The 113,129-nt window shown below is 68.6% G+C and carries 102 protein-coding genes and 1 riboswitch (1 of these 103 only partly in view); of the genes, 38 read left to right on the forward strand and 64 right to left on the reverse strand.

The genetic code is table 11. From position 1 onward, the window contains the following. The 29 genes from VDQ83_RS02405 to VDQ83_RS02545 all read right to left on the reverse strand — a co-directional run. Positions 1-2,519 carry the 5' portion of a glycosyltransferase gene (locus VDQ83_RS02405; RefSeq protein ID WP_455433724.1) on the reverse strand. The gene continues 1,030 nt to the left of window position 1, outside the view, so only the first 2,519 of its 3,549 coding nucleotides appear in the window; the start codon lies at positions 2,517-2,519; its stop codon lies off the left edge, out of view. Continuing rightward, the gene (locus VDQ83_RS02410; RefSeq protein ID WP_455433725.1) at positions 2,516-3,667 is read right to left on the reverse strand and encodes a CDP-glycerol glycerophosphotransferase family protein; all 1,152 of its coding nucleotides are present in this window, start codon (positions 3,665-3,667) and stop codon (positions 2,516-2,518) included. The genes VDQ83_RS02405 and VDQ83_RS02410 overlap by 4 nt, the downstream gene beginning before the upstream one ends. Before the next feature lie 173 nt (positions 3,668-3,840). Further along, positions 3,841-4,959 carry a DegT/DnrJ/EryC1/StrS family aminotransferase gene (locus tag VDQ83_RS02415; protein ID WP_286038038.1) on the reverse strand — a complete coding sequence of 373 codons (1,119 nt, stop codon included), beginning with the start codon at positions 4,957-4,959 and terminating at the stop codon, positions 3,841-3,843. A 65-nt stretch (positions 4,960-5,024) separates the two neighbouring features. Next, the gene (locus VDQ83_RS02420; RefSeq protein ID WP_455433726.1) at positions 5,025-6,542 is read right to left on the reverse strand and encodes a glycosyltransferase; all 1,518 of its coding nucleotides are present in this window, start codon (positions 6,540-6,542) and stop codon (positions 5,025-5,027) included. Next, complete coding sequence (locus tag VDQ83_RS02425; RefSeq protein ID WP_455433727.1) at positions 6,539-7,756, reverse strand: ATP-grasp domain-containing protein; 1,218 nt, start codon at positions 7,754-7,756, stop codon at positions 6,539-6,541. Before VDQ83_RS02425 ends, VDQ83_RS02420 begins: the two co-directional genes overlap by 4 nt. A 59-nt stretch (positions 7,757-7,815) precedes the next feature. Further along, positions 7,816-9,363 carry a CDP-glycerol glycerophosphotransferase family protein gene (locus tag VDQ83_RS02430; RefSeq protein WP_455433728.1) on the reverse strand — a complete coding sequence of 516 codons (1,548 nt, stop codon included), beginning with the start codon at positions 9,361-9,363 and terminating at the stop codon, positions 7,816-7,818. 20 nt (positions 9,364-9,383) lie between these two features. Then, positions 9,384-9,830, reverse strand: coding sequence for an adenylyltransferase/cytidyltransferase family protein (locus VDQ83_RS02435; protein ID WP_455433729.1), 447 nt, complete (start codon positions 9,828-9,830; stop codon positions 9,384-9,386). Positions 9,831-9,889: 59 nt separating this feature from the next. Then, positions 9,890-11,380, reverse strand: a complete 1,491-nt coding sequence (locus tag VDQ83_RS02440; RefSeq protein WP_263398262.1) for a sigma-54 dependent transcriptional regulator — start codon at positions 11,378-11,380, stop codon at positions 9,890-9,892. Beyond that, positions 11,377-11,760 (reverse strand): response regulator, encoded by a 384-nt coding sequence (locus tag VDQ83_RS02445; RefSeq protein ID WP_010341669.1) that lies wholly within the window; start codon positions 11,758-11,760, stop codon positions 11,377-11,379. The genes VDQ83_RS02440 and VDQ83_RS02445 overlap by 4 nt, the downstream gene beginning before the upstream one ends. A 13-nt stretch (positions 11,761-11,773) precedes the next feature. Continuing rightward, a complete protein-coding gene (gene rpoN / locus VDQ83_RS02450; RefSeq protein ID WP_309915781.1) occupies positions 11,774-13,171 on the reverse strand; it encodes an RNA polymerase factor sigma-54 in 1,398 nt (465 codons plus the stop codon). Positions 13,172-13,457: 286 nt separating this feature from the next. Beyond that, entirely contained in the window at positions 13,458-14,090 is a 633-nt protein-coding gene (locus VDQ83_RS02455) for a response regulator (RefSeq protein ID WP_263109368.1), read from the reverse strand. Between the two features lie 69 nt (positions 14,091-14,159). Continuing rightward, a complete protein-coding gene (locus VDQ83_RS02460; protein WP_263398264.1) occupies positions 14,160-14,759 on the reverse strand; it encodes a PilZ domain-containing protein in 600 nt (199 codons plus the stop codon). After that, entirely contained in the window at positions 14,756-15,055 is a 300-nt protein-coding gene (locus VDQ83_RS02465) for a hypothetical protein (protein WP_455433730.1), read from the reverse strand. Before VDQ83_RS02465 ends, VDQ83_RS02460 begins: the two co-directional genes overlap by 4 nt. Next, complete coding sequence (gene fliS, locus VDQ83_RS02470; RefSeq protein ID WP_263109365.1) at positions 15,052-15,471, reverse strand: flagellar export chaperone FliS; 420 nt, start codon at positions 15,469-15,471, stop codon at positions 15,052-15,054. The genes VDQ83_RS02465 and fliS overlap by 4 nt, the downstream gene beginning before the upstream one ends. Before the next feature lie 163 nt (positions 15,472-15,634). Then, positions 15,635-16,975 carry a flagellar filament capping protein FliD gene (gene fliD / locus VDQ83_RS02475; protein ID WP_309915791.1) on the reverse strand — a complete coding sequence of 447 codons (1,341 nt, stop codon included), beginning with the start codon at positions 16,973-16,975 and terminating at the stop codon, positions 15,635-15,637. 197 nt (positions 16,976-17,172) lie between these two features. Further along, a complete protein-coding gene (locus VDQ83_RS02480) occupies positions 17,173-18,351 on the reverse strand; it encodes a flagellin (RefSeq protein WP_263398267.1) in 1,179 nt (392 codons plus the stop codon). A 534-nt stretch (positions 18,352-18,885) separates the two neighbouring features. Continuing rightward, a complete protein-coding gene (locus VDQ83_RS02485) occupies positions 18,886-19,716 on the reverse strand; it encodes a hypothetical protein (RefSeq protein WP_455433731.1) in 831 nt (276 codons plus the stop codon). 166 nt (positions 19,717-19,882) lie between these two features. Next, positions 19,883-21,088, reverse strand: a complete 1,206-nt coding sequence (gene flgL, locus VDQ83_RS02490; RefSeq protein ID WP_263398269.1) for a flagellar hook-associated protein FlgL — start codon at positions 21,086-21,088, stop codon at positions 19,883-19,885. Continuing rightward, a complete protein-coding gene (flgK, locus tag VDQ83_RS02495) occupies positions 21,085-22,959 on the reverse strand; it encodes a flagellar hook-associated protein FlgK (RefSeq protein ID WP_455433732.1) in 1,875 nt (624 codons plus the stop codon). The genes flgL and flgK overlap by 4 nt, the downstream gene beginning before the upstream one ends. 11 nt (positions 22,960-22,970) lie before the next feature. Next, positions 22,971-24,200: a flagellar assembly peptidoglycan hydrolase FlgJ gene (gene flgJ / locus VDQ83_RS02500; RefSeq protein WP_455433733.1), complete on the reverse strand. Its 1,230-nt coding sequence runs from the start codon at positions 24,198-24,200 to the stop codon at positions 22,971-22,973. Between the two features lies 1 nt (position 24,201). Further along, a complete protein-coding gene (locus tag VDQ83_RS02505; protein ID WP_309915807.1) occupies positions 24,202-25,320 on the reverse strand; it encodes a flagellar basal body P-ring protein FlgI in 1,119 nt (372 codons plus the stop codon). Between the two features lie 8 nt (positions 25,321-25,328). Beyond that, complete coding sequence (flgH, locus tag VDQ83_RS02510; protein ID WP_263398273.1) at positions 25,329-26,033, reverse strand: flagellar basal body L-ring protein FlgH; 705 nt, start codon at positions 26,031-26,033, stop codon at positions 25,329-25,331. A 23-nt stretch (positions 26,034-26,056) separates the two neighbouring features. Then, positions 26,057-26,842 (reverse strand): flagellar basal-body rod protein FlgG, encoded by a 786-nt coding sequence (gene flgG, locus VDQ83_RS02515; RefSeq protein WP_263398274.1) that lies wholly within the window; start codon positions 26,840-26,842, stop codon positions 26,057-26,059. A gap of 107 nt (positions 26,843-26,949) precedes the next feature. Next, positions 26,950-27,705, reverse strand: a complete 756-nt coding sequence (locus VDQ83_RS02520) for a flagellar basal body rod protein FlgF (RefSeq protein ID WP_263398275.1) — start codon at positions 27,703-27,705, stop codon at positions 26,950-26,952. Positions 27,706-27,811: 106 nt separating this feature from the next. After that, on the reverse strand, positions 27,812-29,035 hold the full coding sequence (gene flgE, locus VDQ83_RS02525) for a flagellar hook protein FlgE (protein WP_263398276.1): 1,224 nt from the start codon (positions 29,033-29,035) through the stop codon (positions 27,812-27,814). A gap of 25 nt (positions 29,036-29,060) precedes the next feature. Beyond that, entirely contained in the window at positions 29,061-29,732 is a 672-nt protein-coding gene (locus VDQ83_RS02530; protein ID WP_455433734.1) for a flagellar hook capping FlgD N-terminal domain-containing protein, read from the reverse strand. A 41-nt stretch (positions 29,733-29,773) separates the two neighbouring features. Next, positions 29,774-30,181, reverse strand: a complete 408-nt coding sequence (flgC, locus tag VDQ83_RS02535; protein WP_263398278.1) for a flagellar basal body rod protein FlgC — start codon at positions 30,179-30,181, stop codon at positions 29,774-29,776. A gap of 2 nt (positions 30,182-30,183) precedes the next feature. Further along, positions 30,184-30,585: a flagellar basal body rod protein FlgB gene (gene flgB / locus VDQ83_RS02540; protein WP_263398279.1), complete on the reverse strand. Its 402-nt coding sequence runs from the start codon at positions 30,583-30,585 to the stop codon at positions 30,184-30,186. 172 nt (positions 30,586-30,757) lie between these two features. Then, positions 30,758-31,702: a chemotaxis protein gene (locus tag VDQ83_RS02545; protein ID WP_263398280.1), complete on the reverse strand. Its 945-nt coding sequence runs from the start codon at positions 31,700-31,702 to the stop codon at positions 30,758-30,760. Between the two features lie 358 nt (positions 31,703-32,060). On the opposite strand from VDQ83_RS02545, the gene flgA reads away from it, so the two are divergent. From flgA to VDQ83_RS02565, 4 genes are all read left to right on the forward strand, one after another. Continuing rightward, entirely contained in the window at positions 32,061-32,705 is a 645-nt protein-coding gene (flgA, locus tag VDQ83_RS02550) for a flagellar basal body P-ring formation chaperone FlgA (protein ID WP_309915818.1), read from the forward strand. Positions 32,706-32,771: 66 nt separating this feature from the next. Continuing rightward, a complete protein-coding gene (flgM, locus tag VDQ83_RS02555; protein ID WP_309915821.1) occupies positions 32,772-33,089 on the forward strand; it encodes a flagellar biosynthesis anti-sigma factor FlgM in 318 nt (105 codons plus the stop codon). Continuing rightward, positions 33,086-33,430, forward strand: coding sequence for a flagellar protein FlgN (locus VDQ83_RS02560; protein ID WP_263398283.1), 345 nt, complete (start codon positions 33,086-33,088; stop codon positions 33,428-33,430). The genes flgM and VDQ83_RS02560 overlap by 4 nt, the downstream gene beginning before the upstream one ends. 85 nt (positions 33,431-33,515) lie before the next feature. After that, positions 33,516-34,745 (forward strand): ATP-binding protein, encoded by a 1,230-nt coding sequence (locus VDQ83_RS02565; RefSeq protein ID WP_455433735.1) that lies wholly within the window; start codon positions 33,516-33,518, stop codon positions 34,743-34,745. A gap of 137 nt (positions 34,746-34,882) precedes the next feature. Here the strand turns inward: VDQ83_RS02565 and VDQ83_RS02570 are convergent, their stop codons facing one another. Both VDQ83_RS02570 and VDQ83_RS02575 read right to left on the reverse strand, forming a co-directional pair. Then, the gene (locus VDQ83_RS02570; RefSeq protein ID WP_309915825.1) at positions 34,883-36,607 is read right to left on the reverse strand and encodes an EAL domain-containing protein; all 1,725 of its coding nucleotides are present in this window, start codon (positions 36,605-36,607) and stop codon (positions 34,883-34,885) included. A gap of 5 nt (positions 36,608-36,612) precedes the next feature. Beyond that, positions 36,613-38,712 (reverse strand): PAS domain S-box protein, encoded by a 2,100-nt coding sequence (locus tag VDQ83_RS02575; protein ID WP_455433736.1) that lies wholly within the window; start codon positions 38,710-38,712, stop codon positions 36,613-36,615. 196 nt (positions 38,713-38,908) lie between these two features. Between VDQ83_RS02575 and VDQ83_RS02580 the strand changes: the two genes are divergently transcribed. From VDQ83_RS02580 to VDQ83_RS02595, 4 genes are all read left to right on the forward strand, one after another. Beyond that, a complete protein-coding gene (locus VDQ83_RS02580; RefSeq protein WP_263398286.1) occupies positions 38,909-41,698 on the forward strand; it encodes a sensor domain-containing protein in 2,790 nt (929 codons plus the stop codon). A 300-nt stretch (positions 41,699-41,998) separates the two neighbouring features. Beyond that, positions 41,999-42,661, forward strand: coding sequence for a hypothetical protein (locus tag VDQ83_RS02585; RefSeq protein WP_263398287.1), 663 nt, complete (start codon positions 41,999-42,001; stop codon positions 42,659-42,661). A 77-nt stretch (positions 42,662-42,738) separates the two neighbouring features. Continuing rightward, complete coding sequence (locus tag VDQ83_RS02590; RefSeq protein WP_455433737.1) at positions 42,739-44,493, forward strand: ABC transporter permease; 1,755 nt, start codon at positions 42,739-42,741, stop codon at positions 44,491-44,493. Positions 44,494-44,513: 20 nt separating this feature from the next. Further along, positions 44,514-45,833, forward strand: coding sequence for an ABC transporter ATP-binding protein (locus VDQ83_RS02595; RefSeq protein ID WP_455433738.1), 1,320 nt, complete (start codon positions 44,514-44,516; stop codon positions 45,831-45,833). A gap of 200 nt (positions 45,834-46,033) precedes the next feature. Here the strand turns inward: VDQ83_RS02595 and VDQ83_RS02600 are convergent, their stop codons facing one another. From VDQ83_RS02600 to VDQ83_RS02625, 6 genes are all read right to left on the reverse strand, one after another. Continuing rightward, complete coding sequence (locus VDQ83_RS02600; RefSeq protein WP_455433739.1) at positions 46,034-46,345, reverse strand: hypothetical protein; 312 nt, start codon at positions 46,343-46,345, stop codon at positions 46,034-46,036. Between the two features lie 126 nt (positions 46,346-46,471). Then, complete coding sequence (locus VDQ83_RS02605; RefSeq protein ID WP_263398291.1) at positions 46,472-47,662, reverse strand: methyl-accepting chemotaxis protein; 1,191 nt, start codon at positions 47,660-47,662, stop codon at positions 46,472-46,474. Between the two features lie 135 nt (positions 47,663-47,797). Then, positions 47,798-48,412 (reverse strand): high frequency lysogenization protein HflD, encoded by a 615-nt coding sequence (gene hflD, locus VDQ83_RS02610; protein ID WP_263398292.1) that lies wholly within the window; start codon positions 48,410-48,412, stop codon positions 47,798-47,800. Further along, a complete protein-coding gene (gene mnmA, locus VDQ83_RS02615; RefSeq protein ID WP_455433740.1) occupies positions 48,409-49,551 on the reverse strand; it encodes a tRNA 2-thiouridine(34) synthase MnmA in 1,143 nt (380 codons plus the stop codon). Before mnmA ends, hflD begins: the two co-directional genes overlap by 4 nt. Beyond that, positions 49,548-50,006, reverse strand: coding sequence for an NUDIX hydrolase (locus VDQ83_RS02620; RefSeq protein WP_455433741.1), 459 nt, complete (start codon positions 50,004-50,006; stop codon positions 49,548-49,550). Before VDQ83_RS02620 ends, mnmA begins: the two co-directional genes overlap by 4 nt. Beyond that, positions 50,006-50,509 carry a hypothetical protein gene (locus tag VDQ83_RS02625; RefSeq protein WP_309915852.1) on the reverse strand — a complete coding sequence of 168 codons (504 nt, stop codon included), beginning with the start codon at positions 50,507-50,509 and terminating at the stop codon, positions 50,006-50,008. The genes VDQ83_RS02620 and VDQ83_RS02625 overlap by 1 nt, the downstream gene beginning before the upstream one ends. Before the next feature lie 75 nt (positions 50,510-50,584). Here VDQ83_RS02625 and clpS point away from each other — a divergent pair, with 75 nt between their 5' ends. Beyond that, positions 50,585-50,905 (forward strand): ATP-dependent Clp protease adapter ClpS, encoded by a 321-nt coding sequence (gene clpS, locus VDQ83_RS02630; protein ID WP_263109329.1) that lies wholly within the window; start codon positions 50,585-50,587, stop codon positions 50,903-50,905. 123 nt (positions 50,906-51,028) lie between these two features. Then, complete coding sequence (gene clpA, locus VDQ83_RS02635) at positions 51,029-53,311, forward strand: ATP-dependent Clp protease ATP-binding subunit ClpA (RefSeq protein ID WP_263398296.1); 2,283 nt, start codon at positions 51,029-51,031, stop codon at positions 53,309-53,311. Between the two features lie 134 nt (positions 53,312-53,445). Here clpA and infA read toward each other — a convergent pair whose 3' ends face one another. From infA to trxB, 5 genes are all read right to left on the reverse strand, one after another. Continuing rightward, positions 53,446-53,664, reverse strand: coding sequence for a translation initiation factor IF-1 (gene infA, locus VDQ83_RS02640; protein ID WP_004425677.1), 219 nt, complete (start codon positions 53,662-53,664; stop codon positions 53,446-53,448). 94 nt (positions 53,665-53,758) lie between these two features. After that, a complete protein-coding gene (gene aat, locus VDQ83_RS02645) occupies positions 53,759-54,496 on the reverse strand; it encodes a leucyl/phenylalanyl-tRNA--protein transferase (RefSeq protein ID WP_455433742.1) in 738 nt (245 codons plus the stop codon). A 30-nt stretch (positions 54,497-54,526) separates the two neighbouring features. Further along, positions 54,527-55,648, reverse strand: a complete 1,122-nt coding sequence (locus VDQ83_RS02650) for a GNAT family N-acetyltransferase (protein WP_455433743.1) — start codon at positions 55,646-55,648, stop codon at positions 54,527-54,529. After that, complete coding sequence (locus tag VDQ83_RS02655) at positions 55,645-56,529, reverse strand: hypothetical protein (protein WP_309915862.1); 885 nt, start codon at positions 56,527-56,529, stop codon at positions 55,645-55,647. The genes VDQ83_RS02650 and VDQ83_RS02655 overlap by 4 nt, the downstream gene beginning before the upstream one ends. After that, the gene (trxB, locus tag VDQ83_RS02660; RefSeq protein ID WP_263398300.1) at positions 56,526-57,494 is read right to left on the reverse strand and encodes a thioredoxin-disulfide reductase; all 969 of its coding nucleotides are present in this window, start codon (positions 57,492-57,494) and stop codon (positions 56,526-56,528) included. Before trxB ends, VDQ83_RS02655 begins: the two co-directional genes overlap by 4 nt. Before the next feature lie 288 nt (positions 57,495-57,782). Between trxB and VDQ83_RS02665 the strand changes: the two genes are divergently transcribed. The 3 genes from VDQ83_RS02665 to lolA all read left to right on the forward strand — a co-directional run bounded on the left by VDQ83_RS02665 (position 57,783) and on the right by lolA (position 62,892). Beyond that, positions 57,783-60,140 (forward strand): DNA translocase FtsK, encoded by a 2,358-nt coding sequence (locus VDQ83_RS02665; protein WP_455433744.1) that lies wholly within the window; start codon positions 57,783-57,785, stop codon positions 60,138-60,140. A gap of 101 nt (positions 60,141-60,241) precedes the next feature. Then, entirely contained in the window at positions 60,242-62,191 is a 1,950-nt protein-coding gene (locus VDQ83_RS02670) for a DUF3857 domain-containing transglutaminase family protein (RefSeq protein ID WP_455433745.1), read from the forward strand. Between the two features lie 74 nt (positions 62,192-62,265). Further along, positions 62,266-62,892 (forward strand): outer membrane lipoprotein chaperone LolA, encoded by a 627-nt coding sequence (gene lolA / locus VDQ83_RS02675; RefSeq protein WP_455433746.1) that lies wholly within the window; start codon positions 62,266-62,268, stop codon positions 62,890-62,892. A 34-nt stretch (positions 62,893-62,926) separates the two neighbouring features. Here the strand turns inward: lolA and dmeF are convergent, their stop codons facing one another. Then, positions 62,927-64,036 carry a CDF family Co(II)/Ni(II) efflux transporter DmeF gene (dmeF, locus tag VDQ83_RS02680; protein WP_455433747.1) on the reverse strand — a complete coding sequence of 370 codons (1,110 nt, stop codon included), beginning with the start codon at positions 64,034-64,036 and terminating at the stop codon, positions 62,927-62,929. A gap of 180 nt (positions 64,037-64,216) precedes the next feature. Here dmeF and VDQ83_RS02685 point away from each other — a divergent pair, with 180 nt between their 5' ends. After that, positions 64,217-65,527 (forward strand): replication-associated recombination protein A, encoded by a 1,311-nt coding sequence (locus tag VDQ83_RS02685; protein WP_455433831.1) that lies wholly within the window; start codon positions 64,217-64,219, stop codon positions 65,525-65,527. Then, positions 65,528-65,598, forward strand: a riboswitch (Fluoride riboswitch). 108 nt (positions 65,599-65,706) lie between these two features. After that, positions 65,707-66,126 carry a fluoride efflux transporter CrcB gene (gene crcB, locus VDQ83_RS02690; RefSeq protein WP_455433748.1) on the forward strand — a complete coding sequence of 140 codons (420 nt, stop codon included), beginning with the start codon at positions 65,707-65,709 and terminating at the stop codon, positions 66,124-66,126. 19 nt (positions 66,127-66,145) lie between these two features. On the opposite strand, the gene VDQ83_RS02695 is transcribed toward crcB, so the two are convergent. The 17 genes from VDQ83_RS02695 to VDQ83_RS02775 all read right to left on the reverse strand — a co-directional run bounded on the left by VDQ83_RS02695 (position 66,146) and on the right by VDQ83_RS02775 (position 80,123). After that, the gene (locus VDQ83_RS02695; protein ID WP_455433749.1) at positions 66,146-66,478 is read right to left on the reverse strand and encodes a DUF3325 domain-containing protein; all 333 of its coding nucleotides are present in this window, start codon (positions 66,476-66,478) and stop codon (positions 66,146-66,148) included. Next, positions 66,475-68,097 (reverse strand): PepSY-associated TM helix domain-containing protein, encoded by a 1,623-nt coding sequence (locus VDQ83_RS02700; protein ID WP_455433750.1) that lies wholly within the window; start codon positions 68,095-68,097, stop codon positions 66,475-66,477. Before VDQ83_RS02700 ends, VDQ83_RS02695 begins: the two co-directional genes overlap by 4 nt. Next, positions 68,094-68,441 carry a DUF3649 domain-containing protein gene (locus tag VDQ83_RS02705; RefSeq protein WP_455433751.1) on the reverse strand — a complete coding sequence of 116 codons (348 nt, stop codon included), beginning with the start codon at positions 68,439-68,441 and terminating at the stop codon, positions 68,094-68,096. The genes VDQ83_RS02700 and VDQ83_RS02705 overlap by 4 nt, the downstream gene beginning before the upstream one ends. Before the next feature lie 493 nt (positions 68,442-68,934). Next, positions 68,935-69,591, reverse strand: a complete 657-nt coding sequence (locus VDQ83_RS02710; protein ID WP_455433752.1) for a tetratricopeptide repeat protein — start codon at positions 69,589-69,591, stop codon at positions 68,935-68,937. After that, positions 69,585-70,070: a cytochrome c-type biogenesis protein gene (locus VDQ83_RS02715; protein ID WP_455433753.1), complete on the reverse strand. Its 486-nt coding sequence runs from the start codon at positions 70,068-70,070 to the stop codon at positions 69,585-69,587. The genes VDQ83_RS02710 and VDQ83_RS02715 overlap by 7 nt, the downstream gene beginning before the upstream one ends. Further along, the gene (locus VDQ83_RS02720) at positions 70,067-70,609 is read right to left on the reverse strand and encodes a DsbE family thiol:disulfide interchange protein (protein ID WP_455433754.1); all 543 of its coding nucleotides are present in this window, start codon (positions 70,607-70,609) and stop codon (positions 70,067-70,069) included. Before VDQ83_RS02720 ends, VDQ83_RS02715 begins: the two co-directional genes overlap by 4 nt. Continuing rightward, positions 70,606-72,591, reverse strand: a complete 1,986-nt coding sequence (locus VDQ83_RS02725; RefSeq protein WP_455433755.1) for a heme lyase CcmF/NrfE family subunit — start codon at positions 72,589-72,591, stop codon at positions 70,606-70,608. The genes VDQ83_RS02720 and VDQ83_RS02725 overlap by 4 nt, the downstream gene beginning before the upstream one ends. A 58-nt stretch (positions 72,592-72,649) precedes the next feature. Next, on the reverse strand, positions 72,650-73,126 hold the full coding sequence (gene ccmE, locus VDQ83_RS02730) for a cytochrome c maturation protein CcmE (protein ID WP_455433756.1): 477 nt from the start codon (positions 73,124-73,126) through the stop codon (positions 72,650-72,652). Beyond that, positions 73,110-73,325, reverse strand: coding sequence for a heme exporter protein CcmD (ccmD, locus tag VDQ83_RS02735; RefSeq protein WP_455433757.1), 216 nt, complete (start codon positions 73,323-73,325; stop codon positions 73,110-73,112). The genes ccmE and ccmD overlap by 17 nt, the downstream gene beginning before the upstream one ends. Further along, positions 73,322-74,125, reverse strand: coding sequence for a heme ABC transporter permease (locus tag VDQ83_RS02740; RefSeq protein WP_455433758.1), 804 nt, complete (start codon positions 74,123-74,125; stop codon positions 73,322-73,324). Before VDQ83_RS02740 ends, ccmD begins: the two co-directional genes overlap by 4 nt. A gap of 11 nt (positions 74,126-74,136) precedes the next feature. After that, complete coding sequence (locus VDQ83_RS02745; RefSeq protein WP_455433759.1) at positions 74,137-75,465, reverse strand: S8 family serine peptidase; 1,329 nt, start codon at positions 75,463-75,465, stop codon at positions 74,137-74,139. Further along, positions 75,462-76,106, reverse strand: a complete 645-nt coding sequence (locus tag VDQ83_RS02750; protein ID WP_263398317.1) for a zf-HC2 domain-containing protein — start codon at positions 76,104-76,106, stop codon at positions 75,462-75,464. The genes VDQ83_RS02745 and VDQ83_RS02750 overlap by 4 nt, the downstream gene beginning before the upstream one ends. Continuing rightward, positions 76,103-76,690 (reverse strand): RNA polymerase sigma factor, encoded by a 588-nt coding sequence (locus tag VDQ83_RS02755; RefSeq protein ID WP_263398318.1) that lies wholly within the window; start codon positions 76,688-76,690, stop codon positions 76,103-76,105. The genes VDQ83_RS02750 and VDQ83_RS02755 overlap by 4 nt, the downstream gene beginning before the upstream one ends. Positions 76,691-76,756: 66 nt before the next feature. After that, complete coding sequence (locus VDQ83_RS02760; protein WP_455433760.1) at positions 76,757-77,518, reverse strand: hypothetical protein; 762 nt, start codon at positions 77,516-77,518, stop codon at positions 76,757-76,759. 246 nt (positions 77,519-77,764) lie between these two features. Then, positions 77,765-78,163, reverse strand: coding sequence for a c-type cytochrome (locus VDQ83_RS02765; RefSeq protein ID WP_263398320.1), 399 nt, complete (start codon positions 78,161-78,163; stop codon positions 77,765-77,767). A 28-nt stretch (positions 78,164-78,191) separates the two neighbouring features. Next, positions 78,192-79,553 carry a cytochrome C gene (locus VDQ83_RS02770; RefSeq protein ID WP_455433761.1) on the reverse strand — a complete coding sequence of 454 codons (1,362 nt, stop codon included), beginning with the start codon at positions 79,551-79,553 and terminating at the stop codon, positions 78,192-78,194. A 60-nt stretch (positions 79,554-79,613) separates the two neighbouring features. Continuing rightward, complete coding sequence (locus VDQ83_RS02775) at positions 79,614-80,123, reverse strand: cytochrome b (protein WP_455433832.1); 510 nt, start codon at positions 80,121-80,123, stop codon at positions 79,614-79,616. A gap of 347 nt (positions 80,124-80,470) precedes the next feature. Here VDQ83_RS02775 and VDQ83_RS02780 point away from each other — a divergent pair, with 347 nt between their 5' ends. The 15 genes from VDQ83_RS02780 to VDQ83_RS02850 all read left to right on the forward strand — a co-directional run bounded on the left by VDQ83_RS02780 (position 80,471) and on the right by VDQ83_RS02850 (position 95,488). After that, positions 80,471-80,887 carry a sugar 3,4-ketoisomerase gene (locus VDQ83_RS02780; protein WP_455433762.1) on the forward strand — a complete coding sequence of 139 codons (417 nt, stop codon included), beginning with the start codon at positions 80,471-80,473 and terminating at the stop codon, positions 80,885-80,887. A gap of 4 nt (positions 80,888-80,891) precedes the next feature. Next, positions 80,892-81,557, forward strand: a complete 666-nt coding sequence (locus VDQ83_RS02785; RefSeq protein WP_455433763.1) for an acetyltransferase — start codon at positions 80,892-80,894, stop codon at positions 81,555-81,557. A 4-nt stretch (positions 81,558-81,561) separates the two neighbouring features. Then, positions 81,562-82,521, forward strand: a complete 960-nt coding sequence (locus VDQ83_RS02790) for a hypothetical protein (RefSeq protein ID WP_455433764.1) — start codon at positions 81,562-81,564, stop codon at positions 82,519-82,521. After that, positions 82,508-83,443 (forward strand): GNAT family N-acetyltransferase, encoded by a 936-nt coding sequence (locus VDQ83_RS02795; RefSeq protein ID WP_455433765.1) that lies wholly within the window; start codon positions 82,508-82,510, stop codon positions 83,441-83,443. Before VDQ83_RS02790 ends, VDQ83_RS02795 begins: the two co-directional genes overlap by 14 nt. Next, positions 83,440-84,555 carry a DegT/DnrJ/EryC1/StrS family aminotransferase gene (locus tag VDQ83_RS02800; protein WP_309915934.1) on the forward strand — a complete coding sequence of 372 codons (1,116 nt, stop codon included), beginning with the start codon at positions 83,440-83,442 and terminating at the stop codon, positions 84,553-84,555. Before VDQ83_RS02795 ends, VDQ83_RS02800 begins: the two co-directional genes overlap by 4 nt. Next, positions 84,552-85,805 (forward strand): O-antigen translocase, encoded by a 1,254-nt coding sequence (locus tag VDQ83_RS02805; RefSeq protein WP_309915937.1) that lies wholly within the window; start codon positions 84,552-84,554, stop codon positions 85,803-85,805. The genes VDQ83_RS02800 and VDQ83_RS02805 overlap by 4 nt, the downstream gene beginning before the upstream one ends. Continuing rightward, entirely contained in the window at positions 85,805-86,746 is a 942-nt protein-coding gene (locus VDQ83_RS02810) for a glycosyltransferase (protein WP_455433766.1), read from the forward strand. The genes VDQ83_RS02805 and VDQ83_RS02810 overlap by 1 nt, the downstream gene beginning before the upstream one ends. Further along, on the forward strand, positions 86,743-87,930 hold the full coding sequence (locus tag VDQ83_RS02815) for a hypothetical protein (protein ID WP_455433767.1): 1,188 nt from the start codon (positions 86,743-86,745) through the stop codon (positions 87,928-87,930). The genes VDQ83_RS02810 and VDQ83_RS02815 overlap by 4 nt, the downstream gene beginning before the upstream one ends. After that, entirely contained in the window at positions 87,927-88,784 is an 858-nt protein-coding gene (locus VDQ83_RS02820; protein WP_455433768.1) for a Wzz/FepE/Etk N-terminal domain-containing protein, read from the forward strand. Before VDQ83_RS02815 ends, VDQ83_RS02820 begins: the two co-directional genes overlap by 4 nt. Before the next feature lie 138 nt (positions 88,785-88,922). Then, positions 88,923-89,771, forward strand: coding sequence for a class I SAM-dependent methyltransferase (locus tag VDQ83_RS02825; protein ID WP_455433769.1), 849 nt, complete (start codon positions 88,923-88,925; stop codon positions 89,769-89,771). A 3-nt stretch (positions 89,772-89,774) separates the two neighbouring features. Continuing rightward, positions 89,775-91,004, forward strand: a complete 1,230-nt coding sequence (locus VDQ83_RS02830; protein WP_455433770.1) for an amidohydrolase family protein — start codon at positions 89,775-89,777, stop codon at positions 91,002-91,004. Further along, the gene (locus tag VDQ83_RS02835) at positions 91,001-91,699 is read left to right on the forward strand and encodes a class I SAM-dependent methyltransferase (RefSeq protein ID WP_455433771.1); all 699 of its coding nucleotides are present in this window, start codon (positions 91,001-91,003) and stop codon (positions 91,697-91,699) included. The genes VDQ83_RS02830 and VDQ83_RS02835 overlap by 4 nt, the downstream gene beginning before the upstream one ends. Positions 91,700-91,722: 23 nt before the next feature. Next, positions 91,723-93,234, forward strand: a complete 1,512-nt coding sequence (locus VDQ83_RS02840; RefSeq protein ID WP_455433772.1) for a B12-binding domain-containing radical SAM protein — start codon at positions 91,723-91,725, stop codon at positions 93,232-93,234. A 26-nt stretch (positions 93,235-93,260) separates the two neighbouring features. Beyond that, positions 93,261-94,385: a glycosyltransferase family 4 protein gene (locus VDQ83_RS02845; protein ID WP_455433773.1), complete on the forward strand. Its 1,125-nt coding sequence runs from the start codon at positions 93,261-93,263 to the stop codon at positions 94,383-94,385. Continuing rightward, positions 94,382-95,488, forward strand: a complete 1,107-nt coding sequence (locus tag VDQ83_RS02850; RefSeq protein WP_455433774.1) for a glycosyltransferase family 4 protein — start codon at positions 94,382-94,384, stop codon at positions 95,486-95,488. Before VDQ83_RS02845 ends, VDQ83_RS02850 begins: the two co-directional genes overlap by 4 nt. An 80-nt stretch (positions 95,489-95,568) precedes the next feature. Here VDQ83_RS02850 and VDQ83_RS02855 read toward each other — a convergent pair whose 3' ends face one another. Both VDQ83_RS02855 and VDQ83_RS02860 read right to left on the reverse strand, forming a co-directional pair. Beyond that, a complete protein-coding gene (locus VDQ83_RS02855) occupies positions 95,569-96,858 on the reverse strand; it encodes a nucleotidyltransferase family protein (RefSeq protein ID WP_455433775.1) in 1,290 nt (429 codons plus the stop codon). Beyond that, on the reverse strand, positions 96,855-98,351 hold the full coding sequence (locus VDQ83_RS02860; RefSeq protein WP_455433776.1) for a B12-binding domain-containing radical SAM protein: 1,497 nt from the start codon (positions 98,349-98,351) through the stop codon (positions 96,855-96,857). Before VDQ83_RS02860 ends, VDQ83_RS02855 begins: the two co-directional genes overlap by 4 nt. 202 nt (positions 98,352-98,553) lie before the next feature. On the opposite strand from VDQ83_RS02860, the gene VDQ83_RS02865 reads away from it, so the two are divergent. From VDQ83_RS02865 to VDQ83_RS02895, 7 genes are all read left to right on the forward strand, one after another. Further along, positions 98,554-99,612: a serine kinase gene (locus tag VDQ83_RS02865; RefSeq protein WP_455433777.1), complete on the forward strand. Its 1,059-nt coding sequence runs from the start codon at positions 98,554-98,556 to the stop codon at positions 99,610-99,612. Between the two features lie 156 nt (positions 99,613-99,768). Continuing rightward, positions 99,769-101,484, forward strand: a complete 1,716-nt coding sequence (locus tag VDQ83_RS02870; protein WP_455433778.1) for an ATP-binding cassette domain-containing protein — start codon at positions 99,769-99,771, stop codon at positions 101,482-101,484. A gap of 232 nt (positions 101,485-101,716) precedes the next feature. Further along, positions 101,717-102,424 carry a TraX family protein gene (locus VDQ83_RS02875; RefSeq protein ID WP_455433833.1) on the forward strand — a complete coding sequence of 236 codons (708 nt, stop codon included), beginning with the start codon at positions 101,717-101,719 and terminating at the stop codon, positions 102,422-102,424. After that, the gene (locus VDQ83_RS02880; protein ID WP_455433779.1) at positions 102,414-102,926 is read left to right on the forward strand and encodes a hypothetical protein; all 513 of its coding nucleotides are present in this window, start codon (positions 102,414-102,416) and stop codon (positions 102,924-102,926) included. The genes VDQ83_RS02875 and VDQ83_RS02880 overlap by 11 nt, the downstream gene beginning before the upstream one ends. A gap of 223 nt (positions 102,927-103,149) precedes the next feature. Next, positions 103,150-104,160 (forward strand): site-specific integrase, encoded by a 1,011-nt coding sequence (locus VDQ83_RS02885; RefSeq protein ID WP_455433780.1) that lies wholly within the window; start codon positions 103,150-103,152, stop codon positions 104,158-104,160. 558 nt (positions 104,161-104,718) lie between these two features. Continuing rightward, a complete protein-coding gene (locus VDQ83_RS02890) occupies positions 104,719-105,825 on the forward strand; it encodes a restriction endonuclease (RefSeq protein ID WP_455433781.1) in 1,107 nt (368 codons plus the stop codon). An 85-nt stretch (positions 105,826-105,910) separates the two neighbouring features. Next, complete coding sequence (locus tag VDQ83_RS02895) at positions 105,911-108,955, forward strand: TrlF family AAA-like ATPase (RefSeq protein WP_455433782.1); 3,045 nt, start codon at positions 105,911-105,913, stop codon at positions 108,953-108,955. Between the two features lie 118 nt (positions 108,956-109,073). On the opposite strand, the gene VDQ83_RS02900 is transcribed toward VDQ83_RS02895, so the two are convergent. Continuing rightward, on the reverse strand, positions 109,074-110,228 hold the full coding sequence (locus tag VDQ83_RS02900; RefSeq protein ID WP_455433783.1) for an AlbA family DNA-binding domain-containing protein: 1,155 nt from the start codon (positions 110,226-110,228) through the stop codon (positions 109,074-109,076). A 542-nt stretch (positions 110,229-110,770) separates the two neighbouring features. Here VDQ83_RS02900 and VDQ83_RS02905 point away from each other — a divergent pair. Further along, positions 110,771-111,301, forward strand: coding sequence for a hypothetical protein (locus VDQ83_RS02905; RefSeq protein ID WP_455433784.1), 531 nt, complete (start codon positions 110,771-110,773; stop codon positions 111,299-111,301). 629 nt (positions 111,302-111,930) lie between these two features. On the opposite strand, the gene VDQ83_RS02910 is transcribed toward VDQ83_RS02905, so the two are convergent. Then, complete coding sequence (locus tag VDQ83_RS02910; protein ID WP_455433785.1) at positions 111,931-112,992, reverse strand: helix-turn-helix domain-containing protein; 1,062 nt, start codon at positions 112,990-112,992, stop codon at positions 111,931-111,933. Between the last annotated feature and the right edge of the window lie 137 nt (positions 112,993-113,129).

Genomic DNA, 113,129 nt, shown 5'->3' on the forward strand with positions numbered 1-113,129 from the left:
CTGAAGCCGCCGGCACGGTCCAGGCGCAGGTTCGGGTTGTAGGCCGGATCGTGCGCCAGCTGCGGCAGCCAGCGCTCGAACAGGCGTTCGTGCACCGCGTCGGGCGCGCGCTCGGCGGCTTCGCCGCGCAGCAGCAGCGCGTGCGGGGTCCACACGGTCAGGTAGCCGAGGGCGCCCGCGCGCAGGCACAGGTCGATGTCCGCGCCCTGCTGTGGGAAGGTCTCGGCGTCGAAGCCGCCCAGTTCGGCGAACAAGGCGCGGCGCAGCAACAGGCAGGCGTCGGACACCGCGCTGTAGTTCTGGTCCACCTGCAGCCGGCCCATGTAGCCCGGCGCGGTCATCGCCTCGCCGACGAACGCGTGGCCGCCGCCTTCGAGCAGGCCCGGCAGCAGCCCGGCATGGGTGATGGCGCCGTCGCCGGACACGGTGCGCGCGCCGACCACGCCCACTTCCGGGCGCTGGCCGTGGTTGAGCAGCGCATCCAGCCACTGCGCCTGCACGACCGCGGTGTCGGCGCGCAGGAACAGCAGGTAGTCGCCTTCGGCCTGCGCGGCACCGAGATTGCAGGCCTGGGCATGGCCCAGCGGCTGCTCGGCGCGGATCACCCGGATCCGCCCGCCGGCGAGCCTGGCGACCGCGTGCAGCCACTGCCGGGTATCGGCGCCGGCGCTGGCGTTGTCGACCAGCAGCACCTCGTAGTGGGGGTGGGCGGTCTTTTCCAGCAGGCCGACCACGCAGCGCTGCAACCGCGCCAGGTCGTCGTGCACCACCAGCACGATCGACACGCTGGGGCGCCGCCCGTGCGCATAGTCGATGCGGTACAGGCCGGGTTGGATCGCCGCCACCAGCGCGTCGTGGTAGCCGCGCTGCTGCAGGTGCTGCTGGATCGCGCGCATCTGCGCCTGCGGGTCGTCGCGCAGCGTGGCATCGCAGGTCAGCAGCGGCTCGGGCAGGTGGCCGAGGCCAGCGAGGCCGCCGTGCTGGATCAGCTGCAGGATCAGGGCCAGTTCCAGCGCGCCGGGATGGTCGGTGGAAAAGCCGCCGGCCGCGAGCACCGCCTCGCGGCGGAACACCCAGTGCCGGGCCATCGCCGCCGGGTTGCTCAGCAGCAGGTCCAGGTTGACGTCCGGGCGGAACACCGCGCCCAGGCCGCCGTCGCCGCCGCGCTGCCACTCGTCGGCGTAGAGCGCGCGCAGCGGCGGCTGCGCCTGCTGCAGTTCCAGCAGCAGCCGCAGCAGGCCGCTGGCGGCGAATTCGGTGCCGGCGTCGACGCGCACCAGCCAGTCCACGTCCCACGCGCCGATCGCCGCGTTCAGCGCGTCGGCCGGATAGGCCGGGTCGAACGCGACGCTGCCCAGCTCGCCGCTGCCGATCGCCGCGCCCGGCGGCACCGCCGCGCCGAGCAGCCAGACCGACAGGTTGGCGTACAGTGTGCCGGGCAGCGCCAGGCTGGCCAGCGTACGCTGCAGCGCGGCGGCGTCGCCGTCGCGCGGCGCCGACACCAGCACGCCCAGGCGCGGGCCGGGGCCGGCCTGGCGCAGGTGCGCGTCGAGCAGGGCCTGCTGCGCCGGCAGCAGCGTGCGCCGCGCCTGCCAGTCGCGCAGCTGGCGCTGCGCCAGGTCGCGCGCCAGCGCGGCGCGCAGCGCCTGCAGCAGGTCGACCCGGGCGAAGCCGGCGCTGCCGTCCAGCGGCGCCACCGCCACCTCGCCGGCAGTGCCGTCGTCGCGGCTCCAGCCCAGGTCGCGGATCGCGCCGCGCAGCGCTTCGTGCCCGGGCGTGCCGATGCCGGGCCGGTCGCGGCCGAGCTGGCTGAACTGCTCGCGCGAGATGCGGAAATCCAGCAGCGGCCGCGCCAGCATCGCCAGCGGCCCGTCGCGCAGCAGCTTCACGTACAGCGCCAGGTCGGCGACCCAGGTGATGCGCACGCCGTTGAGCGTGGCCAGCCCGTCGCCGAGCGCCAGCAGCGGCGCGCGCCGGCACAGCACTGCGCTGGGTTCGCCGATGAAGTTGACCGTGTGCTCGGCGAGGAACGCGGTCAGCTCGCGGCCGTCGATCAGCACGTCGTGCGCGAACGGGAAGCTGGTGCTCAGTTCGTCCGGCAACGGCGCGCCGTCCGCATCGACCAGGCGCCGCCGTGCCGCCGCCAGCGCGGCGCTGGGCGCCGCGCGCAGCGCCGCCAGCAGCGCGGCGATGCAGTCCGGATGCAGCACGTCGTCGTCGTGCAGGAACTTGACGTAGTCGCCCGAGGCCAGCGCCACGCCGCGGGCGGTGCTGCGCACCTCCCACAGCCGGGTCGGGTTGCGCCGGTACAGCACCGGGAAGTCGACCTCGGCGGCGAAGGCCTCGACCATCGCCTGGATCTGGCTGTCGCGCGAATCGTCGCAGACCACCAGCTCCAGCGGGCGGTGGGTCTGCGCGCGCACGCTGTGCAGCGCCTGCGGCAGGAAGCGCGCCTTGTAGGCCGGCATCACCACGCTGACCAGCGGCGCTTCGGTGGAGGAGGAGGGGGCGTGGCTCATCGTTGGGCTCGTTGCGCGATCGCCGCGCGCAGCCGCTGTACCAGCCGCTGCGAGTTGTGCGCGTCGCGATGGTTGAAGAACATCCGCTGCGCGGCGCGGTAGCGCGCGTCCGGCGCCTGTCCGCGCTGCTTCAGCGTCGCGTCCAGCGCCTCCAGCAGCGCGTCGAAATCGGTCGCCACCGGCCCGGGGAAGGCCAGCGCCATGTCGTACAGCAGGCCGTTCTGGCGCGTGCGGTAATGCTCCAGGTCCCAGGCGAAGCTCAGCACCGGCAGGTCCAGGTACATCGCGTCGATGTATACCGACGAGTAGTCGGTCAGCACCACCGCCGCTTCGCGCAGCAGCGGCGCGATCTCCGGGAAACGCTCGTGTTCCAGGTCCAGCAGCACGTCGTCGTCCAGATGGCGCTGCGGGTCGAACGGCGGCGCGGCATTGCGCAGATAGTGCCCGCGCACACCGAGCACCGCGCCGGCGCGCTGCAGCAGTTCGCGCAGTCGCGCCACTTCGCCGTCGCTGAAGACATGGCCTGGCGTGGCGGCCACGCGGGTGTCGCGGTAGGTCGGCGCGTACAACACCAGCGGCCGCCCGCGCCGCAGCTGCCGCAGCCGCTCGGTCTGCTCGCGCAGCGCCGCCGGCAGCGCGTCCTCGGGCATGCGCAGGAAGTCGTTGCGCGGCAGGCCGGTCACCCACACCCGGTCGGGCGGCAGCGGATGGAAGATCGCCGCCATCGCGTAGCTGTCCACGTCCGACGAGGCCACCAGCCCGGCGTAGTGGCGGCGTTCGCGACGCCGCGCCGCGTTGCGGTCGCCGTGCCGGCGCTGCTCGGGGTTGGCCAGCGCGAACAGCCGCTTGAGCGGGATGCCGTGCCACAGGTTGACCACCACGCGGCGGCGCAGGCTCGCGCGTGGCGCGTCGTAGCTGCCGTCGCGCCACATCAGCGACAAGTCCAAGGCCACCGAGTTGGTCAGCAACAAAACACCGCAGCGCGCCAGGGCAAGCAGCCCGGCGATGCTGCCCAGTTCGAGCACGCGCGTGTTGCAGGCCGCGTCCAGGGGGAACTGCGCGGCGCTACGCACGAATACGATCTTATGGACACCCGGATCGGCGCCGACCTGCTCGAACACGGCGCGCGCGTTCTCGACGAACTGCATCGGCTTTAGCGGATGGGTAAAGAAAGCCCAATGGTCATCGCGCTTGGGCAGCAGTCTGTCCAAGCACCACCACAGTGCCAACACTGCGCGTCCCAGCCAGGCGCTGGCGATCTCGCGCCGCCACCATGGCACATCGGGCTGCGCCGCCAGCGTCGTGAGCGGATGCCGTTGGGTCACGCCGCGCGGCGCCGGACCGGGGCCAGCAGCAAGTCGCAGATCCGCTCCACGTCGCTTTCGCTCAGGTCCGGGTAGATCGGCAGGCACAGCACCCGGCGCGCGGCGGCATGCGCGACCGGCAGATTGGACGGCAGCGCCGACGACAGCCCACGGTACATCGGAAACTCGCTGATCAGCGGGAAGAAGTAGCGCCGCACCAGAATGTCGTGGTCGCGCATGCGCTGGAACAGCTCGTCGCGCGACAGCGGGTACTCGTCCTGGACCATGATCGGGAAGTAAGCGTTGTTCGGACTGACGTGGTCGCTGGCGCGCAGGCAGTGCAGCCCCGGCACGCCCGCCAGCCGCTGCCGGTACAGCGCGTCGATCTGCGCGCGGCGCGCCAGCGCCTGGTCGATGTGCTGGAGCTGGAGCAGGCCGAACGCGGCGCAGACTTCGTTCATCTTGCCGTTGATGCCGGGGGCGACCACGGTGACCTCGTCGACGAAGCCGAAGTTCTTCAGGTGGTTGATGCGCTGGCGGGTCCGCGCGTCCGGACAGATGATCGCGCCGCCTTCGAAGGTGTTGAAGACCTTGGTGGCGTGGAAGCTGAGCACCGACAGGTCGCCGTGGCGCAGCACACTGCCGCCGGCGTCGCGCACCGAGAACGCGTGCGCCGCGTCGTAGATCACCCGCAGGTTGTAGGTGTCGGCGATGCGCTGGATCTCGGCCACGTCGCACGGGGTGCCGTAGCAGTGCACCGGCATGATCGCGGTGGTCTTGGGGGTGATCGCCGCCTCGATCCGGGCCGGGTCCAGGTTGAGGGTGACCGGGTCGATGTCGACGAACACCGGCTTGATCCCGTTCCACAGCAGCGAATGCGCGGTGGCCACGAACGAATACGGCGTGGTGATGACCTCGCCGGTGACGCGCAGCGCCTGCAGCGAGGTCACCAGCGCCAGCGTGCCGTTGGCGAACAGGGCGATGTGCTCCACGCCCAGGTAGTCGCACAGCGCCTTCTCCAGCGCCTGGTGCATGCTGCCGCCGTTGGTCAGGATGCGGCTGTCCCAGATCCGCTGCAGGTACGGGATGAACTCCTCCAGCGGAGGCAGCAACGGGCTGGTGACGGGAATGGGCAGCTGGGTCATGGATTTCTGCTCGTGGCAATGACAAGGCATGCAAGTGGCGTGCCTGACGCCAGCGCTCAGTCCACCGCAAAACCTACACCGCCGGCCTCCGGCGAATGCAGCAGGCGGCCGCGACTGTTGAGCAGCGGCAACTGTAGCAGCACCTCGGGCAGCATCATCTTAAGCCCGATGCGATAGCGCCCTTGAATGCCGCCGCTGCGGAACTGCAGGATCAGTCCGTACAGTCCGCCCGGTTCCCAGGCCTGGTCCAGCGGCAGCTCAAACCCGTAGACATGGGCGCGCAACCGCCCCATCGGTCGCAGGGTGATACCTCCTTCGCCGTACAGCGAATGCAGTTCCAGCTCCAGGTCATCGCAGCGAGTCGTGATCCAATCGTGCATCTCAAGCTCGATAAGCAGCCGTTGCTCGGTTAACTGCACGCCGCACAGACGGAAAAATCCGATGGTGGGAAAGTCGATCCGCATCACCTCGCGCGCAATCGGCACCTCAGGATTGTCCAGGAATGGCTGCCGCCAATAGCAGGCACCGTCGATCTCGGCAATCCAGCAGTTCTCCATGGTCACACCGAGCAGAAAGCACAAGCCTTCGATTTGACCGGTCTTGATCAGCTCAAGGTAAAGCGAACGGCGCGCCCCCAGTGAGCGATAGTCCAAGTCCCCATACAGTGCCAGCAGCTGCTGCATCGCCGGCACGAACACTTTCCGGAATGATGGCGAGGACACCACGCCGATTGCCGTGTATAGCGCACGTTGCAGGTTGGTAACCGCGATCGCGCGGCGATACGTCTCGCCGACGGGAACGTGGGCAAAATCGTCCCATTCTATCGCCACCGAACGCATCCGGTCGCTGAAATTAGCCGCCGTACTGATTGACTGCGTGATCGATGCCTGGCCGCCGGCCGCGCGAACGCGCCATAGATATACCAGTTCGGGGATGATCGCGGTGCGTCGGCTTAGGAAGTAGGCTTTATGCACGAACGGGCGATCCGCATAGAGCAGGCCGGGAACCATGCCCAGCTGGTGTTCACGCAAGAACGTGGTGCGGAACACCTTGTTCCAATAAAAGCCGTCGTGAATGATGTCGGGGAACTCTGTCACCGAATCGATCACCCTGCGCCGGCTCCACACGAACGGCTCGTATAAGAATGCGACAGAAGAGTGAGCGCCATCATCGGTGAGTCGCGCGGCGCGTCCGATGACGATGTCGGCGTCACAGCGCAGCGCCTCGGCGATCAGCAGTGCATAGCCATCGGACGTCACCACATCGTCCGAATCGACCAGCGCCACGTACTCACCGCGCGCCATCGCGATGCCTAGGTTGCCCGACACTGCGCCGCCTTCGTTGTCTTTGGTCAGGCAGCGGAAGTTTGGATGGCGTGCCTCGTAGTCGCGGCAGATCGCCAGGCTGTCGTCGCTGCTGGAGTCGTCGATTGCCAGGATCTCGATGTTGGTGTAGCGCTGCGTCAGTAGCGAGTCGAAACATGCCGGAAGGTAGGGGGCCGTGTTGTAGACCAGCACCACAAGCGAAAGCAGCGGCATAGCATCGGGTTCAGATGCCGCTTGGATCGGGTTCATGCGCGCCACTCCAGCAGTTGTTCTATGGCGTCCACGTCGAAAACCGGGATGCCATGGGTATCGAGTACGTCGCATCGCTCGCGGTAGGAGTCGTCGATGAACAAGGCTCCTTTGGTGTGCGTGACGTACCGGCTCTTTGGCGCGCCATCCTCGATATGCAGTATTTCGTCGAACAGTTCGGCGCTGATGCGGTAGTGCGCCAGCGTCTGTCGCGGACAGTGCGCATGGCGGGTGATCAGGCTGACCCTGACGCCGCGGTTGGACCACTGGTAAAGCAGCGCCATCAGCAGCGGGTTGACCCGGTCATCGATTATCAAAGTATCATCCAGATCCAGGTATACCCGCTCGTAGCGTAGCCCGGTACGGAACCGGCTGTGCAGGGCGCGGTCCATTTGGATTGGGTAGTTTTGCGCGCAGACACTGAAAGGCATGCTCAAGTGCGCATAGATGCTCAGTAGCGGGTAGTTGACGCCGAGGTTGCGTGACAGTCCCATCGAGCCGGCTATGCGCGGCGCCACTTCGAGCAGCTTGGGCACGCCTTGCGCATCTCGGCGCGCTTGGAAGAACCATGCGCCGCGCAGCCTCAGTTCTGCAGCGATCGAAGCGGCCATCGCGTCGATCGACGGATCGGTAGCGACCGGCTCGGTGCGCACGCTGATGCCACCCTTGATCCGGCTACGCGCGCGCGGGGCGGCATGCAGCAGAGCGCCGGCGTGGTCGGAGATGCAGTCCACTGTATATTCTGCGCCAGGAAGATATTCGCTGAAAACGTACTCGATGGGGCTGTCGCGCAGTTGGCGATGGCGGGCCGCGTTGTCTACGCGTTCCGCGCCCTGGCTGCCTTGGCCGACCGCTGGCTTGGCGAAGATCGGATAACCCGGCGTTGCACTATCGATATCGGCAGGCACTATGCCCAGCGGACGTAGCCGTGCGTAGGTGAGGTTCTTGTTGCGGCATAGTGCTGCGGTTTCGGCGTCTGGGACCATCGCCGCGGCCCGCAATTTCGAATGATGCTGGGCCAGCACTGGAATCACGCTGTCATGTGCAGGAAGCACGATGTCGATTTTCCATTCATCGATCAGCTGATTGAGCTGCTCGATGAAGTCGGTCGATGCGACATGTGCGTCTATCTGCCGATAGCGCGCGTAGACGAACTCCCCGTGATCGGATACCGACGAAGCGCCGTGAACGCGCACAACCTTGCTGTACTTCAACGCTGCGTGGATCTCCAGACCTATTTCCGAACCACAGGGGAAGACGAGCGCATTTAGGATCAAGGAGCGCCTCCAAATACGGCTTCAATCACGCGCCGTGCCACGTTTCCGTCGTTCAATGCGCAGTAGCGACGACGAAAGGCGGCGTAGCGCCCTGCATATGCCGCAGTGACCGTCGGCAGATCGCCGAATAGCGCTACCAACTCCGCGGTGGTGCGCGCCAGCGGGCCGGGCAGGTCGCGCTCCACGTCTAGGTAGAAACCACGAATCTCCGACGCGTACAGCTCCAAGTCGTAGCAGTAGAACAGGATCGGTTTCCCAGTGACGGCATAGTCGAAGAGTACCGAAGAATAGTCGGTGATGAGCACGTCGGCGAGCAGGCACAGCTCGTTAATGTCGTCCAAGTGCGAAAGGTCTACCACGTTGGCCGGTAGAGCGTCAGGATCCAGGCGCGCGGCGACCAAATGGTGAGCTTTGACCAGCAACGTCTGCTTCGGCGCCAGCGCCGAAGACAACGCCTGCAGGTCCAACTGTAGGTCAAAATCGAAACGCCATGCCCCGATTGGCTTGTGGTCGCGCCACGTTGGCGCATACAGCACGAAGCTGTGATCCGAAGACAGGCCCAGGCGCGCTGCCAACGCGGCTCGGTCTAGGACGGGATTGAACAATGGATCGGTCAACGGATAGCCGGTCTCCAGGATTGGCCCGCAGTAGCGGAAGGCGCGGCGGAAGATTTCGGTGGAGTAAGAGTTCTCGCTGAGCAGTACGCTCCAGCCGCGCGATTCGCGGTAGAAATTCTCGCGCGCGTCGGCTTCCGGCCCGGCGACCTCGATGTCGTAGGAAAGTCGCTTTAACGGCGTGCCATGCCAAGTCTGTAAGTACACTGTCTCCGGCTTGCGCCCAGGCGCGGCGAAGAGCACGTTGTTGACCCGGTACTTGGCCTGTGCCAGCAGCCGGTAGTAGTCGGGCGAGCCACGCACCACCCGCGGTGGATCGCCTGGAATCGGCTGATTGCCGCTGTAGGCCCAGGCGCAGCGCAGGTCCGGGCGAAGCTCACGCAAGGCTTCGTAGACATAGCGCGGATTGCCGGCGTAGCTCTTGCCGAGGAAGCTCTCGAACAGGACCAGATCTTCCTGCAGTGGCAGCTCCCGCAGCCAGTCCCCGAAACGGGCCTTGGCGTTCTCTGCGGCCACCATGCGCTGGTGCTGTGCGTGCGGAGCAACGTACAACACCAGCGAGCCCACGCTATCACTCAGATAGGCCGACAAACCGTGCGCGCCAACGCGCTGCTCAAGGAAATGCCGCGGGTGACCGGGACTCGGCGACGAGATCAGTGGCAGCACCGTTTCGCCGTTGGACTGTCTGCGGCACAACTGCACATCCCAGCGGCCGGCCGGCGCGTCGAGCAGCGGATGAATCGGAACTGCAGCACGCAGCTCGCCGGCTACGGCCTCACACGCGGCAACGAGCGTATCGCCGCCATCGCGCCTGACCAGGCGCAGTTCCCATGCCTCGGCACGCCGCGACGGCACCCACTGAAGCGCTACGCGCAACACATTGTCATGCAGCGACAACCCACTCGGCACATCGAAAGCGAGTTCCCGCACACTCGGCTCCATGGCGCGCGTCAGCGCGAGGAACGCAGCGGTAGCACGGCGACATCGGCGGCAGCTTGCGACGCTGGCGCATTCTCGCGCGCAAGCGCTTTCAGTGAAGAGCTGGAGATGTTCTCGGTGCGCGGCAGATAGCGCACCTGACAATAGCGGGAGAGGAAATCAAACTCACCTTGCCAGTCCGATCCCATCACCAGCAGGTCGCCGTGGTACTTGCGGATGTCGTTGGCCTTTTGCTCCCAACTATCTTCGACAAAAACGTCGTCAACGTAGCGGATCGCGCGCAATACTGCTTCGCGGCTGGCATAGTCCTGCAGAGCGCTCTTGTGCTTGAGCGCGTTGAACGTATCGCTGGAAAGTCCGACCAACAGCCTGTCGCCTAGCTCGCGCGCGCCGCGCAGCAGATTTATGTGGCCCACATGCAGGAGATCGAAGGTGCCGTAGGTCAGAACGACGGTCATGCGAGAAGCTCCTGGGTCACAGTTGCGGTGGCCGCTGGGGTGAATGTCGACGTGCCGGCTCAGCTGGCCAGTTCGGTCTGGTCGCGGTCGATGCCGTACTTGCGCAGTTTCTCCACCAGCGTGGTGCGGCGCAGGCCCAGCAGTTGCGCCGCATGCGCGACCACGCCCTGGGTACGCTCCAGCGCTTCGTTGATCAGCGCCAGCTCGATGTTGGCCATGTGCCCGCGCAGGTCCAGTCCGCTTTCCGGCAGCGTCGCCGCGGCCTGCGCGGCCGACTCGGCCGGATCGGCAAAGGCCTTGGGGCCGACGTGCAGATCGACCACGTTGGGCACGCGGCGCGGATCCGGCGCCGCGATCGGGGCCGGCGGCGCCGACACGTCGATCGAAGAGGCGAAGTCGCCGCGGTAGCGCGCCGGCAGGTCCTGCACCCGCACCAGGCCGCTGGGGTGCAGCACCGCCAGGCGCTCGACCAGGTTGGTCAGCTCGCGCACGTTGCCCGGCCACTCGTAGCCGCGCAGCGCCTGCAGCGCCTCCTCGGAAAAGCGCACTTCGCCGCGGCCGGTGCGCGCCAGCTGCGCGGCGATGGTGTTGACCAGCGCCGGCAGGTCGTCGCTGCGCTCGCGCAGCGCCGGCATCTCGATCGGGAACACGTTGAGCCGGTAGAACAGGTCCTCGCGGAACTGGTTGCCGGCGATGCGCTCCTCCAGGTTGCGGTGGGTGGCGGCGATCACGCGCACGTTGCAGCGGATGGTGACGTTGCCGCCGACGCGCTCGAAGCTGCGCTCCTGCAGCACGCGCAGCAGCTTGACCTGCATCGGCAGGCTCATGTCGCCGATCTCGTCCAGCAGCAGGGTGCCGCCCTCGGCCATTTCGAAACGGCCCTTGCGCGCGGACAGCGCGCCGGTGAAGGAACCTTTCTCGTGGCCGAACAGTTCGCTTTCCAGCAGGTCCGGCGGGATCGCGCCGCAGTTGATCGCCACGAACGGGCCGTCGCGGCGCGGCGATTGCTGGTGGATCGCGCGCGCCACCACTTCCTTGCCGGTGCCGGACTCGCCCAGCACCAGCACGGTAGTGTCGAACGCGGCGACCTGGTCGATCAGCCGCCGCAGCCGCACGACCGCTTCGCTGTTGCCGGTCGGGCCGCTGTCCTGCACCGCGCCGGCCTGGTGCTCGGCGTCCAGGCGCTTGAGGCTGGCGCGGCGCAGCAGGGTCTCCAGTTGCGCGTGGCGCAGCGGCGCCTCCAGTTGCCACACGTTGGCTTCGTGCAGGCCGTGGCGCTGCGCGAACGCCTGCGCTTCGCCGTTGAGCAGCAGCACCGGCGGCGGCAGCGGACTGCGCGCGACCCAGCCGAAGAACGCGTCGGCCTGGGCCTGGTCGTCGAGTCCGCCGACCAGGATCGCCATCCACTCGCTCTGCCGGTGGCGCCCCGGGTTGACGTCGGCCACGTCGGTCACCCAACGTGGGTTGAGGTCCATGAACTCGAGCAGGCTGACCGTGCGTTCGGCGCGTACCGCGTCGTCGTCGATCACCAGGATGCGCGATTCGCTCATGCCGGTACTCCCTCTGTGCGTAAGCCCTCCAGGATCGGCATCACTTCCTGGATGTAGGACAGCTTGCTGACGAAGTTGTCGGCACCGGCGCGCATGGCGTGCTCGCGGTGTTCGGCATCGTCGAAATGGCTGGCGATCACGATGTACGGGGCCTGGTCCTGGGTCTTGATCAGGCGCGTGGCCTGCAGCCCACCCATCTCGGGCATGGCCAGGTCCATCAGCACCACCTGCGGGCGCAGCGACTCGGAGCGTTCGATCGCCTCCAGGCCGTTGGCGGCGCTGCCGATCACCTCCATCCAGTCGAGCTTGCGGAAGTGGCGCATCGCGGCATTGATGAAGCCTTCGTGGTCGTCGACCAGAAGCACGGACAATTTGTTCATATGCATTGTTTCCTTAGCTCGCGCGGGCCAGCAGCGGTTTGGCGCGACGGCGTTCGCGGGCGGGGGCGATATCCAGTTGTTCACGGTACTTGGCCACGGTGCGCCGGGCCACGTTCACGCCCTGGCGCGCCAGCAAGCCGGCGATCGCCTCGTCGGCCAGCGGTCGCCCCGACGGCTCGGATTCGATCAGGCGCCGCACCATCGCGCGCACCGCCTGTCCCGAGACCGCGGCGCCTTCCAGGCGCACGGCGAAGAAATGCTTCAGTTCGAAGGTACCACGCGGCGTCTGCAGGTATTTGCCGGTGGTGATGCGCGACACGGTGGATTCGTGCATGCCGATCGCGTCGGCCACTTCCTTCAGGGTCAGCGGCGCCATCGCTTCCTCGCCCTTGACCAGGAACGCGGCCTGGCGTTCGACGATGGCGCGGGTGGTGCGCAGCAGGGTCTCGTAGCGCATCGACAGCCCGCGGGTCAGCCAGCGCGCTTCCTGCAGCATCTCGCGCAGCGGCGCCGCCGCCTCGCCGGCCTCGGCCAGGGCGCGCTCGTGCATCGGGTTGACGGTGACGCGGTGGGTGGTGGCCGGGTTCAGCGCGACCCGCCAGGTGCCGTCGCTGTGCCAGGCGACCACGTCCGGGATCACGTGGCCCAGGTTTTCCGGCAGCAGGCTGTCGCCGGGACGCGGCTGCAGCGACAGGATCAGCCGCACCGCCTCGCGCACGTCGTCGGCCTCGGCGTCGAGCTGGCGCGCGAGCAGCGGGTAGTCGTGGCTGGCGAGCAGGTTCAGGTCGCCGGCCAGGATGCGCGCGGCCAGGTGGCGGCCGGCGACGCGGCCGGGCAGGGCGGCCAGCTGCACGCTCAGGCATTCGCGCAGGTCGCAGGCGGCCAGGCCGGCGGGGTCGCCGTGCAGCAGCCGCTGGCGGACCGCCTCCACCTGCGCGGCGGGCTGGTCGAAGCGCGCGCAGGCGAGCAGGGTCAGCGTGTCCAGCGCGCCGTCGAGGTAGCCGGCATCGTCGCTGTGTTCCAGCCAGAACGCGGCCACTTCCAGCTGGCGCTCGTCCAGTTCCAGCGCCAGGCGCTGCAACACCCGCACCTGCGGGTCGGTGGATTCGCCGGCAGCGATGCGCTGCATGCGGTCGTCCTCGCCTTCGCTCCAGCCGGCGGCGGGGATGTCCCACATCGAGGATTCGGGCAGCTCGTCGAACGCGGCGGTTTCCAGCGCGTTGTCGTGATCGACGACCGGCTCGAGCACGCCTTCCGGCTCTTCCAGTTCCAGCAGCGGGTTGTTCTCCAGCGCGCGCCGGACTTCCATTTCCAGTTGCATCCCGTCCAGCTGCAGCAATCGGATCGACTGCAGCAACTGCGGCGTCAGGTGGAGGTGCTGGCCTAGCTGGGCGGAGACGGTCGGCTTCATGCGAACTTCCTCGGTTTGGCGCCAAGCCTCTGGCGCCCGTGGAATGCATAGTGCTTGCCATCCGACGGTAACAGAATCGGGAGGTTCCTGAGCGAGGTAGTCAAATTCCCGACAGTCCGTAGGGAAAATCCCTACATGCGCGTAGGGGGTGCCGGTCGACCGGCGCTGCAGAGCCAGTGCTGGCGGGCTTCGCCAGGTTCACGGCGGCAGCTGACCGGTTAAGGCAAGCGCCATGCCAGTGCGGCGTGTCGGGAATCCGTTGCGCGCTGCTTCGGTTGCCCGCGACTCAGGTCAGTTCGTTCTGATGACGCGCGGCCAGCAGCACCAGGTCGTTGGCGCGCCGGCAGCCCAGCGATTCCATCATCCGCGCGCGGTGGGTCTCGACCGTCTTGACGCTGATGCCCAGGTCCGAGGCGATTTCCTTGTTGCTCTGGCCGCGGCCGATCTGGCGCAGGATCTCGCGCTGCCGCGGCGACAGTGCGGCGATGCCGACCGGGCGTTCGCGGCCGAGCATCGGCGCGATCATCTTCGAGGAGATCTGCGGGCTCAGGAAGACCTGGTTGGCGCTGGCCGCACGCAGCGCCAGTTCCAGTTCCAGCGGCGCCGCATCCTTGACCACGAAGCCGGTGGCGCCACGGTCCAGCGCGTCGCGCACGTGCACCGGGTCGTCGTGCATCGACATCATCACCACGCGGGTCTTGGGCGAGGTCTGCAGCACGTCGCTCAGCGCGTCCAGGCCGCTGCGCCCGGGCAGCGACAGGTCCATCAGCACCAGGTCGGGGCGGTGCAGGGTGGTCAGGTCCACCGCCTGCTGCGCGTTGCTGGCCTCGGCGACCACGTCGACGTCGGCGAACGCCTGCAACAGCCGGCTCAGGCCGGCGCGAACCAGGGTGTGATCGTCGACGATGATGACTCGCACGGTGGAAGTCCCTCTCTACTAGTACCGCACCTTAGCCGAGCGCGCCGCTGCCGCCAACCTCGCCGCCGCTCACGGCGCGGGCGGCGCCCGCTCGGCCGCACGCCGGTTGTCGGCGATCTGGCGCCGGTGCAGGCGGAACAGGTGGCGCTCCAGGGCTTCTTCCATGCCCGCCGGTTGGGTTTCGAAGCGCAGCCACAGGTAGAAACCGCTGCCGGCGACGGCTTCGGCCAGGACCTGCACGGGCAGTTCCAGGTAGTCGGGCAGCCAGTCGGAGGGCTGCAGGCGCAGCAGGCCGGCGGCGCCGGGGGCGGCACCGGAGCGCGAACCCAGCTCCAGTCTCAGTCCGCGGCGCGACCAGCGCAATGGACGCAGCGGCAAGGTGTCTTCGTGTTGCCGCGCCAGGCGGCCGAGCAGCACCAGCATCAGGTCGAGCTTGGCGTCCATGCGTTGCAGTTGCAGCGGCTGGTCGCCGCGTTCCTCGCTGCCGTCGTCGCTGCGCAGGTCCTCGATCTGGGCCAGGCCGCGCAGCAGCGCTTCGCCGGCGCCGAAGCGGCCGATGCCGTTGCCGAGCTTGAAATCGGCCGGCAGCGCCAGTTCGCAGCTGAGCGTGTCGTGGAACAGCTCGGTCTCGGCGGGATGGTGCGCGGTACCGTCGGACACGCTGTTCATCTCAGCGATCCGGCCTGCGAATAGGCGCGTGCGGCATTGTTGGATTGGCGGTTGGCGCGCAGCCAGTCGCCGGCTTCGTCGCGCGCCTGGCACATCTGCGCGATCATCGCCTGTTGCAGCGTCAGCAGCGAGGCCAGGCCATCGCGTGCGACGTCGGCGCCGGTCTGTTGCAGGTAGTGGCGCAGATGCTGGTCGTGCTCGGCGACCAGGCGCTCGGCCAGCGCGTGCTCGTCGCTATCGAGCGCCTGCTGCAGCTGCTGCAGTTCGGCGTGCAGCGCGTCGAGGCTGACGGTCATAGCGCGGCGACCGGCGCCAGTTCGCGCTGCTGCAGCGGAATGGCATTCCAGGCCGCGTCGATCTCGCTGAGCAATTCCAGCGATTCGACCAGCGCGCTTTCGTCGTTGTGCAGGTTGGCTTCGGTGAGCCGGTGCATCACGTAGTCGTACAGCGCCGAGAGGTTGTTGGCGATCTCGCCGCCGGCCTCGTGGTCCAGCGAGCCGTTGAGGTGGCCGACGATGGCGCAGGCTTCGCCGATCGCCTTGCCCTTGCGCGCCTGATCGCCCTGCGCCAGGCAGGCCTGGGCCTGACGGATGCGCTGGCAGGCGCCGGCGAACAGCAGCGCGACCAGCTTGTGCGGGTCGGCATCGGTGATGCTGGTGGACACGCTCATCTTGCGGTATTGCTCGGCGTATTGGCGACTGGAACCGTGCATGGAAAACTCCCTCGGGTGGCGTAGCGGCCGCTTGCCGCCGTACGTGGCGATGGCGCCACGGCGGCGGTATTCGGAGCTGGGCCGGAATGACTGTCGATACACACGTTATCGGCCACTGGGCGGTCCGACTTGAGTCCCGTGAAGAGCATCTCGATAACGATTATCAGTTGTTGGAAGAGAACTGCTTGGCCAGGTAGTCGCTGGTGGTCTGCATCTTCGCGACGATGGTGTCCATCGCGGTGAACCTGTCGGTGTACTGCTTGGTCAGCGTTTCCATCCGCTTGTCCAGGTTGCTGAGCTGGTTGGTCAGGTCGGTGATGTGCTTGTTGAGCGAGGCGGTGCGCTGGGTGATGGTGCCGCTGGTGGTATCCAGGTTGCTGTTCAACAGCGTGGTCATGCCCGCGGTGAAGCCGCCGTCGGTGCCGAACATGGCCTTGGCCGACGTCGGGTCGCTGGCGACGGCGCTGTCGAACTTGGCGCTGTCGAAGCTCATCGCCCCGTTCTTGTCGATGGTCACGCCCAGCGCCTTGAGATCGACCACGTTTTCGCTGACCTGCTTGCGCAGCGACTGCTGCAGCCCGCGCACCATCGAGTCGCCGGTCAGTGCCGAGGACTTGTCGTTGGTGGCGTCGTAGGCGCTGGAAGATTTCAGTAGGGTGTTGGCGGTGTTGTAGGCGGTGACGAACGCGGTGATGTTCGCCTTCAGGCTGGTGCTGTCGTTGGCGATGGTCAGGCTGTACTTGGTGCCTTCCGCGGCCTTTGTCAGATTCAAGGTGATGCCAGGGACGAGGTCGGCCACCGCATTGCTGCTGGAGGTGCGCTCGAAACCGTCCACGCGCACGATCGCGTCGGCCGCGGCCACGGTCTGGGTCAGGCCGCCGCCGTTGCCGCTGCCGTAGGTCAGCGCGCTGAGTCCGCCGTTGCCGCCGGCGCTGCTGATGGTCAGCGCGCCCTTGGTCCCGGAATCGACCGCGTTGAGCACCAGGTGGTCGCCGTCGTCGGCGCTCACCACGCTGGCGGTCACGCCGTTGCCGCCGGCGGCCTTGTTGATCGCCGCGGCGACATCGCTGAGCTTGCTGCCTTCGGCCACGGTAACGTTCAGCGACTTGTCGCCGTACCCGATCGTCAACGTGCCGTCGCCGACCACGGCCTTGTCGGCATAGGCGGCCGAGGTCAGCTTCTGCCGTTCGGCCAGCTTCACCACCTCGATGCTGTAGTTGCCGGCGGTGGCGCTGTCGGTGACGCTGGCGGTATAGCCGGCGCCGTCGGCGACGGTGGCCTTGACCGCGCTCTTGTCGGCGCTCTTGGCGATCGCGTTCATCGCCGTCTGCAGGTTGGACAGCGCGCCCTTGATCGTGCTCAGCGCCGAAAGCTTGGCGCTGGACGCGGTGCCGTCCGCGTTGATCCGGTTTTCCTGCGGCGCGCGCTGCGCGGCGACCAAGGTTTTGACCACGGCGGCGACGTCCATACCGGAGCCGACGGCAAAAAGCGATGAAGTAGCCATGGGTGGGCGTCCTTACGATAGCGGGCACGGAGGCCAGCGGTAGATAGGGGTATCGGCGGCGGACGGCGGTTCTTGAGCCGTCCGCGCATGTCGGGAATGCCCCGAACCCAATGCAAGTCCTGTGCCGGCCGGGCGGCGGAAAACGAAAAGGCCCCTCCTTGCGGAGGGGCCTTCGATCGTTGCGTGTGCGCTTGCTGTTACTGCAGCAGGCTCAGCACGTTCTGCGGGACCGACTTGGCCTGCGCCAGCATCGCGGTACCGGCCTGCTGCAGGATCTGCGTGCGGGTCAGCTCGGCGGTTTCCTTGGCGTAGTCGGTGTCGCGGATGCGGCTGCGCGAGGCCGACAGGTTCTCCGAGGTGGAGCTCAGGTTGGCGATGGTCGAGGTGAAGCGGTTCTGCACCGCACCCATGTCGGCGCGCGAGGAGTTGACCGAGGTCAGCGCCTTGTCGACGATTTCCAGGGCACGCTGGGCGCCGGAGAAGCTGGAGATGTCCAGGTCTTCCAGGGTGCTGGTGCTGCCGGCCACCGCGGTGGCGGTGGCAGCAACGCCACCGAAAGCCACGGTCACGCCAGTGGCGCTGCTGGTGCCGGCGGTGAACGAGAAGTCCGTGCCAGCCTTCAGCGATTCCAGCTTCAGCTTGCCTGCGTTGTCGACCGAGGCGTACACGCCGGTCTGGTCCAGCTTGTCGTTGATCGACGCGGCGACCTTCTTCTGGATGTCGGCGGCGGTGTCGCCGACGGCGACGCTGACGCTGGCGATCGACTTGCCGTTAACCGAGATGCCCGAGATGCTGCCCGAAGCGGTCGCGGTGCCGGCGACGAAGGCGGCGGTGCTGGTCTGGTCGGCGGCGAAGCCGGCCTTGCCCAGCGAATCGACATTGGCGTCGACGATGCTGTTGATGCCGATGGTCTGGCCGGCATCCGCGCCGACCTGGAACAGCGCGCCAGAGAAATCGCCGTTCAGCAGCTTGGTGCCGTTGAAGCTGGTCTGGTTGGCAACACGATCGATTTCCGAGGTGAGCTGCTTGACTTCCGAGTTCAGCGCCTCGCGGTCGGTGTCGGAGTTGGTGGCGTTGGCCGACTGCACCGACAGCTCGCGGATACGCTGCAGGTTGTTGCCGATTTCGACCATCGCGCCTTCAGCGGTCTGGGCCAGCGAGATGCCGTCGTTGGCGTTGCGCGAGGCGACGTCCAGGCCACGGATCTGGGTGGTGAAGCGCTCGGAGATCGCCAGACCGGCGGCGTCGTCCTTCGCACTGTTGATGCGCAGGCCCGAGGACAGACGCTGGATCGACGTCGCCATGCTCGAGCTGGTGCTGTTGAGGTTACGCTGAGCGTTCAGCGACATTACGTTGGTGTTGATTACCTGTGCCATTTTGATATCTCCTCTAAGCGATTTATCCGGCAACCTGTCGGTGCCTGGAGCCTCCGCAGGGGGGCCATCAATTGGCCGTTGCCGCTGCTGAGATAAATAACGGCGGGAGGGTCACAACCTTTAGCGATTCGCTGCGGAAAATATCGCGATGCGGCGAACCGGGAGCCTGTGGCACTCGCGGCGAAGAGCTTGTTTCGGCCGCGGTTTGCCAAACTTTAGGGTTCCGGCGCAGGTGCCGTGCGCAGCCGATGGCAATGACGAACTCTGTATAAAAGAAGCGTCGCGGCGGTCCGGACGAAGGAGGACTTCACCGGATTGCGGATAAGCGGCAAGAAAGCCGCCCGGAGATCGGCGCAAAGAGACAATGCTTAAAAGGCGGGCAAAGATCATCAAGGCCGCGTCGAGGCAGGATCCGGCCCAGGCGCGGATAAAGAAGGCGCTACGCCAGGAAGGGCGCCGAGAGCCTACGGCGTAACGCCGGTGGCATCGGTGTATCCGCGGCCCTGCGGCCCAGTGGCAGTGAAGTCCAGGCGATCAGCGCGCCGCGGCAGGCACCGGCGCCGGTTTCGCCGCCGTTGCCGGAGCCGGGCGTTTGGCCGGCACCACGCCCGACTGCAGTCGGCGGATCGAGGCGATCGGCACCGCTTCGGCGCGACGCTGCTCGGGCCACCACAGGAAGACGAACGCGCTGCTGGACCCCAGCAATTTCGCGTTGCCCGGCAGCGCCGCACTGTCGCCGCTGAGCACCACCTGCACCGGCGTGCCCGCGCGGCCATCGCGGATCTTCTCGGCCGTGTTCATGGCATACAGTGCCGCACCGAAGGCCATGAAGCAGACCACCGCCATGCACATGCCGGTCAACGGCCGCAGTCCCAACAGTTCCCAGTTCATCCACGGCGAATGCGAGAACAGCAACCGCCAGCCCCAATGCCGCGCGCGCAGGCGTTCCACCTTGGCCGGGTTGCGGCGGCGCAGCGTCTCCGGCCAGCCGAGCACGACCGCCATCAGGATGCCCAGCAGCAGGATCAGGATGTAGGCCGGATCGCGCAGGCCGGCGACCAGGAAGTCGCTCACCTGCAGGTAGTCCAGGATCGACAACTGGAAACGCAGGTAGAAGAAGTAGCTCGACCACAGCCCCAGCGCGGACAGGAACACGTAGCCGGCACTGACCATCAGCGCCGGCTCCTGCCGCAGCAGGCGCCAGATCTCCGCGACCATCGAGTCCTGGTTGACGTGCTTGACCGGCAGCAGCGACCAATCGGTCGGCGCCTGCTCGATCGCATCGGCCTGCGGCCCGCCGCCAGAAGCGGCAGCGGCGCCCGCCGGCACATCGGCGTGGGCGCCGTCCTGTTCCCTGATTGTCATGCATTCTCCCCGTTCGGCAGAGCATCGCGCAATTTCGTGGCCGATGAAAGCCATCCCGGGGCTGGAGCGGCGGCGCTGCAGTTGCGCCCGGATTGCGTCGAGGTCCGTCCGAACCGCAGCGCCGTCGGCGCGGGCCGGCATGCGCGCAACAAGAGAATGCGGGGATTCAGCGGATCATGTTGAACAGCGACATCGACTGCATCTGGGTGAAGATGGTCTGCGCCGCCTTGAGCGCGGACTGCTCCAGCTGGTACTGGCCGATCGCATCGGCGTAGTCCAGATCGCGCAGCGAGGACAGCGTGGTCTTCAGCGTCACTTCGTTGGAGGCGCGCAACTCGGCGGCGTTGTCGATCGCCGACAGTTGCGCGCCGCCGGAGGCGCGCGCGTCGATCATCTTCGCCGAGGCCTGGCTGATGTCGCGCATCGACGACTGCAGGGTGTTCTGCAGCGCGGCCTTGTCGGTGGCGGTGATCGGGTCCGTGTTCAGCGCGGCGGCCAGGGTGCTGATGGTGGAGAACACGTCCTTGTTGGTGGCGGCGCCGATCTGGAAGCTGTCGCCGACCGCCGGCGCGCCGTCCAGGCGCATCTTCAGGCCGTCGAAGCTGATGGTCTCGCCGGCGGCATAAGTGCCGGTCTTGACCACGGTGCCGGCGCCGTCGCGCACTTCATAGGTGTCGGTGGCGGTAAAGGCGACGCTGTAGCTGCCGCCGTTCCAGGTTCCGGAGGTCGCGTCGCGGCTGAAGTCCAGCAACAGCCCGGTGCCGGTGTTGGCGCCGGCCGCGTGCGCGTCGACGGTGCCGTCGCCGGTGCGGATGCGCATGAAGATCTCGCTGCCGGGCAGGGCGTCGGCGACCAGGGTGTCGGCCGCCACCTCCACGCTGCGCTGGGTCTGGTCGCCGTTGTAGACCACCTGGCCGCCGACCACCGCGAACGGTGCGTTGGCGTCGGCGGCGCCGGCGAACAGGTAGCGGCCGCTGCCGTCGGTGCTGTTGGACAGGCTCAGCAGGCTGTCGTGCAGCGAGGTGAGTTCGGAGGCGATCGCCTTGCGGTTGTCGGTGGTCAGCGCCGAACTGTTCGCCTGCACGGTCAGATCGCTGACCCGCGCCATCAGCTCGCCGGCCTGCGCCAGCGCGTTCTCCTGCAGGCCCAGGCGGTTCTGCACGTTGTTGGCGTTCTCGCCGAAACGCGCCAGCTCGGCCACCGCGCGGTCCAGGTTGACCGCGGTGCCGGAGGCGACCGGATCGTCGGCCGCGGTGACCAGGCGCTTGCCGGTGGCCAGCTGCTGTTCCAGGTGCGAGATCTTGGCCTGCTTGCCCAGCATGTTGTTGACCGACTGGCTGAACATCATGCCGGTGGAAATGCGGTTGCTCATCGGATCGCACCCAGGATGGACTGGAACATCGTATCGGCGGTGGAAATCAGTTGCGATGCGGCCTGGTAGGCCTGCTGCAGGCGCAACATGTTCGAGGCTTCCTCGTCCAGGTTGACGCCGGACACCGAGTCGCGCGCGTCTTGCGCATTGGTGTGGATCACATCCTGGGCGTCGGCCGCGTACTTGGCCTGCCGCGCCGCCGAGCCGATCGTGGTGGTCAGGCCTGACACCGCGCCGTTGAGGGTGATGGTGCCGCCATTGAACGCCTTGGCATCGTCCAGGTTGGACAGGGTCAGCGCGTTGCCGTTGTTGCTGGAGCCGGCGCCGGTGGGGCCGACCGCGAAGGTGTCGCCGGCCACCGGCGCGCCGTCCAGGGTCAGGCTCCAGCCGTTGGCGCTGATGGTCTGCCCGGCGGTGTAGGCGAACGGGCCGGCGCCGTCGATGGTGTACTGGTTGGCGTCGATGAAGGCGATGCTGGACGGGTTCAGCAGGTTGGGATTGGCGGCGTTGCTGGCGCGCACGTTGCTCACCTTGCCGGTGCCCAGGTTGTCCAGGTCGGTCTTGGCGGTGATCGGCGTGGCCGCGGCGATGCGCGACGGATCGGTGATCGCCACGCCCAGGTGGGTGACCGCGTCGGCGGTGGGCTGCAGCAGGAACTTGTCGCCGGCGGCGGCGGTGCCCGACAGCTGCAGCGTCACCCCGTTGACCACGAACGGGTCGGCACTGCTGCCGGTGCCGGTCATGGCCACACTGGCGCCGGTGTCGGCGCGGGCGGCGGTCCAGGTGCTGCCGTCGAACTTCAGCAGCAGGTTCTTGCCGTCGAGCTTGCTCAGGTCGCTGACTGCGGCGCTGAAGCTGGCGCTGCCGGTATTGGCGGCGTTGGAGTTCACGCTGGGGGCGGACAGCGAGAAGAAGTCGCCGCCCAGGTTGCCGTACAGGTCGACGCCGGCCTTGTGCTGCTGGTTGTAGGTGACCGCCAGGCCGGTGGCCAGGCGCCCCAGTTCGGCCTTGGTCGGATCCAGCACGTCGCTGCGGAATTCGAGCAGGCCGCCGATCTGGCCGCCCATCGCGCTGTCGCCCAGGGTGATGGTGGCGCCTTGCGCCTGCAGCGCGATCTGCAGGCGTCCGGGCTGGTAGGGGTCGGTGACGGTGGTCAGTGTCGAGGCGGTGGTGCCGACCACCAGCGCCTGGCCGCCGGCGGTGTAGACGTTGATCGCGCCGCCGTCCTGCTGCACCGCGCTGCCGCCGGTGTAGCCCACCAGTTGGGTGATCAGCTGGTCGCGGCGGTCGAGCAGGTCCGGCGCGGCCGCGGCGGCGTTGCTGCCGATCTGGCCGTTGATCTTGGCCACTTCGGCGGCCACGCGGTTGGCTTCCGTGGTCGCGGACAGCAGGCCGTTGTTGACCTCGTTGCCGAGCGCGTCCATCTGCCCGTTGAGCTGCTTGAAGCGGGTCACCAGCGAGCCGGCGTTGTCCAGCAGGTTCTGCCGGCTGGCGGTGGCCGAGGCGTTGGCGGACAGGCCGGTGCTGGCGTCGAAGAACTTCGACCATTGGCCGGAGATATTGGTGGCGGTGTCGGAGAACAGCCCGTCGACGCGATCAGACAAGGCCGACAGCTGCTTCAGCCGCGTCAGTTCGCCGCCGCTGTCCAGCAGCCGCGAGGTCGCCAGCTGGTCGGCGACGCGCGAGATGTCGGTGATCTTGGTGCCGTTGCCGATGTAGTCCGAGCCGTACCGGGTCGGCGTGGTGGTCGCGAACGCGACCCGCTGCCGGCTGTAGCCATCGGTGTTGATGTTGGCGACGTTGTGGCTCACGGTCGCCAGCGCCCGCTGGAAGGCGATGAGGGCGCTGGTGCCGGTGGAGAGGACGGACATGGACGGCTACCTCAGCGCAGGGCGCTGTTGGACGGATCGGAGGTGCTGGCGAACGCGCGGCCGATGCCGCTGGCGGCGGCATTGCCGATCGCGGCGACGGCGCGGCCGATGGTCGGGCCGCCGGCGATCGCGGCGATCTTGGCCGCATAGGACGGATCGGTGGCATAGCCGGCGCGCTGCAGGCCCTGCGCGAAGCCGCGGATGTCGGTGCCGGCGTTCAGCGCCTGCTGGTAACGCGGATTGGTCTTCAGCAGGCGCACGTAGTCGGCGAAGCTCTCCGCCGGCGAGGCGTAGGCGCGGAAGTCCGCACTCTGCGACTGCTTGACCCCATTGACGTATTCGTGGGTGCCGGTGGTGACGCGCTCGCCGCTCCAGCCGGTGGCCTTGATCCCGAACAGGTTGTTGGAACTGGCGCCGTCGCCGCGGGAAATGCCGCGGCGTCCCCAGCCGGTTTCCAGCGCGGCCTGCGCGACCAGCGCCCGCGCGTCCACGCCCAGTTCCTTGGCTGCCTTCTGCGCGTGCGTCCAGATCTGCGCGACGAAGCCTTCCGGGGTGCGCGCGCCGAGGCTGGCCGCGGCCGCGTTGGCCGCCGCGGCGGCGCCGGCATCGATGCTCTTGTCGTCGTCGGCCGCGGTGGCGGCCAGGTTCGGCCAGCGGTCGTCGGTGCCGGTCCACGGCAGCGTGGCGCTGCCGTCGGCAGGGTTGCTGCCCAGCGCTTCGTGCATCGCGCTGGTCTCGCGGCCGGCGATCAGGTCGAGCACGCGCGCGACCTGCTGCTGCGACGCATCCGCCGCCTCCATGCCGCTCCAGGCGCCGGCGCCGGCGATCGCCGCAGCGTCGGGATCGGCCGGCGCGGATGCGCCGGCGATCGCGCCGTTGCCGCCGCTGCCGCCGCCCTGGCCGGACACCAGCGAATACGCCTTGGCCGCCTGCGCGGCGCCGATCGAGGTAGTGGTCGGCGGGGCGTCGGCGCTCTTGCCGCCGCCCAGCTGCTTGGCGATCATCGCCGCCAGGCCCAGCCCCTTGCCCTCGGTCAGCGCCTTGGCCATCTGCTGGTCGTACATGTCGCGGAAAGTCTGGTTCTCGCCCGGGAACAGGGAATCGCCGAAGCTGGCGTCGCGCATGCTCTTGACGAGCAGGTTGGCGAACTGTCCTTCCAACTGGCGCGACACCTTGTCGATCCGGGCCGGATCGTTCGGGGTGGTCGCGTTCAGTTCGATCGGGGAGGCCGAGATGCGCATGTCAGATGACCTCTAGCTCCGCGCTCAGCGCGCCGGCCTGCTTGAGTGCTTCCAGGATCGCGATCAGGTCGCCCGGCGCGGCGCCGACTTCGTTGACCGCGCGCACGATCTGGTCCAGCGAGGTGCCGCCCTCGAACTTGAACATGCGGCTGCCTTCGTTGGTGGCGGTGATGGTCGATTTCGGCGCGACCACGGTCTGGCCGTTGCTCAGCGCGTTGGGCTGGCTGACCTGGCTGCCTTCGCTGATGGTGACGGTCAGCGAGCCGTGCGAGATCGCCGCCGGGCTGACCCGCACCTGCGCGCCGATCACCACGGTGCCGGTGCGGGCGTTGACCACCACCTTGGCCGCCGCCGCGCCCGGCGACAGCTCGATGTTCTCGATCCGCGCCAGCAGGCCGACGCGCGCGCCGGGGTCGGTCGGCGAGCGCACCGCGACGGTGGCGCCGTCGACCGCATGCGCGCTGCCCGGGCCGAACGCGTTCTCCAGCGCCGCGACCATCCGCGACACCGTGGTGAAATCGTTCTGGTGCAGGTTCAGGGTGATCTCGTTGCTGCCGCCGAACACGTCCGGCAGTGCGCGCTCCACCGTGGCGCCGTTGGGAATGCGGCCGACGCTGGGCACGTTCACCGAAATCCGCGAGCCGTCCTTGCCCTGCGCGCCGAAGCCGCCAACGATCAGGCTGCCCTGGGCGATCGCGTAGACCTGGCCGTCGGCGCCCTTCAGCGGCGCCATCAGCAGCGAGCCGCCGCGCAGCGAGACCGCGTTGCCGATCGAGGAGACGGTGATGTCGATCGGCTGGCCGGGCTTGGCGAACGGCGGCAGTTCGGCGTGGATCGCCACCGCGGCCACGTTCTTCAGCTGCGGATTGACGTTCGACGGAACATTGACGCCCAGCTCGCCGAGCATGTTCTTCAGGCTCTGCACGGTGAAGGGCGCCTGGCTGGTGCGGTCGCCGCTGCCGTCCAGACCCACCACCAGGCCGTAGCCGACCAGCGCGTTGCCGCGCACGCCGCCGACCTGGGCCAGGTCCTTGATGCGTTCGGCGGCGGCCGGGGTGGCCAGGCCGACACACAGCGCGAACGCGGCGAGCAGGCGGCAGGGCAGGGACGAAAGATTCATGGCAGGCCTCAGTACGGCGAGATGCGCGAGTTGAAGAAGCGGCTCAGCCAGCCCATCGCGTTGGATTGGGCGACGGCGCCGCGGCCGCCGTAGGCGATGCGCGCGTCGGCGACCTTGCTGGAAGGAATGGTGTTGTCCGGGGCGATGTCGGCGGCGCGGACGATGCCTTGCACCTGCACCAGTTCGTCGCCCTGGTTCAGACGCAGGTTCTTCTGCCCCTGGATCACCAGGTTGCCGTTGGGCAGGCGCTGCATCACGGTCACGGTGATGCTGCCCTGCATGGTGTTGCTCTGCGCGGTGTTGCCCTTGCCGGCGAAGCTGCGGTCGCCGCTGGTGGAGTTGTTGAGCACGTTGATGCCGTTGACCGTCAGCGGCGCGCCGAGCAGGGTCGGCGTGGCCATCGTCACCGCGTCCTTCTTGGTGATGCTGGTGTTGGCGGTGGTGCTGGCGTTGGTGCTTTCGACCAGGGTGATGGTCAGCAGGTCGCCGACGTCGCGGGCGCGCCGGTCCGAATACAGCGACAGGCTCGGGCCGGCGGCATAGATCGCGCCGGCGCTGGGCTGTGCGGCCTGCGCCACCACCGGCACGATCGGCGCCATCGGCGCATACGGGCGCACATCGCCGGCGGCGATGCCCAGGCTGGTGCAGCCGCCGAGCAGCGCCGGCAGGAGCAGCGCGGCGGTGACGAGAGAGAGAGAGGACAGACGCGACATGGCGGTTTCCAGGAAAGTCGGGATCAGACGTTGTTGTTCAGATAGCCGAGCATCGAATCGGTGGTGGAGATCGCCTTGGCGTTCATCTCGTAGGCGCGCTGGGTCTCGATCATGCTGACCAGCTCCTCGACCACGTTGACGTTGCTGCCTTCCAGCGAGGCCTGCACGGTGGTGCCCAGGCCGTTGAGGCCAGGGGTGCCGTTCTGCGCCGGGCCGGAGGCGGCCGTTTCCGCGTACAGGTTCTCGCCCTTGGCCTGCAGGCCCGAGGGGTTGATGAAATCGCTCAGCGTCAACGAACCGATCTCCAGCGCCGCGGCGGTGCCGGCGACCTGCACGCTGACCGTGCCATCGGTGCCGATGGTCAGCGACTGCGCGCCTTCCGGGACCTGGATGCCGGGCTGGATCGCATAGCCGCTATTGGTGACCAGTTCGCCCTGCGCATTGATCTGGAAGCTGCCGTCGCGGGTATAGGCCGAGGTGCCGTCGGGCATCTGCACTTCGAAGAAGCCGCGGCCGTTGACCATCACGTCCAGCGCGCGCCCGGTCTGCTGCGGGTTGCCCTGCTCGAAATCCTTGGAGGTGGAGACCACGCGCACGCCGGTGCCCAGCTGCAGGCCGGACGGCAGTTGGGTCTGCGCCGAAGTCGCGCCGCCGGGCTGACGCACCTGTTGGTACAGCAGGTCCTCGAAGCTGGCGCGGTCGCGCTTGAAGCCGGTGGTGTTGGTGTTGGCCAGGTTGTTGGAGACGACGGACATGCGCGTCTGCTGCGCATCCAGTCCGGTCTTGGCGACCCACAAAGCCTGATTCATGACCCGATTCCTCTAGATGGTGGCCCCGTGATCCGCGAGGGGCAGGGAGACTGATGCATGTGCCGTGCCACAAATGCGCCGGCTTTCCGTCTGCGCCGGCTGCGGGCTTAGCCGTTCAGGCGCAGCATGGTGTTGGCCGACTGCGCGTTCTCGTCGCCGTGCTTGATCACCTTCACCTGCATCTCGAACTGGCGCTGCAGCTGGATCATCTGCACCAGCGCGCCGGCGGCGTCGACATTGCTGCCTTCCAGCGCGCCGGTGTGGACCGGGCTGCCGGCGGACAGGGCGAACGCCTGGGTCGGATCGTCGCTGATGTTGCGCATCAGCCCGTCGGGGCGGCGTTCCAGGCGTTCGGCCGGCGCCTGCACCACCTTCATCTTGCCGACCACGGTCATCGCCTGCGGACCTTCGCCCAGCGGCACGATCGACACGGTGCCGTCGCCGCCGATCTCCAGCGCCTGGTGCGGCGGGATCGCCATCGGATTGCCCTGGTCGTCCAGCACCGCGCGGCCGCTGGAGGTGACCAGCTGGCCGTTCGCGGTCAACGCCAGTTCGCCGCCGCGCGTATACGCCTCCTTGCCATCGCTGGCCTGCACGGCCAGCCAGTTGTCGGCGCTGAGCGAGACGTCCAGCGCATTGCCGGTCACCTGCTGCGCGCCGACGTCGCGGTTGAAGCCCTGGTCGACGTGCAGCGCATCGATCCGCGACGGATAGCCGGCGCCCTGGATGCGGAACGCCTCGGTATTGGCCAGCGCGGCCTTGAAACCGGCGGTGTCGACATTGGCCAGATTGTGCGAGACCGTGCCCTGCGCCTGCAGCGAAGCGCGGGCGCCGGTCATGGCGACGTAGAGTGCTTTGTCCATGGACGGGAACCGGGAATGGAGAATCGGGAATGGAGGAAAGCGGAAATTCGGCGCCGGGAACCGCGTTTACGATTCCCGATTCCCTGTTCCCGATTCCCGGCGGTCATCAGCGGATATTGATGATGGTCTGCGTGACCTGATCCTGGGTGGAGATCATCTGCGAGTTGGCCTGGAAGTTGCGCTGCGCGACGATCATGTTGACCAGCTGTTCGGTGAGGTCCACGGTCGAGGCTTCGAGCGCGCCGGACTGGATGTCGCCGAAGTCCGAGGTCGACGGCGCGCCGGTGCGCGCATTGCCCGAGGCCGAGCTTTCCGCCCACACGTTGTCGCCGAGGGAGCTCAGCCCCTGCGGGTTGACGAAGTTGGTCATCGCGACCTGGCCCAGCGCCTTGTCGGCGTTGTTGGAGTAGCGCGCGTAGACCACGCCGGTGGCGTCGATGCTGATCGAGTTGAGCTTGCCGCTGGCGTAGCCGTCCTGGCGCGCGTCGCGCAGGGCGAAGGCTTCGCCGTACTGGGTCGAGCCGCTCACGTCCAGGGTCAGGTTGAGGGTGCCGGCGCCGGTGCTCGGGGTGAACGTGCTCAGCGCGATGCGGCCGTCGGCGGGCGTGGTGAGCTTGCCGTTGCCGTCGAACTGCAGCGTGCTCGGCGTGCCGACCGCGACGCCGTCGACGTAGTTGTGCACCTGCCACTGGTTGGCGGTGGCGGTCTTGACGAAATACGAGGTCTGGGTGTGGCTGACGCCCAGCGAATCGTAGACGGTGATGCCGCCGGTGGAGTGGTTGTAGCTGTTGGCGTCGGTCGGGGCGAAGGTGGCCACGGTCGGCACGTTGGCGTTGCCGGGCAGGGTGAACATCAGGTTCACCATTTCGCTCTGCTTGGGCGAGCTGTCGGTGGTCAGCAGCTGCAGGTCGGTCAGCGTGCCGACCGCGAAGCCGTTGCCGTTGGCCGCCGGCGGGAACACCTGCAGCTTGGCGCCCTGCGGGTTGACCACGTAGCCGTCGGCGTCGGTCTGGAAGTTGCCGGCGCGCGAATAGACCTTGGCGCCGTTGCTGGTCATGGTGAAGAAGCCGTCGCCGGAGATCGCCAGGTCCAGGTTGCGCCCGGTCGGGTCGACGTTGCCCTGCGAGAACTGCTGGGCGACGTTGCTGACCCGCACGCCGGCGCCGATCGCGTTGCGCGCGATGCCGTAGCCGGTGGCGGAGAACAGGTCGGCGAACTCGGCGCGCGATTCCTTGAAGCCGGTGGTGTTGACGTTGGCGATGTTGTTGGCGGTGACGTTGAGGTCGGAATTGGCCGCTTTGATGCCGGACAGCGAAGTGTTGAAACCCATGATGGACTCCTGTGGATTGGCCGGCTCAGCTGACGCGGAGCACGTTGGCGAGCGGGGCGGTGCCCAGCCCGGTCAGGTCGAGGTAGATGCCGTCGGAGCCGATGGTGGCGCTCTCGACCGGGGCCTGGATGTAGGTCGACAGCGTGCTGTTGGTGCCGCTGCTGTCGGTATGCGTGGCGGTGACGCTGTACTTGCCGGCGACCTGGCGGATGCCGTTGGTATCGGTGCCGTCCCAGCTGAAATTGACCTCGCCGGCCTTGCTGGCGTTGACGCTGATCTGCTTGATCGCGTTGCCGTTGGCGTCGCTGACGGTGAGGTTGACGATGCCCGCGCCGGGCGCGGCGATCACGCCGTTGACGCCGCCCTCGGCGCCCAGCGGCATCGTCGCCGACGGCACCAGCACCTTGTGCCCGACCAGCTGGGCGCCGCGCAGGATCTGGTCGGTGCTCATCGAATCGGACAGCGCGGTCACGGTCTTGTTGAGGTCGCCGATGCCCTGCACGGTGGACAGCTGCGCCATCTGCGAGACCATCTGGCTGTTGTCCATCGGCTTGAGCGGGTCCTGGTGCTGCAACTGCTCGGTCATCAGCTTCAGGAAGTCGGCCTGGTTCAGCGACGCCGACTTGGAGGCGGTGTTGCTGGTGCTGGAGCCGGTCAGCCCGAGGCTGGAATAGATGTCGCTGGAAACGGTGCTCATCAGTACGTCCTAGGCCGGGAAGCGGCGGGAGGGAGGGGCGCTTAGCGGCCCATGGTCAAGGTGGACAGCGCCAGTTCCTTGGCGGTGTTGAGGATTTCCACGCCTGCCTGGTAATTGCGCGAGGCGGAGATCAGGTTGACCATCTGCGCCACCGGATCCACGTCCGGCGAGTAGATGTAGCCGTCGGCATCGGCGAGCGGGTGGCCGGGCTCGTAGCGCTTGAGCGGCGGGTCCTTGCTCTGGGCGATTTCCTTAACGTTGACCGAGGTCAGGCTGCTGTCGTGCGGGTTGCGCACCGCCTGGAAGATCGGTTCGATCGGCTTGTAGGCGGCCTCGGCCGAGCCGGCCACCGAGTCGGCGTTGGCCAGGTTGCTGGCGATGGTGCTCAGTCGCACCGACTGCGCCTGCAGCGCGGAGCCGGCGACATCGAAGATCGGCAGATTGCTCATGCTTATTGGCCTGTGATCGCGGTGAGCATGCTGCGCACCTTGGATTCGACGAAGCTCAGCGAGGCGCGGTATTCCAGCGCGGCGCGGCCGTAGGCGGCGCGCTCGGCGTCCGCATCGACGGTGTTGCCGTCGAGGCTGGGCTGGCTGGCCTGGCGGGTGAGCTGGAACGGATTGAGGCCGGTGGCGCCGCCGACGGCGAGGTGGCGGCTGTCGGTGACCGCCATCTGGCTGCCGTCGCGCTGGCCCTGCGCGGCGCGCATGGCCGCGTCGAAGTCCAGGTCCTGGGCCTTGTAGCCAGGGGTGTCGACGTTGCTGAGGTTGCTGGCGATCAGCTTCATCCGTTGCTCGCGCAGCGGCAGAGCGTCGCCGTGGACACCCAGGTAGGATGAAATCAGATTGGACATGGCGCGCTCCCGCGGTTCGTTGCAGGAGAACAGGCAAGGCCTGTGCCAAAACCGGGGACCAACGCGCCGGGCGGGGTGGGATCACCCGCTTTCCGGCATGCCACAGGGGCCGGGGCGGCGCTGCTGCGGCGCCCCAGGCAGGCTCCCGGCGTCGCGCCGGGGCCGCGGAGAACTAGGCGGCCTGGGCCGCGGCGACCACCCGCAACCGCGCCAGCACGTAGTCGGCCAGCTCGTGCGGGCTGTACTTGGCGACGAAGGCGTTGGCGCCGACGCGCTCGACCATGGCGTTGTTGAACACGCCCGACAGCGAGGTGTGCAGCAGCACGTACAGGCCGGCCAGGCCGGGGTGGCGCCGGATTTCCGTCGTCAGCGTGTAGCCGTCCATCGCCGGCATCTCGATGTCGGAGATCACCATGGCGTAGCGGTCGGCCGGATTCTCGCCGCCGGCGTGGATCTGCAAGAGATGGTCCAGGGCCTGGCGGCCGTCGGACAGCAGGGTCGCGCCGACCCCGAGCTGGTCGAGCACGCTGCGGATCTGCTGCCGGGCCACGCGCGAGTCGTCCACCACCAGCACCTGCAGCTGCGAGCCGGTGAGCGCCAGCGACGGGTCGATCTGCGCCTCGACCCGGGTCTGGGCGATGTCGGCGAGCACGCTTTCCACGTCGATGACCTGGATCAGCTCGCCCTGGAAGCGGGTCACCGCGGTCAGGTAGCTGGATTCGGCGCCCAGTTCCGGCGGCGGATGGATGTCCTCCACCGCGATGTTGACGATGCGCTCCACGCCGCTGACCAGGAAGCCCTGGACCGAGCGATTGAACTCGGTGACCACCAGGTAGCCGGGCGCCTTGTCGGCCTGCGTCTCGCGCTCCGGGTGGCCGATCGCCAGGCCCAGGTCGAGCACCGGCACCGAACGGCCGCGGACGTCGGCGACGCCGGAGAATTGCAGTGGCAGCCCTGGCACCTGGAACAGATCCGGACGGCGCAGCACTTCCTGCACCTTGAAGACGTTCACGCCAAAAAGCTGACGACCGCCCAGCCGGAACAGCAGCAGGGCAAGCCGGTTGTGGCCCGCCAAGCGGGTGCGCTGGTCGATTCGGTTGAGCAGGTCATGAGACATGGCGTTCATATCGGCGCATTCGCGGCGGAACTTGAGGCCTAACTCCTCAGGAGCTGTCGACGCGATGGCGATGGCCCCGCTGTGCCTGGGCGCGTGCCGGGGGCGGGATCGTATAGGGAAGGTGTGTTCGAAGCAGTCGGTGACGATGCTGCCGTGCCTGCCCAAGCGCAGTGCTCGGGGCGCCGCTCCGCCGCGCAGGCGTCTGCGGGCCAGGCAGCTAGCCCGCGCCACGGCGCTCGGCCCGGCTGCCGGCAGCGTGTCAAGTTCATCGCATCGACAGCCGCCGGAGCGCCGATACGTCTATCGCGGCACGGGCTTTGCATGAGGTTTGGCGAATCATCCATTTTGAGAGATGGCCATGCGCCTGATCCTGTTAGTGGTCCTGCTGGCGGCGCTGCCGGCCTGGGCCGCGGAATTCCAACCGGTCGACTCGATCCGCGCCGCGGCGCTGTCCACGCTCGGGCCCGACGCCACGGCCGAGGCGACGCTGGATCCGTCGGTGCGGGTGCCGCTGTGCCCGGTGCCGTTGCAGGCGCAGCCCACCGGCACCACCACGGTGGAGGTGAGCTGCCCGCGCGAGGCCGGCTGGCGCCTGTTCGTGCCGGTCAAGGTGCGGCGCCTGCAGGACGTGCTGGTCCTGAGCCGCGGCCTGGCCGCTGGAGAGACCGTCGGGGCCGCCGATATGGTGTCGGAGAAGCGCGACGTGGCGCGGATCGTCGGTGCGGCCATGACCGATCCGGCGGTGGCGATCGGCCGGGTGGTGCGGCGCACGCTGCCGGCCGGTACGCTGCTGTCGGCCAGCGATCTGGTCGCGCAGCGGCTGGTGCGGCGCGGCGACAATGTGGCGCTGGTGGCGCGCAGCGGGGCGCTGGAAGTGCGGATGGCGGGCCGCGCGCTCAGCGACGGTGGCGAAAACGAGCGGGTGACCGTCGAGAACCTGTCGTCACGCCGCGTCGTTCAGGGAACTGTGTCACAAAATGGCGACGTTTTAGTGACGCGCTGAGATCCGGCCTAAAGTTCCGTGGGGTAACGCCGTTACCTACACCGAACCCGTAACAGGATTTCCGCCATGAGCCAGAAAATCGAGGGGAGCCTGCCCAGCCAGGCGGCGCTCCGCACCACCTCCGTCAACACCAAGGCCGCCTCCGGCGCGTCCGAGGACGGACAGGCACGCCCGGTGGATGCCACGGCCGCTGCCGACAGCCTGCGCCTGACCGGCGAGGCGTCCGGCCTGCAGACCTTGCAGCGCGAGCTGTCGACCGCGCCGGCGGTGGACAACAGCCGCGTCGAGTCGGTGCGCGCCGCGTTGCAGAACGGCAGCTACAAGATCAATCCCGACGCCATCGCCAGCCGTATGCTCGACCTGGACCAGCAGCTCAGCGCATGAACACCTCCGTGACCAACCCCTTGCAACAGCTCAGCGACGCGCTCGCCGGCGAACGGCAGGCCTTGTTGGATCACAACGTGGAGGAACTGATGCGGGCGACCAGCGACAAGCTGGCCGCGCTGCGCGCACTGGAGGCCGACGTGCCGGCCGGTGCCGAGGCCGAGTCGCGGCTGCGCGAACTGGCCGACGCCAACCGCGCCAACGGCGCGCTGCTGTCGCGGCGGCGGCGCGAAGTGAACTGGGCGCTGCGTCACCTGGGCCGCAGCGAGAGCGCCTCGTCCTACGATGCCAACGGCCAGTCCAGCAGCCTGCGGACCAGCCGGCACCTGGCGATCGCCTGAGCATCGCGTGCCGGCTTTGGCCGGCGTCGCACCTGACCAGGGCATCGGCGTATATTGAGCGTCCGCTCGTTACCCGTTGCCTGTCGTGAATCTCGCCGATCCCGATTACACCGCTGCGGTGCCATTGCCTTCGCGCACAAGCCTGCTCGCGCTCAGCGAGCTGATCGACGAAGGACTGGTGCTGTTCCGCGCCGATGGCCGCCTGCTGCTGGCCAACCGCGCCGCGCGCGGCCACCTGTGCAATGCCGACACCGTCGACGACCGTGCGCTGGGCGAACGCTTGGCGCAGTGGCTGCCCGACGACGCGCGCTCGCAGGCGCGCAGCAGCGGCCGCTGGAGCGGCAGCCTGCCGACCGAGGAGCACGTGGTGCTGGCGCACCTGTATTTCCATGGCGATGGCGACGACGGCCATTACCTGGCGCTGATCCAGGGCATCGAAGGCCAGCAGGACTACGAACAGGAATTGCAGCAGCGCCACGCCGAACTGCGCCAGGCTTATCTTCGCCTCAACGGCGCGCAGGAAAAGCTGCTGCAGTCGGAGAAGATGGCCTCCATCGGTCAGCTCGCCGCCGGCGTCGCGCACGAGATCAACAACCCGATCGGCTACGTGCACTCCAACCTGGGCAGCCTGCAGGAATACCTGCGCAGCCTGTTCACCCTGATCGAGGCCTACGAACGCGCCCTGCGCGCGCCGGACCCGAAGGCGCTGATCCCGGAGATCGACGACATCCGCAACCGCTTCGACATCGACTTCATCAGCCGCGACCTGCCGCAGCTGATGGCCGAGTCGCGCGAGGGCATCGAGCGGGTGACGCGCATCGTGCGCGACCTCAAGGATTTCTCGTACTCCGGCCGCGAGGAATCGTGGAAGCTGGTGGACCTGCATTCCGGACTCGAATCCACGATCAACATCATCTGGAACGAGCTCAAGTACAAGGTCACGCTGGACCGCCACTACGGCAACCTGCCGCTGGTCGAGTGCCTGCCGTCCGAGCTCAACCAGGTGTACATGAACCTGCTGCTCAACGCCGGCCAGGCGATCGGCGAGCGCGGCACCATCGTGGTCAGCACCGGCCAGGACGGCGAGGACGTGTGGATCGAGTTCAAGGACTCCGGTGCCGGGATCCCGGCGGACCTGCTGCAGCGCATCTTCGACCCGTTCTTCACCACCAAGCCGGTCGGCAGCGGCACCGGCCTGGGCCTGTCGATCTCCTACGGCATCATCAACAAGCACCACGGCCGCATCGACGTGACCAGCACCGTCGGCGAAGGCTCAAGCTTCAGGATCGTGATTCCGGTACGGCAGCCGAAGTAGTTGCCGGGATTTGGGATTCGGGATTGGGGATTCGCAAGAGCGGTTTTGCGCTTGCTGTTCCAGTCCGTGCGTGTCGAGGAAAAGCCGGAATCACTGCTTTTGCCAATACCTAATCCCGAATCCCCAATCCCGGCCCGTCAGGGCCCAGCATCCCGCCGCTGCTCGTCATGCGTGCGGAACGCCTGGCGGATGTGTTCGCGTAGTTCGTCGTCGTTCCAGGGCTTGGTCAGGAAGCGGTAGATCGCGCCGCGGTTGATCGCGTCGGTGACGGTGGCCAGGTCGGTGTAGCCGGACAGCACCAGGCGGATGGTGTCCGGGTAGAGCATCTTGACCCGGCCCAGGAACTCGGTGCCGCTCATGTCGGACATGCGCTGGTCGGACAGGATCACCTGCACGTCGTTGGTGGCCAGCAGGTCGAAGGCGTCGCGCACGTTGCCGGCGGCCAGGATCCGGTAGCCGTCGCGGCGGAACAGGCGCACCAGCGAGCGCAGCACGTTCTCCTCGTCGTCGAGCAGCAGCAGGGTGCGGTCCGGGCGGGTCTCGGTGAACGATTCCGGGCGCAGGTAGCGGCGCCGCAACGCCATGCCCGCGGCCTCGGCCGACATCGGCTCGCCGAACAGGTAGCCCTGGAAGATGTCGCAGTCGTTGCGGCGCAGGAAGCCCAGCTGCGCCTGCGACTCCACGCCGTTGGCGATCACCACCATGCCCAACTGGTGGCCCATGGCGATGATGGCGCGGGCGATCGCCGCCTCGCGGTTGCCGGCCGGCGCGCTCTTGATGAAGCTGCGGTCGATCTTCAGCTTGTCCACCGGATAGCGCACCAGCGCGCTGAGGCTGGAGTCGCCGGTGCCGAAGTTGTCCAGGCTCAGGCTGATGCCTTCGCGGCACAGGTTGGCCAGGGTCTCGTGGACGAAGTTGACGTTGTTAGTCAGCGCGCTCTCGTTGATCTCCAGCACCATCATCTGCGGCGGCACCCCGGCCGCCTGCAGCGCCGACATCACTTCGTTGAAGAAGGTCGGGCGCAGCAGCTGCAGGGTGGAGACGTTGACCGCGATGGTGAAGTCGTCGAAGCCCTGATCGCGCCACAGCCGCGCCTGGCGCAGCGCGCCTTCCATCACCCAGGTGCCGATCTGCACGATCACGCCCAGCCGCTCGGCGGTGCGCATGAAGCGCTCCGGCACCAGGATGCCCAGCGTCGGCGACTGCCAGCGCAGCAGCGATTCCATGCCGACTACGCGGCCGTCGCGGGCGCTGACCATCGGCTGGTAGCGCAGGCGCAGCTCGCCGTTGGGGATCGCATCGACGATCTGCCGCGAGATGATGCTCTCGCTGTGCGCGCTGGGCGGGCCGTCGGCCGCGTACAGGCGCACCATGTTGCCGCCTTCGCGCGCGGCCTGGTAGACCGCGTCCTCGGCATAGTCGAGCAGCGTGGACAGCCGCGTGGAGTGTTCCGGGCACAGGCTCACGCCGATCTTGCCGGTCATGAACAAGGTGTACGGCAGCACCGACAGCGGCAGTTCGATCTGCTGCCGGATCTCCTCGGCGAAGGCCTCCGGCGGCGGCACGTCGGCGGTGCGCGGCACCGCCATGACCAGCTCGTCGCTGCCGTGGCGCCACAGCAGCCCGCGCCCGCGCAGGTGCGCCTGCAGCCGGTGCGCCAGCAGCGCCAGCGCGTGGTCGCCCACTTCCGCGCTCATGTTCTCGTTGATCGAGGCAAAGTGGTCGATATCGATGTGCAGCAGCATCACGCCCGGGCCGCCGGCCAGCGCCTCGGCGATCATGCCGGTCAGCGCCGGATGGCCGGCGCCCAGGCGCGACGGCAGTTCGTCGTCAGGCGGCACGGGGACAGCGGGATTCCACATTCGTGTCAGGGTCCAGGTGGGTGCGTCGGCGTCGCCGCCGTGGTGTAGGGCAGGCACAGCGTCACCCGCGTGCCGGCGCCGGGCGCGGTATCGATCTGCAGGGTACCGCCTGCGCTCTGCGCGCGCTCGCGCATCACGATCAGGCCCAGCCCGCGTGGCCCGGCCGGATCGAAGCCGTCGCCGTCGTCGACCACCTCCAGGCGCAGCTGCCGGTGCTGCTCGTCGCTCAGCGCCATGCGCACTTCGCCGGCGCAGGCATGCCGCAGCACGTTGGTCAGGCTTTCCTGGGCGATGCGGAAGCAGGCCTGCTCGACCTCGCCGCTGGGCCGCGCGGGCAGGGTGGCGATGTCCAGCTGCAGGCGTACCGGCGAGGCGCGGAACAGCATTCCGGCCTGCCAGCGCAACGCCGCTTCCAGGCCGAGCGCGTCCAGCTGCGGCGGGCGCAGCAGGGTGGACAGGTTGCGCAGCTTGGTGATGCTGCTGTCGGCCAACTGCACGATCTCGTTGAGGTCCTCGCGGCGGCGCTCGGCGTCGGCCTCGTCCAGCGCCGCGTGCGCGGACAGCTTCATCGCGGTGATCGCCTGGCCGATGTCGTCGTGCAGGTCGCGCGAGATCGCGCGGCGTTCGTCCTCCTGCAGCGAGAACAGCCGCCGCGCCATCGCCTGCAGCTCGCGGTTGCTCAGCGCCAGCGCGTCGCGCATGCGCTCGGGCTCGCTCAGGTCGCGCACGATCAGCAGCTTGCAGTCGCGGCCGCTGTAGCGCACGTTGCCGAACGACAGCCCTGCGTGGAACAGCGAGCCGTCGCGGCGGCGCATGCGCGCCGCGGCGCCGCGCTCGCCCCTGTCGCCGGCATCGCGCATCTGCTCGCGCACCTGTTGCAGGTCGCTGGCGTGGACCAGCCCCTGCAACGGTTCGCCGAGCAGGTTCTCGCCCTCGTGGCCGAACTGCCCGGCGCAGGCCGCGTTGGCGTACAGCACGTGTTCCTGGTGCAGGATCGCCACCCCGTCGGGCAGCACCCGCACCAGTTCGCGGAACTGTTCCTCGCGTTCGTGCAGCAGGCGCCGCGAACGCTCGTGCTCGGTCACGTCCTGCAGGGTGCCGCGCACACAGGCCGTGCCGGCGTCGTCGCAGGCGGTTTCGGCGCGCAGGTGCAGCATCCGCGCCTGGCCGTCGGCAGCCAGCACCGGCAGCAGCATGTCCAGTTGCACCGGCGCGGGACCGCACAGGTCCTCGAGCATGCGCTGGATGCGCGCCTGCGAGGCCAGGTCGGCCGGGACCAGCAGTTCTTCCAGGCGATGCTCGCGCGCCTGCTCCGGCACGCGCCGGCCGAGCATCCTGTAGACCTGGTCCGAATAGCGGCCCAGGCCGCTGCCCGGATCCAGCTCCCAGGAGCCGAGGCGGGCGATCGCCTGCGCCTCTTCCAGCCGCTGCAGGGCCTGGTCGCGGCGCTGCTGCGCCTGGTGCTCGGCGCTGCGGTCGCTGATCACCACCAGCCGCGCGTCGCGGCCGCGGTAGTCCAGGCCGGTGCTGCGCGACTCGACCATGCGCTGGCTGCCATCGCGCAGGCGCAGCGGCTCGGCCACCACGCAGACCTTGGATGGCGTGTCGCGGATGGCCTGGATCACCTCGCGCATGCGCGCGGCCGCGTCCGCCGGCCACAGCCGCTCCAGTTCCATGCCGATGAATTGGTCGTGCGCCCAGCCGAAGAAGGCGACTGCCGCCGGATTGACGTCGGCGATCCGCAGGGTTTCCAGGTCGTAGACCAGCATCGGGCTGGGATTGGCCTGGAACATTTGCCGGTAGCCGGCCTCGGACAGCGCCAGCCGCGCGTGCACCTGCAACGCCCCGCGCACCAGCGGGCGCAGCAGCAAGTACAGGGCGATTGCGGTCAGCAACAGGAACACCGCATCGTTGAGCAGGTTCAGCAGGGCCAGGGTCCGCGGGTCGTTCACGAATCGGGCCAGCAGCAGGTCGCTGCCCAGCGACCAGGCCAGGCCCAGCAGCAGGTACAGCAGCGCGGTCCGCCAGATGCCGCGGTCCAGCCGTTGCGCCAGGCGCATGTCCGAGGACGGGTGGGGCGGGGGGAGATCGAGTTGTGGTTGCATGCCCCGACAGCCTGGTGCGGCGGTATTCGTCCACTGCCATCTTAGCGGCAAGCGCTCGCCGCGGCCCACCGGCGGGCCGGCCCGTCAGGCCGGCGCAGCGGCATCCGGCCCCCCTCGCGCTCAACTAATGGCGCCAGGTGCCGTTATCTCCTTCGTCCGCCGGCCTCAGCGCGGTAGAAAAACGGAGCACTTCGGCGTGGATCAAGGCGTCATCGCAAGCTTGCTGCAGCATCCGCTCACCTCGGCTGTGGTCCTGTTGGACGCCGAAGGGCGGCCGCTGGCCGCGAACCGGGCCGCGCAGGCGCTGGAGCTGCCGCGCACCGTGGAGGCGTATGCCGAGCTGATGCGCGACGTGCGCGAGCGCCTGCTCGATGGCGAGGGCATGCTCGCCTGTGCCTTGCCCGGCACCGCCGGGCGGCGCCTGGACGGCTGGCTGCGCGCGGTCCGCGACGATGCTGGCGCGTTGCTGGCCTACACCCTGAGCGTGCCCGAGCCGGTCGACGGCAACGGCGCCACGCGCTGGGAAATCGCCCTGGACAGCGCCGAACACGGCCTGTGGGACTGGGACATCCCCAGCGACACGATCTTCCGTTCCGAGCGCTGGAAGCAGATGCTCGGCTATACCGGCGACGCGCCGGACTATGGGCTCAACACGCTGCTGCCGCTGGTCCACAGCGAGGACCAGACGCGCCTGCGCGAGGCGATCCGCGCCCATTTCGAAGGCCGCACGGCGACCTACGTCTGCGAATTCAGGCTGCGCCAGCAGGACGGTCAGTGGCGCTGGATCCTCGACCGCGGCCGCATCGTCGCGCGCACCGCCGACGGCAGCCCGCTGCGCATGGTCGGCACGCATACCGACATCCACGAGCAGAAGCTGCTCGAACAGCGCCTGCGCGACCAGCAGACCCTGCTGCGCGAGGCGCAGCGCATGACCCGCATGGGCAGCTGGTCGTGGGACCCGCTGCAGAACCGGATCTGGTGGTCGCGCGAGTTCCTGAGCGTGACCGGGCTGGCCGAGGATCAGGTGCCGAGCGGCCGCGGCTGGCTGCGCCTGCTCAGCCGCGAGTCGGCCGCGCAGGTGATCGCCATCTGGCGGCGCATGCAGCGCGACGGCAAGCAGGCCAACTTCGAGGTCGAACTGATACGCGGCAGCGAAGCGCCGCTGCACCTGCGGGTCTGGGCGCAGCCGCAGCCGGAAGCCGACGGCCGCATCCAGCGCGTGCTCGGCCAGGTGCAGAACATCACCGAACAGCGCCAGACCGATGCGCTGATCCGCTGGCGCACCGAACTGCTCAATCGCGTCTCGGCGCTGGGCAAGATCGGCGGCTGCGAGATCGAGGTCGGCACCCGGCGCATGCAGTGGACCGAGGAGTGCTACCGCATCCACGGCCTGCGCAAGGAAAACATCGACCTGGACCATGCGCTGGCGCTGTACACCCAGGACTCGCGCGACGCGTTCGAAGCGGCGCTGGTGCGCATCGCCCACGGCGGGCTGCCGGAGCAGCTGGACCTGTGCTTCCACCGCCCGTCCGGGCACCGGGTGTGGGTGCAGGTGCTGATCGAGCTGGACGACCGCGACGGCCTGCCGCCGCGCTTCGTGGTGCTGTTCCGCGACATCACCCGCGAACGCGAGGCCAGCGAGCGCATCGAACTGCTGGCCCACTACGACCTGCTGACCGGGCTGCCGAACCGGCAGCTGCTGCGCGAGCAGGCCGAGAAGGCGATGCATGACGCGGTGGAGCGCGGCAGCACGCTGGCGATGCTGTTCGTGGACCTGGACGGCTTCAAGAGCATCAACGATTCCTTCGGTCACGCCACCGGCGATGCGCTGCTGAAGCTGGCCGCCACGCGCATGCACCAGCAGTTGCGCACCAGCGACCTGTTCGGGCGCTTCAGCGGCGACGAGTTCGTGGTGGTGCTGCGCGATCTGGCCGAACCGGGCGATGCCGGCCATGTGGCGCGCAAGCTGATCGCGGCGCTGGCCGAGCCGCTGCACAACGGCGAGAACGTGATCAAGATCGGCGCCAGCATCGGCATCGCCTTGATGGAGGAGGGGCGCCAGGACTTCGACAGCCTGCTGCGCGCCGCCGATGCGGCGATGTACGCGGCCAAGGAATCCGGCCGCAACACCTGCCACTACTACAGCCAGGACGTGCTGCTGCGCGCGCAGCGGCGCCTGGAGATCGAGCATGCGCTGCACGGCGCGCTGGACCGCGAGGAGTTCTCGCTGGTGTACCAGCCGCTGGTGCACGCGGCCGGGGAGCGCGCGCCGGCGGTCGAGGCGCTGCTGCGCTGGCACCGTCCCGGCCATGGCCACTGCAATCCGGCCGAGTTCATTCCCATCGCCGAGGAATGCGGCGAGATCGTGCGCCTGGGCGACTGGGTGATCAACGAGGCCTGCCGCCAGGCCGCGGCCTGGGACGCGGCGGGGCTGAGCTTCGACCGCATCTCGGTGAACGTCTCGGCGATGCAGCTGCGCGACCGCGGCTTCGCCGAACGGGTGATCGAACTGTGCCTGCGCAACGGCTGGTCGCCGAAGCGGCTGGAACTGGAACTGACCGAGTCGGCGCTGATCCGCGACACCGAATCGCTGCGTCGCTGCTTCGAACTATTCGAGCAGGAAGGCGTACTGCTGGCGGTGGACGATTTCGGTACCGGCTTCTCCAATCTGCACTATCTCAACCGCTTCCCGGTGCAGCGGCTGAAGATCGACCGCAGCTTCGTGCAGGACATGCTGCACGACAGCGGCACCGCCAAGGTCACCCAGGCGATCGTGCAGCTTGGCCACGCGCTGGGCATGCAGGTGGTGGCCGAGGGCGTGGAAACGGCGCAGGAAGAAACCCTGCTGCGCGAGCAGGGCTGCGACGAGATCCAGGGCTATCTGCACTCGCGGCCGCTGCCGCCGCGCGAACTGGCGGCGTGGTTGCGCGCCCGCCACAGCACGCTGCCGGCGACGCAGCCGCGGCTGGTGCTTGCTGGCCAGTGAACGCCCGTTGCGCGGGCGCACGCCGCGGTGTTGCGGTGCCGCATTTGCTGGCTATACTGCGCGCCGATCGCACCCGGCCAGAGGCCACTTCCTTGGACAGTCACCCTAGACCGACACTGCAGCTGTTGAGCTGACAGGACCGCCAAGGTCTGGGTTCGTCCCAGATGGGTCCCGTCCGCTCAGGACGGGATCGTTCGCCACCGCCGCACCGGCGCTGGCGGCATTTCCGCAGTATGCATGCCCGATCCGCGAGGACATCCGAGCGTCGCCCCTGGCGTTTTCCGCATTCCGGAGCCGCCCATGCATCTGTCGTCGTTGTTGTTGCTGTGCGCCCTGTGCGCGTTGCCGGTCGCGCGCGCGCATGCCGGGGCCAGTCTGTGGGTGGACGACGCCTCGATCACTGCCGCCGGCCACTGCCAAGTGGAATCGTGGTGGCGCGCCGCCGGTGCCGGCGAACTCACCGCCGCCCCCGCCTGCGCCTGGGCGTCGACCGAAGTCGGGCTCACCTTGAGCCATGGCCTGGGCGCTGCCGCCTCCGCGTTCGCGATCGGCGTCAAGCAGTCGCTGCGCGATCCGGAGCAGGGCAGGTGGGGCGCGGCGCTGTCGCTGGAATCGAGCTGGCAGGCGCGTTCGCCGCGCTATGCCGAGAGCACGCTCAACCTGCCGCTGAGCTTCGCCCTGGACCCGCGGCGGCGCACGCTGCTGCACGTCAACCTGGGCTGGTCGCAGCCGCGCGGCGGCGTCGGCAGCGCGCATGCCGGGCTGGGCCTGGAGCGCGCCGCCGGCGGCAACTGGACCTGGCTTGGCGAGTGCTACCGCGAACGCGCCGCAACCTTGACCGAAGCCGGCGCACGCTACGCGTTCAACGGCGCGGCGAGCGTCGACCTGCTGGCCGGGCGCCGCAGCGCCGATCCGGCGCAGAACTGGCTGACGCTCGGCTTGAATGTCGCCTTGCCGGACTGAGTCGCCGTCCCACGCTGGTTCCACCATCTCCCCCCACCCGCGGCGCATCCGCTGCGCCGTCCTGCCGGAAACGTCCCATGGTGCTATTTCCCCGCGATCGCAATGCGCCCGGCGCCGTCGCCGCACGTCCCGGCGTGCTGCCCAATTTCCACGACCTGGCGGTGTTCGCGCTGCTGCTGGCGCTGGGCGTGCTGCTGCTGCACGGCGCCGCCGACATGCGCGCGCCGCTGCCGCCGCCCGGCACCGCGGCGGTCTCGCTGGACCTGCGGCAGCTGCCCGAATACGGCCTGCGCACCACCTTGCGCATGTTCGCGGCGATGGCCGCCTCGCTGCTGTTCACCTTCGTGGTGGCGACGCTGGCGGCCAAGAGCCGCCGCGCCGAGCGGCTGATCGTGCCGGCGCTGGACATCCTGCAGTCGGTGCCGGTGCTGGGCTTTCTGACCTTCACCGTGACCTTCTTCCTCGGCCTGTTTCCTGGCCGCCAGGTCGGCGCCGAGCTGGCCTCGATCTTCGCCATCTTCACCAGCCAGGCCTGGAACATGGCGTACTCGTTCTACCAGTCGCTGCGCAGCGTGCCGCGCGATCTGGACGAGGTCGCGCGCGGTTTCGGCCTGTCGTCGTGGCAGCGCTTCTGGCGGCTGGAAGCGCCGTACGCGACGCCCGCGCTGATCTGGAACATGATGATGTCGATGTCCGGCGGCTGGTTCTTCGTGGTCGCCTCCGAGGCGATCACGGTCGGCGACCACACCCTGGAACTGCCCGGCATCGGCTCCTACCTGGCGCTGGCGATCGCGCAGCGCGACTTCGCCGCGGTCGGCTGGGCGGTGCTGGCGATGGGCGTGCTGATCGTGCTGTACGACCAGTTGCTGTTCCGTCCCATCGTCGCCTGGTCGGACAAGTTCCGCGCCGAACTCACCGCCTCGCAGGACAAGCCGCAGTCGTGGCTGTACGACCTGTTGCGGCGCACGCGGCTGGCCAAGCGTGCGGTCGCGCCGCTGGTCTGGGTCTGGCAGCGCGCATTGCTGCTGCGTTGGACGCTGCGGCAGGCGCGTCCGCCGGCAGCGGCGGTGCAGGGCGACCGCGGCAACGTCTGGGGCGACCGGCTGTGGAGCGCGGCGCTGGCGATCGCGGCCGCGGCCGCGGCCTGGTTCGCGTTCGACTACGGCCGCCGCCACCTCGGCCTGCACGACCTGGCCGACGCGTTCGGCGGCGGCCTGGCCACGCTGGCGCGGGTGGTGGTGCTGATCGCGCTGGCCAGCGTGGTGTGGGTGCCGATCGGCGTGTGGATCGGACTGCGCCCGAAGGTCGCGCAGCGGGTGCAGCCGCTGGCGCAGTTCCTGGCCGCGTTCCCGGCCAACGTGCTGTTCCCGTTCGCGGTGCTGGCGATCGTCGCCACCGGCGCCAACCCGAACATCTGGCTGTCGCCGCTGATGGTGCTGGGCACGCAGTGGTACATCCTGTTCAACGTGATCGCCGGCGCGAGCGCGTTCCCCACCGACCTGCGCGAGGCGGCCACGGTGTACCAGCTGCGCTCGTGGACCTGGTGGCGGCGGGTGATCCTGCCGGGCATCTTCCCGTACTACATCACCGGCGCGTTGACCGCCTCCGGCGGTTCGTGGAACGCCAGCATCGTCGCCGAACTCGCCAACTGGGGCGACACCCAGGTGCAGGCCTACGGGCTCGGCTCCTACATCGCCCGCGCCACCGCCGCCGGCGACGGCGCGCGGGTGCTGCTCGGGGTGGCGGTGATGTCGCTGTTCGTGACCTTCTTCAATCGTGCGGTGTGGCGGCGCCTGTACGCCTTCGCCGAACGCCGCCTGCGCTTCGACTGACGACCACTGGAGAGACGACCATGACCTTTTCCGCAACCGCGCCCGAGCGCGCGCCGCTGGTCCGCGTGCAGGGCGTGCGCAAGAGCTACGACAAGGGCGGGGCGACGCCGCTGGTGGTGCTGGACGACGTGGACCTGACCCTGCATTCGGGCCAGATCGTCGGCCTGCTCGGGCGCTCCGGCTCGGGCAAGTCCACCTTGCTGCGCGCCATCGCCGGGCTGCTGCAGCCCAGCGCCGGCAGCATCGTGTTCCGCGACGCCACGCCGACCCAGGCGATCGACGACATCGCGATGGTGTTCCAGAGCTTCGCGCTGTTCCCGTGGCTGACCGTGCTGCAGAACGTGGAAGTCGGCCTGGAGGCGCGCGGCGTGCCTTCCGACGAACGCCGCCGGCGCGCGCTGGCGGCGATCGACCTGATCGGCCTGGACGGCTACGAGGGCGCCTATCCGAAGGAGCTGTCCGGCGGCATGCGCCAGCGCGTGGGCCTGGCGCGTGCGCTGGTGGTGCGGCCGAAACTGCTGCTGATGGACGAGCCGTTCTCGGCGCTGGACGTGCTGACCGCCGAGACCCTGCGCACCGACCTGCTCGACCTGTGGTCGGAAGGGCGCATGCCGATCGAATCGATCCTGATGGTCACCCACAACATCGAGGAAGCGGTGCTGATGTGCGACCGCATCGTGATCTTCGGCGCCAATCCGGGCCGGGTGATCGGCGAGATCCAGGTGACCCTGCCGCAGCCGCGCAACCGACTGGCGCCGGCGTTCCGCGCCCTGGTCGACGACATCTACGCGCGCATGACCGCCAGCCCGCAGCGGCCGCAGATACGCGAGGGCGTGTTCCCCGGCAGCGGCATCGCCATGGTGCTGCCGCGGGTGTCGAGCAACCTGCTGGCCGGCCTGGTCGAGGCGGTGGCGGCCGAGCCCTACCACGGCCGCGCCGACCTGCCGCCGCTGGCCGCCGGCCTGCAGTTGGAAGTGGACGAGCTGTTCCCGATCGCCGAGACCCTGCAGTTGCTGCGTTTGGCAGTGTTCGAGCAGGGCGACCTGCAGCTGACCCCGGCCGGGCAGCGCTTCGCCGAACTCGGTACCGACGCGCGCAAGCAACTGTTCGCCCAGCACCTGGCGACCTACGTGCCGCTGGCCGCGCACATCCGCCGCGTGCTCGACGAACGCCCGACCCACCACGCCCCCGCGCGGCGCTTCCGCGACGAACTGGAAGACCACATGTCCGAGGACTACGCGGCGGAAACCGTGCAGGCGGTGACCAGCTGGGCGCGCTACGCCGAATACTTCGCCTACGACAAGCAGGCGGACCTGTTCTCGCTGGAGAACCCCAGCTAGCGCGTCGCGTCGATTGGCAAACGACGACGGCACCTTGTAGGAGCGGCTTCAGCCGCGACCGGGGCGTTCCTGGTAAGGCCCGGTCGCGGCTGAAGCCGCTCCTACAAATTGGCGCGCTTAGTGATATATCGAGAAGCCATCAGCTCGGCGGCTGTGACGATGTCGCAATGCGCCAGAGTGCGGCGAACGCGCAGCCGGTTTCAGTCGTTCTCGCAAAGCCCCGCGTAGCCCGGCAGCGGCGCCGCCGTGCCGGCCGCGGCGATGCCGCTCCCGCTCAGGCCCATGTCCCAGGCCAGCCCGGCCCAGACCGGATCGGCGATGCCGCCGTGCAGCGGCGCACGCTCGCCGAGCATGCGCCGCAGCTCGCCCTGCGCCCCCGTCTCCAGCTGCCGCAGTGCGCTGCCCGGCCGACGCCGCGTCACGCCGGACGTGGCGCCGCTGTCCGCGACCGCGGCCGAATGCGGCTGGGCGGGCACGGTCTCGTGCGTGGCGTTCGGGTCGTCGCAGGGCATGGCCTCGACTCGGGGCTGGGACTGGAAAGGCATCGACTCGGCCGGGCGGGGAAGGGCGGATACGACAAGCCCCGGCCGGGGCCGGGGACTGGTCGCTTCATGATGCGGCGGGGAACACGGCCTCGGTCAGAACAACTCGACCGTGCCGGCGCCCATGCCCTGCTGCGCCACCGGCTTGTGCGGCGGACGCTCCCACTCCACGCGCATCTCGCGCAGGCGGCTGCCGACGCGCTGCAGGGCCTCGACCAGCTCGCTGTCGAACACGCCGCCGTTGCGATGCAGCAGTTCCTGCAGGGCCACGGCCTCGCGGTTGATCGCGGTCAGGCGGTCCAGGTGGGTATGCACGCCGCCCAAGGCCTGGGTCGCGATGTCCTCGAACTGCAGGGCGCGCACCGCTTCGGCGACGCTGCTGTCGATGGCGCGGCCGCACTCGGAGATCTCGCGCATGCCTTCGCCCAGCGAGTTGTTGATCGCCGCCACGTTGTCCAGCATCGACGCGGCCTCGGCACGCGCCTCGCGGGAGCGGTCCATGTCGCGCGAGGCCATGTGCGAGACCGTCTCGCGGACCTTGGCGATGGCGTCCTTGGAGCTGTGCGCCAGCTTGCGGATCTGCTCGTTGAAGGTGGTCGAGCGTTCGGACAGGTTGCGCACCTCGTCGGCCACCACCGCGAAGCCGCGGCCCGCCTCGCCGGCACGCGCCGCTTCGATCGCCGCGTTCAACGCCAGCAGATTGGTCTGGTCGGCGATCGACTTGACGTCCTCCAGCAGCGCGAAGATGCCATCCAGGTGCTGCGACATGTCGTCGATGTAGTGCACCGTGGCGCTGCTCTGGCCGCTGACCTGTTCCAGCGCCTCGACCAGTTGCTCCATGCGCTGGCTGGCGTGCTGGGCGAAGCGCGCCACGTCGACTCCGGCACCGCCGTCGTCGCCGGCGCGGTCCACGATTCGGGCCAGCGCCACGCTCTGCTGCCGCGACTTGCGGTTCATCGCCTCGAAGCTGCCGCCCAGGCCGCTGACCGCCTGGCGGATCAGTTCGCGGGCCCGTTCGATCTCGCTGCGCGAGCCGTCGATCTCGTTGCCGACGAAGTTGCGCAGTTCCGACAGCAGCTGATCCTGCTCGCGCATGATCTTGGACTGCTCCGGCGATCGCCGGCTCTGGCTGTAGGCTGTCCAGGCGGCGAAGCCCAGCCAGCTCAACGTCATCGTGGTGAGGATGGCCCAACGGACCGGGGCCGGCCAATCGAAACCGGCGGCGATGGGGAACAGCAGCGTCAGGGCGAGCGGGGCGGCCAGACGGATTAGGAGGCGTGAGTACATGGACGTTCTCGGCAGATTCACGATTGCTGTATCGGCCGTACCCCCTCGGTCTTTAGCCGCGGTGTGGCGTCGATCGTGTCCGCATCGCGAAACGTGCCCTGCGTCGAGAAGCGCAAGGCCCGGCGGCGCCGGCGCTCAGCGCAACGCCCGGTCCACCGCCTCGAGCATACGCCGCTTGGCCAGCAGGAAGTCCCACAGGCTGCCGCCCATCTGTCGCCACAGCACCGCCGAGCGCATCGCCGCCAGCAGCAGCGCGCGGATCTCCGCGACCACCCCGGCCTGGCCCAGGTAGTGCGGGTTGCCCTGCACCATCACCCGCGGGCGCAGGTGGCTGATGGTGTCGGCGTACAGCTGGCCCAGCGCGCCGATCACCTCCGGGTGCGCGCTGTCGGCGTGTTCGTCCAGCATCGGCGCGATCCGGGCGATGCCGTCGGTGACCTTGGCGCTGGTCTCGGTGTCGCGCACGAAGCGCCGCTCCAGTTGCAGCACCGCCAGCGCCAGCCGCGGCAGCGCCTCGTCCTGGCCCTGGTTGCGGAAATAGTTGTGCAGCAGCCGCAGCCCCGGCGCCACGTCGCCGGCGCGGCCGTAGACCGCCTCCGGAGTGGCGGCGTCGGTGCGGAACACGCTGTCGAGCAGGGTCCGCACCAGCGACGCCTCCGACTGCCCGGTCTCGGCGATGCGGCGGACCTGCTGCAGGGCCTGGGCAACGCCGGCCAGCGCCAGCACGCGCGCGTCCATGGAATCGGTCATCGGATGGTTTCCTCGTGTAGTGCGGGTTGCTGCTGCGCCAGGCGGCGTTCCAGCGGGGCATCGGTGGTGGCGATCACGGCGCCGCCCAGGCAGTCGTCGCCCTGATACAGCACCAGCGACTGACCGGGGGTGACGGCACGCTGCGGCCGCGCGAAACGCACCGCCAGGGTGCCGTCGTCGCCGACCTCGACCGTGCACGGCTCGTCGGCCTGGCGGTAGCGGGTCTGCGCGGTGCACTCGAAGCGCCGCGCCGGCGGCGACCCGGCGATCCAGTGGGCGGTCTCCGAGTGCAGCTGCGTGGACATCAAATGCGGGCTGTCGCGATCCTGGTCCACGTACAGCACGTTGCGCGCCACGTCCTTGCCGACCACGTACCACGGCGCCGCCGCGCGCCCGCGCACGCCGCCGATGTTCAGACCCTCGCGCTGGCCCAGGGTGAAATAGAACACGCCGGGATGCTCGGCCACGACCTGCTCGTGCGGGTCGCGGATCTCGCCGCGCCGGGCCGGCAGGTAGCGGCCGAGGAACTCGCGGAAGTCGCGCTCGCCGATGAAGCAGATGCCGGTGGAATCCTTCTTCGCGTGGGTCGGCAGGCCGGCCTCGCGGGCGATGCGCCGCACCTGCTCCTTGGGCAGCTCGCCGACCGGGAACAGGGTCGCGGCCAGCTGCGCCTGGCCGAGCTGGTGCAGGAAATAGCTCTGGTCCTTGTTGCGGTCCACGCCGCGCAGCAGCCGCCAGCGGCCGTCGGCGAAGGCGACTCGCGCGTAGTGGCCGGTGGCGATGCGCTCGGCGCCCAGCGCGCGCGCCGCATCCAGGAAATGCTTGAACTTGACCTCGCGATTGCACAGCACGTCCGGGTTGGGCGTGCGCCCGGCGGCGTATTCGGCCAGGAAATGCGCGAACACGCCCTGCCAGTATTCCTGCGAGAAGTCGCGGAAGTGGAACGGCATGCCGAGCAGGCCGCACACCGCCACCGCGTCGCGGCGGTCGTCCTCGGCGCGGCAGTCGCCGCTGCCGTCGTCGGCCCAGTTCTGCATGAACAGGCCGGCCACGTCGGCGCCTTGTTGCACCAGCTGCCAGGCCGCCACCGACGAATCCACGCCGCCGGAGACGCCGACCATGATCCGCGCGCCGTTCATGCCAATTGCCGCACCAGGTCCAGCGGATAGCGCTTGCCGGCGAGGAAATCGGCGGCCACCTGCCACACCAGCGGGCTGCGCCAGCGCGGCGCGGCGGCCTCCAGCTCGGCCGGGGTCATCCACAGCGCGCGCACGATGCCTTCGTCCAATGGCCGCTGCGGGTCGTGCGCGAGCGGGTCGGCGGCGAAGGCGAAGCGCAGGTAGTGGCGGCCGTTGTCGGCCTTCCACTGGTAGGCGCCGATGAACGCGGTCAGCCGCACCTGCCAGCCGGTTTCCTCCAGCGTCTCGCGCAGCGCCGCCTGCAGCAGGCTCTCGTCCGGCTCCAGGTGCCCGGCCGGCTGGTTCAGCACCAGTGCGCCGGCGATGGATTCCTCCACCTGCAGCAGGCGGCCGTCGCGGACCACCACCGTGGCCACGGTCACGTCGGGCTGCCAGGGGCCGGGGGGCAGCGCCATCAGAACGCGTCCTTGCCGGCGTTGAGTTCGGCGTCCATCGCGTCGGCGCCGCGCGCCGCCGCTTCCAGCGCCTCGCGCAACGCGGTGTCGTCGGCATCGGCGGCGAGCTTGACCACGAACACCGCGGTGCCGCCCTGGCGCACCCAGCCGCCGAGGATGTCGGCTTGCGCGTCTTCCAGTAGGCGGTTGGCGACCGCGGCCGGCAGGGTGTCGCCCTTGGCCTGGTAGGCCGGCGACCAGATCTCGCGGATGCGGTGGCTGCCGAAGGTCTCCACCGGCGAGCGCACGTAGATCAGCTGCTGGCGCTCGCGGCCCTGCTCGCGCAGCCCGAACAGCAACTGGTAGTCGCCGTCGGCATCGGCCTGGACGTCGTAGCCCATCGCCTGCAGGCGCTTGCCCAGCGCCTGGTCCGGCGCGGCCAATGCCGGCGCGGCGGTACCGGCCAGGAGCGCGGCGAGCAGGGCGGCCGTACGGAAAGTCGTCGAATGCATGCGTTGCGCCATCAAAGAAGGGGAATTGTGCGGGCAGGATCGGCGATCGTCCAATCCGGGCCGACAGCCGCCGTATATAATTGGCGCATGCCTCGCAAGAATTCTTCAGATCACGATCACGGCGTCATGGTGGAGACCGGCAAGCCCGAAGTCGCCCGCCCGCCGATGTACCAAGTGCTGTTGCTGAACGACGATTACACCCCGATGGACTTCGTGGTGACCGTGTTGCAGCAGTTTTTCTCGCTGGACCTGGAACGGGCCACGCAGGTGATGCTGCACGTGCATACCCGCGGCCGCGGCGTTTGCGGGGTCTATACCCGCGAAGTGGCTGAATCCAAGGTGGCTCAGGTGAACGAGTTTTCCCGGATGAACCAGCATCCGCTGTTGTGCACGATGGAAAAAGCCTGATATTGGTAGGCGTCGGTCACCGGTCTGCCCGGACTAACGCGGTCTGAACACACTGATCCGATAGGGTTGTGGAAATCCGCAACTCCAGCCGCATATTGTTGGTATCAGACGTCGGAGTGAACCATGTTCAGCAAAGATCTCGAGCAAACCATCGGCCAGTGCTACAAGCGCGCCCGGGAAGCCCGCCATGAATTCATGACGGTCGAACACCTGTTGTTGGCATTGCTCGACAACCCCTCGGCGCAGGCGGTGCTCAAGGCCTGCGGCGCCGATGCCGAGCGCCTGCGCGGCGAACTGGAGCAGGCGATCGAGGCCTCGGTGTCGCGCCTGGCCGAGGACGACGGCCGCGACACGCAACCCACGCTAGGCTTCCAGCGGGTGTTGCAGCGGGCGGTCTACCACGTGCAGTCCTCGGGCAAGAAGGAGGTCACCGGCGCCAACGTGCTGGTCGCGATCTTCGGCGAAAAGGACTCGCATGCGGTGTATTTCCTGAATCAGCAGGACATCACCCGGCTCGACATCGTCAACTACCTGTCGCATGGCATCGCCAAGCTGGGCGAGGAGGGCGAGAGCCCGGCACCGTCCGACGGCGAGCCCAAGGGCGAAGCGGGCGAGGGCGAAGCCAAGGGCGACGCGCTGGCCGAGTACGCCAGCAACCTGAACGAGCAGGCGCGCAACGGCCGCATCGACCCGCTGGTCGGCCGCGCCGACGAGATCGAGCGCACCATCCAGGTGCTGTGCCGCCGGCGCAAGAACAACCCGCTGTACGTGGGCGAGGCTGGCGTGGGCAAGACCGCGATCGCAGAGGGCCTGGCCAAGCGCATCGTCGAAGGCAGCGTGCCCGAGGTGCTGGCGGACGCGGTCATCTACTCGCTGGACCTGGGCGCCCTGGTTGCCGGCACCAAGTACCGCGGCGACTTCGAAAAGCGCCTGAAGGGCGTGCTGACCGCGCTGAAGAAGGTGCCCAACGCGGTGCTGTTCATCGACGAGATCCACACCATCATCGGCGCCGGTTCGGCGTCGGGCGGCACCATGGACGCGTCCAACCTGATCAAGCCGGCGCTGGCCTCGGGCGACCTGCGCTGCATCGGCTCGACCACTTTCCAGGAGTATCGCGGCATCTTCGAGAAGGACCGTGCGCTGGCGCGGCGCTTCCAGAAGATCGACATCGTCGAGCCGACCGTCGGCGAGACCTTCGAGATCCTGCAGGGGCTCAAGCCCAAGTACGAGGCGCACCACGGCGTGACCTACGCCGACGACGCGCTGCAGGCGGCGGTGGACCTGTCGGTCAAGCACATCGGCGATCGCCTGCTGCCGGACAAGGCGATCGACGTGATGGACGAGGCCGGCGCGCGCCAGCGGCTACTGCCGCAGGGCGTGCGCAAGGAGCTGATCGACATTGAGGAGATCGAGACCATCGTCGCCAAGATGGCGCGGATCCCGGCCAAGCAGGTCAGCGCCACCGACAAGGACGTGCTGCAGCACCTGGAGCGCAACCTGAAGATGGTGATCTTCGGCCAGGATCCGGCGATCGAGACGCTGGCCTCGTCGATCAAGCTGGCGCGTTCGGGCCTGGCCAATCCGGAGAAGCCGATCGGCAACTTCCTGTTCTCCGGCCCCACCGGCGTCGGCAAGACCGAGGTGACCAAGCAGCTGGCGCTGCAGCTGGGCATCGAACTGGTGCGCTTCGACATGTCCGAGTACATGGAGCCGCATTCGATCAGCCGCCTGATCGGTGCGCCTCCGGGCTATGTCGGCTTCGACCAGGGCGGGCTGCTGACCGAGAAGATCGTCAAGACCCCGCACTGCGTGCTGCTGCTGGACGAGGTCGAGAAGGCGCATCCGGACATCTTCAACATCCTGTTGCAGGTCATGGACCGCGGCGTGCTGACCGACACCAACGGCCGCGAAGCCAACTTCAAGAACGTGATCCTGGTGATGACCACCAATGCCGGTGCCACCCAGGCCTCGCGGCGCTCGATCGGCTTTACCAAGCAGGACCATTCCACCGACGCGATGGAAACCATCCGCCGCAGCTTCACCCCGGAATTCCGCAACCGCCTGGATGCGGTGGTGCAGTTCCAGCCGCTGGCGTTCAGCCACATCCTGCGCGTGGTCGACAAGTTCATCATCGAACTGGAGATGCTGCTGCAGGAGAAGCACGTGTCGCTGTCGGCCACCCCGACCGCGCGCGACTGGCTGGCCCAGCACGGCTTCGACCCGCTGATGGGCGCGCGGCCGATGGCGCGGGTGATCCAGGACAAGGTCAAGCGCCCGCTGGCGGACGAGCTGCTGTTCGGCAAGCTGGTCGGCGGCGGCCGCGTCACCATCGACGTGCGCGACGGCGAGCTGGTGGTGGAGACCCAGGCCGAACCGGAGCGCCTGCTGCCGGCGACTGTGGAATGAGACCGGGACTGGCGGTTCGCTAGAACGCCAGGCACGACAAAAGGCGGCTGCAGCACCTGCAGTCGCCTTGCGATGTCACCGATGAGACGAAAAGGCGGCCGATGGCCGCCTTTCTCACGACCGCTGCGAGGCGATCACTTCATGCGGTAGGTGATACGGCCCTTGGTCAGGTCGTACGGGGTCATCTCGACCTTCACCCGGTCGCCGGTCAGGATGCGGATGTAGTTCTTGCGCATGCGTCCGGAGATGTGGGCGATGATCTCGTGCCCGTTTTCCAGCTTGACCCGGAAGGTGGTATTGGGCAACGTCTCGCTGACGGTGCCTTCGAATTCGATGGAGTCGTCTTTCGACATGTATTCCTGTGCGATTTCGCGTGCGGCCAAAGGCCTTAAGAGCGAGGATTTTACTCGCCTCGGCCGCCGCATGCAAAGTTTGCGTTAACCCCGCTCAGGGCAAGGCCAGTTCCGCGGCCGACAGTTCGCCGAAATCCCGCGTCCACGGGCCGGCAGGGACGGGATCGGCGACCAGCGCGGCGATCGCCTCGAGGAAGGCGGCCCGCGGCCAGCGCTCCGCGCCGAGGCTGAGCAGGTGGTCGTTCTCGACCTGGGCGTCGATCAGCGGCCAGCCCCAGCCGTGCAGGCGCCGTGCCAACGCGGCCAGCGCCACCTTGGAGCCGCCGCTGCGGGCGCTGAACATGCTCTCGCCGAAGAACATGCGTCCGCGCGCCACCCCGTAGATGCCGCCGACCAGATGCTCACCGTCGAACACTTCCACCGAGTGCGCGTACCCGGCACGGTGCAGGGCGAGGTAGGCGGCGCGCATCTCGGCGGTGATCCAGGTGCCGTCCTGGCCGCGGCGCGGCGCCTGCGCGCAGGCCTGCATCACCTGCGCGAACGCGGTATCGGCGCGTACCCGCCATGGCGAGCGGCGCAGCGAACGGCGGAAGCGCGAGGACAGCCGCACCCCGTCGCTGCGGAACAGGACGCGCGGGTCCGGGCTCCACCACATGATCGGATCGCCGTCCGAGTACCACGGGAAGATGCCGTGCGCGTAGGCGTTGAGCAGGCGCGTGGGGGTCAGATCGCCGCCGATCGCGAGCAGGCCTTCCGGTTCGCGCAGCGCGCTCGCCGCGGGCGGGAACGGAGCGGCCGGGTCGGCGGCGAGCAGGGCGGGGAGACGACGCATCGGGCGCAGCGTAGCCGATCGGGCGGCGCTTCAGTCCTGGCGGAACGGCGAGTGCCGCAACAGCGTTGCCGCATGCTGGCGCACCGCCTCGCGCTCTTCCGCGCACCAGTCGGCCAGCGGCGCGCGGAAGCCCGGATCGGCGATCCAGTGGCGGCTGCGCACCAGCCGCGGCAGGAAGCCGCGGGCGATCTTGTGCTCGCCCTGCGCACCGGGCTCGAAACGGGTCAGGCCTTCGCGCAGACAGTAGTCGATGCCCTGGTAATAGCAGGTCTCGAAATGCAGGCCGGGCAGGGTGTCGCCGCCCCAGTAACGGCCGTACAAGGTGTCGCCGCCGCGCAGGCACAAGGCGCCGGCCACCGGCGCGCCGTCCTGCATGGCTAGGAATATCAGAAAGTTACGCGGCATTTCTCGCGCAAGATGCGAGAAGAACTCCAGGGTCAGCGCCGGCGAATTGCCGTAGTCCTCGAAGGTGCGCAGGTAGAAGCCATACATCGCCTGCAGGTCGTCCGCGCTGGCCTCGTAGCCATGCACGATGCGGAAGCCGGTGCCGGCGCGCTGCACCTTGGCCCGCTCCTGGCGAATGTTCTTGCGCCGCTTGTGGTCCATCGCGCCGAGATAGGCGTCGAAATCGGTCCAGCCGGCGTCGTTGTGCCACTGGTACTGCACGTCGCTGCGCGGCAGCCAGTCGTCGCCGAAGGCGGCATCCTCGTCGGCGCCGTGGAAGTTCACGTGCGCCGAGGACAGCCCGCTGGCCTGGACCAGCGCCTGCATCGCGGCCAGCAGCGTCCGACGCCCGGCGGCGTCGCGCGCCAGCAGCCGCGGCCCGGTCACCGGCGAATACGGCACCGCGCACAGCCATTTCGGGAAGTAGTCCTGGCCGTAGCGTGCGTAGGCGTGCGCCCAGGCATGGTCGAACACGAACTCGCCGTGCGAGTTGCTCTTCAGGTAGCCGGGCGCGGCGGCGACCAAGGCGTCGCCGTCCCACAAGGTCAGGTGCAGCGGGCTCCAGCCCCAGTCCGGGCGCAGGCAGCCATGCCGTTCCAGGCCGGCCAGGAACGCGTGCGCGACGAACGGGTTGCGGCCATCGTGCAGGGCGTCCCAGTCGGCGGCGGCGACCTCGTCGAGCCGGTGCAGCCAGCGCACCTGGGTCATCGCCGGGCTGGTTCGGGACGGGCCGGCACGGTGAACGAGAGCGGCAGGACGACCGTGGCGAGTGCCGGGTCGGCGCAGTCGAGTCCGGTCCTGGGCAGCTGCGCCAGGCGCGCCGTCACTCGGGCCAGGCCGGCGGCATGCTGTGGCGGCGCCGCAGCCTGCACGGCGCTCGATTCGAACGAGCCCGGGCAGGGCCGGTAAAGAAAGCGCAACTGGGCGCTGTCGGTCGCGTTGGCGCCGAGTTCGCTGGAGAACGTGCTCATCGCGCCGCGCAACAGCGCCGATGCGAGGGCCAGGTGCTGCTGCGCCGCCTCGGCCTGCACGGCGGCATCGGCCTTCGCGCCTGCCGGCGCCTGCGACGGGCGCGCCGCCAGCAAGCGCTGCACTTCGCTGGCGCCGCCCGGAAGCTCGCCCAGCGCGACCAGGGCCGCAAGCGTGTCGGCCGCGTCGGCGGCGCCGCCGTCCGCGTCCTCGCGCAACCAGTTCAGGGCGCGCTCGCGGCGCTGCGGTGCTGTCGGAATGCCAGCCAGCATGCACTCGCCGAGAAAGCGGGTGAACACAGCCCGAGCGCCGGCATCGCCAGCGATCGCCTCGGCCGTGATGCGGTCGCCGGTGTCGCGCACGGACTTGCTCATCGACCTCATCAGCAGCTTAATGCTGTCGTCGGCCCCGGTGCCCAGCAAGCCGCCGGCCATCGTCGCGGCCAGCGCATCGACCTGCTCCGGGGACATGCAGAACGCCATGTGCGCCGCTTCCACCGAACCGATGGTCAGCGGCGGCGCCATGGGCTGGGCATGCAGCGCGCCCGCCGCCGCGAGCAGGCAGGCGAGCGCAACGCCATGGCGGCAGCGCTCGGCGGCCCGGGAGCCGGATTCGGTCAAGCGCCCTTGTCCAGATAGCGCTCGGCATCCAGCGCGGCCATGCAGCCGAAGCCGGCCGAGGTGATCGCCTGCCGGTAGTGCTGGTCGGCCACGTCGCCGGCGGCGAACACGCCGGGGACCGAGGTCTCGGTGGCCGCGCCGCCGAGGCCGGAGCGGATCTCCAGGTAGCCGTTGTTCATCGCCAGCTGGCCGTCGAACAGCTGCGTGTTGGGGTGGTGGCCGATGGCGACGAAGAAGCCGTGCGCGTCGAGGTCGCGGGTGCTGCCGTCCAGAGTGGACTTCACCCGCACCCCGGTGACGCCGGCCTCGTTGCCCAGCACTTCGTCGATGGCGTGGTGCCAGACGGTCTCGATCTTGCCGGCGGCGACCTTGGCGAACAGCTTGTCCTGCATGATCTTTTCCGCGCGCAGGGTGTCGCGGCGGTGCACCAGGTAGACCTTGCGGGCGATGTTGGACAGGTACAGGGCCTCTTCCACGGCGGTGTTGCCGCCGCCGACCACGACCACGTCCTGGTCCTTGTAGAAGAAGCCGTCGCAGGTGGCGCAGGCGGACACGCCGCGGCCCTTGAACGCCTCTTCCGAGGGGATGCCCAGGTACTTGGCGGTGGCGCCGGTGGCGATGATCAGCGCGTCGCAGGTGTACTCGGCGCTGTCGCCGCTGAGCCGGAACGGGCGCTGCGACAGGTCGGCGGTGTGGATGTGGTCGAAGATCACCTCGGTGTCGAAGCGCTCGGCATGCGCCTGCATCCGCGTCATCAGGTCCGGGCCCTGCAGGCCATGGGCGTCGCCGGGCCAGTTGTCGACTTCGGTGGTGGTCATCAGCTGCCCGCCCTGCTGCAGGCCGGTGATCACCACTGGCTTGAGATTGGCGCGCGCGGCGTACACCGCGGCGGTCCAGCCGGCCGGGCCGGAGCCCAGGATCAGCAGGCGGGAATGCTTGGCGGAATTGGCGGCAGAAGAGCTCATGTATACTCGCGAAGAGGGTGAAATGGCGGCGGATTCGCGGCATTGCGCGGCTTCCGGCTTAGTCGCATAGAGTGGCGGCCGGCCTGGGATGAATCAAGCCGCGTGGCGAGAACGCTGCGGCCTGCGACCCGCGCCCCGTCTTCCGATGCCGCGCGTGCGTGCCGCCGCGCCAGGGTCGAAGCGTGCCGGGGAAGAGGCTTGGGCGGTTCAGGCTCCGACTGCTGAAATGCCAAGCCGATTCGTTTATTATCAATCACTAACGGTGTATTCCTAAGGTCTGGTCAGAGCGTGGCGAAGCAGGTTCCGGAACGCGGCAAATCCCAGGGCGCCAATGCGGCCGCACGCAAGCAGGCCGCCGCGGCCAATCCGCGCCGGCAGAAGCTGTGGCGCGACCTGGCGCTGATCGCGATCGCGCCGCTGCTGCTGTACCTGCTGGCCAGCCTGGCCACCTATTCGGCGACCGATCCGGGCTGGTCGCACACCGGCAGCGTGGTCGCGCCGGTGCACAACATGGGCGGCAAGTTCGGCGCCTGGATCGCCGATGTGCTGCTGCAGCTGTTCGGCTACGTGGCGTTCCTGCTGCCGCTGGTGATCGGCGCGATCTCCTGGATCGCGCTGTTCGGCATGGACAGCGATGGCGACGGCGAGGCCGACCTGGGCCCGGCGCTGCGCCTGGTCGGCATCGTCGGCTTCCTGATCGCCGCGACCGGGCTGCTGCACCTGCGCCTGTTCAGCGGCGACGTGGCCGGCGCCGGCGGCATCCTCGGCAAGCTGGTCGGCAGTTCGCTGACGGCCGGGTTCGGCGCGCTGGGCAGCAACCTGTTCGTGCTGGTGCTGCTGCTGGGGTCGATCACCCTGGCCACCGGGCTGTCCTGGTTCGCGGTGATGGAGCGCATCGGCCGCGCGGTGATGACCCTGCCGACCCTGGCGCGGCGCGGCAGCCAGCAGGCCAACGAATGGCAGCAGACCCGCGCCATGCGCGAGGAACGCGAGGAAGTGCGCAAGGTCGATGCGGTGCAGCGCGCCAAGCGCGAGCCGGTCAAGATCGAGCCGCCGCCGGCGCCGGTGGTGGAGAAGAGCGAGCGGGCCAAGCGCGAACAGCAGATCCCGCTGTTCCACGGCACCGGCGGCGACCAGTCCGGCATCCCGCCGCTGGCCCTGCTCGACGATCCCAAGCCGCAGACCAAGGGCTATTCCGAGGAAACCCTGGAGACCCTGTCGCGGCAGATCGAGTTCAAGCTCAAGGACTTCCGCATCGAGGCGCAAGTGGTCGGCGCCTATCCGGGGCCGGTGATCACCCGCTTCGAGATCGAGCCGGCGCCGGGCGTGAAGGTCAGCCAGATCAGCTCGCTGGACAAGGACATCGCGCGCGGCCTGTCGGTGAAGTCGGTGCGCGTGGTCGACGTGATCCCGGGCAAGTCGGTGGTCGGCCTGGAAATCCCCAACGTCAGCCGCGAGATGATCTATCTCAGCGAGCTGCTGCGCTCCAAGGAATACGACAAGTCGGCCAGCCCGCTGACCCTGGCCCTGGGCAAGGACATCGCAGGCCGCCCGACCGTGGCCGACCTGGCGCGCATGCCGCACCTGCTGGTCGCCGGCACCACCGGCTCGGGCAAGTCGGTGGCGGTCAACGCGATGGTGCTGAGCCTGCTGTACAAGGCCTCGGCCAAGGAACTGCGGATGCTGATGATCGACCCGAAGATGCTCGAGCTGAGCGTCTACCAGGGCATCCCGCACCTGCTGGCGCCGGTGGTCACCGACATGAAGGAGGCCGCCAACGGCCTGCGCTGGTGCGTGGCGGAGATGGAGCGCCGCTACAAGCTGATGAGCACGGTGGGGGTGCGCAACCTGGCCGGCTTCAACAAGAAGGTCAAGGACGCGCAGGACGCCGGGCAGCCGATGATGGACCCGCTGTTCAAGCCCAACCCGGACCTGGGCGAGGCGCCGCGGCCGCTGGACACGCTGCCGTTCATCGTCATCTTCATCGACGAATTCGCCGACATGATGATGATCGTCGGCAAGAAGGTCGAGGAGCTGATCGCGCGCCTGGCGCAGAAGGCGCGCGCGGCCGGCATCCACCTGATCCTGGCCACCCAGCGCCCGTCGGTGGACGTGATCACCGGCCTGATCAAGGCCAATATCCCGACCCGCATCGCGTTCCAGGTCAGCTCCAAGATCGACTCGCGCACCATCCTCGACCAGTCCGGCGCCGAGACCCTGCTCGGCCACGGCGACATGCTGTACCTGCCGCCGGGCACGGCGATGCCCGACCGCGTGCACGGCGCCTTCGTCAGCGACGAGGAAGTGCACCGCGTGGTCGAACACCTGAAGGCCAGTGGCCCGGCCGACTACATCGAGGGCGTGCTCGACGAGGTGCAGACCATGGGCGACGGCACCGTGGTCGGCGCCACCGGCCTGCCGGAGAGCAACAGCGGGGGAGGGGACGAATCCGACCCGCTGTACGACGAGGCGCTGCGCATCGTCACCGAGACCCGCCGCGCGTCGATCTCCGGCGTGCAGCGGCGGCTGAAGATCGGCTACAACCGCGCCGCGCGGCTGATCGAGGCGATGGAAGCGGCGGGCGTGGTCAGTCCGCCCGAACATAACGGCGACCGCAGCGTGCTGGCGCCGCCGCCGCCGAAGTGACGCGCGCGACGCGGCCCGCATCCCGGTTCGCGCCCGTGGCGGCCGCCCGGCACCGCGGCATGTGCGACGCTGGCGGCCGCTTCCGCTCGCCGCCGTTGCCGATGTCCCGCACCGCCTGGGTCCTGCGCCCGCTGCTGTACGTCCTGCTGGCCACGGCCTGCGCCACCGCCGTGGCGCAGCCGACGCCTGCCGCCACGGCGGCCCGGGCTCCGGCCGCCGCCGCGCCCGAGGTCGCCAACAACTACAGCTACGTGCGCTACCGCGCCGACTACGAAGTGCGCGACGACGCCAGCAGCGTGGAGACCGACGAGTACGAGCTGCTGCTGAAGACCAAGGCCGGCGTGGACAAGTTCAGCCAGGTGCGACTGAGCTACAGCGAGAAGCTGGAGACGCTGGAGGTGCTGGCCGCCTACGCGATCACCCCAGACGGGCTGCGCCACGACGTGCCGGCCGACAAGATCTACACCCAGGAAAGCTATTCCAGCGCCTCGGCGGCGATGTACGCCGACCGCAAGGTCAAGGTGGTGGTGTTCCCCAACCTGATGCCGGGCACGCGGCTGGTGTACCGGGTGCGCCGCACCCAGACCGTGCCGTACTTCCCCGGCTACTTCAGCCTGTGGGAGACCTTCAGCGTGTTTTCCCAGTACGACGACGCCACGGTGACCCTGGTCGCGCCGCGGCGCATGCCGATGCACCTGTACACGCGCGGCGTGGACGGCGGCAACAAGCCCAAGATCGACGGCGAGCAGGCGCGCTGGGAATGGCGTTACCAGCGCCGCGAGCCGATGAAGAGCCAGAACTGGGCGGCGGCGACCTGGGAATTCAGCCCGACCATCATGGCCAGCAGCTTCCGCCGCTGGTCGCAGATGGGCCAGGCCTACCAGCGCAGCAGCGGCGTCGCCGCGCAGGTCACCCCCAAGGTGCGCGCGCGCGCCGAGCAGATCACCGCCGGCATCGACGACCGCCGCGCGCAGGCGGCCGCGCTGTACGAGTGGGTGGCGCGCAACATCCGCTACGTGGCGGTGTACCTGGGCAACGGCGGGCTGGAACCGAACAGCGCCGACAGCATCCTCGACAACCACTACGGCGACTGCAAGGACCACACCGTGGTGCTGGAGGCGCTGCTGGCGGCCAAGGGCATCGCCAGCACGCCGGTGCTGATCGGCGCCGAGGGCGGGCCGACCCTGCCCGAGGTGCCGGTGCTCGGCCGCTTCAACCACGCCATCACCTACCTGCCCGAGTTCAAGCTGTACGTGGACTCGACCAATCCCTACGCGCGCTTCGGCCAGTTGCCGGCCGGCGATCTGGGCGTGCCGGTGCTGCATACCGTGGACGGCACCGTGGCGCGCACCCCGCCCAACGACGCGCGGGTGAACCTGTACCGCGCCGAGGCCGACTACCGCTTCGCCGCCGACGGCAGCCTGAGCGGCACGACCAAGCTGGACAGCGGCCAGATCGGCGAGATCGGCCTGCGCACGATGTTCGTGCAGCTCAACACGCAGAACCGCACCCGCATCGAGGAATCGATCCTGGCCACGTCCGGCTTCGACGGCAGCGGCGAACTGGTGCTGCAGGGCGCGCCGCAGGACCTGAGCCAGCCGTTCGGCTACGCCTACCGGTTCCGCGCCAGCGACTACGTCGACTTCGGCGTGGTCGGCGGCATGACCCTGCCGCAGATGCCCGGCGCCGACTCGGTGCGCGGGGTCTACGCGACCACGTCGGCCGAGCGCAACCTGACCCCGTTCTACTGCAACGACAACGCGCGCAGCGAAACCTACCGGCTGACCTTCCCGGACAGCGTGCCAATCATCGCGATTCCCGCCGACACCCGCTTCCGCAATGCCGCCGGCGAATACACGGCGACCTGGGTGCGCGACGGGCAAACCGTGGTCGCCACGCACGCGCTGCACCGGCGCGCGGTGCATGGACCGCAGGCGCTGTGCCAGCCGCAGGACTACGCGGCGTTCCGCGAGCTGTACCAACAGGTGCGGCGCGGCTTCCGCGGGCAGATCCTGTACGGCGACCTCGGCCGCATGCAGACCGGGCCATGAGCGCAGCCGCGTCTGATCGCCTATTCAGCTTTGCCGCGGCACACTTCCCACACTCCATCCGGAACTCCATCCGCATGCTTCGCACACTCCGCTACACCGTCCTCGCCACCGCCTTGCTGGCCGGCAGCGCCTTCGCCGGCGCGCGCGAGGACCTGAACACCTTCACCCGCGGCCTCAAGGGCCTGGACGGGCAGTTCGCGCAGAAGGTCTACGACGGCAAGGGCGCGCTGAAGGAAACCGCCAGCGGCCGCGTCGCGTTGTCGGCGCCGCGCCTGTTCCGCTGGGAATACCGCAAGCCCTACGAGCAGCTGATCGTCGCCGACGGCGGCAAGGTCTGGGTCTACGATCCGGACCTGAAGCAGGTCACCGTGCGCACCCAGGGCGCCGAGGAGCAGAACAGTCCGCTGACCGCGCTGATCGACCCGGGCAAGCTGGACCGCCAGTACGACGTCAGCGAGGAAGCGGTGGCCCGCGACGGCCTGCAGTGGCTGTCGATGACGCCGAAGGTGGACACCGAGGCCAGCTTCCAGATCGCCAAGCTTGGCTTCGACGGCAACGGCCTGGCCAGGATGGAAGTGGTCGACGCGGTCGGCCAGCGCACCGAGATCAGCTTCAGCGGCTGGAAGCGCAATCCGGCCTTCGCCGCCGGCACCTTCCGCTACGTGCCGGACAAGGACGTGGACGTGGTCGGCGACCGCTGACGCGCGCGACCGGCCGCGGCCATGCCGCGCCGGCTCAATCGGGGCAGGTCTGCACTTCGATGCTGACGTGCCCCAGCGTCGCCACGCCCTGCAGGCGCGCGTGGTAGAACGCCGCCGGCCGCGGCCGGTGGGTCACCAGCGACACGATCGCCGCGTGCTGGCCCGGGCCGACCCGCCACACGTGCAGGTCGGCGATGCGCTCGTCGTCCTGTTGCAGACGCTCGCGGATCTGCGCCTGCAGCGCCGCCGGCGCCGAGGCATCGAGCAGCACCGCGCCGGTATCGCGCAGCAGCCCGATCGACCAGCGCGCGATGACGATGGCGCCGACGATGCCCATCAACGCATCCAGCCACAGCCAGCCCAGTTGCCTGGCCAGCAGCAGCGCGACGATCGCCATCACCGAGGTCATCGCGTCCGCCAGCACGTGCATGTAGGCCGAGCGCAGGTTGTGGTCGGTGTGCGCGTGGCTGTCGTGGGCGCCGCCGGCATGCGCGTGGTCGTGGTCGTGGTCGTGCCCATGGTCATGGGCGTGCTCGTGGGCGTGCTCGTGCCCGTGGTGATCGTGATCGTGATGGTGATCGTGGCGATGCGCATGGAGCTTCGCGGCGGGGGCGGGCGAATGCGTGTGCGACGGATGGTCATGTCCATGGGTGTGTCCATGTCCATGATCGTGTCCGTGGTGATGGTCGGCGCCGAGCATCCAGGCGCTGAGCAGGTTCACCAGCAGGCCCAGCGCGGCGATCCACAGCGCCTCGTCGTAGGCGATCTGCACCGGCTGCGCCAGGCGCAGCGCCGACTCCACGCCAATGCCCAGGGCGATCAGCGCCAGGATCAGCGCGCTGGAGAACCCGGCCAGGTCGCCGACCTTGCCGGTGCCGAAGCTGAAGCGCGGGTTGTGCCGGTGGCGGCGTGCGAACCAATAGGCGAAGCCGGTCAGCGACAGCGCGCCGGCATGGGTGGCCATGTGGATGCCGTCGGCGAGCAGCGCCATCGATCCGGTCCACCAGCCGGCGACGATCTCCACCACCATCATCGCCGCAGTCAACCCGACCACCGCCCAGGTCCGGCGCGCATTGCGTTCGTGACGCTCGCCGAGGAAGTCGTGCGCATGGGTGAAGGCATCCAGCGTGCGATGGTGGCTCATGGCGCGGACACTCGGCGGAGGAGGGGCGTGCGATTGTAGCGCTGCGCCGGCCCGCGTCTGCGCCGCGCAGGCGCACCGCGACGCGCGGCGCACGGGCGCCGGCGATAGAATGTGCAGGTGGCCAAACGCAGACTCCTCGTCCCCGATACCCCCGACCTGCTGAGCGTCGATCGCGATGCGATGCGTCCGCTGGCCGAGCGCATGCGCCCGCGCACGCTCGACGAGATGGTCGGGCAGAAGCGCCTGCTGGCGCCGGCCAGCGCGCTGCGCCGCGCGGTCGAGTCCGGGCGCGTGCATTCGATGATCCTGTGGGGGCCGCCGGGCTGCGGTAAGACCACGCTGGCGCTGCTGCTGGCGCAGTACGCCGAGGCCGAATTCAAGGCGATCTCGGCGGTGCTGTCCGGGTTGCCGGAGGTACGGCTGGTGCTGGCCGAGGCCGCGCAGCGCTTCGCCGACGGGCGCCGCACCGTGCTGTTCGTCGACGAGGTGCATCGCTTCAACAAGGCGCAGCAGGATGCGTTCCTGCCGCACATCGAGCGCGGCACCATCCTGTTCGTCGGCGCCACCACCGAGAACCCGTCGTTCGAACTGAACTCGGCGCTGCTGTCGCGCTGCCGCGTGCACGTGCTGGAACCGGTGTCGCCGCAGGACATCGTCGAGGCGCTGCAGCGGGCGCTGCACGACAGCGAGCGCGGCCTGGGCGGCGAGGCGATCCAGGTGTCGGACGCGGCGCTGCTGGAGATCGCCGGCGCCGCCGACGGCGACGTGCGGCGCGCCTTGACCCTGCTGGAGATCGCCGCGGAACTGGCCCAGGGCGAGGGCGGCGAGATCACCCCGCAGACCCTGCTGCAGGTGCTGGCCGACCGCACCCGCCGCTTCGACAAGGGCGGCGAGCAGTTCTACGACCAGATCTCGGCGCTGCACAAATCGGTGCGCAGTTCCAACCCGGACGCTGCGCTGTACTGGCTGACGCGCATGCTCGACGGCGGCTGCGATCCATCCTACCTGGCGCGGCGCCTGACCCGCATGGCGATCGAGGACATCGGCCTGGCCGACCCGCGCGCGCAGCAGATGGCGCTGGAAGCCTGGGACATCTACGAACGGCTGGGCAGCCCGGAAGGCGAACTGGCCTTCGCGCAGCTGGTGCTGTACCTGGCCAGCACCGCCAAGTCCAACGCCGGCTACGCCGCCTTCAACCAGGCCAAGGCCGAAGTGCGCGAGAGCGGCACCCAGGAGGTGCCGCTGCATCTGCGCAACGCGCCGACCAAGCTGATGAAGAACCTCGGTTACGGCGAGCACTATCAATACGACCACGACGCCGAGGGCGGCATCGCCCTGGACCAGACCGGGTTTCCGGATGCGATGGGCGAGCGCGTGTACTACCGGCCGGTCGAGCGCGGCCTGGAGATCAAGCTCAAGGACAAGCTGGACCGCTTGCGCGCCGCGCGCGAGCAGGCGCGGGCTGACAAGGCCAAGCTTCCGCGGCCATAATCGGGCCCAGGAGATGGCATTCCTCCTCGAACCGCCCGCAGCACCTGCGCGCTGATGATGCCTGCCCAACCCTCGCCGGGGCGGCAGGCCTGCGCCCTGGCATCGCCTTTTTCGGAGACCACGATGCCGCCCTTCGTCCTTGCCTTTCCACGCCCTGCCGCCGCATGCCGGAGCCACCCATGAACTTCGCCCTGTGGTGGCAGCAACTGCTGCTGGCGATGGCCGGCGGCGCGGTCGGCTCCGGGCTGCGCTTCGCCGTGGGCAGCGCACTGCTGCAGCGCTACGGTGCCGGCTTTCCATGGGGCACGCTGACGGTGAACCTGGTCGGCGCGTTCTTCGGCGGCTTCCTGCTGGTCTGGATCGAAGGCAAGGGCGCCAGCGCGCCGTACTGGCGGGCGCTGCTGATCGTCGGCCTGCTCGGCGGCCTGACCACGTTCTCCTCGCTGATGATGGAGAGCCTGGTGTTCCTGCGCGGCGGGCGCGGCGGCATGGTGCCGGTGTACCTGGCGATCACCCTGGCGGCTGGCCTGCTGCTGGTGATCGGCGGCGCCCGCGTGGCGACGGAACTGCGTCCGCCGGTCGTCGGGGTCGACAAGTGAGCGGCGCTGGCCAGGCGTGCTAGGACAACAGCGCGGCGACCAGGCCCAGCGGCGGTGCCGCCAGCGCCAGCGGCACGATGGCGCGGGGCCGATAGGGGAGCAGTCCGTAGGTCAGCAGCGCGGCGCTGGCGCTGAGCGTGCCCAGCCACAGTACCGGGCCGATGGTCCAGCCCAGAGCCGTCACGCAACACGCGAACGCCGCGGCCAGCAGCAGCCAGCCGACGCTCCGCAGCTGGCGCATCCGCGCCGGCGCGGCGCGCTGCGTGCCGTGCAGCTCCACCTGGTGTTTCTCCATCGCCAGGCACAGCGCGACGAAGCCGGAGAAGGCCAGGCCCAGGCCGAGCGGGCTCATCGCGCTTCCAATGCCGCGACCGACGCCGGCTGCGCCGACGCCGCGCGTTCGCGGGCACGACGTTCGGCCGCCGACAACGGCGGCTGCCAGCGCTGCATGCGCCGCGCGGCGACCGCCAGCGCGCAGCCCAGCCCGAAGCACACCAGATCCACCGAGGCCAGCGCCCAATCGCCGGCCGGCAAGGTCATGCCCAGATGCGCATCGGTGGTCAGCGCGTTGAGCACCGGCAGCAGCGCAAACATGGCCGCGCCCAGATACAGCTGCCAGGCCCACATCGCGCGCCTGGGCCAGACGAAGGCGGCCAGCAGCGCCGCCGCCCAGGCGAGGAAGAACACCGCCGCTTCCTGGTCCGGACGCTCGGCCACCTGCAGCGGGATCAGCCGGTTGCCCCAGAAATAGGCGGCGAAGGCGATCGGCAGCCCGGCCACCGCGCCGATGTTCAACGCATCGACCAGGCGCAGGCCGAAGCCGATCCTGCCGGCCTTGGCATGCTTGGGCCGCTCCTTGACCGCCCACAGGATCACCCCGCTGGCGACCATCAGGCAGCCAAGCAGGCCCGATCCGAAGAACAGCCAGCGCAGCCCGGTCCCAGCGAAGTGCGCCAAGTGCAGGCCATATAGGGTGCTGCGGGTCTGCGCGGCGGCGCCGGGCTGGCCGCTGCGCGCCAGGACCTGGCCGTTGCCGGCGTCGAGCAGCAGCGACGGCGGATCGTAGGCCAGGCGCTGGCCGCCGCCCTGGCGGATCTCGATCACCGCCGCGGCGTCGCCCGGGTTGTACAGCGAGAACCCGGCGATCGGCGCCTGCGCGCCCCATTCGGCCCGCGCCACGTCCAGCAGCCGCGCGATCGGCAGGCGCCGGCCGGGCTGGCCGCTGGCCTCGCGGGTATTTTCCGGCTGCTGGAAGGCCTCGGCGTAGAACGCCGCTTCGGCATCCGGATAAGCGACCTTGATGCCCCACGGCAAGTACATCAGCATCAGTGTGACCAGCCCGGTGTAGGTGATCATCGCGTGGTAGGGCAGGGCCAGCACCGCACTGACGTTGTGGAAATCCAGCCACGAGCGCTGCCCCTTGGCCGGGCGGAAGGTGAAGAAGTCCTTGAAGATCTTCTTGTGGGTGATGACCCCGGTGATGATCGCCACCAGCATGAACATCGCGCAGAAGCCGACGATGTAGCGCGCCCACATCACCGGGATGTAGTGCAGATCGAAGTGCAGGCGATAGAAGAAGTCGCCGCCGCGCGTGTCGCGCGCGGCGCTGGCGCGGCCGCTGAGCGGATCCAGCAAGGCGTCGCCAAATCTCTGCTTGCGGCTCTGCTTGCTGCCGTCGGCCGGCGGCGGATTGCGCCAGAACACCTGGGTGAACGACGAACGCGCGCCCGGCAATGCCACCGTCCATTGCGGCGACTGCGGCGCTTCGCGTTCCAGCAACGCGATCGCGCGCGCGGCGACGGTGTCGGTACTCAGCTGCGCATGCGGCAGCTCCGGACGCATCCAGCGGCTGATCTCGTCGCGGAAATAGCTGGCGGTGCCGGCCATGAAGATCAGCAGCAGCACCCAGCCGACCAGCAGCCCGGTCCAGGTATGCAGCCAGGCCATCGACTGGCGGAATCCCTGCTTCATGGCGCGTGCTGCTGCAGCCAGGCAATGGCCAGCGCCATCGGCGCCAGCACCGCGAGAATGCCCAGCCAGGCGCGCGCCGCACTACGCGTGGCGAACGCCCACAGCGCGGTGCAGGCGCAGACCAGGATGCCCAGCATCATGCCGCTCAGCACTGCCTGCGCGCGCAGCGACGGCCACAGCAGCGGCAACAGCGCGGAGGTCGCCGCGGCCAGCGCATAGCCGCCGAAGATCGCCGCCACGCTGCGCGAAAGCACGCCCAACCAGGGCGGCAACGGACGCCGCGGCGTGGCGGTCGTGCCCGGGACGCGGGGATCGGGCAGGGGGGCGGGAGGAACTGGATGCATGGAAGCCTTGTCGGGGAAAGGCACCGGCTTGGCATCGGCTAGGCGGGAGCGTGGCAGCAGCAGGGATGCTGATCACGTTAATGATACGCATTCCTATCTTCCGCGTGCAACGCGTGGCATGGCTGTGCTGCGCGGCGCCTGCAAGTGGGACGCATGGATCAGCGAACCGCCAACCGCTCCTTCGAAGGCGCCCTGAAATCCGGCAAAGCGGCCAGCTGGCGCTGGCCGGCGGCTATCCCAGGCTGCGCCTCGCCATGCCTGCGGCGGGCTCCTGGGTCGAAGCTGACAGGGCTTGCATGCGCGGGGATGGAACCTCGACTGGTTCTCGCAGGCTCGGGCGCCGAACGGCCGGAAGGCTTGGGATCCAAGACTTGCATGCACGAGCGAACCACATTGCGAAGCCATTCAAATGCCGCCTGCGCTGAAAAGACAGGATCAAGACCGCTCTCCGAGCAGGTGCGGCCGCCGGCGAAGGCACTAGGTCGAGCCAGCTTCAGCGCGTCGCAGCGCTCGTGGGAGCAGGCGCCGCGGCCATCGCTTCGGCGGCAGCGATTTTCTGAGCCACCGCCTCGCGCAGCGGGGACGCGTCTGGCAGCAGGCTGTGCAGGTGACGCCAGCGCACCGCGGCTTTGGTGTAATGCTGCCGCTGGAATTCGCCGATGCCGAGCATCCACAGGGCGCGCTGGTTGTCCGGTTGCTGCGCGAGCACGCGCTCGAGCATGCCGTGCGCGGTCGCGCCGACGGCGAAGTCGGCTTGCTGCGCCATGTCCGCCTCGACCCAGCCGAGCATCGCCTCGCTGTTGTCCGGATCGATCCGCAACGCCTGCGCGTAGGCGTCGCGCGCTTCGGCGCTGCGTTTCGATTGCACCGCCACGGCGGCCTTCTCCAGCCATTGCTGCAGTGTTCGCTGCGCCACGGCCGGGTCGGGCGCCGGTGGGGCCTGCACGGGCACGCCGGCAAGTGCGGCCGGGTCGCCGACCAGCAGATACAGGCCGGCGCTCGCCAGCGGCAGCGTCGCTGCCAGCAGCGCCGCGGCGGCGATGCGTAGCATGCGCGCGCCCGGACGCCGGCGCAGCAGCGGCCACAGCAATGCGCTCAATGCGACGGCCACCATCAGCGTGGCGGCGATGCAGAAACCGGCCGTCACCATTGTTCTTCCGGCTCCTGTTCCGGCGGCGCGTGCGCCGCTGCGGCGGCCCGGCGCCGCAGCGTGGCCACGACCATGGCTGCGCCGCCGAACAGGAACAGCAGCGGACCGAACCACAGCAGCCAGGTCGCCGGCGCCAGCGGCGGGTCGTAGAGCACGAACTGCGAGTAGCGATCGACCATGTACTGCTTGATCTGCGCGTCGCTGCGGCCGGCCTGCAACTGCGCGAACACCTGGTGGCGCAGATCGCGCGCCAGCGTCGCGTTGGAGTCGGCCAGGTTCTCGTTCTGGCAGACCAGGCAGCGCAATTGCGCGGTCAGGCGCTGGAAGCGCAGTTCTTGCTGCCGATCCTGGAACGGCAACGGATCCACCGCCTGCGCCGCCGCCGGCAAGGCGTGGGCGAGCAGCAGCAAGGCCAGCAAGGCCAGCCACGGCGTGGTCCATGGCCGGCTGCGTGGCGTCCGCGCGAATGGCCCGCTCATCGCTGCGTTCCGTCCAGCGCGGCGATCGCCGGGCGCAGTTCTTCGGCGATCACCGCAGGCGTCAGCACGCCGACATGCTTGTAGCGGATCACACCCTGGGCATCGACCAGGAAGGTTTCCGGGGCGCCGTAGACGCCGAAGTCGATCGCGCGCTGGCCGTCCTGGTCGACCACCACCAGCGCATACGGATTGCCGCGCTGCGCCAGCCAGGCGCGCGCGTCGCGCGGGTCGTCCTTGTAGGCGTAGCCGACCAGGGCGACGCCGAGATCGTTGGCGTGCGCCAGCAGCACCGGATGCTCCTCGCCGCAGGCCAGGCACCAGCTGCCGAACACGTTGAGCAGGTAGGGGCGGCCGTGCAAGTCGGCGCTGCCTGCGCGCTGCGCTGGGTCGTCCAGGCGCGGCAGCGAGAACGCCGGCGCCGGTTTGCCGATCAGCGGCGAGGGCACCTCGCGCGGGTCGTGCGCGCGGCTCCAGTAGATGCCGAAGCCGAACAGCGCGGCCAGCAGCAGGAAGCCGAGCAGGGGCAGCAGCCGGCTCATGGCGATACGCCCGCTGCCACCGGGGCGGCAGGCGCGACCAGGCCCGTAGCGTGCGCGACCGCGTGCGGCGAATGCAGCCGGCGTGCGCAGGCGCTGACGAACCCGCCGAGCATCATCAGCAGGCCGCCCAGCCAGATCCAGCGGATGAAGGGCTTGTAGTACAGGCGCAGGGTCCAGGCGTTCTCGATGTGCTGGTCGTCCATCGGCTCGCCCAGCGCGACGTACAGGTCGCGGGTGACGCCGGCATCGATCGCCGCCTCGGTCTGGATCCGCTCGCTGGAATACAGGCGCTTCTGCGGATGCAGCACCGCCACCGCCGCACCGTCGCGGCTCACCGTCAGCGTGCCTTGCTCGGCCTTCCAGTTGGGGCCCTCGATCATGCGCACGCCGTCGAAGCGGAACGCGTAGCCGCCGATCTGCTCGCTCTGCCCCGGCGCCAGGCGCACATCGCGCTCGATCGACAGGCTTTCCGACAGCAGCACGCCGGCCACGAACACCGCCACGCCGGCATGGGCCAGCAGCATGCCGGCCAGCTCCGCCGGGAAACGGCGGCCGCGCGGCGCTTCGCGCAGGCGTTTGTACGCGTACAGCGCGGTGCCGACGCCGATCCACGCCGCGGCGGCGACCCCGGCCACCGCGCGTGCCGAGCCGTCGGTCAGCACGAAGGCGACCAGTGCGCAGGCCAGTGCGGCCAGCACCGCGCGCACGGCCACCGCCTGCAGCGCGCCGGGTTCGGTCCGGCCCCAGCGCAGGTAGGGGCCGAACGGCAGCAGCAGCACCACCGGCAGCATCAGCAGCGGGAACAGCAGGCCGAAGTACGGCGGGCCGACCGAGACCTTGCCCAAGCGCAGCGCGTCGCCGAGCAGCGGGAACAGCGTGCCCAGCAGCACCATCGCCGCGGCCACGGTCAGCATCAGGTTGCCGACCAGGATCGCGGTTTCCCGCGACAGCGCCGCGAACGGCTTGCCGGCGGCCAGCCGCGGCGCGCGCAGCGTGTACAGCAGCAGCGCACCGCCGACCGCCACGATCAGGAAGCCGAGGATGTACAGGCCGCGGCGCGGGTCGGCGGCGAAGGCGTGCACCGAGGTCAGCACGCCCGAGCGCACCAGGAACGTACCCAGCAGCGACAGCGAGAAGGCCAGGATCGACAGCAGCAGGGTCCAGGCGCCGAGCGCGCCGCGTTTTTCGGTGACGGCCTGGGTGTGGATCAGCGCCGCGCCCACCAGCCACGGCATGAAGCTGGCGTTCTCCACCGGATCCCAGAACCACCAGCCGCCCCAGCCCAGTTCGGCATAGGCCCACCAGCTGCCGGCGACGATGCCGGCGGTGAGGAAGCCCCAGGCGACATTGGTCCACGGCCGCGCCCAGCGCACCCAGGCCTGCTGTTGTTCGCCGCCGAGCAGGGCGGCGATGGCGAAGGCGAAGGCCACCGAGAAACCGACGTAGCCGGTGTAGAGCACCGGCGGGTGGAACACCATGCCGGGGTCCTGCAGCACCGGGTTGAGTTCGTTGCCGTCCAGCGGCATCGGCGACAGCCGCGCGAACGGGTTGGAGGTGAACAGCACGAAGGCCAGGAAACCGGCGGCGACCAGGCCGAGCACACCCAGCACGCGTGCGGCGAACGCCTCTGGCAGGTGCCGGCTGCTGCGCGCCAGCAGCACCGTCCACAGATCGAGGATGGCGATCCACAGCAGCAGCGAGCCTTCGTGCGCGCCCCATACCGCGGCCAGCCGGTAGTACCAGGGCTGCGCCAGGTTGGCGTTGGCGGCGACGTAGCGCACCGAGAAATCCAGGCGCAGCAGCGCATACGCGAGCAGGGCGAAGGCCAGCCAGGCGAACAGCGCCTGCGCGCCGGCGGCCGGCCGCGCCACCGCCATCAACGCGCGATCGCCGCGCCAGGCGCCGAGCAGCGGCAGCACGCCCTGCGCCAGCGCCAGCAGCAGGGCCAGGATCAGCGCGAGCTGGGCCAGTTCGGCGGTCATCGCGGCAGGGCAGCCGAGTGCGGCCAGCGCAGCGCGGCGCGGCAGGGCGGCATCCGCGTCATGGCGTCGCGGAGGTGGCGGCCGACGCGGAAACCGTCGCCGCGGTGCGACCCTCATGGGCCTGCGCCATCGCGTCCTTCAGTTCCTGCGGCATGTAGGTCTCGTCGTGCTTGGCCAGCACCTCGGTGGCGACGAACCCGGCGCCATGCAGCGAACCGGTGGCGATCACCGCCTGGTTGTCGCGGAACAGGTCCGGCAGGATCCCGGTGTAGGCGACCGCGGTGGCGCCGGACTTGTCGATCACGGTGAACTCCACCCGCAGCGAATCGGCGCTGCGCCGGATCGAGCCGGCCTTGACCATGCCGCCGAGGCGGAACACGCGGTAGCCGTCGGCCTGGCCGGCCTGCACCTGGCTCGGCGTGAACAGGTAGCTGATGTTGTGCTGCAGGGCCAGCACGAACAGGCCGGTGGCGAGCGCGGCGGCGCCCAGCACCAGCAGCACGAGCAACAGGCGGCGCTTACGGGTGGGGTTCATCGGCGGTACCGGGCAAGCGGGAAGAGGCGCCGCGTTGGTGGCGCGCCTGTTCGCGCAGCACCTGCGCGCGCGTCTCGGCGAGCAGGCGCCGTTGCCGCCAGCGCGGCAGCAGCGTGTCCAGCAGCAGCACCAGCAGGAACAGCGCGTAGGCGGTCCATACGTAGGCGGCGTAGCCGCCCATCGCCCAGAAGCCGCTCATGCCGCGCGCTCCGCCGGCATGGCTGTCGTCGCCTGCGCCGCCGCGGATGCAGGTGCGGCCAGCGCCAGCGCACGTACCCAGCCCTTGCCGCGCTCCAGCGCCAGCAGATCGGTGCGCATGCGCCCGAGCAGGCTGGCCAGGTAGTAGCACTTGCTCGCCAGCACCGCGGTCAGCAGCGGCCACAGCATCGCCAGCGGCATCTTCGACGGGCCGAGCACGCGCACCGTGGAGCCTTGGTGCAGGGTGTTCCACCAGACCACGGAGAAATGCACGATCGGCAGGTTGATCAGCCCGACCAGCGCCAGCAGCGCCGCGGCGCGCGCGCCCTGGCGCGGATCCTCGATCGCGCGGTACAGGCCGATCACGCCCAGGTACAGGAACAGCAGCACCAGTTCCGAGGTCAGCCGCGCGTCCCAGGTCCACCACGTGCCCCACATCGGCTTGCCCCACAGCGAACCGGTGCACAGGGTGATGAAGGTGAACGCGGCGCCGATCGAGGCGGAGGCCATGCACGCCACTTCCGCCAGCTTCAGCCGCCAGACCAGGGCGACGAAACCGGCCGCGCCCATCGCGACATAGACGAACAGGCTCATCCAGGCGCTGGGCACGTGGATGAAGATGATCCGGTAGGCGTCGTGCTGCTGGTAGTCCGGCGGCGCCAGCACCAGGCCGCCGTAGAACGCGACCGCGCCGAGCAGCAGCGCCGCGCCCAGCGTCCACGGCCGGATCGTGCCGGCGACGCGGTAGAACGTCGCCGGCGAGGCGAGCCGATGCATCCATTGCGGAATCCACTTGGCCATGGCCGCCACGCTCAGCGCGCAGCAGCGGCGGCGCGGGGCAGGGCCTGCACCGCGGCGGCGGCATCGACCTGCAGCAGGCCGTCGCGTTGCCGGCTGGTCCGCTGCAGCAGTTCGTGGACGCTGCGCGCGTCCAGCTGCGGCGCCAGCGCCAGCAGCAGCGCGACCACGCCGCTGACATGCGCGGTGGCCATCGACGAGCCGGAGGTGAAGTCGTAGCCGCCGTTGGGCTGGGTGGTGAGGATGTCTTCGCCCGGCGCGCTGAGCACGCCCGGCGGCGACGGGGTAGTGCCGCTGGTGCGCACCACGATCACGCCCGGGGTGGCGTCGGGAAAGCCGTCCAGGCGGCCGTCCGGCGGCATCGCCGCGACCACGATGCGACCCTGCCGCAGCAACTGCTCGAGCAGCTTGTGCAGCAACGGGTCGGCCGGGCCGCCCAGGCTCAGGTTGACGATGCGCGCGCGGGTGTCGCCGATCGCGACCAAGGCCTTGGCCAGGGTGAAGGAATTGCAGCCCGCGCCGGCCCCGGCGCGCTGCGGATACCAGCAGGCCTTGTACACGTCGAGCATGGCCTTGGGCGCCATGCCGACGATGCCGAGACGGTTGTTGCTGCCGGCGGCGATGATCCCGGCCACTTCGGTGCCGTGGTGATCGCGATTGAATGCGGCGGGGTCGGCGCCGACCAGGTCGCGCACCTCGCGCAGCCGGCCCTGCAGGTCCGGGTGGGCGGTATCCACGCCGGTATCGACGATGGCCACGCCCACGCCCTGGCCCTGGCTCAGCACCTGCGCGGTGGCGGCGTTGGTCGCGGCGAAGCCGCTTTGCATGTCCACGTAGGGGTCGTTGTAGCGCAGCGCCTGCGCGGGCCTGGCCGGCGCGGGCGCGGGATCGGCGTAGGTGGCGAAGTCCTGCAGCGGCTGCGACAGGGCGACGCGTTCGTCCTTGGCCAGGGCCGCGAGCAGCGTGTCGCGCTCGATGCCCGGTGTCGGCTCCAGCACCACGCAGTACAGGCCGAGCGGCTTGAGCGGCCAGCCGGTCACCTGGCGCAGGCCGTAGCGCTGGGTCAGCGCGTCCAGCGTCGCCACCGCCTGGGTACCGGCACCGTAGTACTTGGAAGAGGCATAGCCGATCAGGTTGGAGCCGGCATGCCGGCCCGGCGCGGCCATCGGGTTGGCCACCGCCAGCACGATCTGGCGCTGGCTGTCCAAGGCCGGCGAGGCGTCCATGGCCGGCGTCTTCGCCGGCGTCGCCGGGGCCGCCGCAGACGCGCCGCCGCGGCCGCCATGGGCACAGCCACCGAGGGCGAGGCAGGCGACGAGCAGGCAGGCGCGACGCAGGTTCATGGGGCGGAAATCGGTTCCGCCAGGCGGATGCCGGGCGTCGCACGCAACTGCTGCACGCTGCGCTGCGGCTGCGCCGGCGAGCCGGCCTGGACCGGCACCACGGTGTAGGCGCCGGCGCCGTTGGGGCCGCCGACCACGCGCAGTTGCAGCTTGCGCAGCACCGCGTCCCAGTCGGCCAGGGTCATGCGCGCATCCGGCACCACGCGGATCGCGTCGCTCGCCAGCGGCTGCGCGGTGTCGCTGAGGGTGCGGTAGCTGGCGCCCTGGCTCTGGTCGCTGGCGGACAGCCTGACCCCGAGCACGCCCAGCCCGACCGCCTGCACCAGCGCCGCGGCGACCAGCGCCCGTGTGGTCCAGCTGGGGCGCACGCGCGCCGGCAGGCGCTGCGGCTCGGGCGCGTCGAGGCGGCCGAGCAGGCGCTGCAGTCCGGCTTCGGCATCCACCGGCACGTCGCTGGGCAGCGACATCGCCATGCGCAGCCGGCTCTGCTGCGCGAACTCGGCGCTGCAGAAGCTGCACTTGGCCAGATGCGCGATCAGCCACTCGTGTTGTTCTTCCGTGGCGCTGGCCTGCAGCACCCACGGCATCAGTTCCCAGGCGTGCGAGCACTCGTTGCCCGGCTCGTTGAAGCCTGTCTTCATGACGCGCTCTCCGTCAGAGGGGAAGCGCCGCCGGCCAATCCCGGCAGCACGTTGCGCAGCTTGACCCGGGCGTGGAACAGCCGCGCCTTGATGGTGCCCACCGGGCACTGCATGATCGCCGCGACTTCTTCCAGCTTGTGGCCCAGGCCGTAGACCAGTTCGACCACCATGCGCTGGTCGGCCGACAGCCGCTCCAGGCCCTTGCCCAGCCAGTCGCGCAGTTCGCGGTCCTCGTCCGGGTCGGCGGAGGAGGCGAAATGCTCTTCGGCGCTCACCCCGTCCTCGATCGCCTCGTCGCTGTGGTGGCGGATCGCCTTGAGCCCGCAGCGGTAGGCGATGCCCATGATCCAGGTCGACACCTGCGAGTCGCCGCGGAAATCGCCGGCTTTCTGCCAGGCGATCCAGAAGCAGTCGTTGATCGCCTCCTCGATGATGTCCGGGCGCCGGGTCAGCCGCGACAGGAACCGGCACAGCCGCCCGTGGTAGTTGCGGTACAGGGTGGCCAGCGCATCGCGGTCGCCGCCGGCCATGCGCCGGAGCAGCATGCGGTCGGTGGCATCGCCAAGTGGATCGGTGTCGGTCATGGAGGGCTGGCTTGGCAACGGGCACCGGTATGTGCCGGGTCGGCACGGAAAGGTTGCGTGTGCGGATCAGAAGGCGCGCGACACGGTGACCACCCACGGCCAGATCCCGTTGCCGCGCCTGGCGTAGATGCTGCGCGCATCGCTGAACACGCGGTCGATCTCCACGCTCCAGGCGCCGGCGTTCCACATCAGCCCCGCGTGGCCATAGCTGTAGTGGTCGGCGTAGTCCAGCCCGTACAAGGCCGGCGGGGCCTGGCTGATGCCGATCCCGGCCGACAGCGACAGCTGCCCCGGCAGCGGCTGGTGCACGGTGAGGTCGGCCGCGCCGTACCAGCGGCCGCGGTAGCTGTCGGGCAGCTCGAACGCGGCCAGCGACACGCTCAGCCGGTCCCGGTACGACCAGCCGAGGCTGGCCTCGTTGCGGTTGAACAGGCGGTTCATGCGGTTGCCGGGGTAGTCGTAGCGCAGCAGCCCGGCCTGCATCTGCCAGCTGTCGGACAGGGTCCAACTGCGCGACAGCTCGATCGTGGTCAGCAACTGGTGGCCCGGCGCGTCCAGCGCGGTACTGGCGGACGCGCCCAGCGACCAGCCCGGCGCGGGCAGCCAGTAGCCGGCGACCTGCAGGGACGGGGTGTCGGCGGTCACCGCGATGCCGCGATCGACCAATTGCGAACTGAGCCCGACCGCGCCGCCCAGCTTGGCCGCCAGTGCCGTGCCCGGCAGGCACAGCGCCGCCGCCAGCGCCAGCGCGCCGCGCAGCGGGCGCAGGCGCGCGGCACGCTGCGCCAGGTCACCTGCGGGCGCGGTCATGCCGGTCAGGATGCCCATGCATGGCGGTCGCGGGCAGGGCGGTCGGGGACAGGGAGCCGGCGGCGGAAGGGGCGGTTGTGCACGGTCGCTCGATGGTCGCAGGTCGGATCGCAGAGGACGCTGGGCGCGCGGCAGCGGCACCGCTGGAGCGCTCGCCCCGTGGACGATCGCCATTATCGGCATTGCGCACTGGCGGCGACACGGCACACACCCGGCGTCGGACGCCGGGTTCAGTTTCGACTATGCCGGGGCCGGGTGCCGACTTCAATGCAGGGAATTGAGATAGGCGATCAGGTCTTCCAGTTGCTTGCTGTCGTCGAGCCCGTCGTACTTCATGTTGGCGCCGGGGATGCCCTTGGACGCCGGCTGGGACAGGTAGCTGCGCAGCTTGTCGTCGCTCCAGGTCCACTGGGTCTTCTTCATCGCGTCCGAGTAGCGGTAGTCGGGCACGCTGCCGGCGCTGCGTCCGACCACGCCGAACAGGGTCGGGCCCTTCTTGTTCTTGCCCGGCGCCGCGCTATGGCATTCGGCGCATTCGGTGGCGAACACGCCGGCGCCGGGCAGGCCGCCGCCGGCATGCGCGGCGGGCGCGAGGGCGGCGCCGAGCGGCAGCAGGCTGGCCATCAGGGTGCACCACAGGGGAACTGCGTTGGCTGGTTTCATGACGATCCGTACGTGGGGGAAGGTGTGCTCAGAACGCCAGGCTCAGCGCCAGCGAGAACTGGTTCAGGTCGTGCGGGCGGGTCACCGGCAGGGCGCCGAACACGTTGCCGGTGGTGCCGTTGAACTTGCTGAAACGGAACCAGGTGGCGGACAGGCGCATATTGGCGATCGAGGTGAACGAATCGTCCTTGCCGAACGGCGCCCAGGAGGCGCTGATCAGGTTGCTGGTGGTGTCCGGGGCGCCGTACGGGCTGTAGCGGAACGCGTCGTCCGAGCCGGTATTGATGAAGTGCGCCAGCAGCAGGCCGTAGCTCTGCTTGTAGGTGTAGCTGAGGTTGATCGACTGGTCGCGGATGCTGCCGCGGCGCAGCCCGGCCACGCTGGGGTCGGCCGGGTCGATCGCCGCGCTGCCGTAGCGGCGGCGCTCGTAGATGTTGAGATAGCCGAGCTTGAGGATGTGCTCGCGGGTGCCCAGGAACTGGTAGTTCAGGTCGTAGCCCAGGTCGGTGAAGTCGTCGCGCGGGCCGGTGCTGCGCGGCAGCTGGCGATGGGTGGTCAGGGCGACCACGCCGGCGGAGAAGAATTGCTTCTTCATGTCCTTCATGTAGCTCAGGCGCAGGTAGCCGGTGTCGCTGAGCTTGCCTGGGTCGCCGCCGACCGCGTAGCCGAGGTCGTCCTGGGTGGAGACCGGCAGCGCGTTGTAGGTGCCGATCTCGCCGTACCAGTTGCGGTCGTACACGCCGTAGACGCTGGTGCCGATCACCCGGTTGGACAGCGAGGACTGGTTGAGCAGGGTGGTGGAGCTGGCGTAGGCCGAGGCCGGCCCCAGGCCGGAGGCGTTGGGCAGCACGCCGATCGGGTCCTGGCTGCCGGGGTTGTTGTTGACGCTGACCCCGAGCAGCGCGTCCTTGCCGCCGAGCTTGAAGGTCTTGGCGACGAAGCGCAGGTCCACGTTGTCCAGCTTGGTGGTGAACTTGTCCTTGCCGTTGTTGGTGCTGGAGACCTTGATGTAGCCGCCGATGTTGTCGCTGACGCGCCCTGCCAGGTACAGGTCGCCCTCGCTGAGCTGGTTGTTGGTCTTGCCGCGTACCGGCACGCTGCGGGTGCCGATGAGCTGCGCCGAGACCGGGACCTTGGTGCCGTTGCCGTCGCTGTCGGTGTAACCGTTGAGCTTGAAGCGCATGCCGTACGGGGTCAGCGCCGGGCCATAGGCGCCGATGTGGCAGTCCGCGCAGGAGGAGCCGGTCTGCCGCGCGAACGCCGGTACCGCCGCGGCGCGCGGGCTGACCAGCAGCAACAGCGAACCGAGCGTGGACCACAGCAGGACCTGCTCGGCGCCGCGCAGCGTGCCGGAACGGAAGAAGGAAGAAGGAGACGGGGCGGTCTGCATGCGATGGGTCCTTGAGCGGGTCGGCGCGGCGGCGGACGAGGGAAGGGCGTAAGGCGCGGCTCAGCCGCGGCGGAAGCGCAGCATTCGCCGCAGGGTTTCGTCGCGGCGCACGAAGTGGTGCCATAGCGCGGCACCGATATGCAGCAGGATCAGGCCGAGCAGCGCCCAGGCGGCATACACGTGCCAGGCGCCGAGCGTGTCGGCCAGATCCGGATCGGGGGCGACCAGTTCCGGCAGCGTGGCGGCGAACAGATGCACCGGCTTGCCCATGGCCTGGCTCAGCGCCCAGCCCAGCACCGGCAGGGTCAGCAGCAGCGCGTACATGACCACGTGGGTGAGCCCGGCCAGCGCCCGCAGCAGCGGCGAGGGAGCATCGGGGTCGTGGCGTTTGCCCAGGCGCAGGCGCAGCGCCACGCGCAGGAAGAACAGGCCGAGTACGAACAGGCCGAAATGCCGATGCCCCTCCAGCAACCATTGGCGTACGGCGCGGCCATCGACCTCTTCGCGCAACAGGATCAGCCCTGCCGCCAGCACCAGGCACAGCACGGTGAGCCAGTGCAGCACCACCATCGGCCGCGGCAGCGCCGCGCCTGCGGAGGTGCGCGGCGGATGCCCTGGCGCTTCGGAAAGGGCGAGATTGTCGTCGGCCTGCGTGGATGAAGTCATGGTGGCGTGCCCTGTCCAGGTCGTGTCGATGGAATGCGCGCTGCCGCTCGCGGCGCCGTGCGGCCACTGCCGAGCGCGCAGCGGGGCGGCGCAGTGGTGGTCGCAGATGGGTGCCGGGGGCGCGGCAAAAGGTTGCGTCGGCGTGGCGGCGGCCTTCGCATCGGCGTTGCGCGCGGCATGGCGCAACCTTTGCGCCGACCGGAAGCACTCAGCCTGGTAACTCCGCGTCGGAGTCCGTGTCGGACACATTCATGGCAATCGAACGAATCCAGTTGCGTACGCACGGCGATGAGCGCGGCCTGCTCGTGGCCCTGGAGCAGCAACGCGACGTGCCCTTCGACATCCGGCGCGTGTACTACCTGTTCGCCACCAAGCATGGCGTGCACCGCGGGCAGCACGCGCACCGCCATCTGAACCAATTGGCGGTGGCCCTGCATGGCTCGGTGTCGTTCCTGCTCGACGACGGCAGCGGACCGGTGCAGGTGGTGCTGGACGATCCCTGCCAGGGCCTGCTGCTCGGCAGCATGGTGTGGCGCGACCTGTACGATTTCAGCGGCGACTGCGTGCTGATGGTGCTGGCCGACCAGGCCTACGATCCGGCCGACTACATCCTCGACTACGACGAGTTCCTGCGCGAAGCGGGCGGCGAACGCAGGCAGGAGGCGTAGGGCCATGGCGAAACCGCTGGTCATCATTGGCGCGGGCGAACTGGCCCAGATCGCCTGCGAATACTTCAGCCACGACAGCGACTACGAGGTGCTGGCCTTCAGCGCCGAGCGCGACTACATCGCCGCGCCGACGCTGGCCGAGCGCCCGGTGGTGGCGTACGAAGACCTGGAACGGCTGTACCCGCCGGCCGAGGTCGAGGCGTTCGTGGCGATTCCCGCCAGCGGCCTCAACCGGCTGCGCACGCGGTTCTTCCTCGACGCCAAGCGCCGCGGCTATCGCCTGGCCAGCTACGTCAGTTCGCACGCCTTCGTCTGGCGCAATGCGCAGCTGGGCGAGAACTGTTTCGTGTTCGAAGGCAATGTGGTGCAGCCGTTCACCCGCATCGGCGACAACTGCATCCTGTGGAGCGGCAACCACATCGGCCACCGCACGGTGATCCACGACCACGTGTTCGTCGCCTCGCATGCGGTGATTTCCGGCTACTGCGAGATCGGCCAGAGCAGTTTCGTCGGGGTCAATGCCACCTTCAGCGACGGGGTCAAGGTCGCTGCGGACAACGTGATCGGCGCCGGCGCGCTGGTCACCCGCGACACCGAGCCGGGCCGGGTCTACGTCGGCGCGCCGGCGCGCGCGGTGGCCGGCAAGTCCAGCTTCGACGTGACGCTCTGACGCCATGTTCGATTGGAGCAAACGCGGCCTGGCGTTCGCCACCGTACGCGACGGCGTCGGCGGCTGGATGCGGCATTCGGCGCTGACGCCGACGCCGCATCGCCTGGACGCCGAGTTGATCCGGGTCTACGCCGGCTTCCGCGACGACGCCGGGATCAGCCGCATCGGCTACGTCGACGTGCGCGGCGACGATCCGACCCGGGTGGTGCGCGTCAGCGCCGCGCCGGTGCTGGACATCGGCCGCGACGGCTGCTTCGACGACAACGGCATGATCCTCGGCGACGTGGTCGCCGCGCCGGACGGTCTGTACATGTTCTATGTCGGCTTCCAGCGCGTGGCCAAGGCCAAGTTCCTGGCCTTCACCGGACTGGCGGTGTCCAACGACGGCGGCGAGACGTTCCAGCGCCGCCAGGACACGCCGCTGCTGGACCGCGCACCCGGGCGCAGCACCATCGCCGCGGTGCATTCGGCGCGCTACGAGGACGGCCGCTGGCGGCTGTGGTACGCGGTCGGCGACGACTGGGAGCACATCGACGGCACGCCGTTCCCGCGCTACCACATCCGCTACGCCGAGACCGACGACCTGCAGGCGATCCCGCGCCAGGACACGCTGTGCCTGCAACCGCAGGGCAGCGAATACCGCATCGGCCGCCCGCGCGTGTACCGCCACCAGGGCGGCTACCTGATGTATTTCACCCGCGGCAACGTCGGCGGCGCGTACTTCCCCGGCGTGGCGCGCAGCGCCGACGGCCGCCACTGGCAGCGGTGCGACGCCGCCTTCGGCCTGGCGCTTTCGCCCGGCGGCTGGGACGCGCGCACGCTGTGCTATCCGGCGCTGATCCGGCACCGCGACCGCGTGCTGATGTTCTACAACGGCAACGACATGGGCCGCGACGGCTTCGGCGTGGCGGTGGCGCCGCTTGCGCAGGGCGCAGGCGAGGGGAGTGGCGATGATTTCGGTTAGGCCGTATACCGCCGCCGATGCGCCGGCCTGGGACGCGTTGATCGGCGAATCCCGCAACGGCAACCTGCTGCATCGGCGCGGCTACATGGACTACCACGCCGAGCGCTTCGTCGACGCCTCGCTGCTGGTCGAGCGAGGCGGTGCGCTGCTTGCGGTGTTCCCGGCCAATATCGAGGGCACGCGCGTGGTCAGCCACGCCGGGCTGAGCTATGCCGGGCTGCTGTCCGCGCATGGCCTGCGCGCGACGGCGACACTGGCGGTGTTCGAGCAGATCGCCGCGCATTACCGCGCCCGCGGCGTGCACGAGTTGCTGTACAAGGCGGTGCCGCACCTGTTCCATGCGTCGCCGGCGGAGGAAGATCTTTATGCCCTGCACCGGCTCGGCGCGCGCCTGCAGCGCCGCGACCTGTCCTCGGCGATCGCCTTGCGCGAGCCGCTGCGCTTCGCCGCCGAACGGCGGCGCTCGATCGGCAAGGCGCGCAAGGCCGGCCTGCGCGTGCAGCGCAGCGACGATCCGGCACCGTTCCATGCGCTGCTGAGCGAGGTACTGCAGCGCCACGGCGCCACGCCCACCCACAGCCTGCAGGAACTGCGCCTGTTGTGCGGGCGCTTCCCGGAACAGCTGGTGCTGTACGAAGTGCGCGACGGCGAGAGCCTGCTGGCCGGCACGCTGCTGTACGACTTCGGCCGCGTGGTGCACACCCAGTACCTGGCCTGTTCCGAACAGGGCCGGCGCGTGGACGCGCTGAGCCTGCTGCTGGCCGACCTGATCGAACACCGCTACGCGCAGCGCGAGTACTTCAGCCTGGGCATTTCCACCGAGCAGCAGGGCCAGGTGCTCAACGACGGCCTGGTCACGCAGAAGGAGCGCTTCGGCGCGCGCGGCGTGGTCCACGATTTCTACGCCTGGGACCTGCGATGAGCGTGCCGTTCCTGGACCTGCGCGCGCTCAACGCCCGCTATGCCGACGAACTGAAGGCCGCGGCGGCGCGGGTCATCGACTCGGGCTGGTATGTGCTGGGCGAGGAGCTCGACGCGTTCGAGCGCGAGTTCGCCGCCTATTGCGGCACCGAACATGCGATCGGCGTGGGCAACGGCATGGACGCGCTGAGCCTGATCCTGCGCGGTTACCGCGAACTGGGCCGGCTACGCGACGGCGACGAGGTGATCGTGCCGGGCAACACCTTCATCGCCAGCTTCCTGGCGATCAGCGAGAGCCGGTTGCTGCCGGTGCCGGTGGAGCCGAATCCGGTCAGCTTCAACCTGGATCCGGCCAGCGTGGAGCGGGCGATCGGCCCACGCACACGGGCGATCATGGCGGTGCACCTGTACGGCCAGCTGGCGGACATGGCCGCGTTGCGGACGTTGGCGCGGCAGCACGGCCTGCTGCTGATCGAGGACGCGGCGCAGGCGCACGGCGCGCGCCTGCATGGGCGCCACGCCGGAAGTTTCGGCGACGCCGCCGGCTTCAGTTTCTTCCCCGGCAAGAACCTGGGTGCGCTCGGCGATGGCGGCGCGGTCACGACCGACGACGCCGCGCTGGCCGCGCAGATCCGGATGCTGCGCAACTACGGGTCGGACATCAAGTACCGGCACCTGGTGCAAGGCGTGAACTCGCGCCTGGACGAAATGCAGGCGGCGCTGCTGCGGGTCAAGCTGCACTACCTGGATGCCGACATCGCCCTGCGCCGCGATGTGGCGCGGCGCTATCGCGCAGGCATCGCGCATCCGCAGCTGCAGTTGCCGCAGGTGGCCGACGAGGCGGCTCACGCCTGGCATCTGTTCGTGGTGCGCTGCGCCCGGCGCGACGCGCTGCAGCGCCATCTGCTGGCCAGCGGCATTCACTGCGTGGTGCACTATCCGCTGCCGCCGCACCGGCAGCCGGCCTATGCCGCACTGAGCGGGCTCAGCTTGCCGCTATGCGAGCAACTGCACCGCGAGGTGCTGAGCCTGCCGATCGACCCGACCCTGGATGCGGCCGCGGTGCAGCGGGTGATCGACGCCTGTCTGGCGTTCGAGGCCACAACGGCATGAACGTGCTGCGCAGCGGCGTGTACAGCGGCGTGGCCACCGCGGCCAAGCTGCTGGCCGCGTTACTGGTGCTCAAGCTGGTCGCGGTGTATGCCGGGCCGGCCGGCGTGGCCCGGCTCGGCCAGTTCACCAGCCTGATGTCGCTGCTGGCGGTGCTGGCCGGCGGCGGCATCGGCGCGGGCATCGTCAAGTACGTGGCCGAATACCGCGACGATGCGCAGAAACTGGCGCGGCTGCTCGGCGCGGCGCTGGGCTATGCCTGCTGCGCCGCCTGCGTGATGGGGGTGGTCGCGCTGCTGTTCAGCCGCCAGATCGCGCAGCGCCTGCTCGGCGATCCGCAGTACCAGAGCCTGATCTGCGTGCTGGCCGTGGCCCAGCTCGGCATCGCCCTGGTCAACTACATCCTGGCGGTGGTCAACGGTTTCATGGACGTGCGCCGGCTGGCCTTCATCCAGGTCGCCGGCTCGGTGCTCAGCGTGCTGGTGGTGCTGTGGCTGTCGCGCTGGCTGCAGCTGTACGGCGCGCTGCTGGCGCTGGTAGCCGGGCAGGTGCTGTGGCTGTGCGCCGGCCTGCCGGCGCTGCGGCGCAGCCCGTACTTCCGCCGCGACATGCTGCGCATCCGCTTCGATGCGGAAATGACCCGGCGCCTGGCCGCGTTCTCGGTGATGACGCTGACTTCGGCGCTGCTGCCGCTGCTGGTCAATATCGGCGTGCGCGACCATCTGGCCGACACCTTCGGCTGGCAGCAGGTCGGCTATTGGCAGGCGGTGAGCAAGGTCTCCGAGGCCTACCTGTTGTTCTTCACCACGGCGATCAACGTCTATTACCTGCCCAAGCTGGCAGCGTTGCGCGACCGTGCCGGGCTGCTGCTGGAACTGCGCACCGCCTACCGCTACGTGTTGCCGGCGGTGATCGCATTGGCCGCGGCGATCTACCTGTGCCGCGACTGGATCACGCGGCTGCTGTTCGCCGCCGACTTCGCCGCCGCTGCGCCGCTGTACGCGCCGCAGCTGGTCGGCGACGTGATCAAGATCGCCTCGTTCGTGCTGTCGTACCTGATGCTGGCCAAGGCGATGACGCGGCTGTTCGTGATCTCCGAATGTGTGTTCGCCGCCAGCTATCTGGGGCTGGTCTATCTGTTCACTGCGCGCATGGGCCTGATCGGGGCGGCATACGCATTCGCAGTCAACTATGCGCTGTACCTGGCGTTCAACGTCGTGGTGGTGCGGCGCTATCTGGGAGGGTTGCGCTGATGGACGAACGCGGGCTGCGCGGCGAGATGCCGCTGGTGTCGGTGCTGGTGCCGGCGTTCAACCACGAACGCTTCGTGCAGCGCTGCCTGGACAGCGTGCTGGAGGACCCGTATCCGAACAAGGAGCTGGTGATCGTCGACGACGGCTCCAGCGACGCCACCGCCGCGCGCATCGCCGAGTGGATCGCGCTGCACGGACAGCGCATCCCGGTGCGGTTCTGGCCGCGCGAGAACCGCGGCATCGCCGCCACGCTGAACCATCTGGTGGCGATGGCCAGTGGCGAGTTCCTGCGCCTGGGCGCCAGCGACGACTACCTGCTGCCGGGCGGTCTGGCCGCGCAGGTCGCCTATCTGCGCGCCTCGCCGGGCAAGACCGCGGTGATCGGCGATGCGGTGGTGGTCGATGCGGACGGGCGCCTGCTGCACCAGAGCAGCATGCGCGACCTGCACGGCGTGGACAAACGCCTGTACCTGAGCGACGCCGGCATCCGCCGCGCGGTGATCCGGCACTGGGCGGTGAGCGGGGCGGTGGCCCTGGTGCGGCGCAGCGCGCTGCAGGCGCGCGTGGCCTGGGACGAAGAACTGCATATCGAGGACTGGGATTTCTTCCTGCGCCTGGTCGCGCGCGACGCGCTGGGCTTCATCGACGTCGGCGTCTGCGCGTACCGGCTGCACGGTGCCAACGCCAGCAGGACCCGGCACCTGCCCAGCCGCCTGGCCAATCTGACCGAGTCGCGGCAGGTGGCGCTGCGCCGCGCGGCGCTGTTCGATGCGCCGTGCCGCACGCTGCTGCACGCGCAGGCGCACTACATCGCGGCCAAGATCGCGTTCCTGCGGCGCCAGCCGGCGGCGCTGGGCGGCCACTTGCTGGCGCATGCATGGCTGTCGCTGCTGGCACGCCTGCGGCCGGCCGCAGCGGCGCCGCTGGCCGAGCGCGCATGAAACGCCTGCTGCGCCTGCCGTCGAGCTATTTCGGCCTGCCGCTGCTGTTCAGTTGCGCGCTGACCCTGCTCAGCTTCGATCTGCCGCCGGGCTATGCCGCCGGCGTCGCCTTGTTGGCCGCCGCGGCCGCAACGACGCTGTTGCTGGATGCGCTGCACGGCATCCGCTTGCCGTCGCTGGCCGCGTTTCGCGCGCGCCGTTATGCCGGCACCCGCGAGGCCTTCGTCGCGCTGTGCCTGGCCGCGCTGGTCGGCGTGTTCTGCGTGCTGGACCTGACGCTGTTCCCGATCCCGCTGTTCACCAATCCTTCCGCGTATGCCGACCTGACGCCGCTGCATTCGCACGTGCGGCACCTGTCCAACATGTGCTGGATCCTGCCGCCGATCGCGCTGCTGTGCGTGCGCGACAAGGCGCTGCGCAACGCGATGATCGTCGCCGGCTTCGTGTTCCCGGTGCTGGTGATCGACCGCAACCGCATCTTCGCCGCGTTGTTCAGCTTCGCGCTGCTCCTGCTGCTGCGGCGCGATCCGGCGCGGCCGGTGCCGTGGAAGGCCATCGTGGCGTTGCTGGTCGCCGGCGGCGCGGCGTTCTCGCTGCTGGGCACGCTGCGCTCGGGCTCGCTGGATTCGGTGACGCTGCCGTTCGGCGCGCTGTACCGCGCCGCGCCGCAGGGCATCAAGTGGCTGCTGCTGTACATCGGCGCCGGCCCGTACAACTTCGGCGCGATGCTGGCCAAGGACTACGTCAACGCCAGTTTCCTGGTCAACCAGCTGGTGCCGCTGAGCGGTTCGATCGCCACCGCCGGCACCGGCATTCCGCTGGATGCGCCGAACATCAACGTCGGCACCGAGTTCTTCCCGTTCCTGCTGGCCGGCGGCGCCGGCGCCGGGCTGGCCGCGATGCTGGCGCTGTACGCGACGCTGCTGTGGAGCGTGCGCCTGCTCGGCAGCACGGTGTCGCTGTTCAACCTGCTGGTGTTCCTGCGCATCGCCTACGCCTGCCTGATGTCGCCGTTCGCGCCGCAGGCCTTCACCTGGACCAACGCCGGCTTCATCGCGCTGTGCCTGGTCCTGCACGCCGGCAGCGCGCTGCTGCCGAACCGCCGCGCGGCGCTGGCGGCTGCGCCGGGCAGGGCGGGGCAGGCGCCGTCGCCACCTTTTTCTCCGGGAACTACCTTGCCATGAAAGAAGACGAAATCTACCTGATCGACCTGTGGCGGATCCTGCGGCGCGAATGGACGTGGTGCGTGCTGCCGCTGCTCGTCGCGCTGGCGCTGGCGTTCGCCTTCCTGCATGTCGCCACGCGCCAGTGGCAGGCCACCGCGTGGGTGCAGGTCGGCGAATTCGGCCCGACCCCGGCCGGTCGCGATCCCAAGCTGGAGCCGTTCCAGCGGGTGATCGAGCGGATCAAGACCCGGCTGTTCCAGGACCAGGTGCTGCAGAGCCTGGGCCTGCCGTTGAACGGCCGCGAGGCTGCGCTGTACCGCGGCAGTCTGAAGCTGGACCCGGATCCCTATGCCAACCTGATCGAGTTGAGCCTGCGTGCCGATTCGGCGCAGCAGGCGCGCGCCCTGGCCGCGGCGACGACGGCGCAGTTGCAGGCGTTGCATCGGCGCATCCAGGCCGTGCCGATGCAACAGACGCGCGAACGCCTGCAGGACATCGACAGCGAACTCGCCGCGACCCAGGCCGAGCGCGCACGCCTGCTGCAACAGCAGGCCGAGGGCAACGGCAGCGTCGAGCAGCAATTGCTCGGCAACATGCTGCTGTCGGAGAAGAACACGACCATCCGCGGCCTGAAGTCCGAGCGCGACGACCTGCGCGCCCGGCTCGGCGCGCGCTATACCTACGACACCTCCGCGCCATGGGCGGCCTACGTGCCCGAACGCCCGGCATTTCCCAATCCGGTGCTGGTACTGGCGGTGGGACTGATGCTGGGCGTGGGACTCGGCGTGTTCGCCGCGATCGTCCGCAACGCGCTGCGGCGCCGGCAGGCCGCACGCATGCCGCAGCTTGCGCCGGCCGGCGGCGGCGCATAAGCGCGAATCCGCACGACGCCGCGCACGGCGATTCAACCAAACCGCCCGCCACCCGCACTCACTGGCATACCGTGCGATCCGCGCTTGCGGCCGGCACGGCAATTCCCGACGACGACGGCAGGCGAGTGGAGAGTGGATGTGACTGCGAATGGCAAGCCCGGCACCGCTGCGCGCGCGGCGACGATCGATCCGGCGCTGCTGCTGGAGACCCAGCGCGCCTTCGATAGCGTTGCCGCCGACTACGACGGCCCGCGCGGCAACAACGAGCTGATCCAGCGCATGCGCACCACCCTGTGGGACACGGTGGCCGCGCAGTTGCCGGTCGGCGCGCGGCTGATCGACCTGGGCTGCGGCACCGGCCTGGACGCCCACGAGTTCGCGCAGCGCGGCTACCGGGTGCTGGGCACCGACTGGTCGCCGCAGATGGTGGAGCGCACCCGGCAGCGGGCGCAGGACCCGGCGCTGCAGGGGCGGCTCAGCGCGGCGCACGTCGGCATCCAGCAACTGGACCGCCTCGACGGCGAGTTCGACGGCATGTATTCCAACTTCGGCCCGCTGAACTGCGCGCCGGACCTGCCCGCTGTGGCCGCCGAATGCGCGCGCCTGCTGCGCCGCGACGGGCGCCTGGTGTTCTCGGTGATCGGGCGCCTGTGCCCGTGGGAAGTGGGCCATTACGCGCTGCGCGGACGCTTCCGCCGCGCCGCGGTGCGTGGCGCGCGCGGGGTCACCGCGGTGGGCATGAACGGGCACACGATCTGGACCTGGTACTACCTGCCGCGCGAGTTCTACCGCGCCTTCTCCGCGCATTTCGAACTGGAATCCTATCGCGCGCTCAGCCTGTGCCTGCCGCCGCCGTACCTGGTCGAGCACTATCGCCGCCACCCGCGCTGGGGCGAACGCCTGGGCCGGCTGGACGACCGCATCGGCGGCTGGCCGCTGCTGCGCGACATGGGCGATCACTTCCTGATCGTGATGCGCAAGCGCTGAACGATGCGCGCGCTTTCCGCTGCCGCCGAAGTCTGCCTGCACGGCGCGCGCCTGGCCACGCCGGCCGGCGCGCTGCGCGCGTCCCTGGCGTTGCGCGGCGCGCGCGTCGCCGCCGCGCCGGCCACTGCGGCGTACCGGATCGCGTTGCACGGGCACCTGGTGTTTCCGGGGCTGATCAATGCGCACGAGCACCTGCAGGTCAACGCGGTGCCGCCGCTGCCGCAGACCGCGCCGTTCGCCAACAGCTACGCGTGGATCGAGGCATTCGCTGCGCATTTCCGCGACCCCGCCGTCGCCGCCGCGCTGCAACTGCCGAAAGCGCTGCGCCTGCGCCACGGCGCGCTGAAGAACCTGCTCGCCGGCGTCACCTGCGTCGCCCACCACGATCCGTGGCATGCCGAACTGGACGCGGCGGACTTTCCGGTCGCGCTGCTGCGCGAGTTCGGCTGGAGCTACGCCTTGCATGGACCCGACTATGGGCCGCCGCTGGCGCAGAGCTTCGCCGCGACCGCCGCCGACCGCCCGTGGATGATCCACCTGGCCGAGGGCACCGATGCGGTCGCCGCCGCCGAACTGGCCGAACTGGACCAGCGCGGCTGCCTGGCCGCCAACAGCGTGCTGATCCACGGCGTGGGCCTTGGCACCGCCGACATCGAGCGCGTGCTCGCCTGTGGCGCCGCCGTGGTGTGGTGCCCGTCGAGCAACCTGGCGCTGCTGGGGCGCACGCTGGATCCACGCCGGCTGTACGCGGGCGGGCGCCTGGCGCTGGGCAGCGATTCGCGCCTGAGCGGCGCGCGCGACCTGCTCGAGGAACTGCAGGTGGCCGCCGCCAACGGGCTGGATCCCGGGCAGGCGCTGGCGCTGGCGACCACCGCCGCCGCACGCATCCTGCGCCTGCCCGGGCGCGGCAGTCTCGCGGTCGGCACCGCCGCGGATCTGCTGATCGTCGGCGACCGCGGCGGCGATCCGGCGCATAGCCTGGTCGGCCGTGCGCGCAGCGAACTGCGCGCGGTGGTGCACGATGGGCGCCCGCGCATCGCCGATCCCGATTTCGCCGACTGGTTCGAGGCCGCCGGCGTGGCGGCGGTGCCGGTCACGCTGGACGGCGTGCCGAAGCTGCTGGCCGCCGAGCTGGCCGACCCCGCGCTGCTCGCGCTCGAACCCGGCCTGGAACTGCAGGGCGATGCGCTTCGCACGGCCGAGCCGTCCGCCCTGCAGGCACGCCGCGCATGAGCGCCGTGCCGATCCTGGACCCGTTCGAGGCCTATGCGCTGTGGGCGGCGAGCTATCCGGCGCACGCCCACAACCCGGTGATGCAGGCCGAGCAGCGCGCCATGCTGGCGCTGTTGCCGCCCACGCTGCACGGCCAGCGCGTGCTCGATGCCGGCTGCGGCAGCGGACGCTATCTGCTGCATGCGCTGCAGCGCAACGCCGCGCACGCCACCGGCGTGGACCTGTCGCCGCAGATGCTCGGCCGCGCCGCGCACGAACTGGATGCGGCCGGCGCCGGCAACCGCTACACGCTGCGCGAAGGCAGCCTGGACGCACTGCCGGTGGCCGATGCCGCCGCCGACCTGAGCATCTGCGCCCTGGCCGTCGGGCATCTGCCGCAGCTGCTGCCGGCGCTGGCCGAGCTGCACCGCGCCACCCGCCCGGGCGGCAGCGTGCTGTGCAGCGACGTGCACCCGATCGGCCACGCGCTGGGCTGGAAGCGCGATTTCAAAGCTGACGGCCAGCGCTACGCGGTGCGCCATACCCAGCACCTCTACAGCCACTGGCATGCGGCCTGCGCCGCGCTCGGGCTGGCGATCGAGGCGGTGTGCGAACCGATGCTCGATCCTGCCGACATTCCCGCCGGCGCGCACTTCGATCCTGCCGCGCTGCAGGTGCCGGTGGCGCTGGTGTTCCGGCTGCGGCGCCTGCCGTGAGCCTCGCCTTGCGGTCTTCTCCCATGCCTTCCACACCGAACACGCTGCTGGTCAATCCGACCATCACCTCGCGCGGCAATGCCCGCTTCCCGCTGGCGCTGCTGAACCTGGCCGCGGCACTGGACCGCAGCGGCGACAGCCGCATCATCGACGGCAACGTCGATCGCGGCTTCATCGACAGCGCGCTGCAGGCGTTGCAGCAACAACGCTACGACGCGGTCGGCATCAGCGTCATGGGCGGGCCGCAGATCGCGCCGTCGATCGCGCTGTCCACGGCGATCCGCGAACGCTTCCCGGCCATGCCGATCGTCTGGGGCGGCTATTTCCCGACCCTGTACACCGACACCGCGCTGAGCGCGCCGTACGTGGACTACGCGATCCGCGCGCAGGGCGAGGACACGCTGCCGGAACTGGTCGCGGCGTTGCGTGGCGAAGGCCCCAGCCTGGCGCAGATCGACGGGCTGTCGTGGAAACAGGACGGCGCGATCGTGCACAACCGCAATCGCGGCTTCAGCCGCGGCGAGGCGGCACCGGCGCTGCCGTACGCCAAGCTCGGCGACCCGCGCCAGTACCTGGGCCGCAGCTTCCTGGGCCGCCGCACCGCCTCGCACCAGGCCGCGCTCGGCTGCCGTTTCCGCTGCACCTTCTGCGGCGTGGCGGCGATGTTCGGCGGCGCCACCGCGCTACCCACTGCGGCACGACTGGAGCGCGAGCTGCGCTATCTGAAAGAGGAACTGGGCGCCGATTCGATCCAGTTCTTCGACCACAACTTCTTCGACCGCGAGGCGGAGATGATCCCGCTGCTGGAGGTCATGGCCAAGCTGGAAATGCCGTGGTGGTGCTACGCGCGCGCCGACGCGCTGCTCAACCTGTCCGAGAGCACCTGGAAGCTGGTGCGCAAGAGCCGGCTGCGCATGGCCTACATCGGCGCCGAATCGCCGAGCGGGGCGATGCTCAAGGAAATCCGCAAGGGCACGCGTCCGGACCAGACCCTCGAGGTGGCCGAGCTGTGCCGGCGCAACGGGGTGATCCCGGAGCTGTCGTTCATGGTCGCGCCGCCGCAGGACACCGTGCACGCGACCGAGCAGACCTTCGAGTTCATTCGCGAGCTCAAGCGGATCAATCCGCAATCGGAAATCATCGTCTACGTGTACACGCCGCTGCCGGAGGCCAGCCGCCACGAGAAGGACCGCGGCAAGCGCGCATCGATGCCGCTGCGCGACCTGCACGGCGCGCCGGTGGAGTTCCCGCGCACCCCGGAGGAGTGGACCCAGCCGCAATGGGTGGACTACGCCTGCCATGCCGACGCGCCCTGGCTCGACGACGCGCTGCGCCAGCGCATCCGCGACTTCGTCACCGTGCTGGGCTGCCGCTATCCCACCGCGCAGGACCTGCGCTCGCCGCGCTGGGCCAAGCGCGGCTTGAGCGCGATGGCGGCGTGGCGCTACCGCTACCGGCGCTACGACCGGCCGTGGGAACTGAACCTGGCCAATTGGCTGGTGCGCCTGCGCCGGCCGCAGGTCTCCGGCATCTAGGCGTGTCGCCTCCCCGCGGAAAATCCATGCACGTCGCCCAGATCAATTTCGTCCGCACGCCGCCGGGACTGGCGCCGGCGCAGGTGTTCGCGCACTGGCCGTCGCTGGCCGACATCTCCGAAGCGGTGGCCAGCGCCGGCACCCGCGTGTCGGTGATCCAGGCCGCCGACGCATCGGCGCAGTTGCTGCGCAACGGCGTGGAGTATCACTTCACCGATCCGGGCCATGCCGGCACCAGCAGCCGCGCGCGGCGCATCGCCGGCATCGTGCAGGCGATCGGCGCCGACGTGGTCCACGTGCACGGCCTGGAGTTCGCGCGCGAGGCCTGCGCGATGGCGCGGCAGTTGCCGCACGTGCCGATCCTGCTGCAGGACCATGCCAATCGCCCGCCGCGCTGGTGGCGCCGCTCGCAGTGGCGGCAGTGGTACGCGGCCGCGGCGGGCATCGCCTTCACCTCGCTCGATCTGGCGCGCGCGTTCGTGCATGCCGGGCTGTTCGCGCCGTCCACCCGGCTGTTCGCGATTCCCGAATCCAGCTGCCGCTTCACCCCCGGCAACCGGGCCCAGGCGCGGCGCGACAGCGGCCTGCATGGCGCGCCCTGCGTGCTGTGGGTTGGGCACCTGAGCGCCGGCAAGGATCCGTTGACCGTGCTCGAAGGCGTAGCCCGCGCCGCCGCGCGGCTGCCCGGACTGCAGCTGTTCTGCGCATTCGGCAGCGCGCCGTTGCTGGAGGCGGTCCAACAGCGCGTGCAGCAGGATCCGCGTCTGCGCGGGCGCGTGCACCTGCTCGGCAAGGTCGACCATGCGCAGGTACAGACGCTGATGCGTGCGGCCGATCTGTTCGTATCTGGCAGCCTGGCCGAAAGCTGCGGCTACGCGGCACTGGAAGCCTTCGCCTGCGGCACGCTGCCGGTGCTGACCGACATCCCGTCGTTCCGCGCGCTCACCGACTGCGGCCGCGTCGGCGAACTGTGGCCGTGCGGCGATTCCGGGCTGCTCGCCGAGGCGCTGGTGCATGCCGCCGCCGAACGGCCGTCGCCAGAGCAGGTCCGCGCGCACTTCGATGCGCAGCTGTCGTTCGCGGCGGTGGGCCGGCGCTGGTCGCGCGCCTATGCGCAACTGCTGGAGCAAGCCGCGCGGAGCGAGGCATGAAGCTGGCGCTGGTGGTGCCCGGCGGGGTGGACCGCAGCGGCGAGTACCGGGTGATCCCGGTGCTGCTGACCCTGATCGAACGCCTGGCGCGCAGCCACGAGCTGCATGTGTTCGTGCTGCACCAGGAGCCTGCGCCGGCATGCTGGGAGTTGCTCGGCGCGCGCATCCACAACATCGGCGACGGCCGCACCCGCCTGCGCGCGGTCGCCGCGATCCGCGCCGAGCATCGCCTGGCGCCGTTCGACCTGGTGCAATCGATCTTTTCCGGCCACTGCAGCCTGATCGCGGTGGCCGCCGCGCGCTTGCTGCGGCGGCCGAGCCTGGTGCACATCGCCGGCGGCGAACTGGTCGCGCTGCATGCCATCGGCTACGGCGGACGGCGCAAATGGCAGGGCCGGCTGCGCGAGGCGCTGGTGCTGCGGCTGGCGAACGCGGTCACCGCAGCCAGCGCGCCGATCGTCGATGCCCTGCAGGCGCTCGGCATCGCCGCCGAACGCGTGCCGCTGGGCGTGGACCTGCGTGCCTGGCCGCAGCGCGAGCCGCGCCGCCGCGATGGCGGCACCGCGCAGCTGCTGCACGTGGCCAGCCTCAACCGGGTCAAGGACCAGCCGACGCTGCTGCGCGCACTGGCGGCGCTGGCGCGGGCCGGGGTCGCGTTCCGCATCGACATCGTCGGCGTGGACACGCTCGATGGCGAGATGCAGCGCCTGGTCGCGCAGCTCGGGCTGGCGCAGCAGGTGCGCTTCCTCGGTTTCAAGACCCAGCGCGAACTGCGCCCGCTGGTGGAGGCTGCCGATCTGCTGGTGCTGTCGTCGCTGCACGAAGCCGGGCCGATGGTGTTGCTGGAAGCAGCGGTGGCCGGCGTGCCCACCGTCGGCACCGGGGTAGGGCACCTGCTGGAATGGGCGCCGTCGGCGGCGCTGGCGGTGCCGACCGGCGACTGGGCGGGCCTGGCCGAAGCCTTGCGCCAGGTCCTGGCCGACGACGAACTGCGCCTGCGCCTGGCCTGGTCCGCGCAGTGCCGCGCGGTGCGCGAGGACGCCGAGCACACCGTGCGCAGCTTCAACACGCTGTACCGGCGGTTGTGTCCAAAGCGCGCGTGAGCGCACGTTCCAATGTAGGAGCGGCTTCAGCCGCGACAGGCACTATCGGTAACGCCCGTCGCGGCTGAAGCCGCTCCTACCTAGCGCGGCGCATACCCCTGCAAGGCGCTGCGCACCGCATACAGCGCATCCATGCGCGGCACCGGCCGCAGCAGGCGCAACAGCACGCGCCGCCGCTGCGGCAGGGCGACCCAGGATTGGCCCTGCAGCCACAGCTGGGTGCGGATCATGTCGGCGCGCTCCTGCTTGCTTTCCTGTGAGGGCTGCAACCGCTGCCGCAGATAGCGCAGCACCTCGCCGGGCGAGCGCGCCCATTCGATGCCGGGCAGCGCCGGCAGCCACAGCTGCGAGCACGAGGCGCGGGTCAGGTCCAGCCGCCACGAGACCAGCCGCAGCAGCGGCGGGCACTGCGCGCGCAACTGCGCCAGCACCGCCTTCGGAATCGCCGTGCGGTAGTAGCGCAGCACCAGCTGCAACGGCGGCAGCGCCCACCACGGCGCGCCATCGGCGTCATCGCACAGCACCCGCCAGTCCTTGCCGCTCATCCGCGTGGCCAGCAGCGAGATATCGTGCAGATGCATCAAGCGCAGGCTGCGGCTGCAGATGCCGCCGGCCGCGTGCAGCAGCAGATGGCTCATCAGCGCGCCATTGGACGGGTAGGGGTTCAGTCCCGGACGGCTGTCGCGCGGGAAGATGCGCCCGCTGATATCGACCGTGGCCAGCGGCAGCCGCTCCTGGATGCGCAGGTGCAGTTCGATGTTGATCGGCGTGTCGCGATGCTCGCCCAGGCCGGCGACGGGGTGCGCCTGCGCCGGGCGGAAGGTCTGGTGTTTCCACTGTACGAATTCGGCCACGTAGCCGAGCTCGCCCAGCAACGCAGCCACCTGCGCGGCATCTTCGGCGCGCACCAACAGGTCGATGTCGGCCATCGGCCGGTCGCCGGGCAGGTACAGGCCTTGTGCGTGCAAGGCCGCGCCCTTCAGCGGCACGATCGCCACGCCGGCGGCCTGCGCCAGCGCATCGATCCGCTCCAGCAGCGCGGCGATGCGCCGGTAGCGATAGGCGACGTGCTCGCGCTGCTCGGCCAGGAACGCGCTCCAGTCGCGATCGGGCCACACCGACAGCCGGCTCAGCAACGGCCCAATGCCGTGCGCGGCGGTCGCCGCCGCGGCCAGCTGCCATTGCAGCCGGTTCCACTGCGGCATCGGGTTGCCCGGTCGCGCCAGCTCGTGCGCCAGGGTTTCGGTCGCCAGCCGCAAGCCGCTGCCGACCTGCTTCAACGCAGGCTGCGTCGCGCGTTCGGTAAATGCATCGATAAAGGGATCGGCGGAGGAGGGCGCCTGCGCTTGCGGCGTCGCGTGCGCGGTCATTGGCGTTGCGCCAGCGGGATGCGGCGGTCGGAGGCGGTGGCTGCGGCCGGCAGGGCGGCATCGGTCCGGTGCTGGCCTTCGCTGGCGATCAATGCGTCCCACTGTGCATCCAGTGCCGCCCAGTCCTGCGCATAGTCATGCGGCGGCCGCGTGGCCTCGCCGCGCTGCAGGTCCACCTGCCGGTGCAGCAGATCGCGCACCCGCCGGTAGAACTCCGAGTCGTAGGCGCCATGGAACATCATCGCCAGGTCGTCGCTGTCCTGCCAATGGGTCTTGCGGCCGAGCTGGTTCTTCACCTGCTGGTAGAACTTGGTGCCGGGCAGCGGGTACGACACGCTGACGCCGATGTCGTCCGGACGCGCCGTCGCCACCAGCGCACGGGTGGCGAGGATGTCGTCCAGTTGCTCGTCCAGGTAGCCGAGCTGCAGGAAGAAGCCGACGCGGATGCCGTGCGCGCCCAGGCGCTGACGGGCGGCGATCACGTCCTCCACCGCGGTGCCTTTGGTCATCTTGTCGAGGATGCGCTGGCTGCCGCTTTCCGCGCCGATCCACGCCTCGGCGCAACCGGCGCGGGCCAACGCGGCGGCCATGCGTTCGCTGCCCAGATCGGCGCGGGTCTGGATGGTGAACGGAATCGAGCCATCGGCCGCGGCCAGCACCGCGGCGAATTCCTCAACCCATTCGATGTGGAAGCCGAAGATGTCGTCGGCCATCCAGATATGGTCGGGGGCGAAGGCGCGCTTGAGGTGGATCATTTCCGCGGCCACTTCCGGCGCGCTGCGGCGCTTGTAGTGATTGCCCCAGATCGGCTTGGCGCACCAGTTGCAGCGGAACGGGCAGCCGCGCGAGGCGGCCATGTTCAGGCTGAAGTAGCCGTGCCGCTGCAGCCACAGGCGCCGGTAGCGCTCGATATCGACCAGATCCCAGGCGGCCAGGCCGGACAGGCGCGGATCCGGCGGCCGCGCACCGATCTGCGCGCGCTTGAGCTGCGGCAACGCGGCGGTGGCGACATCGGCCACGTCCGCCACCCAGGCCGCGGCATCGATGTCGGGCGTTCGCTGCAGCCGCTCGACCAGTTCCAGCAGCGGCGCGATGCCTTCGCCGATCAGCACCGCGTGCGCGCCGGCGGCCAGGAACGCTTCGGGATGGTCCGACGCGTCGGAGCCGGCCACGATCACCCGGCTGCCGATGGCACGCGCCTCGGCGATCATCCGGCAGGCGGCCTCGCGCATCCGGCTCAGGCACATCTTGGTCAGGAAATTGAAGTTGTCCTCGTAGAACACCACCAGGTCCGGCTGCGCCGCGCGCAGCGAGGCCTGGTAGTCCTCCACGCCGTCGGCCAGCATCGCGTCGAACAGCGTCACCTCGTGCCCGTGCCGGCGCAGCAGCGTGGCCACCTGCAGCGTGGCCAGCGGCGGATACGGCTTGCCGCGCTCCCATTGCTTGGGATCGTAGCGCAGGAAATAGGAGTGGCTGACCTGGATCTTTGGCATCGGCGGAAGGGTCTCGTTCGGCGCCAGCGACAGATGCCGCGGCGCATGCAGCAGTGGCCGCGCACAGGTGGCCGTGCTGTAAGTGCCGCCGGCGCGGGCTTTGGTTGTGCGCACTGCGCAGGTGCGTCGGCGCGTATGGCCCGCACAACCTTTGCTGCCGCTGCACGCACTCACGCGCATCGACTCCATGGATCCATCCCCGATGCAGCCCTCGACCGTGCGCACGCAACGCTGGGAGCCTGTGGCCGGCACTGCCGCAACGCAGGCTGGCGTTGCCGCCGATCCGTTCCACGACCGGCTGCGGCACGACCACGTCCTCAACAAGCAACTGCTGGGCGGCCGCTTCCGCTTCGAAAGCAATAGCGAGGCCTTGCTGCAGTTGGTCGAAGCGGCGTTCGGCGACATACCGCCGCACCAGTTGCCGGAGGCAGCCGACTTCCATATCGAACTGAACCTGGTCGCGCGCCACGACGCACCCTATGTGTTCGCGCTGCAGCCGCCGCCGGTGCAGACCCAGTCCGGCGCCGGCGTGCTGTGCGGGATCATCGACGCCGACAACTACATGGTGCTGATGCCGGACCAGGGCAGGGCGCTGCTGGTGGTGTCGGAAGACATGCTCGCCCATCCCTACCATGTGCGCTACGAACTGATCGAGTTCGCGGTGTTCGTGCTGGCGGCGCGCGCGATGCGCCTGGTGCCGCTGCACGGCGCGTGTGTCGGCGCCGGCGGGCGCGGCGTGCTGATGCTCGGCGCCAGCGGCGCGGGCAAGTCCACGCTGGCCCTGCATAGCATGCTGCGGGGGCTAGAGTTCCTCGCCGAGGACGCGTTGTTCGTCGAGCCGCAGCGCATGCTCGCCACCGGCATCGGCAACTTCCTGCACCTGCGGCCGGATCTGCTGCGGCTGGTCGACGAGCAGACCCGCGCCTGGATCGCTGCCGCGCCGACGATCCGGCGCCGCAGCGGCGCGGTCAAGCACGAAGTCGATATCCGCAACGGCCGCGCATGCCTGGCGCCCGCGCCGTTGCAGCTTGCCGGCGCGGTGTTCGTCTCCAGCACGGCCGCCGCGGATCCGCAGCAACTGTTGCGGCCCATTGCCGAACACGAGGTGCTCGAGCGCCTGACCGCCGACCAGCCGTACGCCGCCGCGCAACCGGGATGGCCGCTGTTCGCACGCCAACTGCAGCGGCTGGGCGTGTACGAGCTGCAACGCGGCCCGCATCCGGATGCTTCGGTCGATGCCGTGCTGCAGTTGCTGCGATGAGTGCGACGACGACGAGCGTATGCCGGCCATGAGAACGGAGACGTCGCGTGCAGGCGAGGGCGGCCGCGGCGCCATGTTCGCACTGGCGCGGCGTGCAGGCGCGTTGCAGCCCGTCACGCTGATCGGCGAACTGGCGCCATCCCAAGGCCTTCACCGATGACCGCGCGCAGCCACACCGCGCCCGACCAAGCGTCGCCACTGCTGCGCACCTTCATCGCCACCCTGGATCGTGGCGAGCGGATGCGCATCTGTCTCTATGTCGTGCTGTCGTTGCTCTGCGCGCTGGCCGGCGCCGTGGCCACGGTCGCCCTGGTGCCGCTGGTGCAACCCGGGCATGCACTGACGCTCGGCGGCCACGTGCTGGCGTTGCCCGACGGCGTCCTGGCCCAGACGACGATCTTCATCGTCGCCAGCGCCGGTTTCGCCCTGCTGCGCTGGACGGGCGCGCGACTGGCCGCTGAGCTGGCCAGCGGCCACGCGGTGCGCCTGCGCCGCCAGGTGCACGCGCGCCTGCTCGACGCGCCGCTGCCGGCGCTTGCCGACGCCAGTTCGGCGGAAATCGCCAACGTGCTCACCTACAACATCGAGATCATCGTCCAGGGCTTCAGCGCCTTGCTGCAGTTGCTGGTAGCCGCCATCACCGCCGGCGTCAGCCTGGGCATCGCCTTTCTGGTGTCGCCCATCCTGGTGCTGGCGCTGCCGCCGCTGCTGGGCCTGGCGGTGCTCGCGTTCCGCATCTCCGGCCACGAACAGGCCCAGGTGAGCCGTCAATACGTCGCCGACATGACCCGGCTGTTCTGGCTCAGCGAGGATTTCCCGCGGCGCCTGCGCCATGTGCGTTCGTTCGAACGCGAAGACCTGGAGAAAAGCGGCTATGACACGATCTCCAGCCGGCTCAGCCATGGCTACTGGCGGCAACAGGCACTGGTCGCCTCGGGCCGGCTGCTGCTCGAACTCAGCGCCGTCGCCGCCATCGCCGCGATCATGCTGCTGGCCGGCCTCTGGCACGGCATCGACCGCGGCGCGCTGATCACCGTAGGCCTGTTGCTGGGCCGGCTGCTGCCGTATCTGGTCTCGACCCGGCAGAGCTTCCAGCAACTGCGTTCGGCGGCGCCCGCGCTGGAGTTATGGCAGCACTATGTGGGTCTGGGGACGGCGAGGGCGGTGCCGGCAATGCCGCACGAGGCCGCACCCATGCATGGCCCGCTGCGGATCCACCGGATCGGCCTGGCGCCGCCGCTGGCCGCGGTCGCGATCGGCGAACTGATCCTGGCGCCCGGCAGCATGACCTTGATCTGCGGACACTCCGGTATCGGCAAGAGCAGCCTGATGGACGTGCTCGCCGGCATGGTCGAACCGCGCGCGTTCGCGGCCCAATGCGATGGGCAAACGCTGGATTTTGCGGCGTACCGCGCCTTGGTCCGGCATGGCGCCTATGTCGGCCAGAGCGTGCGCCCGTGGCAGCACACGGTGCGCGATTGCCTGGCCTGGGCCGAGCCGGGTGCCAACGAAGCGGCGATGTGGCAGGCGTTGCGCGACGTCGGCCTGGCCGCGCGCCTGCAGGCGGGCGCGCAGGGCCTGGACACCACCTTGAACAGCGCCGCCGCCAAACTCTCCGGCGGCGAACTGCAGCGCTTGCTGCTGGCGCAGGTGATCCTCAGGCAACCGCGGATCGCCTTGCTCGACGAAGCCACCAGCGCACTCGACGTAATCTCGGAGAAACACGTGCTGTCGACGCTGCGGCAGCGCCTGCCGCGCACCGCGCTGGTCGTCGTGTCGCACCGGACCAGCCTGTCCGCGGTGGCGGATCGCTGCCTGCACATGCAGCGCCCGAGCTCCACGCCATTCCCGATGGCGCAGCGACCGCTCTGACCGGCGGCGCATGCGCGGCGCGATCCGCGATGGCGCGCCGCGCTGCGAAACGCGCTCGACCGTATTGCCGGCTCGCATGGAACAGTCTACCGTCCATGGCCTCGACAGCGATGCGTGCCCGCTGCTCGCCGAACCATCGCCCTACGCATCGGCCGCCCGTCACGGGCGATGGCGCAAGGAAGGGGCAGGGCGGACACCTGGCCGCCAGAGGAGCGGCGTTCTGAACGACACGATGACCAGCAGCGCCCGCGAACTGTTGAAATGGATCGCCGTGCTGCTGATGACCGGCGATCACGTAGCGAAGGTGCTGGCCCATGGCTATGTCCCGATCGTGTCCGAACTCGGTCGCGTCGCGTTTCCGCTGTTCGCCCTGGTCATGGCCTACAACCTGGCCCAGCCAGGTGCCGACGTACTCAAGTCCGTCCGCCGATTGCTGCTGTGGGGCATCGTGGCGCAGCCGGTGCACGGACTCGCGTTCGGCTACTGGGCGCCGTTCAACATATTGCTCAGCTTCGCCCTGGCCGCCGCCGCGATCTGGAGCATCCAGCAACGGCAATGGATCTTGCTTGGCATGTGCGTCCTGGCCGCGCCGCCATTGGTGGACTACAACTGGGCCGGACTGATCCTGGTGCTGGCCGCCTGGTGGGTGTTTCGTTTGCACGCGGTGCCGCATGCGTCACACCAGGGCGCCCCCCGGCACGGCTTCCGCCACGTGATTGAACATCGCTACCTGCGCATCGCCGTGCTCATCGCGGCGTTCGGACCGTTGTGCTGGTGGAACGGCAACGGCTGGGCGTTGCTGGCGCTGCCAGCGGTGGCGCTGCTGGCGAACCGCCATTTCCCCATTCCACGAACGCGCTGGGCGTTCTATCTCTACTACGTGGGGCATCTGGCGGTGCTTACGGTGCTGGCGCGAACGATGGCCGTGCATGCTGCCTGACATCTGGGCGTCGCATCTGTCTAAGCGTGCGCTTCGCTCCTCACATATCATCTCTGCCACGGGGGTGAGCATGGATGTTCGTGTCTTAGGGTTGTTTTTGTTGCTTTCGGCGTCCGCTTTGTCTGCGCAGACGCGCTCAGCCGCTGGCCGCGGCATCGAGCGTGTGAACCCGAATCGCAATGTCACTGCGGTTCCGAAGCTCGATTGTCGCAAGCTTCTTGCTAGCGATCCTCGGCCATGGGTACATGCATATTGCGAGCATGTCGACTTCGCGATGCAGGACGGCATGTCCCGCGCCTGGGGACGTCCTCAGCCATCTTCGGTTCTTCTCGATATCCCTGCACTTGGTACCGCTGAAGCCAAGGTTTCCGGCGTCTCATGTTCCGAGGGCCGTGTGATCCGCAGAGTGGGCAATGGCTGGGAGCAAGCGCTCGATCAGCAGCGCAACTATCTGCGCTGCCGACCCTCGGTAGAGCTGCCGGCGATATCCATTGGTCAATGACCGGGGGGGGGGCTTGCCACTGGGTACGCCTTATCCTGCGATCGATCCACCTTGCAAGGCGAGATGGAGCCGATTCGAGGCTTACCAGGGGAAAAAGCAGCAAGAACGATAGCAACCCAGCGCAGTACACGGCGATTTTACATAATATACATTATGCGAAATTAACTGTGATGCTGGTGGCCATGGCTAGCGCACTCTTGGATGCTCTTACGCAGCACTCCCAGTGCTTTTCCCACTCACTCAATGGTTGTCTACCGCAGCTGCGGCCGAGAACACCACTCGCAGCTACACCAGTGCCCTGCGCTACTGGGCCGGCTGGCATACAGCGCGCTACGGCATCGAACTCGCATTGCCGGTGCCCGAAGCCACCGTATTGCAGTTTGTGGTCGACCACGTGCAGCGCCGCTCGACTGACGGTGATCTGGCGTGGGAACTGCCGCCGATCGTAGACCAGGCATTGGGGGCGGCCGGCCTGAAGGCCAAGCTTGGGCCATGGACCTTGGCCACCGTGCGGCATCGGGTCGCCGTGCTGTCCACCGCGCACAGGCTCAAACAGGCGACCAATCCCTGTGAACAGCCAGCGATCCGCACCGTGCTCAGCCGCGCCGCCCGAGCCGCAGTCAAACGCGGAGAGCGGCCGCGCAAGAAGACTGCGATCACCCTGCCCGAGCTGGAAGCCCTGCTGGCCACCTGCGACGACAGCCTGGAAGGTATACGGGATCGCGCCCTACTCTGCTTCGGGTTTGCCAGCGGTGGGCGCCGGCGCAGTGAGATCGCCGCCGCCGACCTACGCGACCTGCGCCGGATCGGCGAGGCGGGCTACATCTATCGCCTGGAGCACAGCAAGACCCAGCAGGCCGGTGTCACCGCGAGCTCTACCCCGGACAAGCCGGTGCTCGATCGGGCCGCCCTCGCGCTGCAGGACTGGCTGGACGCAGCCGGTATCACCGAAGGGGCGATCTTCCGACGGCTGTGGAAGCAGCGCGTCGGCCCTGCCCTGTCTCCGGCGGCGGTAGGCGAGATCGTACAGCGGCGGGCGCGACTGGCCGGACTGGAGGGAGATTTTGGCGGGCACAGTCTCAGGTCAGGGTTCGTGACCGAGGCCAGCCGCCAAGGGATTGCGCTGCCGGCGATTATGCAGCTGACCGAACACCGGTCGGTGTCGAGCGTCGTGGGGTATTTTCAAACAGGCGTAGCTACAGCAAATCCAGGTGCTCGACTGCTTGAGGACTGAAGGACAACGCCATTAAGGCTCGCCGATGGAGCGGGTGCCACAGTCCTGACAAGCCGCTGCTGGGCCCGGTCGCTGTCGTCCTGCAGGCCTGGCTCGATGCCTAAGATCTGACCGAGGGGGCGCTGTTCCGCCGGGTGTGGGTCAGCCGGGTTCGGCCCGCGCTGAGCGACCGTGTCATTGCGCTGATCATCCAGCGCCGCGCTGGGGGGGGGTGAGAGGGGGGCTTCGGGGGGCGGGCATAGCCTGCGCCCAGGGCTCATCACCGAGGGGGCCGGCAAGGGGGCGCCCTGCCCGCCTTGATGGCCATGACCGAGCACCGCTCGGTGGCCAGTGTCATTGGCTATCATCAGCACGGCCGTGTGGCCGACAATCCGGCAGCGCAGCTGCTGGAGGAGCCGTGACCGCCCGCGGTTGGGGCACTCGCTGCCGCCGCTGACGGTGGATTGCTGTGGGTGAAGGTGCGGCGACCCGAACGTATGCGGGCCGCAGTACAATCGGACTGAGCACCATGTGCGCGGAGTTCGCACCGAAGGGGGAGAGGTGGATCCGTCGGGCTTCATGCATCAGTACTACGATTGGGCCGCGTTCGAGCGGTTCATCAAGGAGCTTCATGCCGCCGACGGGGACGTAATCGTCCAGCACGATGTCACCGAAGTGGATCGGTACGGTGCCAAACGGCAGATTGACGTCAAAATCGTTCGAAAATCCCCGCTCTATACCTTCATCACGCTGGTGGAATGCAAGCGCTGGAAGGAGCCCGTGGGGCGTGACCGTGTCGACGTGCTAGCGGCCAGCCTGGAAGGCTTGGCGGCCAATCACGGTGCCATATTCACGACCACCGGCTTTGAAGAAGGGGCGATCGCGTATGCCCGCAGCAAGGGCATTGAGCTGTACCTGGTTCGTGATCTGTCGGACCAGGAGTGGGGGCTACCCGGCAGGCACCTGCACTTCCACGTGCATCTAGCTGCGGCTGAACTGCGACATGTGCAGTTTGCTGCAACCGCCATTCCACTGATCGACGAGTTAGATCCGGATCTTGAGTTGCACATCGATCTTCGGCCCGAGAAGGCACTGGATCCTCAATTCGATCTGTTTTCAATCCGCACGGGGGAACGCGGCGCGAGCTTGGTCAGCCTGCTGGGCGAGGCGCATCGCTTGCTTCTGTCATTTGTCAGCCAGCTCAAGCAGGCACGTGACTGGTCACATAGCGGAGTCCTGCAACTTTCCGCCCGTGCTGAACTTGACCTCACCGGCACTCCTTTCTGCCAGTTGCGGCTACAGAAGGCAGCCGTTCGCATTGAGCGCGTGGGCTTTGAGTTCATTACCCACATAAGCCGATCGGAAATCAGCGTGGATCGTGGCGCGAACCTTGATTTTGCTGTGATGGTCGAGAGCTTCGTCAGCGAGCAGCGGCTGATCGCCCAGCGCGGAAAGCAGGATTCTCGAATTCACATGAATGCGCATCAGGCAGATACCTCGACCGACGCCGCGCTGGAGAATGGCAGCATCTTCAGGATGCACTGCTCCCCCTGGAGAGGCCTCGGTGCCGGGGTGCCCGCTGAGCGCATGGCCATCGGCGAACTGCTCCGCGCTGTGGTCAGTCCTGATGCGGCGCTGCCAGGACTGACGCTGAAGATAGGATCTGATCTGCACACAAACCGGTGAAGTCCGCGCAGGCGCAATTGCCTAGCTTCGTCCGGCGCGACACGTTGGCACCGATATACAACCACGAGAACAGGGGAGTTCAATGATGGATCGTACGTCGCAAGGGGCGCTGTGGAGAGTGTGGGACTTCCACTGTCATACGCCGGCATCGTATCAATGGAATGGTTCGCCCAACTTGCGTGGAGCCATTGGCGAGGCCAAGCAGGCGATCGTCAAGCAGACCGTCCTTTCACTGAAGAATGCCGAACCGGATGTCTTCGTGATCATGGACTACTGGACGTTCGATGGTTATCTGGCGGTGGCCGACTATGTGCGCCAGCACCCGGATGAGCTGCCGAACAAGCAGGTCTTCCCCGGTATCGAGCTGCGTGTAGAGAGCTCGCTGGAGAAGCGACTCAATGTGCATCTGATCATCGATCCTACGGTAGAGCACCAAGTCCTCCAAGACGTATTGAACGACCTGAAACTAAGCCTTCGTGGCGGCGAACGAGGGCTGAGCGATGCGTGCCTCGTGCAGTACGCCCGAGAGCTGGGCGCAGACAAACTCACCCCTTCCGGCTTCGACCCTGCACGTGTCGCCCAAGACGCCGAGTACGCATTGAAGGTCGGGTGGCAAACCGCAATGGTGACGCCCCAGTCCTTGGCCAAAGCACTGGATACGCTGGGCTCGCGCGGACTGCTTCTGATGCCTTGGGACACGTATGGCGGCCTTAAAGACATCAAGTCGGGGCAGCACTATGCGGAGGTCAGGCGTCACATGACCGCCGCGAGCATCTTCGAGTGCAAGGACCAGGGCAACCGCGACGCCTTTCACGGCGTCAGGTCGGCTGCCAATGAGAAGTACTTTGACGCATTTTGGGAATCGCTGGGATCGACCCCGCGATTGTGTGTGCGTGGTACCGATGCCCACAAGCATGCAGACTACGGCGTGTTTCCGAATGGCATGAAGACGTGGATCAAGGCCGAGCCTACCTTCCAAGGCATGTGCCACGCGATCAAGGAGCCTTCCTTCCGTTCCTACATCGGTGACATTCCGCCCAAACTGGCGCAGGTGAGAGACAACGGCCGCCTGTTCATGAAGAGATTGACGGTTACTCGCAATCCCTCGGCCACCCTTACCGAGGCGTGGTTTGACGGCACGGACATTGAGCTGAACCCGGATCTGGTGGCGATCATCGGCAACAAGGGCTCAGGCAAGAGCGGCTTGGCAGAAGTGTTGGCCTTGGCCGGAAATTCCAAAGCCCATGAGTACTTCACTTTCCTGATCGATGATCGCTTCAAGAGCGGGGCGACCCAGCGGGCCTCAGCGTTCGAGGCAGCGCTGACCTGGTGCAACGACGATATAGGGCAAGTGTCGTTGGACCACCGGTTCAAAGAGGATCAACCAGAGCGCGTAAAGTACATCTCGCAGGACTACTTCGAGATGCTCTGCAACGATCACATCAACGGACAGTCCGATCAGTTCAGCGCAGAGATCCGGCAAGTGCTCTTCTCGCACCTGGATAGCGCTGACAAGGGCTCGCACGCCGGTTTGGATGAATACTTGGCGGACAAGGAGCGCCCCACGCTTGAACGCGTCAGTACTCACCGAGCTGCGCTCGGTGAGATCAATCACGCGCTCGCTGAATTGGAGCGGCAAGCGAGCGCAGGCCACCTCAATGAACTCAGGGAGCGCCTCGCGTCCAAGGAGCTCGAACTCGGCGATCACAACGCCAAGATGCCCGTCGAAGTCCTGAAACCTGAAGCCAGTACTGATGACGCGTCCCCGGAGGCAGAGCGACTGAAGGTGATAGCAGAGGAACTTGCCGCCGGAGAGTCGATCCGCCAAAGTTCCGAGTCCACCCGACGTATGCTGGCCTTACGCCGCACCAAGGTGGTTAGCGTCGCACAGCGCCTGGACGACTACGCCGTACAGGCCAGGCAGCTAGGTGCAAGCCTGGAAAAGGAGTTGGAAGAAGTCGCTGTCAATATCCAGCCGCTGGTCACCGTCGACGTCAAGTCGGGGCTTCTGCGGGAGGTGGCGGCGGAGGACGCGCTTCAGATCGAACAGCTTGTTCAGCAAGAACTGGCGCACCAAGTGGCGCGAGAGACGCTTGAGGCCGAGCAAAAGCTGCTTCAGGAAAAGCTGGATGGCCCCTCCAAAGCGCACCAGGAGTACCTTGCTGCTCGCGCGACGTGGGAGCGGGTTCGCGCCCAGATTGTTGGCACGGATGGCCAGACAGACACCGTGGCGTTCTACAAGGCCAGAATTGAAGAGCTATCCACCCTACCCTACCGATGCAGGGAGCTGCAGGCGAAGCAGGATGAGCGTGTTCGGCAGATTCACCAAGAACTCCTTTCAATTGCGGAGTCGCGCCGGCCGCTCTTCGATGGCGTCGAGGAGATTGTCAGGTCAGTGCCTGGCGTTGCTGAAGAGCTCAAGGTGGCGTTCCAAAGCGCCCTGTTCTTTGATCGATCCGCATTCTTTGAAAGCTTCTTTGGGCAGGTGAAGCAGAACACAGGTGGCTTCCGGGGAGAGGAGGAAGGCGCGTCGAAACTCAATGGACTGATCCGCTCGATAGACTTCAATGACACGGAGAGCGTCGTCGCAGGCCTACGAGCCATTCGCAACGAGATCACGCAGAGTGGCGACAACGACCTGCCCTTGCTGCCGATCCTGAGAGCAAAAGTTGAGGCCGCGAACTTCTATGACTCCCTGTTCGATCTCCGCAACTTGGAGGCCAAGTTCTCTCTGAGCCTGGCAGGCACAAGCATCCAGCAAATGTCGCCAGGACAACGAGGCGCATTGCTACTAATCTTCTATCTGCTAGTCGACACTGACCCCACCCCCCTTATCCTCGATCAGCCAGAGGAGAACCTTGATAACCAGACGGTCTACTCAATGCTGGTTCCGATCATCCAGCGGGCCAAGCAGACCCGTCAGATCGTGATGGTGACTCATAATGCCAACTTGGCCGTGTGCTGTGACGCTGAACAGATCATCCACGCGGAGTTTGATCGTGCTGGAGGATATGCGTTGCGTTACCAAAGCGGAGCCATTGAGAGCATGGAGCTGAACAAGTCCGTCCTCAACGTGCTTGAGGGCACCACCCCGGCATTTGAGAATCGGCAGGCAAAATACCTGCATTGAACACGGGGTTTCCCTGCGTACAGTCCCTGCGCTAAAAAACTAGATGCCGATCATAGGTAGTTCCCGTGCTAGCCGCGCACGACCCCTGAGAGCAACCAACTGACTAGCTGATCAGCCGTCAGTTCTTGTCGAGCTTGTCTGTAAGGTCTTGGAAGAGCAGCGATTGAAGCCCCTCGAGATCCAGTACCTCAACGGGGCCATTGATGGCCAAGGTATGGCGCCACTCAATTGGCGCCCCCACCTCGCTAGCGAGGATCCGGACATAGAGCTCGTAAGTTCCCGGTAGCGACGGCAGCAGGGCGATGTCCTGCTCGCAGCGCGCATCTTCCCCCGGCCGTACCGTCCCAAGAAGGACATGGCCGACTGATTGTTGGCCTCGACCATCGATGTGCACGCGCTCCTGAAGTCGCTCCACTATGCTGCGTCCGATATAGGGCCCGATCCCTGAAATCTCTGGCTCATCTGGGAGATCATCGAACCGCATCATCTCGATTACTGCACCATCGACGGAATCAACCCTGACTTCCAACTTCGCATTGCTCAAGGAGAAGTCAGATCGATTGGCCAAGGTCAGACTGACACCAACAAATCGCCCCATTGCGGATCTGTATTCCGCTCCATCCCGATAGAAGTCATGATTTTCGTATCGGATCTGATAAAAAGGTCCCGGATCTGATTCGTAGTCGGGAATGTCGACAGGGAATTGATAGAAGACACGATCCAGCTGACTCGCAAGTGGCTGCCCCCGCTCGTCCAGCAGTAGCAGTTCCAGCTTAGGGGTGGGCCGCTCTGTATTGGCCGCCCCCATCATGGCCACCTCGCGCAAGCTGGCAACTCCGGTAGCGCTGCCCCTCCGGACGTAGACCATTTCCTTTGCGAGCTTGCCGTAGGGCTTTGCGAGATAAAACGGCCGCGGCTGCTTGGGAATGCTTAACACCGCCACGTGCTTGCCGTCGAACAGTCGCTCCTCGTAACGGAAGTGAAGCTTAGTTTCCAGCTTCTCGTTGACGAATTGTTGGAGTCTGGCGTCGTCAATGGCGCCCTCAGAGGGTAGCCCCACCACCTCCGCCGGATGGGGCACGTTCTCCTTAAAGCCGAAGAGGATGTAGGCCGTACCATCTCGATAGGCATTGGCGAAAGCAAGGATGTCCTTGAGCAACTCACACTTATCCTCCTCACTTGCCTTGATGAAGGCTGGCCGCTCGGACTTGTAATCGAGGTCAGACCCTTCGCCCTTACAGCGCAGTTGTTCAAGAAGTTCGTCTGTGAGCACCGATTAGCCCCTCTTCCGCTGCCGGCCTGTGGATGGCTGAGCGCACCCCAGAAGCCAATTTTTTATCCAAGACGCCTGAGCCCCACTTAGGCCCTTCAATTCGATAAATCCAACTTACCTCCCCCCGCTCAATATCCGCCCTCGGCCAGAAACGGACGCAAGAGACGCAACCAACATGGCACGATCCAATCGAGACCGTCCATTGCTCTCGACGCATCCAGAAATGCGGGGCTAAAACTTAGCCGGGCATGATGATAATGACATGCCCATCTCTGCGCCACTGACCAGTCTGCGGTAGGCCGCGAGGCACTCAGCATACGCGAAAATCTGGTCGATCACCGTCTTGGTCTCATCGGTGCACGTCGGCAGAAGCATGGCCTCAAAGTCGACTCTGCTACGGCTATCTTAACGATGTTCACCAGAAGCTTTTGTCACGGCGCTTTCGACACTAAACACCTAGCCATTCCAGGAAACCAACTGCGAACCTTGTGGAGGATCTCCACCAAGGGAATAATCCGACCATGACCTAAAGGTACATTATCGTGAATATAGAGACAGTGGCTGGGTTGACGGACTTGCAGATCCGCTTCTTCACTGCGCTTGGACAGACACTCGTTGCTCTGGCGGTGGGCACGATTGCCGCGCTCATCGCCTGGCGTCAATGGAAGACAGCCGAACAGCAAGCGAAAACTGCACGTAACAAGCTTCGCCTCGATCTGTATGAACGGCGTTTGGCCGTCTTCAAGGAACTGAACCAAGCGGCGATCGAGGCGCTCGGCCACAACGGCGCGAACAAGGAGCTCAACCTCCTCGGACCCATGGCTGAAGCGCGGTATCTGTTCGGAGCAGAAGTCCATGACTTCGTTTCTGAAAAACTGTACGTGGAACTGGTGGACCTGTCGGAAGCGCGTGAGACCCGAAGGATGCTAAACAATGCGCGTCCATTTGAGGGAGCTGAGAGTGCGGAATACCAAGAAGCGGTTGCCACGTCCAATAGGATCCGGAAGTCCATCTACAAGAACCTACATGACTTCCGATCGATGATGGACAGTTTCCTGGTGCTAGAGCACTGACTATCCAGCACTATGCCACAATGCCTGCCTGAAAGACGGACAGCCTAGCGATAAACGCTGGTCTCATGGGTGTGGGCCACAGCCAACGCCGCGTGTTTCTCGAGCTGATCCCCGTGCGAACGGCCTAGTCCCACCGGCGCCTAGCTAGTAGAACTGCTGGAGATGCTGGCATCGGTGGCCGATGAGGGGCAGCTGGTAGCCTGGTCTTTCATGCCGCAGCCCGGCGTTGACACGATGGTCGACTGCCGCGGCAGCCATGAGCTCGAGGTTCTCCCCGGAAACTCATTCCGCTGAGGTCCGCTTTCGACCAGAAGCGGACGCTCGCTCTACCCCTGATAACGCTCCCTAATCACCCAATCCAAGCTCCCGTCCCTCCCCGCACATTTCGCCGGGCAGTTCTGGCGCTGCGCCGAATCTGCATCATGGATGGTGGCCTCAGCCTGCTCTGTTGCTGATCGCATCGTCTCGCATGGCGGGAATGTCTCAGGTCGGCCAACTCCGGTCACTGGTTCATCCAATGGAAACGCCACAAAACAGACGGTAGAAGGCGAATTCAATTCTGAAGTGCCCCACTCCACGCGCTAAGGGCGACGCATGTCCGGCGGTCTGCAAGTGCCAGTCCTTGCCATTCACGGCGTGATGGAAGCGACGGACCGCTGGCCTGATGCCCGGCTTTCGCGCGAGCGGGCCAGGGCACGGAAGTCGCGGGGCGGCATGTCATACGCGCGGCGGAACGCGTGGTTGAAATCCGCTGCACTCCTGAATCCCAGGCCGTAAGCGATCTCCACGACCGGCGCCTTCGGGAATCGGATGAGTTCGTCCGCGGCCTCGCGCAACCGGCGATTGCGGATGTAGGTGGCCAGGCCGCCTTCATGCTCGAACAGGCGATACAGCGCGGCGCGGGACAGCCGCGATGCATCGACGATGCTCTCCAGCGACAGTTCCGGCTCGTGCAAGTGGTGCTCGACATGCTGCCGTACCCTCCCGAACACCGCAGCGCGGATCGCGGCGCGCGCGTCGCCACTCAGGCCGCACTGTTTGGCGAAGGCCCCGAGGATCAGGTGCGCGCATGTGGCCATCATCGAGCGGGCTTCAGCCACGCTCATCGTATCGATGCTGCTGGAAAGCGCCTCCAGTTCGCCGAGAAACATGCGCGCGCACGGCGAAGCGTAGTCGATCACGCGGCCATGCAGCGATTCCGCATCGGGCAGCACCGATTCCACCAGTGCGCGCGGCAGGAACAAGGCCATGACCTGGCTCCTGCACTCCCGCTCCATGCGCATCGTCTGGCCCATGTCCAGCGCCAGGATGCCTGGCCGGGATTGCAGCGCCTTGCGCCGCGGATACAGACCGGTTGTGGTTTCGACGCCGCCGCCCCCCACCAGCAGCACGTGAAAAACATAATCGCGCATGGTGTCCGTGGAAATTTGTGGCGCCGTGCGGGTCTGCGTGATCGGGTCGGTGCTGGCGTGGAGAAACCTCATGCCATCGACCAGGTAATGGTCGAGCGTGGCGCGAAACCCGTCAGCCACCTGTGCGTGCGACACCGCTATATCGAGAAAAGAGGAGGTTCGATCACGCCACGCCACCAGTTGCTGCGTTCGTGCGACGTCGCGTGTGCTGAAGTGGTGGCGGATCGGCGCGCGAGCGCTTGCCTCGACCTCGACATGGCTTGTGCTGTTGCTGGTCATCCCGGGCCCCCGTCCGCGCGCGCTCATGCTACAGGACGCGCGCCCGCTTTTATCCCCGCCTGTCGCCGCCTGTCGTGGCATGCCGCAACACCCTCCCCCGCTGGCCCTCAGGCTTACTGGCGCATCGAACCAGCGCC

The sequence above is a fragment of the Xanthomonas sp. WHRI 7945 genome, from assembly GCF_035026585.1.

What these genes read in the sequence shown, in the direction of transcription:
- VDQ83_RS02560 (WP_263398283.1), top strand. Translation starts at nt 33,086, where the DNA reads ATGAACACCTCCGTGACCAACCCCTTGCAACAGCTCAGCGACGCGCTC.
- VDQ83_RS02570 (WP_309915825.1), bottom strand. Translation starts at nt 36,607, where the DNA reads ATGTGGAATCCCGCTGTCCCCGTGCCGCCTGACGACGAACTGCCGTCG.
- VDQ83_RS02465 (WP_455433730.1), bottom strand. Translation starts at nt 15,055, where the DNA reads ATGACCGTCAGCCTCGACGCGCTGCACGCCGAACTGCAGCAGCTGCAG.
- VDQ83_RS02865 (WP_455433777.1), top strand. Translation starts at nt 98,554, where the DNA reads ATGCAGCCCTCGACCGTGCGCACGCAACGCTGGGAGCCTGTGGCCGGC.
- fliS (WP_263109365.1), bottom strand. Translation starts at nt 15,471, where the DNA reads ATGCACGGTTCCAGTCGCCAATACGCCGAGCAATACCGCAAGATGAGC.
- VDQ83_RS02530 (WP_455433734.1), bottom strand. Translation starts at nt 29,732, where the DNA reads ATGAGCACCGTTTCCAGCGACATCTATTCCAGCCTCGGGCTGACCGGC.
- VDQ83_RS02740 (WP_455433758.1), bottom strand. Translation starts at nt 74,125, where the DNA reads ATGGCCAAGTGGATTCCGCAATGGATGCATCGGCTCGCCTCGCCGGCG.
- VDQ83_RS02910 (WP_455433785.1), bottom strand. Translation starts at nt 112,992, where the DNA reads ATGACCAGCAACAGCACAAGCCATGTCGAGGTCGAGGCAAGCGCTCGC.
- aat (WP_455433742.1), bottom strand. Translation starts at nt 54,496, where the DNA reads ATGCGTCGTCTCCCCGCCCTGCTCGCCGCCGACCCGGCCGCTCCGTTC.
- VDQ83_RS02785 (WP_455433763.1), top strand. Translation starts at nt 80,892, where the DNA reads ATGGCGAAACCGCTGGTCATCATTGGCGCGGGCGAACTGGCCCAGATC.
- VDQ83_RS02705 (WP_455433751.1), bottom strand. Translation starts at nt 68,441, where the DNA reads ATGCATCCAGTTCCTCCCGCCCCCCTGCCCGATCCCCGCGTCCCGGGC.
- flgC (WP_263398278.1), bottom strand. Translation starts at nt 30,181, where the DNA reads ATGAGCAATCTGCCGATCTTCGATGTCGCCGGCTCCGCGCTGCAGGCG.
- clpA (WP_263398296.1), top strand. Translation starts at nt 51,029, where the DNA reads ATGTTCAGCAAAGATCTCGAGCAAACCATCGGCCAGTGCTACAAGCGC.
- trxB (WP_263398300.1), bottom strand. Translation starts at nt 57,494, where the DNA reads ATGAGCTCTTCTGCCGCCAATTCCGCCAAGCATTCCCGCCTGCTGATC.
- VDQ83_RS02710 (WP_455433752.1), bottom strand. Translation starts at nt 69,591, where the DNA reads ATGGTGACGGCCGGTTTCTGCATCGCCGCCACGCTGATGGTGGCCGTC.
- VDQ83_RS02770 (WP_455433761.1), bottom strand. Translation starts at nt 79,553, where the DNA reads ATGCAGACCGCCCCGTCTCCTTCTTCCTTCTTCCGTTCCGGCACGCTG.
- VDQ83_RS02820 (WP_455433768.1), top strand. Translation starts at nt 87,927, where the DNA reads ATGAAAGAAGACGAAATCTACCTGATCGACCTGTGGCGGATCCTGCGG.
- VDQ83_RS02505 (WP_309915807.1), bottom strand. Translation starts at nt 25,320, where the DNA reads ATGAATCTTTCGTCCCTGCCCTGCCGCCTGCTCGCCGCGTTCGCGCTG.
- VDQ83_RS02895 (WP_455433782.1), top strand. Translation starts at nt 105,911, where the DNA reads ATGGATCGTACGTCGCAAGGGGCGCTGTGGAGAGTGTGGGACTTCCAC.
- VDQ83_RS02480 (WP_263398267.1), bottom strand. Translation starts at nt 18,351, where the DNA reads ATGGCACAGGTAATCAACACCAACGTAATGTCGCTGAACGCTCAGCGT.
- VDQ83_RS02855 (WP_455433775.1), bottom strand. Translation starts at nt 96,858, where the DNA reads ATGACCGCGCACGCGACGCCGCAAGCGCAGGCGCCCTCCTCCGCCGAT.
- VDQ83_RS02760 (WP_455433760.1), bottom strand. Translation starts at nt 77,518, where the DNA reads ATGGGCATCCTGACCGGCATGACCGCGCCCGCAGGTGACCTGGCGCAG.
- VDQ83_RS02810 (WP_455433766.1), top strand. Translation starts at nt 85,805, where the DNA reads ATGGACGAACGCGGGCTGCGCGGCGAGATGCCGCTGGTGTCGGTGCTG.
- VDQ83_RS02600 (WP_455433739.1), bottom strand. Translation starts at nt 46,345, where the DNA reads ATGCCCTGCGACGACCCGAACGCCACGCACGAGACCGTGCCCGCCCAG.
- hflD (WP_263398292.1), bottom strand. Translation starts at nt 48,412, where the DNA reads ATGACCGATTCCATGGACGCGCGCGTGCTGGCGCTGGCCGGCGTTGCC.
- VDQ83_RS02890 (WP_455433781.1), top strand. Translation starts at nt 104,719, where the DNA reads ATGCATCAGTACTACGATTGGGCCGCGTTCGAGCGGTTCATCAAGGAG.
- VDQ83_RS02830 (WP_455433770.1), top strand. Translation starts at nt 89,775, where the DNA reads ATGCGCGCGCTTTCCGCTGCCGCCGAAGTCTGCCTGCACGGCGCGCGC.
- flgA (WP_309915818.1), top strand. Translation starts at nt 32,061, where the DNA reads ATGCGCCTGATCCTGTTAGTGGTCCTGCTGGCGGCGCTGCCGGCCTGG.
- VDQ83_RS02625 (WP_309915852.1), bottom strand. Translation starts at nt 50,509, where the DNA reads ATGGCGCAACGCATGCATTCGACGACTTTCCGTACGGCCGCCCTGCTC.
- VDQ83_RS02720 (WP_455433754.1), bottom strand. Translation starts at nt 70,609, where the DNA reads ATGAGCCGGCTGCTGCCCCTGCTCGGCTTCCTGCTGCTGGCCGCGCTG.
- VDQ83_RS02485 (WP_455433731.1), bottom strand. Translation starts at nt 19,716, where the DNA reads ATGACAATCAGGGAACAGGACGGCGCCCACGCCGATGTGCCGGCGGGC.
- VDQ83_RS02575 (WP_455433736.1), bottom strand. Translation starts at nt 38,712, where the DNA reads ATGCAACCACAACTCGATCTCCCCCCGCCCCACCCGTCCTCGGACATG.
- infA (WP_004425677.1), bottom strand. Translation starts at nt 53,664, where the DNA reads ATGTCGAAAGACGACTCCATCGAATTCGAAGGCACCGTCAGCGAGACG.
- VDQ83_RS02460 (WP_263398264.1), bottom strand. Translation starts at nt 14,759, where the DNA reads ATGAACAGCGTGTCCGACGGTACCGCGCACCATCCCGCCGAGACCGAG.
- VDQ83_RS02520 (WP_263398275.1), bottom strand. Translation starts at nt 27,705, where the DNA reads ATGGACAAAGCACTCTACGTCGCCATGACCGGCGCCCGCGCTTCGCTG.
- VDQ83_RS02700 (WP_455433750.1), bottom strand. Translation starts at nt 68,097, where the DNA reads ATGAAGCAGGGATTCCGCCAGTCGATGGCCTGGCTGCATACCTGGACC.
- flgE (WP_263398276.1), bottom strand. Translation starts at nt 29,035, where the DNA reads ATGGGTTTCAACACTTCGCTGTCCGGCATCAAAGCGGCCAATTCCGAC.
- clpS (WP_263109329.1), top strand. Translation starts at nt 50,585, where the DNA reads ATGCCTCGCAAGAATTCTTCAGATCACGATCACGGCGTCATGGTGGAG.
- VDQ83_RS02875 (WP_455433833.1), top strand. Translation starts at nt 101,717, where the DNA reads ATGACCAGCAGCGCCCGCGAACTGTTGAAATGGATCGCCGTGCTGCTG.
- VDQ83_RS02695 (WP_455433749.1), bottom strand. Translation starts at nt 66,478, where the DNA reads ATGAGCCCGCTCGGCCTGGGCCTGGCCTTCTCCGGCTTCGTCGCGCTG.
- VDQ83_RS02420 (WP_455433726.1), bottom strand. Translation starts at nt 6,542, where the DNA reads ATGAACCCGATCCAAGCGGCATCTGAACCCGATGCTATGCCGCTGCTT.
- rpoN (WP_309915781.1), bottom strand. Translation starts at nt 13,171, where the DNA reads ATGAAGCCGACCGTCTCCGCCCAGCTAGGCCAGCACCTCCACCTGACG.
- VDQ83_RS02650 (WP_455433743.1), bottom strand. Translation starts at nt 55,648, where the DNA reads ATGACCCAGGTGCGCTGGCTGCACCGGCTCGACGAGGTCGCCGCCGCC.
- VDQ83_RS02845 (WP_455433773.1), top strand. Translation starts at nt 93,261, where the DNA reads ATGCACGTCGCCCAGATCAATTTCGTCCGCACGCCGCCGGGACTGGCG.
- VDQ83_RS02860 (WP_455433776.1), bottom strand. Translation starts at nt 98,351, where the DNA reads ATGCCAAAGATCCAGGTCAGCCACTCCTATTTCCTGCGCTACGATCCC.
- VDQ83_RS02755 (WP_263398318.1), bottom strand. Translation starts at nt 76,690, where the DNA reads ATGACCGACACCGATCCACTTGGCGATGCCACCGACCGCATGCTGCTC.
- VDQ83_RS02435 (WP_455433729.1), bottom strand. Translation starts at nt 9,830, where the DNA reads ATGACCGTCGTTCTGACCTACGGCACCTTCGATCTCCTGCATGTGGGC.
- VDQ83_RS02790 (WP_455433764.1), top strand. Translation starts at nt 81,562, where the DNA reads ATGTTCGATTGGAGCAAACGCGGCCTGGCGTTCGCCACCGTACGCGAC.
- VDQ83_RS02585 (WP_263398287.1), top strand. Translation starts at nt 41,999, where the DNA reads ATGCATCTGTCGTCGTTGTTGTTGCTGTGCGCCCTGTGCGCGTTGCCG.
- VDQ83_RS02595 (WP_455433738.1), top strand. Translation starts at nt 44,514, where the DNA reads ATGACCTTTTCCGCAACCGCGCCCGAGCGCGCGCCGCTGGTCCGCGTG.
- flgM (WP_309915821.1), top strand. Translation starts at nt 32,772, where the DNA reads ATGAGCCAGAAAATCGAGGGGAGCCTGCCCAGCCAGGCGGCGCTCCGC.
- VDQ83_RS02715 (WP_455433753.1), bottom strand. Translation starts at nt 70,070, where the DNA reads ATGAGCGGGCCATTCGCGCGGACGCCACGCAGCCGGCCATGGACCACG.
- VDQ83_RS02765 (WP_263398320.1), bottom strand. Translation starts at nt 78,163, where the DNA reads ATGAAACCAGCCAACGCAGTTCCCCTGTGGTGCACCCTGATGGCCAGC.
- flgH (WP_263398273.1), bottom strand. Translation starts at nt 26,033, where the DNA reads ATGTCGCGTCTGTCCTCTCTCTCTCTCGTCACCGCCGCGCTGCTCCTG.
- VDQ83_RS02670 (WP_455433745.1), top strand. Translation starts at nt 60,242, where the DNA reads ATGTCCCGCACCGCCTGGGTCCTGCGCCCGCTGCTGTACGTCCTGCTG.
- VDQ83_RS02545 (WP_263398280.1), bottom strand. Translation starts at nt 31,702, where the DNA reads ATGTCTCATGACCTGCTCAACCGAATCGACCAGCGCACCCGCTTGGCG.
- VDQ83_RS02685 (WP_455433831.1), top strand. Translation starts at nt 64,217, where the DNA reads ATGCGTCCGCTGGCCGAGCGCATGCGCCCGCGCACGCTCGACGAGATG.
- lolA (WP_455433746.1), top strand. Translation starts at nt 62,266, where the DNA reads ATGCTTCGCACACTCCGCTACACCGTCCTCGCCACCGCCTTGCTGGCC.
- crcB (WP_455433748.1), top strand. Translation starts at nt 65,707, where the DNA reads ATGAACTTCGCCCTGTGGTGGCAGCAACTGCTGCTGGCGATGGCCGGC.
- VDQ83_RS02725 (WP_455433755.1), bottom strand. Translation starts at nt 72,591, where the DNA reads ATGACCGCCGAACTGGCCCAGCTCGCGCTGATCCTGGCCCTGCTGCTG.
- VDQ83_RS02850 (WP_455433774.1), top strand. Translation starts at nt 94,382, where the DNA reads ATGAAGCTGGCGCTGGTGGTGCCCGGCGGGGTGGACCGCAGCGGCGAG.
- ccmD (WP_455433757.1), bottom strand. Translation starts at nt 73,325, where the DNA reads ATGAGCGGCTTCTGGGCGATGGGCGGCTACGCCGCCTACGTATGGACC.
- VDQ83_RS02780 (WP_455433762.1), top strand. Translation starts at nt 80,471, where the DNA reads ATGGCAATCGAACGAATCCAGTTGCGTACGCACGGCGATGAGCGCGGC.
- VDQ83_RS02835 (WP_455433771.1), top strand. Translation starts at nt 91,001, where the DNA reads ATGAGCGCCGTGCCGATCCTGGACCCGTTCGAGGCCTATGCGCTGTGG.
- VDQ83_RS02605 (WP_263398291.1), bottom strand. Translation starts at nt 47,662, where the DNA reads ATGTACTCACGCCTCCTAATCCGTCTGGCCGCCCCGCTCGCCCTGACG.
- VDQ83_RS02745 (WP_455433759.1), bottom strand. Translation starts at nt 75,465, where the DNA reads ATGAACCTGCGTCGCGCCTGCCTGCTCGTCGCCTGCCTCGCCCTCGGT.
- mnmA (WP_455433740.1), bottom strand. Translation starts at nt 49,551, where the DNA reads ATGAACGGCGCGCGGATCATGGTCGGCGTCTCCGGCGGCGTGGATTCG.
- VDQ83_RS02620 (WP_455433741.1), bottom strand. Translation starts at nt 50,006, where the DNA reads ATGGCGCTGCCCCCCGGCCCCTGGCAGCCCGACGTGACCGTGGCCACG.
- VDQ83_RS02870 (WP_455433778.1), top strand. Translation starts at nt 99,769, where the DNA reads ATGACCGCGCGCAGCCACACCGCGCCCGACCAAGCGTCGCCACTGCTG.
- dmeF (WP_455433747.1), bottom strand. Translation starts at nt 64,036, where the DNA reads ATGAGCCACCATCGCACGCTGGATGCCTTCACCCATGCGCACGACTTC.
- VDQ83_RS02815 (WP_455433767.1), top strand. Translation starts at nt 86,743, where the DNA reads ATGAAACGCCTGCTGCGCCTGCCGTCGAGCTATTTCGGCCTGCCGCTG.
- VDQ83_RS02805 (WP_309915937.1), top strand. Translation starts at nt 84,552, where the DNA reads ATGAACGTGCTGCGCAGCGGCGTGTACAGCGGCGTGGCCACCGCGGCC.
- VDQ83_RS02410 (WP_455433725.1), bottom strand. Translation starts at nt 3,667, where the DNA reads ATGCAGTTCGTCGAGAACGCGCGCGCCGTGTTCGAGCAGGTCGGCGCC.
- VDQ83_RS02880 (WP_455433779.1), top strand. Translation starts at nt 102,414, where the DNA reads ATGCTGCCTGACATCTGGGCGTCGCATCTGTCTAAGCGTGCGCTTCGC.
- VDQ83_RS02775 (WP_455433832.1), bottom strand. Translation starts at nt 80,123, where the DNA reads ATGGTGGTGCTGCACTGGCTCACCGTGCTGTGCCTGGTGCTGGCGGCA.
- VDQ83_RS02440 (WP_263398262.1), bottom strand. Translation starts at nt 11,380, where the DNA reads ATGAGCGAATCGCGCATCCTGGTGATCGACGACGACGCGGTACGCGCC.
- flgJ (WP_455433733.1), bottom strand. Translation starts at nt 24,200, where the DNA reads ATGCGCATCTCGGCCTCCCCGATCGAACTGAACGCGACCACCCCGAAC.
- VDQ83_RS02795 (WP_455433765.1), top strand. Translation starts at nt 82,508, where the DNA reads ATGATTTCGGTTAGGCCGTATACCGCCGCCGATGCGCCGGCCTGGGAC.
- VDQ83_RS02590 (WP_455433737.1), top strand. Translation starts at nt 42,739, where the DNA reads ATGGTGCTATTTCCCCGCGATCGCAATGCGCCCGGCGCCGTCGCCGCA.
- flgG (WP_263398274.1), bottom strand. Translation starts at nt 26,842, where the DNA reads ATGAATCAGGCTTTGTGGGTCGCCAAGACCGGACTGGATGCGCAGCAG.
- VDQ83_RS02800 (WP_309915934.1), top strand. Translation starts at nt 83,440, where the DNA reads ATGAGCGTGCCGTTCCTGGACCTGCGCGCGCTCAACGCCCGCTATGCC.
- VDQ83_RS02840 (WP_455433772.1), top strand. Translation starts at nt 91,723, where the DNA reads ATGCCTTCCACACCGAACACGCTGCTGGTCAATCCGACCATCACCTCG.
- ccmE (WP_455433756.1), bottom strand. Translation starts at nt 73,126, where the DNA reads ATGAACCCCACCCGTAAGCGCCGCCTGTTGCTCGTGCTGCTGGTGCTG.
- VDQ83_RS02750 (WP_263398317.1), bottom strand. Translation starts at nt 76,106, where the DNA reads ATGAAGACAGGCTTCAACGAGCCGGGCAACGAGTGCTCGCACGCCTGG.
- VDQ83_RS02445 (WP_010341669.1), bottom strand. Translation starts at nt 11,760, where the DNA reads ATGAACAAATTGTCCGTGCTTCTGGTCGACGACCACGAAGGCTTCATC.
- flgK (WP_455433732.1), bottom strand. Translation starts at nt 22,959, where the DNA reads ATGTCCGTCCTCTCCACCGGCACCAGCGCCCTCATCGCCTTCCAGCGG.
- fliD (WP_309915791.1), bottom strand. Translation starts at nt 16,975, where the DNA reads ATGGCTACTTCATCGCTTTTTGCCGTCGGCTCCGGTATGGACGTCGCC.
- flgB (WP_263398279.1), bottom strand. Translation starts at nt 30,585, where the DNA reads ATGTCCAATCTGATTTCATCCTACCTGGGTGTCCACGGCGACGCTCTG.
- flgL (WP_263398269.1), bottom strand. Translation starts at nt 21,088, where the DNA reads ATGAGCAACCGCATTTCCACCGGCATGATGTTCAGCCAGTCGGTCAAC.